At 67.4% G+C, this 112014-nt stretch carries 107 protein-coding genes, 1 tRNA gene and 1 pseudogene (2 of these 109 cut by a window edge); 46 read left to right on the top strand and 63 right to left on the bottom strand.

All coding sequences use genetic code 11. From position 1 onward, the window contains the following. The 4 genes from ACVOMH_RS12435 to glmS form a co-directional block, all read right to left on the bottom strand. Positions 1–1259, bottom strand: partial view of an SbcC/MukB-like Walker B domain-containing protein gene (locus tag ACVOMH_RS12435; RefSeq protein WP_481552163.1) — the start only. It extends 2173 nt beyond the left edge of the window; only the first 1259 of its 3432 coding nucleotides appear in the window; the start codon lies at positions 1257–1259; its stop codon lies off the left edge, out of view. Then, positions 1246–1869 carry a DUF4194 domain-containing protein gene (locus ACVOMH_RS12430; protein ID WP_481552162.1) on the bottom strand — a complete coding sequence of 208 codons (624 nt, stop codon included), beginning with the start codon at positions 1867–1869 and terminating at the stop codon, positions 1246–1248. Before ACVOMH_RS12430 ends, ACVOMH_RS12435 begins: the two co-directional genes overlap by 14 nt. Beyond that, positions 1866–3326 carry a Wadjet anti-phage system protein JetA family protein gene (locus ACVOMH_RS12425; protein ID WP_481552161.1) on the bottom strand — a complete coding sequence of 487 codons (1461 nt, stop codon included), beginning with the start codon at positions 3324–3326 and terminating at the stop codon, positions 1866–1868. The genes ACVOMH_RS12430 and ACVOMH_RS12425 overlap by 4 nt, the downstream gene beginning before the upstream one ends. A 279-nt stretch (positions 3327–3605) precedes the next feature. Next, positions 3606–5438, bottom strand: coding sequence for a glutamine--fructose-6-phosphate transaminase (isomerizing) (gene glmS / locus ACVOMH_RS12420; RefSeq protein ID WP_481552160.1), 1833 nt, complete (start codon positions 5436–5438; stop codon positions 3606–3608). 215 nt (positions 5439–5653) lie between these two features. On the opposite strand from glmS, the gene ACVOMH_RS12415 reads away from it, so the two are divergent. The 9 genes and pseudogenes from ACVOMH_RS12415 to ACVOMH_RS12375 all read left to right on the top strand — a co-directional run bounded on the left by ACVOMH_RS12415 (position 5654) and on the right by ACVOMH_RS12375 (position 14933). Next, a complete protein-coding gene (locus tag ACVOMH_RS12415; RefSeq protein WP_481523226.1) occupies positions 5654–6922 on the top strand; it encodes an efflux RND transporter periplasmic adaptor subunit in 1269 nt (422 codons plus the stop codon). Positions 6923–6956: 34 nt separating this feature from the next. Continuing rightward, the gene (locus tag ACVOMH_RS12410; RefSeq protein WP_481552159.1) at positions 6957–7670 is read left to right on the top strand and encodes an ABC transporter ATP-binding protein; all 714 of its coding nucleotides are present in this window, start codon (positions 6957–6959) and stop codon (positions 7668–7670) included. Positions 7671–7680: 10 nt separating this feature from the next. Then, positions 7681–8985, top strand: a complete 1305-nt coding sequence (locus ACVOMH_RS12405; protein WP_481552158.1) for an ABC transporter permease — start codon at positions 7681–7683, stop codon at positions 8983–8985. A 64-nt stretch (positions 8986–9049) separates the two neighbouring features. Then, a complete protein-coding gene (locus ACVOMH_RS12400; protein ID WP_481552157.1) occupies positions 9050–10273 on the top strand; it encodes an ABC transporter permease in 1224 nt (407 codons plus the stop codon). After that, positions 10270–10797, top strand: coding sequence for a nuclear transport factor 2 family protein (locus tag ACVOMH_RS12395; protein ID WP_481552156.1), 528 nt, complete (start codon positions 10270–10272; stop codon positions 10795–10797). Before ACVOMH_RS12400 ends, ACVOMH_RS12395 begins: the two co-directional genes overlap by 4 nt. Beyond that, positions 10734–11885: an ABC transporter permease gene (locus ACVOMH_RS12390; protein ID WP_481552155.1), complete on the top strand. Its 1152-nt coding sequence runs from the start codon at positions 10734–10736 to the stop codon at positions 11883–11885. Before ACVOMH_RS12395 ends, ACVOMH_RS12390 begins: the two co-directional genes overlap by 64 nt. Beyond that, positions 11810–12196 (top strand): annotated as a pseudogene (locus tag ACVOMH_RS12385) (ABC transporter permease); the annotation flags it as partial. The gene ACVOMH_RS12390 and the pseudogene ACVOMH_RS12385, both read left to right, overlap by 76 nt. A 39-nt stretch (positions 12197–12235) precedes the next feature. Further along, on the top strand, positions 12236–13576 hold the full coding sequence (locus ACVOMH_RS12380) for a sigma-54-dependent transcriptional regulator (RefSeq protein WP_481552154.1): 1341 nt from the start codon (positions 12236–12238) through the stop codon (positions 13574–13576). A 10-nt stretch (positions 13577–13586) separates the two neighbouring features. Further along, a complete protein-coding gene (locus ACVOMH_RS12375) occupies positions 13587–14933 on the top strand; it encodes a sensor histidine kinase (protein WP_481552176.1) in 1347 nt (448 codons plus the stop codon). Between the two features lie 140 nt (positions 14934–15073). Here the strand turns inward: ACVOMH_RS12375 and glmU are convergent, their stop codons facing one another. After that, positions 15074–16441 carry a bifunctional UDP-N-acetylglucosamine diphosphorylase/glucosamine-1-phosphate N-acetyltransferase GlmU gene (gene glmU / locus ACVOMH_RS12370; RefSeq protein WP_481552153.1) on the bottom strand — a complete coding sequence of 456 codons (1368 nt, stop codon included), beginning with the start codon at positions 16439–16441 and terminating at the stop codon, positions 15074–15076. An 81-nt stretch (positions 16442–16522) separates the two neighbouring features. Here glmU and ACVOMH_RS12365 point away from each other — a divergent pair, with 81 nt between their 5' ends. Further along, a complete protein-coding gene (locus ACVOMH_RS12365; protein ID WP_481523218.1) occupies positions 16523–16906 on the top strand; it encodes a GtrA family protein in 384 nt (127 codons plus the stop codon). Positions 16907–17122: 216 nt separating this feature from the next. Here ACVOMH_RS12365 and ACVOMH_RS12360 read toward each other — a convergent pair whose 3' ends face one another. From ACVOMH_RS12360 to ACVOMH_RS12320, 9 genes are all read right to left on the bottom strand, one after another. Continuing rightward, positions 17123–17545: a F0F1 ATP synthase subunit epsilon gene (locus ACVOMH_RS12360; protein WP_054659460.1), complete on the bottom strand. Its 423-nt coding sequence runs from the start codon at positions 17543–17545 to the stop codon at positions 17123–17125. Between the two features lie 80 nt (positions 17546–17625). After that, positions 17626–19032, bottom strand: coding sequence for a F0F1 ATP synthase subunit beta (gene atpD / locus ACVOMH_RS12355; RefSeq protein ID WP_054659458.1), 1407 nt, complete (start codon positions 19030–19032; stop codon positions 17626–17628). 38 nt (positions 19033–19070) lie between these two features. After that, positions 19071–19934 (bottom strand): F0F1 ATP synthase subunit gamma, encoded by an 864-nt coding sequence (gene atpG / locus ACVOMH_RS12350; RefSeq protein ID WP_054659456.1) that lies wholly within the window; start codon positions 19932–19934, stop codon positions 19071–19073. A 72-nt stretch (positions 19935–20006) separates the two neighbouring features. Then, complete coding sequence (gene atpA / locus ACVOMH_RS12345; RefSeq protein WP_057506213.1) at positions 20007–21554, bottom strand: F0F1 ATP synthase subunit alpha; 1548 nt, start codon at positions 21552–21554, stop codon at positions 20007–20009. A 45-nt stretch (positions 21555–21599) separates the two neighbouring features. Beyond that, complete coding sequence (locus ACVOMH_RS12340) at positions 21600–22127, bottom strand: F0F1 ATP synthase subunit delta (protein ID WP_054660229.1); 528 nt, start codon at positions 22125–22127, stop codon at positions 21600–21602. A gap of 1 nt (position 22128) precedes the next feature. After that, on the bottom strand, positions 22129–22599 hold the full coding sequence (locus ACVOMH_RS12335; RefSeq protein ID WP_054660227.1) for a F0F1 ATP synthase subunit B: 471 nt from the start codon (positions 22597–22599) through the stop codon (positions 22129–22131). A gap of 112 nt (positions 22600–22711) precedes the next feature. Continuing rightward, a complete protein-coding gene (gene atpE / locus ACVOMH_RS12330; protein ID WP_054660225.1) occupies positions 22712–23014 on the bottom strand; it encodes a F0F1 ATP synthase subunit C in 303 nt (100 codons plus the stop codon). 73 nt (positions 23015–23087) lie between these two features. Further along, positions 23088–23885 (bottom strand): F0F1 ATP synthase subunit A, encoded by a 798-nt coding sequence (gene atpB / locus ACVOMH_RS12325; protein WP_054660223.1) that lies wholly within the window; start codon positions 23883–23885, stop codon positions 23088–23090. A gap of 25 nt (positions 23886–23910) precedes the next feature. Beyond that, the gene (locus tag ACVOMH_RS12320) at positions 23911–24276 is read right to left on the bottom strand and encodes a hypothetical protein (RefSeq protein WP_481523217.1); all 366 of its coding nucleotides are present in this window, start codon (positions 24274–24276) and stop codon (positions 23911–23913) included. Positions 24277–24751: 475 nt separating this feature from the next. Between ACVOMH_RS12320 and ACVOMH_RS12315 the strand changes: the two genes are divergently transcribed. Beyond that, positions 24752–25528: a hypothetical protein gene (locus tag ACVOMH_RS12315; protein WP_481552175.1), complete on the top strand. Its 777-nt coding sequence runs from the start codon at positions 24752–24754 to the stop codon at positions 25526–25528. Positions 25529–25987: 459 nt separating this feature from the next. On the opposite strand, the gene ACVOMH_RS12310 is transcribed toward ACVOMH_RS12315, so the two are convergent. The 6 genes from ACVOMH_RS12310 to ACVOMH_RS12285 all read right to left on the bottom strand — a co-directional run bounded on the left by ACVOMH_RS12310 (position 25988) and on the right by ACVOMH_RS12285 (position 31634). Then, the gene (locus ACVOMH_RS12310) at positions 25988–26245 is read right to left on the bottom strand and encodes a hypothetical protein (RefSeq protein WP_481552152.1); all 258 of its coding nucleotides are present in this window, start codon (positions 26243–26245) and stop codon (positions 25988–25990) included. A gap of 85 nt (positions 26246–26330) precedes the next feature. Beyond that, positions 26331–26687 carry a hypothetical protein gene (locus tag ACVOMH_RS12305; protein WP_481552151.1) on the bottom strand — a complete coding sequence of 119 codons (357 nt, stop codon included), beginning with the start codon at positions 26685–26687 and terminating at the stop codon, positions 26331–26333. Next, on the bottom strand, positions 26687–28843 hold the full coding sequence (gene lpdA, locus ACVOMH_RS12300) for a dihydrolipoyl dehydrogenase (protein ID WP_481552150.1): 2157 nt from the start codon (positions 28841–28843) through the stop codon (positions 26687–26689). Before lpdA ends, ACVOMH_RS12305 begins: the two co-directional genes overlap by 1 nt. Before the next feature lie 17 nt (positions 28844–28860). Beyond that, positions 28861–29517, bottom strand: coding sequence for a hypothetical protein (locus ACVOMH_RS12295; protein ID WP_057506210.1), 657 nt, complete (start codon positions 29515–29517; stop codon positions 28861–28863). After that, a complete protein-coding gene (gene aceF, locus ACVOMH_RS12290) occupies positions 29514–30890 on the bottom strand; it encodes a dihydrolipoyllysine-residue acetyltransferase (protein WP_481552149.1) in 1377 nt (458 codons plus the stop codon). Before aceF ends, ACVOMH_RS12295 begins: the two co-directional genes overlap by 4 nt. Before the next feature lie 171 nt (positions 30891–31061). Beyond that, entirely contained in the window at positions 31062–31634 is a 573-nt protein-coding gene (locus tag ACVOMH_RS12285) for a DNA-deoxyinosine glycosylase (protein WP_481552148.1), read from the bottom strand. Positions 31635–31838: 204 nt separating this feature from the next. Here ACVOMH_RS12285 and ACVOMH_RS12280 point away from each other — a divergent pair, with 204 nt between their 5' ends. Then, positions 31839–32477 (top strand): OmpW/AlkL family protein, encoded by a 639-nt coding sequence (locus ACVOMH_RS12280; RefSeq protein ID WP_481552147.1) that lies wholly within the window; start codon positions 31839–31841, stop codon positions 32475–32477. Here the strand turns inward: ACVOMH_RS12280 and ACVOMH_RS12275 are convergent. From ACVOMH_RS12275 to ACVOMH_RS12250, 6 genes are all read right to left on the bottom strand, one after another. Beyond that, positions 32375–33316, bottom strand: a complete 942-nt coding sequence (locus ACVOMH_RS12275; RefSeq protein WP_481552146.1) for a YiiX/YebB-like N1pC/P60 family cysteine hydrolase — start codon at positions 33314–33316, stop codon at positions 32375–32377. The genes ACVOMH_RS12280 and ACVOMH_RS12275 overlap by 103 nt on opposite strands. A gap of 67 nt (positions 33317–33383) precedes the next feature. Continuing rightward, positions 33384–33947, bottom strand: a complete 564-nt coding sequence (locus tag ACVOMH_RS12270; RefSeq protein ID WP_481552145.1) for a CcdC protein domain-containing protein — start codon at positions 33945–33947, stop codon at positions 33384–33386. 108 nt (positions 33948–34055) lie between these two features. Continuing rightward, positions 34056–34850 carry a MetQ/NlpA family ABC transporter substrate-binding protein gene (locus ACVOMH_RS12265; protein WP_481552144.1) on the bottom strand — a complete coding sequence of 265 codons (795 nt, stop codon included), beginning with the start codon at positions 34848–34850 and terminating at the stop codon, positions 34056–34058. A gap of 85 nt (positions 34851–34935) precedes the next feature. Next, positions 34936–35625, bottom strand: a complete 690-nt coding sequence (locus ACVOMH_RS12260) for a methionine ABC transporter permease (protein ID WP_481523208.1) — start codon at positions 35623–35625, stop codon at positions 34936–34938. Then, complete coding sequence (locus tag ACVOMH_RS12255; protein WP_481552143.1) at positions 35622–36629, bottom strand: methionine ABC transporter ATP-binding protein; 1008 nt, start codon at positions 36627–36629, stop codon at positions 35622–35624. Before ACVOMH_RS12255 ends, ACVOMH_RS12260 begins: the two co-directional genes overlap by 4 nt. A 127-nt stretch (positions 36630–36756) precedes the next feature. Then, positions 36757–37653: a DMT family transporter gene (locus ACVOMH_RS12250; protein WP_054660302.1), complete on the bottom strand. Its 897-nt coding sequence runs from the start codon at positions 37651–37653 to the stop codon at positions 36757–36759. Between the two features lie 214 nt (positions 37654–37867). On the opposite strand from ACVOMH_RS12250, the gene ACVOMH_RS12245 reads away from it, so the two are divergent. Both ACVOMH_RS12245 and ACVOMH_RS12240 read left to right on the top strand, forming a co-directional pair. Then, a complete protein-coding gene (locus ACVOMH_RS12245; protein ID WP_054660300.1) occupies positions 37868–38353 on the top strand; it encodes a YajQ family cyclic di-GMP-binding protein in 486 nt (161 codons plus the stop codon). A 217-nt stretch (positions 38354–38570) separates the two neighbouring features. Continuing rightward, positions 38571–39119, top strand: a complete 549-nt coding sequence (locus ACVOMH_RS12240) for a DUF1415 domain-containing protein (RefSeq protein WP_481523206.1) — start codon at positions 38571–38573, stop codon at positions 39117–39119. 85 nt (positions 39120–39204) lie between these two features. On the opposite strand, the gene ACVOMH_RS12235 is transcribed toward ACVOMH_RS12240, so the two are convergent. From ACVOMH_RS12235 to ACVOMH_RS12215, 5 genes are all read right to left on the bottom strand, one after another. After that, entirely contained in the window at positions 39205–39903 is a 699-nt protein-coding gene (locus ACVOMH_RS12235; RefSeq protein ID WP_481552142.1) for an HAD family hydrolase, read from the bottom strand. Further along, positions 39903–40610, bottom strand: a complete 708-nt coding sequence (locus ACVOMH_RS12230; RefSeq protein ID WP_481552141.1) for a pseudouridine synthase — start codon at positions 40608–40610, stop codon at positions 39903–39905. Before ACVOMH_RS12230 ends, ACVOMH_RS12235 begins: the two co-directional genes overlap by 1 nt. After that, positions 40607–41668, bottom strand: coding sequence for a class I SAM-dependent methyltransferase (locus tag ACVOMH_RS12225; protein ID WP_057506206.1), 1062 nt, complete (start codon positions 41666–41668; stop codon positions 40607–40609). The genes ACVOMH_RS12230 and ACVOMH_RS12225 overlap by 4 nt, the downstream gene beginning before the upstream one ends. Positions 41669–41728: 60 nt before the next feature. Beyond that, the gene (locus tag ACVOMH_RS12220) at positions 41729–42022 is read right to left on the bottom strand and encodes a DUF3247 family protein (protein ID WP_481523203.1); all 294 of its coding nucleotides are present in this window, start codon (positions 42020–42022) and stop codon (positions 41729–41731) included. 63 nt (positions 42023–42085) lie between these two features. After that, positions 42086–44101, bottom strand: coding sequence for a hybrid sensor histidine kinase/response regulator (locus ACVOMH_RS12215; RefSeq protein WP_481552140.1), 2016 nt, complete (start codon positions 44099–44101; stop codon positions 42086–42088). A 180-nt stretch (positions 44102–44281) separates the two neighbouring features. Here ACVOMH_RS12215 and ACVOMH_RS12210 point away from each other — a divergent pair, with 180 nt between their 5' ends. Further along, positions 44282–44848 (top strand): DUF3016 domain-containing protein, encoded by a 567-nt coding sequence (locus tag ACVOMH_RS12210; protein WP_481552139.1) that lies wholly within the window; start codon positions 44282–44284, stop codon positions 44846–44848. Positions 44849–44934: 86 nt separating this feature from the next. Here the strand turns inward: ACVOMH_RS12210 and alr are convergent, their stop codons facing one another. Together alr and ACVOMH_RS12200 are read right to left on the bottom strand one after the other, a co-directional pair. Then, complete coding sequence (gene alr, locus ACVOMH_RS12205; protein WP_481552138.1) at positions 44935–46011, bottom strand: alanine racemase; 1077 nt, start codon at positions 46009–46011, stop codon at positions 44935–44937. Next, positions 46011–47276, bottom strand: a complete 1266-nt coding sequence (locus ACVOMH_RS12200) for a D-amino acid dehydrogenase (protein ID WP_481552137.1) — start codon at positions 47274–47276, stop codon at positions 46011–46013. Before ACVOMH_RS12200 ends, alr begins: the two co-directional genes overlap by 1 nt. Positions 47277–47426: 150 nt before the next feature. Here ACVOMH_RS12200 and ACVOMH_RS12195 point away from each other — a divergent pair, with 150 nt between their 5' ends. Then, positions 47427–47906 (top strand): winged helix-turn-helix transcriptional regulator, encoded by a 480-nt coding sequence (locus tag ACVOMH_RS12195; protein WP_054659526.1) that lies wholly within the window; start codon positions 47427–47429, stop codon positions 47904–47906. 13 nt (positions 47907–47919) lie between these two features. Here ACVOMH_RS12195 and ACVOMH_RS12190 read toward each other — a convergent pair whose 3' ends face one another. Further along, positions 47920–48324, bottom strand: coding sequence for a classical arabinogalactan protein 4 (locus ACVOMH_RS12190; RefSeq protein ID WP_481552136.1), 405 nt, complete (start codon positions 48322–48324; stop codon positions 47920–47922). Positions 48325–48449: 125 nt separating this feature from the next. On the opposite strand from ACVOMH_RS12190, the gene msrB reads away from it, so the two are divergent. The 5 genes from msrB to ACVOMH_RS12165 all read left to right on the top strand — a co-directional run bounded on the left by msrB (position 48450) and on the right by ACVOMH_RS12165 (position 51602). Next, complete coding sequence (gene msrB, locus ACVOMH_RS12185; RefSeq protein ID WP_481552135.1) at positions 48450–48917, top strand: peptide-methionine (R)-S-oxide reductase MsrB; 468 nt, start codon at positions 48450–48452, stop codon at positions 48915–48917. A gap of 63 nt (positions 48918–48980) precedes the next feature. Further along, positions 48981–49835: a flagellar motor stator protein MotA gene (gene motA, locus ACVOMH_RS12180; protein ID WP_481523196.1), complete on the top strand. Its 855-nt coding sequence runs from the start codon at positions 48981–48983 to the stop codon at positions 49833–49835. Between the two features lie 10 nt (positions 49836–49845). Next, the gene (gene motB / locus ACVOMH_RS12175; RefSeq protein ID WP_481523195.1) at positions 49846–50787 is read left to right on the top strand and encodes a flagellar motor protein MotB; all 942 of its coding nucleotides are present in this window, start codon (positions 49846–49848) and stop codon (positions 50785–50787) included. A gap of 39 nt (positions 50788–50826) precedes the next feature. After that, positions 50827–51309: a hypothetical protein gene (locus ACVOMH_RS12170; protein ID WP_481552134.1), complete on the top strand. Its 483-nt coding sequence runs from the start codon at positions 50827–50829 to the stop codon at positions 51307–51309. 14 nt (positions 51310–51323) lie between these two features. Further along, positions 51324–51602 carry a DUF4031 domain-containing protein gene (locus tag ACVOMH_RS12165; protein ID WP_481552133.1) on the top strand — a complete coding sequence of 93 codons (279 nt, stop codon included), beginning with the start codon at positions 51324–51326 and terminating at the stop codon, positions 51600–51602. A 15-nt stretch (positions 51603–51617) separates the two neighbouring features. Here the strand turns inward: ACVOMH_RS12165 and ACVOMH_RS12160 are convergent, their stop codons facing one another. Then, positions 51618–52160, bottom strand: a complete 543-nt coding sequence (locus ACVOMH_RS12160) for a DUF6630 family protein (RefSeq protein ID WP_054660758.1) — start codon at positions 52158–52160, stop codon at positions 51618–51620. Between the two features lie 143 nt (positions 52161–52303). Between ACVOMH_RS12160 and ACVOMH_RS12155 the strand changes: the two genes are divergently transcribed. Beyond that, a complete protein-coding gene (locus ACVOMH_RS12155; RefSeq protein WP_054660762.1) occupies positions 52304–52552 on the top strand; it encodes a DUF3297 family protein in 249 nt (82 codons plus the stop codon). A gap of 18 nt (positions 52553–52570) precedes the next feature. Here ACVOMH_RS12155 and ACVOMH_RS12150 read toward each other — a convergent pair whose 3' ends face one another. Together ACVOMH_RS12150 and ACVOMH_RS12145 are read right to left on the bottom strand one after the other, a co-directional pair. Beyond that, positions 52571–54214, bottom strand: coding sequence for a Na+/H+ antiporter (locus tag ACVOMH_RS12150; protein WP_057506201.1), 1644 nt, complete (start codon positions 54212–54214; stop codon positions 52571–52573). A 138-nt stretch (positions 54215–54352) separates the two neighbouring features. Continuing rightward, entirely contained in the window at positions 54353–55102 is a 750-nt protein-coding gene (locus tag ACVOMH_RS12145; RefSeq protein ID WP_481552174.1) for a DODA-type extradiol aromatic ring-opening family dioxygenase, read from the bottom strand. A gap of 145 nt (positions 55103–55247) precedes the next feature. Here ACVOMH_RS12145 and ACVOMH_RS12140 point away from each other — a divergent pair, with 145 nt between their 5' ends. Beyond that, a complete protein-coding gene (locus tag ACVOMH_RS12140) occupies positions 55248–56150 on the top strand; it encodes a LysR family transcriptional regulator (RefSeq protein WP_481552132.1) in 903 nt (300 codons plus the stop codon). Here the strand turns inward: ACVOMH_RS12140 and ACVOMH_RS12135 are convergent. Together ACVOMH_RS12135 and ACVOMH_RS12130 are read right to left on the bottom strand one after the other, a co-directional pair. Next, the gene (locus ACVOMH_RS12135; RefSeq protein ID WP_481552131.1) at positions 56142–59081 is read right to left on the bottom strand and encodes a bifunctional diguanylate cyclase/phosphodiesterase; all 2940 of its coding nucleotides are present in this window, start codon (positions 59079–59081) and stop codon (positions 56142–56144) included. The two genes, ACVOMH_RS12140 and ACVOMH_RS12135, sit on opposite strands and share 9 nt — an antisense overlap. A gap of 419 nt (positions 59082–59500) precedes the next feature. Beyond that, positions 59501–60421 carry an oxygenase MpaB family protein gene (locus ACVOMH_RS12130; RefSeq protein ID WP_481523189.1) on the bottom strand — a complete coding sequence of 307 codons (921 nt, stop codon included), beginning with the start codon at positions 60419–60421 and terminating at the stop codon, positions 59501–59503. A gap of 319 nt (positions 60422–60740) precedes the next feature. On the opposite strand from ACVOMH_RS12130, the gene ACVOMH_RS12125 reads away from it, so the two are divergent. Then, the gene (locus ACVOMH_RS12125) at positions 60741–61343 is read left to right on the top strand and encodes a hypothetical protein (RefSeq protein WP_054660481.1); all 603 of its coding nucleotides are present in this window, start codon (positions 60741–60743) and stop codon (positions 61341–61343) included. 48 nt (positions 61344–61391) lie between these two features. On the opposite strand, the gene ACVOMH_RS12120 is transcribed toward ACVOMH_RS12125, so the two are convergent. The 6 genes from ACVOMH_RS12120 to ACVOMH_RS12095 form a co-directional block, all read right to left on the bottom strand. Continuing rightward, positions 61392–61721: a hypothetical protein gene (locus ACVOMH_RS12120; RefSeq protein ID WP_481552130.1), complete on the bottom strand. Its 330-nt coding sequence runs from the start codon at positions 61719–61721 to the stop codon at positions 61392–61394. A 27-nt stretch (positions 61722–61748) separates the two neighbouring features. Further along, positions 61749–62522, bottom strand: a complete 774-nt coding sequence (locus ACVOMH_RS12115; RefSeq protein WP_481552129.1) for a LytR/AlgR family response regulator transcription factor — start codon at positions 62520–62522, stop codon at positions 61749–61751. Beyond that, positions 62512–63810: a histidine kinase gene (locus ACVOMH_RS12110; RefSeq protein ID WP_481552128.1), complete on the bottom strand. Its 1299-nt coding sequence runs from the start codon at positions 63808–63810 to the stop codon at positions 62512–62514. The genes ACVOMH_RS12115 and ACVOMH_RS12110 overlap by 11 nt, the downstream gene beginning before the upstream one ends. A gap of 296 nt (positions 63811–64106) precedes the next feature. Further along, entirely contained in the window at positions 64107–65756 is a 1650-nt protein-coding gene (locus ACVOMH_RS12105) for a M28 family metallopeptidase (protein ID WP_481552127.1), read from the bottom strand. A 116-nt stretch (positions 65757–65872) separates the two neighbouring features. Beyond that, positions 65873–66283 (bottom strand): VOC family protein, encoded by a 411-nt coding sequence (locus tag ACVOMH_RS12100; protein WP_481552126.1) that lies wholly within the window; start codon positions 66281–66283, stop codon positions 65873–65875. Then, positions 66283–66720, bottom strand: a complete 438-nt coding sequence (locus ACVOMH_RS12095) for a VOC family protein (protein WP_481552125.1) — start codon at positions 66718–66720, stop codon at positions 66283–66285. The genes ACVOMH_RS12100 and ACVOMH_RS12095 overlap by 1 nt, the downstream gene beginning before the upstream one ends. 586 nt (positions 66721–67306) lie before the next feature. Between ACVOMH_RS12095 and ACVOMH_RS12090 the strand changes: the two genes are divergently transcribed. Beyond that, a complete protein-coding gene (locus ACVOMH_RS12090; protein WP_481552124.1) occupies positions 67307–70411 on the top strand; it encodes a TonB-dependent receptor in 3105 nt (1034 codons plus the stop codon). Between the two features lie 120 nt (positions 70412–70531). Here the strand turns inward: ACVOMH_RS12090 and ACVOMH_RS12085 are convergent, their stop codons facing one another. Beyond that, positions 70532–72619, bottom strand: coding sequence for a gluconolaconase (locus ACVOMH_RS12085; protein WP_481552123.1), 2088 nt, complete (start codon positions 72617–72619; stop codon positions 70532–70534). Between the two features lie 63 nt (positions 72620–72682). Here ACVOMH_RS12085 and ACVOMH_RS12080 point away from each other — a divergent pair, with 63 nt between their 5' ends. Continuing rightward, positions 72683–73168 (top strand): hypothetical protein, encoded by a 486-nt coding sequence (locus ACVOMH_RS12080; protein ID WP_481552122.1) that lies wholly within the window; start codon positions 72683–72685, stop codon positions 73166–73168. 29 nt (positions 73169–73197) lie between these two features. On the opposite strand, the gene ACVOMH_RS12075 is transcribed toward ACVOMH_RS12080, so the two are convergent. After that, the gene (locus ACVOMH_RS12075) at positions 73198–73965 is read right to left on the bottom strand and encodes a lytic transglycosylase domain-containing protein (RefSeq protein WP_481552121.1); all 768 of its coding nucleotides are present in this window, start codon (positions 73963–73965) and stop codon (positions 73198–73200) included. A gap of 116 nt (positions 73966–74081) precedes the next feature. Here ACVOMH_RS12075 and ACVOMH_RS12070 point away from each other — a divergent pair, with 116 nt between their 5' ends. Beyond that, the gene (locus ACVOMH_RS12070; protein WP_481552120.1) at positions 74082–74399 is read left to right on the top strand and encodes an ASCH domain-containing protein; all 318 of its coding nucleotides are present in this window, start codon (positions 74082–74084) and stop codon (positions 74397–74399) included. A gap of 60 nt (positions 74400–74459) precedes the next feature. Here the strand turns inward: ACVOMH_RS12070 and ACVOMH_RS12065 are convergent, their stop codons facing one another. Beyond that, a complete protein-coding gene (locus ACVOMH_RS12065) occupies positions 74460–75560 on the bottom strand; it encodes a chitinase (RefSeq protein ID WP_481552119.1) in 1101 nt (366 codons plus the stop codon). 190 nt (positions 75561–75750) lie between these two features. Beyond that, positions 75751–76671 carry a hypothetical protein gene (locus tag ACVOMH_RS12060; protein ID WP_481552118.1) on the bottom strand — a complete coding sequence of 307 codons (921 nt, stop codon included), beginning with the start codon at positions 76669–76671 and terminating at the stop codon, positions 75751–75753. A 181-nt stretch (positions 76672–76852) separates the two neighbouring features. Here ACVOMH_RS12060 and ACVOMH_RS12055 point away from each other — a divergent pair, with 181 nt between their 5' ends. Further along, entirely contained in the window at positions 76853–78601 is a 1749-nt protein-coding gene (locus ACVOMH_RS12055; protein WP_481552117.1) for an acyl-CoA dehydrogenase family protein, read from the top strand. Between the two features lie 63 nt (positions 78602–78664). Here the strand turns inward: ACVOMH_RS12055 and ACVOMH_RS12050 are convergent, their stop codons facing one another. Next, positions 78665–79060 (bottom strand): host attachment family protein, encoded by a 396-nt coding sequence (locus ACVOMH_RS12050; protein ID WP_054659069.1) that lies wholly within the window; start codon positions 79058–79060, stop codon positions 78665–78667. A gap of 239 nt (positions 79061–79299) precedes the next feature. Between ACVOMH_RS12050 and ACVOMH_RS12045 the strand changes: the two genes are divergently transcribed. Continuing rightward, positions 79300–79764 (top strand): hypothetical protein, encoded by a 465-nt coding sequence (locus ACVOMH_RS12045; protein ID WP_481552116.1) that lies wholly within the window; start codon positions 79300–79302, stop codon positions 79762–79764. A gap of 32 nt (positions 79765–79796) precedes the next feature. Here the strand turns inward: ACVOMH_RS12045 and ACVOMH_RS12040 are convergent, their stop codons facing one another. Next, positions 79797–81290 carry a SulP family inorganic anion transporter gene (locus tag ACVOMH_RS12040; protein ID WP_481552115.1) on the bottom strand — a complete coding sequence of 498 codons (1494 nt, stop codon included), beginning with the start codon at positions 81288–81290 and terminating at the stop codon, positions 79797–79799. Positions 81291–81547: 257 nt separating this feature from the next. Here ACVOMH_RS12040 and ACVOMH_RS12035 point away from each other — a divergent pair, with 257 nt between their 5' ends. Continuing rightward, complete coding sequence (locus ACVOMH_RS12035; RefSeq protein ID WP_481552114.1) at positions 81548–82390, top strand: class I SAM-dependent methyltransferase; 843 nt, start codon at positions 81548–81550, stop codon at positions 82388–82390. 42 nt (positions 82391–82432) lie between these two features. Here ACVOMH_RS12035 and ACVOMH_RS12030 read toward each other — a convergent pair whose 3' ends face one another. The 4 genes from ACVOMH_RS12030 to dtd form a co-directional block, all read right to left on the bottom strand. Continuing rightward, on the bottom strand, positions 82433–83533 hold the full coding sequence (locus tag ACVOMH_RS12030) for an NAD(P)-dependent alcohol dehydrogenase (protein WP_481552113.1): 1101 nt from the start codon (positions 83531–83533) through the stop codon (positions 82433–82435). Between the two features lie 300 nt (positions 83534–83833). Beyond that, a tRNA-Ile gene (locus ACVOMH_RS12025) sits at positions 83834–83909 on the bottom strand. 171 nt (positions 83910–84080) lie between these two features. Next, positions 84081–85928 carry an RNA polymerase sigma factor RpoD gene (gene rpoD, locus ACVOMH_RS12020; protein WP_481552112.1) on the bottom strand — a complete coding sequence of 616 codons (1848 nt, stop codon included), beginning with the start codon at positions 85926–85928 and terminating at the stop codon, positions 84081–84083. A 90-nt stretch (positions 85929–86018) separates the two neighbouring features. Next, positions 86019–86459 (bottom strand): D-aminoacyl-tRNA deacylase, encoded by a 441-nt coding sequence (gene dtd, locus ACVOMH_RS12015; RefSeq protein WP_481552111.1) that lies wholly within the window; start codon positions 86457–86459, stop codon positions 86019–86021. 63 nt (positions 86460–86522) lie between these two features. On the opposite strand from dtd, the gene ACVOMH_RS12010 reads away from it, so the two are divergent. The 4 genes from ACVOMH_RS12010 to ACVOMH_RS11995 all read left to right on the top strand — a co-directional run bounded on the left by ACVOMH_RS12010 (position 86523) and on the right by ACVOMH_RS11995 (position 90721). Continuing rightward, the gene (locus ACVOMH_RS12010) at positions 86523–87443 is read left to right on the top strand and encodes a lauroyl acyltransferase (protein WP_481552110.1); all 921 of its coding nucleotides are present in this window, start codon (positions 86523–86525) and stop codon (positions 87441–87443) included. 74 nt (positions 87444–87517) lie between these two features. After that, the gene (gene ribA, locus ACVOMH_RS12005; protein WP_481552109.1) at positions 87518–88645 is read left to right on the top strand and encodes a GTP cyclohydrolase II RibA; all 1128 of its coding nucleotides are present in this window, start codon (positions 87518–87520) and stop codon (positions 88643–88645) included. A 25-nt stretch (positions 88646–88670) separates the two neighbouring features. Beyond that, complete coding sequence (locus tag ACVOMH_RS12000) at positions 88671–89225, top strand: PH domain-containing protein (protein WP_481552108.1); 555 nt, start codon at positions 88671–88673, stop codon at positions 89223–89225. Then, complete coding sequence (locus ACVOMH_RS11995; RefSeq protein WP_481552107.1) at positions 89222–90721, top strand: PH domain-containing protein; 1500 nt, start codon at positions 89222–89224, stop codon at positions 90719–90721. Before ACVOMH_RS12000 ends, ACVOMH_RS11995 begins: the two co-directional genes overlap by 4 nt. A 256-nt stretch (positions 90722–90977) precedes the next feature. Here the strand turns inward: ACVOMH_RS11995 and ACVOMH_RS11990 are convergent, their stop codons facing one another. Continuing rightward, positions 90978–92009, bottom strand: coding sequence for a CDP-glycerol glycerophosphotransferase family protein (locus tag ACVOMH_RS11990; RefSeq protein WP_054659364.1), 1032 nt, complete (start codon positions 92007–92009; stop codon positions 90978–90980). Positions 92010–92113: 104 nt separating this feature from the next. Here ACVOMH_RS11990 and ACVOMH_RS11985 point away from each other — a divergent pair, with 104 nt between their 5' ends. After that, positions 92114–92908, top strand: coding sequence for a glycosyltransferase family 2 protein (locus ACVOMH_RS11985; protein WP_481552106.1), 795 nt, complete (start codon positions 92114–92116; stop codon positions 92906–92908). 265 nt (positions 92909–93173) lie between these two features. After that, complete coding sequence (locus ACVOMH_RS11980) at positions 93174–94085, top strand: glycosyltransferase family 2 protein (RefSeq protein ID WP_481552105.1); 912 nt, start codon at positions 93174–93176, stop codon at positions 94083–94085. A 189-nt stretch (positions 94086–94274) separates the two neighbouring features. On the opposite strand, the gene ACVOMH_RS11975 is transcribed toward ACVOMH_RS11980, so the two are convergent. The 5 genes from ACVOMH_RS11975 to def all read right to left on the bottom strand — a co-directional run bounded on the left by ACVOMH_RS11975 (position 94275) and on the right by def (position 100316). Beyond that, on the bottom strand, positions 94275–95579 hold the full coding sequence (locus tag ACVOMH_RS11975) for an O-antigen ligase family protein (RefSeq protein WP_481552173.1): 1305 nt from the start codon (positions 95577–95579) through the stop codon (positions 94275–94277). Between the two features lie 96 nt (positions 95580–95675). Next, on the bottom strand, positions 95676–97391 hold the full coding sequence (locus ACVOMH_RS11970) for an ArnT family glycosyltransferase (protein ID WP_481552104.1): 1716 nt from the start codon (positions 97389–97391) through the stop codon (positions 95676–95678). 20 nt (positions 97392–97411) lie between these two features. Further along, positions 97412–98758, bottom strand: a complete 1347-nt coding sequence (gene rsmB, locus ACVOMH_RS11965; RefSeq protein ID WP_481552103.1) for a 16S rRNA (cytosine(967)-C(5))-methyltransferase RsmB — start codon at positions 98756–98758, stop codon at positions 97412–97414. Positions 98759–98762: 4 nt separating this feature from the next. Then, positions 98763–99686, bottom strand: a complete 924-nt coding sequence (gene fmt / locus ACVOMH_RS11960) for a methionyl-tRNA formyltransferase (RefSeq protein WP_481552102.1) — start codon at positions 99684–99686, stop codon at positions 98763–98765. Positions 99687–99800: 114 nt separating this feature from the next. Further along, positions 99801–100316, bottom strand: coding sequence for a peptide deformylase (gene def / locus ACVOMH_RS11955; protein ID WP_054660419.1), 516 nt, complete (start codon positions 100314–100316; stop codon positions 99801–99803). A 131-nt stretch (positions 100317–100447) separates the two neighbouring features. Between def and ACVOMH_RS11950 the strand changes: the two genes are divergently transcribed. The 9 genes from ACVOMH_RS11950 (at position 100448) to ACVOMH_RS11910 (ending at position 109782) form a co-directional block, all read left to right on the top strand. Then, on the top strand, positions 100448–101575 hold the full coding sequence (locus tag ACVOMH_RS11950; RefSeq protein ID WP_054660421.1) for a LysM peptidoglycan-binding domain-containing protein: 1128 nt from the start codon (positions 100448–100450) through the stop codon (positions 101573–101575). A gap of 72 nt (positions 101576–101647) precedes the next feature. Further along, positions 101648–102793, top strand: a complete 1146-nt coding sequence (dprA, locus tag ACVOMH_RS11945; protein WP_481552101.1) for a DNA-processing protein DprA — start codon at positions 101648–101650, stop codon at positions 102791–102793. A 44-nt stretch (positions 102794–102837) separates the two neighbouring features. Then, the gene (locus ACVOMH_RS11940) at positions 102838–103311 is read left to right on the top strand and encodes a DUF494 family protein (protein ID WP_054659382.1); all 474 of its coding nucleotides are present in this window, start codon (positions 102838–102840) and stop codon (positions 103309–103311) included. Positions 103312–103347: 36 nt separating this feature from the next. Beyond that, positions 103348–104055 carry a pilin gene (locus ACVOMH_RS11935; RefSeq protein WP_481552100.1) on the top strand — a complete coding sequence of 236 codons (708 nt, stop codon included), beginning with the start codon at positions 103348–103350 and terminating at the stop codon, positions 104053–104055. Between the two features lie 30 nt (positions 104056–104085). Further along, complete coding sequence (locus ACVOMH_RS11930; RefSeq protein WP_481552099.1) at positions 104086–105015, top strand: RDD family protein; 930 nt, start codon at positions 104086–104088, stop codon at positions 105013–105015. A 192-nt stretch (positions 105016–105207) separates the two neighbouring features. Next, positions 105208–107712 carry a DNA topoisomerase I gene (locus ACVOMH_RS11925; protein WP_054659378.1) on the top strand — a complete coding sequence of 835 codons (2505 nt, stop codon included), beginning with the start codon at positions 105208–105210 and terminating at the stop codon, positions 107710–107712. Positions 107713–107847: 135 nt separating this feature from the next. Next, complete coding sequence (tsaC, locus tag ACVOMH_RS11920) at positions 107848–108408, top strand: L-threonylcarbamoyladenylate synthase type 1 TsaC (RefSeq protein ID WP_481552098.1); 561 nt, start codon at positions 107848–107850, stop codon at positions 108406–108408. A gap of 52 nt (positions 108409–108460) precedes the next feature. Beyond that, positions 108461–109156, top strand: coding sequence for a DUF4124 domain-containing protein (locus tag ACVOMH_RS11915; RefSeq protein ID WP_481552097.1), 696 nt, complete (start codon positions 108461–108463; stop codon positions 109154–109156). Beyond that, positions 109153–109782: a DUF4124 domain-containing protein gene (locus tag ACVOMH_RS11910; protein WP_481552096.1), complete on the top strand. Its 630-nt coding sequence runs from the start codon at positions 109153–109155 to the stop codon at positions 109780–109782. The genes ACVOMH_RS11915 and ACVOMH_RS11910 overlap by 4 nt, the downstream gene beginning before the upstream one ends. Here the strand turns inward: ACVOMH_RS11910 and ACVOMH_RS11905 are convergent. Beyond that, entirely contained in the window at positions 109770–110546 is a 777-nt protein-coding gene (locus ACVOMH_RS11905) for an SDR family oxidoreductase (protein WP_481523139.1), read from the bottom strand. The genes ACVOMH_RS11910 and ACVOMH_RS11905 overlap by 13 nt on opposite strands. Positions 110547–110638: 92 nt before the next feature. On the opposite strand from ACVOMH_RS11905, the gene ACVOMH_RS11900 reads away from it, so the two are divergent. Further along, complete coding sequence (locus tag ACVOMH_RS11900; protein ID WP_481552095.1) at positions 110639–110869, top strand: hypothetical protein; 231 nt, start codon at positions 110639–110641, stop codon at positions 110867–110869. A 77-nt stretch (positions 110870–110946) separates the two neighbouring features. Here the strand turns inward: ACVOMH_RS11900 and sppA are convergent, their stop codons facing one another. After that, on the bottom strand, positions 110947–112014 hold the 3' portion of the coding sequence (gene sppA / locus ACVOMH_RS11895; RefSeq protein ID WP_481552094.1) for a signal peptide peptidase SppA. 840 nt of this gene lie beyond the right edge of the window; 1068 of the gene's 1908 nt are visible here — the last part of the coding sequence; its start codon lies off the right edge, out of view; its stop codon occupies positions 110947–110949.

Genomic DNA, 112014 nt, shown 5'->3' with positions numbered 1-112014 from the left:
CACGGCAACGCAGCCTCGGCCGACAGCGCCAGCAACTCGGTGTGCCACTGCTCCCACTGACCGCGCACGCGGGCGAATGCGTCGCTGTCGACCCCCTCCAGCGCGAGCGCGTCAAGCTGGCGGAACTGCTCACCGGCGAATGCCAGCTCACGTGCCAGGTCTTTCTTCAGCTGCGCCAGACGGTCGCGGTCGCGGCCGGACAGTTCGTCCAGCTGCGCCTGCTCACCGTAGCCCTCGCTGCCCTGCAGACGCGCGTTGGCACGGGCCTGCTCCTCGCGCAGGGTGTCGCGTTCGACCCGGGTATCGGCCAGCTGACGGCGGGTATCGACCAGCGTGTTCTCCGCCTCGGCCAGCGCGCCTTCGGCCTGGTCCAGCTGCTCGCTGTACAGGTCGCGCGCGTATTCGGCCGCCAGCGCCCGCGCCGACGCGGCGCGCGTGGCCTGGCCGGCGATCTTCTCGTACTGCCGCTCCACGCCTTCGGCCGCGTCGATGCGCTGCTTGACCTGCTCGATCTTCTCCTTGATCAGGCGGAAGCTCTCCAGCAGCGCGCGGAAACGGGCGATGTCGGTGGGCCGGTCCTCGGCCACCAGCGTGCGCACGAACAGGTCCACGTCCTCCACGCGCTGCAGGTTCAGCGCATTGAGGAACGCCTTGCGGTAGGCGTTCAGATCCGGAGTGACTGACGGGCCGGCCCGCAGCCGCAGCAGCAGGTCGCGCAGGAAACGTTCGGCATTGGGATGCAGCTGCGGGGTTTCACCGGCCTCCTTGCAACGACGGGTGACGTGCTCGCGGAAGGTGTTCCACGCCAGCGGCAGCTCCTTGCCATTGACCCGTTCCAGATGCTCGTCCAGCTCCAGCGCCACACCCGGCAGCAGGTACAGGCCATGCACCCGGTGCTCGGGCTCATCGACCGAAGCACCCAGCGCGATGCCGGCGGTCAGCGGCTCACCGCTTGCGGTGTCACGGAACACCAGCGAGATGTAGGTCGTGGCGGTGCGTCGCTTGCGGCCTTCCTCGCCGGTGCGGAACACGCCCAGGCAATAGTCGCGGATGGTGCGCGCGCGGTGGCTGCCCCCGGCCTGGGCGTTGAAGCGGATACGGCTGCGGTCGCCGCCCAGCAGCACGATCTGCAACGCATCCAGCAGCGCGCTCTTGCCGGCGCCGTTGGGCGCGATGATCGCGCTGGTGGCATCCAGCTGCAGGCTCTGTGCTTCGAACAGGAAGAACTGGACCAGGTGGATGCGTTCAAGCTGCTGCATCGTCGTCCTCCGTCTCCACACCGTCGTCGTCGCGATTGTGCTGGTCCAGCCGCTGCAGCCACTGCTCGCCGACGATCTCCACGATCGCCGGACGCGCACGCAGGTGGAACGGCTGCGGATCATCGCCTTCCGATTCCACCAGCCGGCATACGCCCCAGCGTTTGAGGGTGCGGGCCAGGGCGCGCAGCGTGCCGGTGTCGGGCATCGCCCGGCCGGTCAGCGCCTGCCAGCTTTCCTGCAGCTCGGGCAGTTCCACCACCACCTCGCCGTGATCCTCGATCAGGCCCTGGCGCATGGCTTCGTCGTACCGCTGGCGCAGTACCAGCAGGGCCAGTGTTTCATCCAGCGTCACCGGCGTGCCTTCGCCATGCACCGGCAGCGCCACCACGTAGCGGTAATGCGCGTTGCGTTCCAGGCGGATGCCCAGCGGCTCAAGGGCGGCGACGAAATCGGGGTAGTGGTCTTCGACCAGGTGGTAGGCCACGCGGGTACGCGTGTCGGCCGCGTACAGCACCTGCTCGGTGGCCAGACGATAGGCGGCGCGCTCGAAGTCCTGCACCGTGTAGGTGCCGTTGGACATCTGGCTCAGGGTGTTCCAGCTGCGTTTCATGCGGTTTCCGGAAGTTTGGCGCCGACCCGCACGATGCGGAAGCGCGGGCCGCGCAGGTAATTGTTGGTGTCGGTATCGCCGGTATCGAGCAGTTCGACGCGGAAGCCGCGCAGCACCCGGCCGAGCGGGTCCTCGCGGCGCAGACCGCCGATGCGGTTGCCACGCAGGGCCAGCGTGAGCAGGGTCTGGTAGGCGCGCAGGTCCTCGATGCTGGCGATATCCAGCCCGTCCGAGTCGAGCACCGCGGCGCGTTGCAGATGGCGACCGACATAGCGCGCCATGTCCTCGGCGTTGACCAGCCGCGCGCGCTTCATCCGCCGCAGCAGCGACAGCCGCGCCAGCTGCTCGGGCGTGGGCGGCGCGGTGACGTTGGCGCTGCGCGGAATCGGCACCGGTTTACGGTGCGGCGGACGCAGGCGACTTTCGTCCATCAACGGACCGGGCGCCACCGGCAGGCGCAGCACCTCCTCCGGCGCGGACAGCACGCCACGGCAGGCGCGGCGCAGCAGCACGTCAAGCTTGTCGGGCGCACGCAGGCGGTAGTCGAGAAAGGCCAGCGCGCGGCGGTTGGCCTGGCGGATGTCCTCGTCCAGCCGGGTCAGGTATTCGTCGATCCGCTCCAGCTCGCGCAGGCGCCCCAGACTGCGTGACAGGCGCTGCTGCGCGCGCGCTTCATCGCCACCACTGAGGTGGTCGCGATACCACGCCACCAGCGCCTCGCGCTGCGCGCCGGCCTCCAGCTGCTGCACCATCGCCAGGATCGAGCTGCGCCGCGCCATCGGATGGTCGGCACGGTGGAGCTCGGCGTAGTCGCCAATGAACAGCTGGCCGACATAGCGCTCGAACCACTGCCGGGCGAACTGCGCGGTAGTCTCGGCCCTGCTCAGCTCCGGCATCAGGTCGCGCACCTGCAGACTCATCGAGGCCAGCGACACCAGCAGGCGCCGCGCCTGATCGGCGGCCTCGTCGAGAATGCCGCCGTCGGCATGGCCGTCGGTCACCTTCTGCAGCTGGGATTCGATCGAGCCCATCTTGGCGCGGACGAAGGTCGGCCCCTGTTCGCAGAACTCCACCAGGGCCGACAGCAGCTCGGCCACCATGCGCGGCATGCTCACCATCTCGCGCGCACCGATGCGCTCCTGGCGCAGCCAGCCGGCATCGCGGAAGCGGTCGTGGATCGCCGCGGCCCGCACGTTCAGCGGCGCGTCCGGCGCCTGTCCGTCCTCGTCCTCCCAGGGATCGTCGGTCAGCAGGTAGCGCTCGATCGCCGCGGTGATCTCGCGGCGCGGAAACCCGTGGCTGGGCGGCACCGGCGCATCCGGGCCGAAGAACTCGTCGAACAGCCGGCACAGCAGCGCCCAGTAGTTCTGGCGGTTGGCCGAGGCCAGCGGACCGAAAATGCCGGCCGGCACCACCGAAAACAGGGACGGGAATGTCGCGGGGGATGTGGTGGTCAAAACGTCGGGGTCCTGCAGCTTCCTGCCATGCGCCGGCGATTGTGGCATATCGCCAGTGGCCTGGAACCGCCCGGCGGCCCTCGGGATGACGTTGCCTGCGGAGGCCGCTGACAGGCGGTTTTCGCACCTGCTCGCCGCCTTCGGCGGTCCCGGCCGTGTACACCCGGCCTAGAAAAAGCCCGGCACAGGGCCGGGCTCCGTCGCAGCGTCGGGGGAGAGAGGACCGGGCTGCAGGAGGGAGTTTCCACACCCGCAGTTACAGGGCCGTGACAGCCGTACTCACTCCACCGTGACGCTCTTGGCCAGGTTGCGCGGCTTGTCCACGTCGGTGCCGCGGGCCAGGGCGGTGTGGTAGGCCAGCATCTGCACCGGAATGGTGTGCACGATCGGACTGAGCACGCCGGCATGACGCGGGGTACGGATCACGTGCACGCCCTCGGAGGCGTTGAAGTTGCTGTCCTGGTCGGTAAACACGAACAGCTCGCCGCCGCGCGCGCGCACTTCCTGCATGTTGGACTTCACCTTCTCCAGCAGGCTGTCGTTGGGGGCGATGACCACCACCGGCATCTCCGCGTCCACCAGCGCCAGCGGGCCGTGCTTGAGCTCGCCGGCCGGATAGGCCTCGGCGTGGATATAGGAGATTTCCTTGAGTTTGAGCGCGCCCTCCAGCGCGATCGGGTAGTGCAGGCCACGGCCCAGGAACAGGGCGTTGGACTTGCCGGCAAAACGTTCGGCCCAGGCGGCGATCTGCGGCTCCAGATTCAACGCGTGCTGCACGCTGCCCGGCAGGTGCCGCAGCTGTTCCAGGTAATCGGCCTCCTGGGCGGCGTCGACCTTGCCGTGCAGCTTGCCCAGCACCACGGTCAGCTGGAACAGCGCCGCCAGCTGCGTGGTGAAAGCCTTGGTCGAGGCCACACCGATCTCGGCGCCGGCACGGGTGTAGCAGACCAGTTCGCTGGCACGGGGAATCGCGCTCTCGGGCACGTTGCAGATCGACAGCGTGTGCAGATGGCCGAGTGATTTGGCGTACTTGAGCGCCTCCATCGTGTCCAGCGTCTCACCGGACTGGGAAATGGTGACGATCAGATGTCTGGGGTTGGCATAGGCGGCGCGATAGCGGTACTCGCTGGCGATCTCCACGCTGCATGGCAGCCCGGCGATGGCCTCGATCCAATAGCGCGCGGTCAGCCCGGCGTAATAGCTGGTGCCACAGGCCAGGATCTGCACGCCGTCGATGTCCTTGAACACCGCTTCGGCATTGGCGCCGAACAGGGTGGCCGGGAAGCCACTGGCATCGATCGCCGCTTCCACGGTGTCGCCCAGCGCGCGCGGCTGCTCGTGGATTTCCTTCTGCATGAAGTGCCGGTACGGGCCCAGTTCCAGCGAGGCCAGCGACACGTCGGACAGGCGCTGCTCGCGCTGCACCAGGGTGTTGTTGCCATCGAACACGCGCACGCCCTGACGGGTCAGCTCGGCGGTATCGCCCTCCTCCAGGAACATCACCCGGCGGGTGGCCTGCAGGATCGCCGACACGTCCGAGGCGACGAAATTCTCGCCCTCGCCCAGACCCACCAGCAACGGACAGCCCATGCGGGCCACCACCATGCGGTCCGGCTCGTTCTGGCTGATCACCGCCAGCGCGTAGGCGCCGGTCAGCTCCTTGACGGTGCGCTGCAGGGCGCCGAGCAGGTCGTCGTGATCGGCCTGCAGATGATGGTGGATCAGGTGGGCGATGACCTCGGTGTCGGTCTGCGATTCGAACACATAGCCCAGCGCAATCAACTTTTCGCGTTGCGCTTCGTGGTTTTCGATGATGCCGTTGTGCACCAGCGCCACGCCCTGGCTGATGTGCGGGTGCGCGTTGGATTCGGTCACGCCACCGTGGGTGGCCCAGCGGGTGTGGCCGATACCGACCGTGGCGTGGAAGTGCTCGGCACCGGCTGCGGCTTCCATCTCCGCCACGCGGCCGGTGCGGCGTACGCGACGCACCTGGTCCGCATCCAGCACGGCAATCCCGGAGGAGTCGTAACCGCGATATTCCAGCCGTTTGAGTCCTTCAATCAATACCGGAACCACATCGCGATCGGCGATCGCTCCAACAATGCCGCACATAGTCGATCCACTTGCGTTAGTGAACGGACATTCTAAGCCAGCCAATTCGGACAGCGGCAGGACACGGCGAGCCACGGACCCGCAGGCAGTGTCCGCGACAGTGTCCGCGGACACCCGGACAGCCAGCGACACCCGATATTTCCAAACAAATTCAATGAATTGTGATTGGCACGCGATCTGCTTAACCAACAGCAACCCATGCAGTGAAGTATCCGATGATCCGTGACACCTCCGCCCAGGACCAGGTAAGCACCCAGCCCCCGCGCCCCGTCTGGCGGCGATGGCTGTGGCCGGCTGTCACCACCTTGGTCGCGGTGGCGGGTATCGGCTACGTCGCCAGCAGCTGGCTGGGCGCCAGCCGCTCGTTCGACAGCGACCGGCTGCGCCTGGCCGAGGTGGGGCGCGGCGACCTGGTCCGCGACATCGCCGCCGACGGCCGGGTGATCGCCGCCAACAGCCCGGTGCTGTACGCCATCTCCGCCGGCACCGTGACCTTGAAGGTGGTGGCCGGTGACGTGGTCAAACAGGGCCAGGAACTGGCGGTGATCGACAGCCCGGAGCTGCGCAGCAAACTGGCGCAGGAACAGGCCACCCTGGCCGGGCTGGAAGCCGAGGCCGGCCGTGCGGCGCTCGATGCCACCCTGGCCCGTGCCACCGCCAGCAAAGTCACCGACCAGGCCGCCATCGACCGACAGGCCGCCGCTCGCGACCTGGAGCGCTACCAGCGCGGCTTCGATGGGGGCGCGGTGCCGCAGGTCAATCTGGCCAAGGCCCAGGACGACCTGAAGAAAGCCGAGATCACCCTGCAGCACGCACGCAGCGATGCCACCTTGCAGAGCCGGGGCGCGGATCTGGACGCGCGCAACAAGCGTCTGCTGGCCGAACGCCAGAAGGCGGTGGTGAACGAAGTGCAACGTCAGGTCGATGCGCTGACCCTGCGCGCGCCGTTCGATGGCCAGGTCGGCCAGGTCCAGGCCACCCAGCACACCCAGGTCATCGCCAACGCGCCGGTGCTGGGCGTGGTGGACCTGTCCAAGTTCGAAGTCGAGATCAAGGTGCCGGAAAGCTTCGCCCGCGATCTGGCGATCGGCATGCCGGCGCAGCTCACCAGCGGCACGGGGCAGCCGTTCCCGGGCGAGATCGCGGCCGTTTCCCCGGAAGTGGTCAACGGTGAAGTGGTCGCCCGCCTGCGCTTCTCCGACCAGCAGCCGCCGGGTCTGCGCCAGAGCCAGCGGATGAGTGCACGGGTCCTGCTGGACACCCGCAAGAACGTGCTCAAGGTCGAGCGCGGCCCCTTCATCGAACAGTCCGGCGGGCGCTACGCCTACGTCGTGACCGGCAGCACCGCGACCCGTCGCCCGATCCAGACCGGTGTCAGCAGTCTGGGCGAAGTGGAAATCGTCTCGGGTCTGCAGCCGGGCGAAAAAATCGTCGTCTCCGGTGCCGACCTGTTCGGCGACCACGAGCGCGTCTCCATCAACTGACCCTCCGTTTCTCCTTTCAGCCCAGGAACCTCCCATGCTCCAGATGCAATCCGTCTCCAAGGTCTTCCGCACCGAACAGGTTGAAACCCATGCACTGCGTTCGCTGGACCTGCATGTGCGCGAGGGCGAGTTCGTCGCGGTCACCGGCCCGTCCGGCTCGGGCAAGACCACCTTCCTCAACATCGCCGGGCTGCTGGAAACCTTCACCTCCGGCCAGTACCTGCTCGATGGCCAGGACGTGAGCCACCTCGGCGATGACGCCCGTTCGCGGCTGCGCAACCAGAAGATTGGTTTCATCTTCCAGGGCTTCAACCTGATCCCCGATCTGAACCTGTTCGACAACGTCGATGTGCCACTGCGCTACCGCGGCATGCCCGCGGCCGAGCGCAAGCAGCGCATCGAGAAAGCGCTGGGTGATGTCGGTCTGGGCTCGCGCATGCGCCACTATCCGGCCGAGCTGTCCGGCGGCCAGCAGCAACGCGCCGCCATCGCCCGCGCCCTGGCCGGCAGCCCGCGCCTGCTGCTGGCCGACGAACCGACCGGCAACCTGGACACACAGATGGCGCGCGGGGTGATGGAGCTGCTGGAGGAGATCAACAGCCAGGGCACCACCATCGTCATGGTCACCCATGATCCGGAACTGGCCGCACGCGCCCAGCGCAACGTGCACATCGTCGATGGCCAGGCCACCGACCTGCTGCGCGAGCCGGTGCTGGCCCGTCCGCATCCCGTTTCCGTCGCAGGCTGAGGCCACCGCCATGTTCGGCTACTACTTCAAACTCGCGCTGCGCAGCTTCGGCCGCAACAGGATCCTGACCGCGCTGATGGTGCTGGCCATCGCGCTGGGGATCGGCGCGGCGATGACCACCCTGACCGTGTTCAAGGTGCTCTCCGGCGACCCGATCCCGCACAAGAGCGACCGGCTGTTCTACGTGCAGCTGGACCCGGCGCTGCGCGAAGGCTACCTCCCCGGTGAGGAACCCGAATCGCAGTTGACCCGCTTCGATGCCGAGGAACTGCTGCGGCAGAGGAAGGCGCCACGGCAGGCGATGATGACCGGCGGTGGCGGCATCGTCGATCCACGCATCGACGCCCTCAAACCGTTCAGCGTCAGCATGCGCTACACCTCGGCCGATTTCTTCCCGATGTTCGACACGCCCTTCCAGTTCGGACAGGGCTGGAGCGGCGATGACGACCAGGGCCGCGGCCGGGTGGCGGTGATCAGCAAGACGCTCAACGACAAGCTGTTCCAGGGCGCAAACAGCGTCGGCAAGGACGTGCTGGTGGAGGGCAATGCCCTGCGCATCGTCGGCGTGCTGGAGCAATGGGCGCCGGCGCCGAAGTTCTACGACCTGTATTCGGGCAAGTACGATTCGGGCGAAGAGGTGTTCGTCCCGTTCAGCACCTCCCGCGAACTCAAGCTCGGTCGCAGCGGCAACATGAACTGCTTCGGTCGCGAGGCGATCAATGACAATGAAGCGCTGAATGTGCCCTGCGCCTGGATCCAGTACTGGGTGGAACTGGATTCACCCGCGGACGCGGCCGGTTACAAGGCCTATCTGGACAACTATTCCGAGCAGCAGCGTGCCAGCGGCCGCTTCGAACGCCCGGCCAACACCTGCCTGCGCAATGTCATGGAACTGATGGAGCACCGCAACGCGGTGCCCGGCGACGTGCGCCTGCAGATGTGGCTGGCCTTCGGCTTCCTGCTGGTGTGCCTGGTCAATACGGTCGGCCTGCTGCTGGCCAAGTTCCTGCGCCGCAGCGGGGAGATCGGCGTGCGCCGGGCGCTGGGAGCCAGCCGCGCGGAGATCTTCAAGCAGTGCTTGGTCGAGGCCGGCACGATTGGCCTGGCCGGTGGTCTGCTCGGGCTGGTGTTCGCGCTGGCAGGTTTGTGGGCGGTGCGGCAACGGCCGGCCGAGTACGCGTCGCTGGCCCATCTGGACGGCTCGATGCTGCTGATGACCTTCGCCCTGGCGGTGCTGGCCAGCATGCTGGCCGGCATCCTGCCCGCCTGGCGGGCGATGCAGGTGGCGCCGGCACTGCAACTGAAAAGCCAGTAACCGGACGCCCGCTTCCGCGGCCCCGGCTTGCTCCCTCCCTACTCCAGGCTTCACGGAGAACCTCATGGATATACGTCCCATCCTCTCCACGCTGACCCGGCACAAGACCGCCGCGGCGTTGATCGTGCTGGAGATCGCGCTGAGCTGCGCGATCATCTGCAACGCGCTGTTCATCGTCTCCCAGCGCATCGACGCCATGCAGCTGGCCAGCGGCATCGATGACGACCGCCTGGTCGAGATCGGCCTCAGCGGTATCGGCACGCAGGTCGACGGCGACGCCCGCACCGCCGAGGACCTGGCCGCACTGCGCGCCATCCCCGGCGTGGAGAATGCGGCCATCGTCAACCAGCTGCCGTTCCAGAACGGCTCCTGGAACACCTCGCTGGCCATCAGCGCCGAACCGGACGCGCAGTCGATCAATGGTGCCCAGTACATGGTCGGCGAGAACGCGCTGGACACCCTCGGCGTGAGGCTGCTGGCCGGCCGCGACTTCAACCACGACGAGTACATCAGCATGGATGTCATGCAGAAGATGGAGGATCTCAGTGCGCTGCGGGCACCGGCGATTCTCACCGACGCCATGGCCCGGAAGTTCTTCCCCGACGGCGATGCGATCGGCAAGACCCTGTACATGGCCAACATCCCGGTCACCGTGGTCGGCGTGGTGCAGACCCTGCTGCGCCCGAACATGCAGGACAACAACCGCACCCATTCGCTGATCTTCCCGGTCCGCACCAACTTCGCCAACGGCGGCCGCTACATCCTCCGCACCAGCGATCCGGCGCGCCGCGATGAAGTGCTCAAGCAGGCGCTAGCCACGCTGGAGAAGAACGACCCCAACCGGCTGGTATGGGTCAAACAGACCGTCGAGGAGAAACGCGCCAAGTACTTCGCCAACGACCGCGACATGATCGGCATGCTGCTGATCGTCAGCGGCCTGCTGTTGCTGGTCACCGCGCTGGGCATCATCGGCCTGGCCAGCTTCTGGGTACAGCAACGCACCAAACAGATCGGCATCCGGCGTGCGCTGGGCGCCACCCGCGGGCAGATCCTGCGCTACTTCCAGACCGAGAACTTTCTGCTGGCCAGCATCGGCATCGTGATCGGCATGCTGCTGGCCTACCTGCTCAACCAGTGGCTGATGGGCCGCTACGAGTTGCCGCGGCTGCCGCTGCTGTACCTGCCGGTCGGCGCGCTGACGTTGTGGCTGCTGGGCCAGTTCGCCGTGTTCGGCCCGGCGCGGCGGGCGGCGGCCATTCCGCCGGCCGTGGCCACACGCAGCGCATGATCTCGTCCTTCTTCCTGCCATCGCGCCTGCGGCCGGTGATGACGCGGGCGCTGCTGGGCCTGTTGCTGGCGCCGGGCGGTACCCTGGCCCAGACCAGCGACGCGGGCGACACCGCACTGCACGACACCATCGCCGCGCTCGACCGGGCGGTGTTTGACAGCTTCAACCGTTGCGCCGATCCGGCGCAGCTGGACAGGCACGCCAGCTACTTCGACCCGGCCGTGGAGTTCTACCACGACACCGGCGGGGTGACCTGGACCCGCGCGGCGATGTTGGCCAACACCGGCAAGTTCGCCTGCGGCCATTTCACCCGGCAGCTCGTCCCCGGCACGCTGGAGGTATTCGCGATCAGGGACTTCGGCGCACTGGCGCGTGGCCAGCACCTCTTCTGCGACAACCAGAGCCGCAGCTGTGACGGCCTGGCCGACTTCACCATTCTCTGGCGTCTGCATGACGGGCAATGGCGGATCACCCGGGTGCTGAGCTATGCCCACCGCGCCGACCGCAGGGATGCCCCGAGATGAACTACACGCTGGAGACCGGCCTGCGCGGCTGCCTGCGGCATCCGCGGACGATGACGCTGGTGGTGCTCACCCTTGCCCTGGGACTGGCCTCGGTGATGACGATGCTGACGCTGCTCTCGGTGTTGGGCGCCGATCCCCTGCCCGGCATCAGCCACACGTTGCACCTGGCCTGGGCCGACTCGCGTGAAACGGCCAAAAGCGGCGACAGCGACACCTACGGCGATGGCTCGCTGGTGCCGCCGCTGTGGAAGCTGGCCGATGCACGCGCAATGCAGCAGCTACGCCCGGACATCCGCCAGGTGGCACTGGTCACCGCACCCGTGACGGTGGCCAGCATCGACGGCAGTGCCCGCAAGCAGGTCTCGGCGGCCTTCGCGCTCGGGCCGATGCTACCGGTGTTCGAAGTGCCGTTGCGCCACGGCCGCTACTGGACGCCGGAGGAGGAGATGGCACGCACACCGGTGGTGGTGATCAGCCGCGCGTTGAGCCAGCGCCTGCTCGGGCGCGAGGACGGGACCGGTGCCGAGGTGCGTCTGGGCAAGCGCAACTTCCGCGTCATCGGCATCAGCGAGCGCTGGGCGCCGCGGCCACGCCCGCACTTCCTCCCCGCCAGCGACGCCGGTTGGCGTGGCGAGGGCGATGAAGTCTTCGCCCCGGCCGAAGCCGCGCTGGCATCGGGCATCGAGATCAGCAGTACACGCATCTGCGACGACGCCGGTTTCGGTGGCTTCCGCTTCGACCAGGTCAACGTGGACCAGTGCCGCTGGCTGGTGCTGTGGGCCGAACTGGCCGATGCCGGCCAGCAGCGCAGCTACGCGCAAAGCCTGCAGGCATTCGCCGCCGACCGGCATGCCGCCGGCATCTTCCCGCGACCGCCGCTGACGCGGCTGCAGTCCATGCCGCAATGGCTGCACCTCAACCGCGTGGTACCCGACAGCGTGCGCCTGAACCTGTGGCTGGCGATCGGCCTGCTGTGCTGTGTCTGGTCAACGTCGCCGGCCTGCGCTCGCGTCGTGCCGCGGTCTGGCTGCTGCTCACCGTCAATGCGGTGGTGGCGGCCATCACCGCGATCGGCATCGCCAGCCTGAGCGGCTACTGGATCCAGCAGCGCACCCGCCAGATCGGCATCCGCCGGGCGCTCGGTGCCCGCCGTGGCCAGATCCTGCGCCAGTTCCTGGCCGAAAATCTGCTGCTGACCAGCGCCGGGGTGTTCGCCGGCGGCGTGTTGGCGCTGCTGGTCAACCAGTGGCTGATGCATCACTACGAGCTGCCCCGATTGCCGCTGGTCTACCTGTCCATCGCCGCGCTGTTGCTGGTGCTGCTGGGTCAGCTGGCGGTGGCCGCACCGGCGCGGCGGGCCGCCCGACTCCCCCCTGCCAGCGCCACGCGCAGCGTGTAATGTGCGGATGCGCCCGAACCCAGCCTTCCAAGACAGCCGATGCCGCAGATCCTGATCATTGACGACAACGCCGCCGTGGCCACCGCACTGGACGTGCTGTTCTCCCTGCACGACATCGACACCCGCCACGCCAGCGCGCCGCAACAGGGACTGGCGATGCTGGCCGAGCAGGAGTTCGACCTGGTGCTGCAGGACATGAACTTCACCGCCGACACCACCTCCGGCGAGGAAGGCCAGGCGCTGTTCCGTGCCATCCGTGATGCGCATCCGGACCTGCCGGTGATCCTGCTCACCGCCTGGACCCATCTGGACAGCGCGGTGGAGCTGGTCAAGGCCGGCGCCGCCGACTATCTGGCCAAACCGTGGGACGACGGCCGCCTGCTGACCACGGTCAACAACCTGCTGGAGCTGGCCGAGACCCGCCGCGAGCTGGCCCGGCGCCGCGCCCGCGAGCTGCGCCAACAGCAGGCCCTGCACGAGCGCTACGACCTGCGCGGGGTGGTGTTCGCCGATCCGGCCAGCGAGCGGGTGATCTCGCTGGCCTGCCAGGTGGCGCGCTCGGACCTGCCGGTGCTGATCACCGGCCCCAACGGCGCCGGCAAGGAAAAGATCGCCGAGATCATCCAGGCCAATTCGGCCAACCGCAAAGGCCCGTTCGTGGCTCTGAACTGCGGCGCCATTCCCGCCGAACTGATCGAGGCCGAACTGTTCGGTGCCGAGGCCGGTGCCTACACCGGCGCCAACAAGGCCCGCGAGGGCAAGTTCGAGGCCGCCGACGGCGGCACCCTGTTCCTGGACGAGATCGGCAACCTTTCGCCCAGTGGCCAGATGAAACTGCTGCGGGTGCTGGAAACCGGGCGCTTCGAGCGGCTGGGCTCCAACCGCGAACGTCAGGTCAAGGTGCGCGTGGTCAGCGCCACCAATGCCGACCTGCCGGCGATGATCCGCGACGGCAGCTTCCGCGAGGATCTGTACTACCGCCTCAACACCGTCGAACTGGCCGTGCCCGCGCTGGGCGAACGCCGCGAGGACATCCTGCCGCTGGCCCGGCACTTCCTCGGCGACGCCGGCAAGCCGCTGTCCGCCCAGGCCGGCCAGGCGCTGCAGCGGCACAGCTGGCCGGGCAACGTGCGCGAGCTGCGCAACGTGATCCAGCGCGCCAGCCTGCTGGCACAGGGCGCGCGCATCGAGGCGGCCGACCTGAACCTGCCGCGTCCCGCCCGGCCCGCCCTGCAGAACGCCGAGGAACCCGACCGCACCCGCATCGTCACCGCGCTGCAGCGGGCCCACGGCGTCATCGCCCAGGCCGCCGCCGAGCTCGGGCTGAGCCGGCAGGCGCTGTACCGGCGCATGGACCGTCATGGGATTCCGCGCGAATGAGCCGGCGATGCTGAAATCACGCTCCTTCACCTTCAAGCTGTTCCTGCGGCTGTTGCCGGTGCTGGCGCTGGCCGCGGCGTTCCCATGGCTGCTGGCGTACTGGCTGGACCGCGGCTGGGTGGTGGCGCTGGTCTCTGCGCTGCTGCTGATGGCGCTGATGTGGTGGGCGCTGCGCCGCGCCACCGCGCCGGTCCGCTCGCTGCTGCGCGCCCTGGCCGGCACCACCAGCAGTTACCGCGACGGTGAATTCAACTTCAGCGTGCACTGGCGCGGCAACGACGAACTGGCGCAGCTGGTCCGCGCCCATGGCGAACTGGGCGAGGTGTTGCGTGAGCAGCGCCAGGCGCTGGCGCAGCGCGAGCTGCTGCTGGACACCATGGTGCAGAACACGCCGGTGGCAATGCTGCTGCTCACCAACGGCGGCGATGGGGTGCAGCGGGTGACCTTCTCCAACACCGCCGCGCGCAAGCTGCTGCACGGTGGCTGGAAGCTCGAAGGCAAGCGCATGCATGAGCTGCTGGAGAGCATGCCCATCGAACTGCGCAACGCCATCGCCCGGGGCGGGGACAGCCTGTTCGCGGTCCGCGAGCCCGATGCGATGGACGGCGACGAGGACGACGAGCAGATCTATCACCTGTCGCGCCGCAGCTTCCATCTCAACGGCCGTCCGCACGAACTGCTGCTGCTGCGCCTGTTGACCGCCGAGCTGCGCCGCCAGGAAGTACAGACCTGGAAGAAGGTGATCCGGGTGATCAGCCATGAACTCAACAATTCGCTGGCGCCGATCGCCTCGCTGGCTCACTCCGGTGCCGAACTGGTCCGGCGTGGCAAGACCGAACGGCTGGAGGACATCTTCGCCACGGTCGAGGAGCGTGCCCGACACCTGGAAGGCTTCATCCGTGGCTACGCGCGTTTTGCCAAGCTGCCGCAACCGCAACTGCAGACGGTGGTCTGGAAACCGTTCCTGCAGGGCCTGCAGCAGCAGATCAGCTTCCGCATGACCCCGCCGCCGGATGAGCTGAGCAGCCGCATCGATCCGGCGCAGTTTTCCCAGGCGCTGCTCAATCTGCTCAAGAACGCGCACGAAGCCGGAGCGGAGGCGGCTGCCGATTCGGTGGAACTGCGCGTGGCGCGGTTGCCGAACTGGCTGCGTATCGAGGTGCTGGACCGGGGCAGCGGCATGAACGAGGCGGTGCTGCAAAACGCCCTGATGCCGTTCTATTCCACCAAACGCAACGGCACCGGGCTGGGCCTGGCGCTGACCCGCGAGATCATCGAAGCCCATGGCGGCCGCATCGCGCTGCAGAACCGCAAGGACGGCGGTCTGTGCGTAGCAATTCTGCTGCCGCACGATTGAGCCCGGCGACGTCTTCAGAAGCCGGCAGGCGCTGCGGCAGACCGCCTTGCGCCCGCCCGTGCGGTGCATTCACAACGCGCGGATACGCCGTCGTCTCGCAGACACAGGGCGCGATACGCTCGCGCCCTGTGTCTGTCGGCTCAGCCCTTTTTGACCGGTCGTACCCAACCGTCGATGGTCTGCTGCCGCGAGCGCGCCACGGTCAGCTTGCCGGCGGGTGCGGTGCGGGTGACCACCGAGCCGGCGGCAATGGTCGCCCCCTCCTCCAGCGTCAGCGGTGCCACCAGCGAACTGTTGGAACCGACAAACACCCGGTCGCCGATGATGGTCTGGAACTTGTTCACCCCGTCGTAGTTGCAGGTGATGGTGCCGGCGCCGATGTTGGTGCCGCTACCGATCACCGCGTCGCCCAGATAGGTCAGATGGTTGGCCTTGCTGCCTTTGCCCAGGGTCGCCTTCTTGGTCTCGACGAAGTTGCCCACGTGCACGCCCTCGGCCAGTACCGTGCCCGAACGCAGACGCGCGAACGGGCCGATCTGTGCGGCGCCTTCGGCGACCACACCTTCCAGATCGCAATGCGCCCGCACCTCGGTGCCGGCGCCGAGTCTGACATCCTTCAGGCGCACGAACGGACCGATGCTGACGCCGTCGCCGAGCTCGACCTCGCCTTCCAGCACCACGTTCACATCGATCTGCACATCGCGGCCCACGGTCACCGTGCCACGCTGCTCCACGCGCGCCGGGTCCAGCAGCCGTGCACCCTGCGCGCACAGCGCCTTGGCCGCGCGCAGCTGCCATGCCCGCTCCAGCTGCGCCAGCTGCCAGGGATCGTTTGCCCCCTCCGCTTCCTGGGCATCGGCCACCCGCACCATCTCCGCGGCGGTGTACTCGGCTGCGGCGAAGGCGAACACGTCGGTCAGGTAGTACTCGCCTTGCGCGTTGGCGTTGGACAGCGCGCCCAGCCATCGCCGCAACGCGGTGGACTCGGCGGTGATGATGCCGGTGTTGACCGTCGAAATCCGCTGCTGCTCGTGGTCGGCATCCTTCTGCTCGACGATGGCCGCGACCTTGCCTTCGGCATCGCGCACGATGCGGCCGTAACCGGTGGGATCCTCCAGTTCGGCGACCAGTACCGCCAGTCGCGGCGCGCCGTACAGCAGCGCCCTGAGGGTGTCGGCGCGCATCAACGGCACATCGCCGTACAGCACCAGCACCTGCGCGGTGTCGGGAACCTCCGGCATCGCCTGCCGCACCGCATGGCCGGTGCCCAGCTGCTGGCTCTGCTCGGACCAGATCAGGTCATCCTGGTCGGCAAACGCCGCACGTACCGCCTCACCGCCATGGCCATAGACCACATGGATGCCGGCCGGCTGCAACTGCCGCGCGGTGTCGATCACGTGTGCCAGCATCGGTCGCCCGGCAATGGGCTGCAGCACCTTGGGTAGAACCGACTTCATACGCTTGCCGGCACCGGCGGCGAGGATGATGACGTGCAGCGGCTGGGTCATGCGGACAACTTCCTTGAAAGATGCTCGGATTCTAAGCCTGCGCTGGTTAGCATTACAGGCAAAAGGGAAAACGCACCGCTGATGAGTCTGTTCCGTCAAAGCAGCCAGTACATCGCTATCGGGCTATTACAGCTGTTGCTGGACTGGGGGGTGTTCGTTGCCGCAACTTCGCTGGGACTTCCTGCGGCGCCCGGCAATCTGCTCGGCAGGGTCAGTGGCGCCTTGATGGGGTTCTGGCTCAACGGCCGCTACACTTTCTCCAAGCACGGGCAGCAACGCCACGGCTGGAAGCGTTTCGCGCGCTTTCTGGTGCTGTGGCTGGCAATGACCGTGATCAGCACCGTGCTGGTCAGCTACACCGCGCAGCAGCTGGGTCTGCAAATGGCGTGGCTGGCCAAACCGCTGGTGGAAGGCGGGCTGGCCATGGTGACCTTCTTCCTGCTCCGGCATCTGGTGTATCGCTGAATGCCGCGCGACCGCGCCAGTACATGCCACACCCTGCAGCGCCGATACCGTCCCGCCGGCACCCGCAACCACAGCCACAGCCTGCGCCATCCGTAGTGGCGGGTGGACATGGCCGTGACCATGCGGGCGCATGCACCCGCGCCGGCCCGTCCCTGCGCCGCACAAAACGAAAACGCCGGCACAGGGCCGGCGTTTTCGATGCGTTGTCCGCGAACCTCAGTGCTTGAGGTTGCGGCGCAGACGCTCCAGCGCCTGCAGCTGCGCAGTGACCTCGGCCAGGCGCTGCTGCGCTTCGGCCAGCTCCATGGCTTCGCCACGGTTGGCCAGCACACGCTCGGCTTCTTCCTTGGCCTTGCGCACCGCCGCCTCGTCGATGTCGGTGGCGCGAATGGCGGTATCGGCCAGCACGGTCACGACCTGCGGCTGCACTTCCAGGATGCCGCCGGAAATGGCGAAATCCAGCTGCTCGCCGGCAGCGGTGGTGACCACGACCTTGCCCGGTTTCAGACGGGTGATCAGCGGCGCGTGCTTGGGCGCGATGCCCAGCTCGCCCAGCTCACCGGTCGCCACGACCAGGGTCGCTTCGCCACTGAAAATCTGCTGTTCGGCACTGACGATGTCGCAACGAATGGTGCTCATGGAACTCTCTTCGCCTGGTTGGGTGGGCAGCGCCCACCACAGGTTGCAAAGGGCGGAGCGAACTCCGCCCGACGCAGGACTTAGGCCTTTTCGGCCATCTTCTTGGCCTTCTCGACCGCTTCTTCGATACCGCCGACCATGTAGAACGCCTGCTCCGGCAGGTGATCGTATTCGCCATCCAGAATGGCCTTGAAGCCGCGGATGGTGTCCTTCAGCGACACGTACTTGCCTGGCGAACCGGTGAACACTTCGGCCACGTGGAACGGCTGGCTGAAGAAGCGCTCGATCTTGCGGGCGCGCGACACGGCCTGCTTGTCTTCCTCGGACAGCTCATCCATACCCAGGATGGCGATGATGTCCTTCAGTTCCTTGTACTTCTGCAGGGTGGCCTGCACGCCGCGGGCGGTTTCGTAGTGCTCGGTGCCGATGACCTGCGGATCGAGCTGGCGCGAGGTCGAGTCCAGCGGATCGACTGCCGGGTAGATACCCAGCGAGGCGATGTTACGCGACAGCACCACGGTGGCGTCCAGGTGGGCGAAGGTGGTGGCCGGCGACGGGTCGGTCAGGTCGTCCGCGGGCACGTACACGGCCTGGATCGAGGTGATCGAACCGGTCTTGGTCGAGGTGATGCGTTCCTGAAGGACGCCCATTTCCTCGGCCAGGGTCGGCTGGTAACCCACCGCCGACGGCATACGGCCCAGCAGCGCCGACACTTCGGTACCGGCCAGGGTGTAGCGGTAGATGTTGTCGACGAACAGCAGCACGTCCTTGCCCTTGCCGTTGGCGTCCTTCTCGTCGCGGAAGTACTCGGCCATGGTCAGGCCGGTCAGGGCCACGCGCAGACGGTTGCCCGGCGGCTCGTTCATCTGGCCGTACACCATCGCCACCTTGTCCAGGACGTTGGAGTCCTTCATCTCGTGGTAGAAGTCGTTGCCCTCACGGGTACGCTCACCCACGCCGGCGAACACGGACAGACCGCTGTGCGCCTTGGCGATGTTGTTGATCAGCTCCATCATGTTGACGGTCTTGCCGACGCCGGCGCCGCCGAACAGGCCGACCTTGCCGCCCTTGGCGAACGGGCACATCAGGTCGATGACCTTGATGCCGGTTTCCAGCAGCTCGGTGGCCGAGGACTGGTCCTCGTACGACGGTGCCGCGCGATGGATTTCCCAGGTGTCCGAAGCATCGACCGGACCGGCTTCGTCGATCGGGCGACCCAGCACGTCCATGATGCGGCCCAGGGTGCCGGCGCCGACCGGCACCGAGATGGCGCGGCCGGTGTTGGTGGCGACCAGGTTGCGCTTCAGGCCGTCGGTGGAGCCCAGCGCGATGCAACGGACCACGCCGTCGCCGAGCTGCTGCTGCACTTCCAGCGTGATTTCGGTGTTGTCGACCTTCAGTGCGTCGTACACCTTCGGCACGTCGCTACGCGGGAATTCGACGTCGACGACGGCGCCGATGATCTGAACGATCTTGCCCTGACTCATTGCTGCATCCTCTAAATGTGTGCTTTGACTGCGCGCGGTCAGACCGCTGCTGCGCCGCCGACGATTTCGGAAATTTCCTGGGTGATCGCTGCCTGGCGGGCCTTGTTGTAGACCAGCTGCAGGGTTCCGATCAGCTTGTTCGCGTTGTCGCTTGCCGCCTTCATCGCCACCATGCGTGCCGCGTGCTCGGACGCCACATTTTCCAGCACCGCCTGGTACACCAGCGACTCGATGTAACGCGTGATCACGTGCTCAAGCACGGTCGCGGCATCGGGTTCGTACAGGTAATCCCAATCATGCGCGGCCACCTGGGTCTCGGCGGCGGGCAACGGCAGCAGCTGGTCGAACGTGGCCTTCTGCGTCATCGTGTTGATGAAGCGGTTGTAGACCAGGTACACGCGATCGACCTTGCCCTCGGTGAAGGCGTCGAGCATGACCTTGATCACGCCGATCAGCGTTTCCAGCTTGGGCTGGTCGCCGATATTGGCCACCGAGGCGGCCATGTTGACGTTGACGCGGCGGAAGAACACACCGGCCTTCTGGCCGATGGTCACCACGTCGATCTCGGCACCCTTGTCCTGCCAGTCACGCATTTCCGCGACAGTCTTGCGGAACAGGTTGTTGTTCAGGCCGCCGGCCAGGCCGCGATCGGAAGAGATCACGATGTAGCCGACACGCTTGACCTGATCACGCTCCACCAGGAACGGATGCTGGAAATCGGTGCTGGCCTGGGCCAGGTGGCCGATCACCTGCTTCATCGCCTGCGCGTACGGACGCGAGGTCTTCATCCGCTCCTGCGCCTTGCGGATCTTGGAGGCCGAGACCATTTCGAGCGCGCGCGTCACCTTGCGGGTGTTCTGCACGCTCTTGATCTTGGTTTTGATTTCGCGTCCGCCTGCCATTTCTCGCTCGCTCTGCTTACTTGGTTGGGAGGTGGCCGTGTGGCCACCCCCTGCCGGTCATCGCCTGGGCGATTACCAGCTGCCAGTGGTCTTGAACTCGGAGATGCCCTTCTTGAAAGCGGCTTCGATCTCGTCGTTCCATGCACCGGAGTCGTTGATCTTGGCGATCAGCTCACCGGCCGTGTTGGCAAAGTGCGCGTGCAGGCCGGCTTCGAACGCCAGCACCTTGTTGACCGGCACGTCGTCGAGGAAACCCTCGTTGACGGCGTAGATCGACAGGGCCTGGTCGGCGATCGACATCGGCGCGTACTGCTTCTGCTTCATCAGCTCGGTCACGCGCTGGCCGCGCTCCAGCTGCTTGCGGGTGGCTTCGTCCAGATCCGAGGCGAACTGCGCGAACGCGGCCAGCTCGCGGTACTGGGCCAGCGAGATACGGATGCCGCCGGACAGCTTCTTGATGATCTTGGTCTGGGCCGCACCACCGACGCGCGACACCGAGATACCGGCGTTCACGGCCGGACGGATACCGGCGTTGAACAGGTCGGTTTCCAGGAAGATCTGGCCGTCGGTGATCGAGATCACGTTGGTCGGCACGAACGCGGACACGTCGCCGGCCTGGGTCTCGATGATCGGCAGCGCGGTCAGCGAGCCGGTCTTGCCCTTCACTTCACCGTTGGTGAACTTCTCCACGTACTCTTCCGAGACGCGGGCCGCACGTTCCAGCAGGCGGGAGTGCAGGTAGAACACGTCACCCGGATAGGCTTCACGGCCCGGCGGGCGCTTGAGCAGCAGAGAGATCTGGCGGTAGGCCACGGCCTGCTTGGACAGATCGTCGTACACGATCAGCGCGTCCTGGCCGCGGTCCATGAAGTACTCGCCCATGGTGCAGCCGGAGTAGGCGCTGATGTACTGCATCGCGGCCGACTCGGAAGCGGTGGCGGCCACGACCACGGTGTGGGCCAGCGCGCCGTTCTCTTCCAGCTTGCGCACGATGTTGGCAACGGTCGAGGCCTTCTGGCCGATCGCCACGTACACGCACTTGATGCCGGTGCCCTTCTGGTTGATCACCGCATCGATGGCCAGCGCGGTCTTGCCGGTCTGACGGTCACCGATGACCAGCTCACGCTGGCCACGGCCGATCGGGATCATCGAGTCGACCGACTTGTAACCGGTCTGTACCGGCTGGTCGACGGACTTGCGCCAGATCACGCCCGGCGCCACGCGTTCGACCGGCGCGGTCAGCGAGGTGCCCAGCGGGCCCTTGCCGTCGATCGGCTCGCCCAGCGCGTTGACCACGCGACCCAGCATTTCCGGACCGACCGGCACTTCCAGGATGCGGCCGGTGGTCTTGGCCACATCGCCTTCGCGCAGGTGCTCGTAGTCACCCAGCACCACGGCGCCGACCGAATCGCGTTCCAGGTTCAGCGCCAGGGCGTAGGTGTTGTTCGGCAATTCGATCATTTCGCCCTGCATCACGTCGGCCAGACCGTAGATGCGCACGATGCCGTCGGACACCGAGGTGACGGTGCCTTCGTTGCGCGATTCCGCGGACAGGGCGACCTTCTCGATGCGGTTCTTGATCAGTTCGCTGATTTCGGAGGGGTTGAGCGTGGTAGCCATCGTCAAGTCCTAGTGCCGGCAATCAAGCCGGACGTTAAATTGAATTCAGTGTGCGAGCGCGGTCTGCAGGCGCGACAGCTTGCCCTTGAGCGAGCCATCGATCACCACATCACCGGCGTCGATCACGGCGCCGCCGATCAGCGACGCATCCACCGCGGTCGAGACTTCGACTTCGCGGCCGAAGCGCTTGCGCAGCGCAGCCTTGATCTTTTCCAGCTCGTCATCAGCAAGTTCGGCCGCCGAGGTGACCGTGGCCTTGACCACATGCTCGGCTTCGGCGCGCAGCTGCTCGAACAGCCCGGAGATTTCCGGCAGCTGCTGCAGACGGCGCGATTCGGCCAGCAGGTTCAGAAAGCGGCCGTAGCTTTCGCCTGCCGTTTCCGGAGTCAGCAACGCCACGGCGTCACCGCGGCTCAGCTGCGGATTGGACAGCAGGGCCGACACGCGCGGATCGGCGGCAACGCGGGCGGAGAACGCAAGCGCGTCCGACCACGGCGCGAACTTGCCTTCCTCACGCGCAATCGCGAATGCGGCGCGGGCGTACGGGCGGGCAAGCGTGAGGGCCTGGCTCATCTCAGATCTCCGCAGCCAGCTCGTCGAGCAGCGCCTTGTGGGCGTTGGCATCGATTTCGCGCTTGAGCAGCTTTTCGGCGCCGGTCACGGCCAGCGCGGACACCTGCTTGCGCAGATCTTCGCGGGCACGGTTGGCGGCCGCATCGATTTCAGCCTGGGCCAGTTCTTTCTGGCGGTTGGCTTCAGCGACGGCTTCGTTCTTGGCGGCTTCAACGATCTGATTGGCGCGCAGATGGGCCTGATCGATGATCTCGTTGGCCTTGCCACGTGCGTCCTTCAACGCCTCGTTGACCTTCTCCTGCGCCTGGGCCAGATCTTTCTGGCTGCGGTCGGCAGCAGCGAGCCCTTCAGCGATCTTCTGCTGACGCTCCTCGATAGCCTTCATCAACGGCGGCCAGATCTTGGTCGCGATGATCCAGATCAGCGCGGCAAAGGCCAGGGCCTGTGCAATGAGGGTGAAATTGATATTCATGGGTTCGCTCAGTCGCTGGTGTCGGGGGTGGTTGCGCCGCCACGGCGACGCAACCGAACCTTCATCCGAAGCCGGTTGCCTAAAGGCAACCGGCCATCTCACTGCAGCTGGATCAGCCCGCCAGCTTGGCGGCTTCGGCCAGCAGCGTCGCGGCCAGCGGGTTGGCGAAGGCCAGCAGCAGGCCGACGGCGACCGAGATGATGAACGCGGCGTCGATCAGGCCGGCGGTGATGAACATGCGGACCTGCAGGACCGGGATCAGTTCCGGCTGACGGGCGGCCGATTCCAGGAACTTACCGGCCATGATGGCCAGACCCAGACCGGCGCCCAGCGCGGCGAGGCCGATCATGATGCCGACGGCAAGGGCGGTGGAGCTCTGAACTTGGGCGAGATTGGTCAGGACGGCGAAGTACATGGTTTTCTCCGGGAACTTAAGTAGCTAAGGGTAGTGAAGCGGATGAAGGTTGGAACTGGTTGAAGCTTGTAACTCAGTGACTGTCTTCCGACAGGCTCAGGTACACGATGGACAACATCATGAAGATGAAAGCCTGCAGCGGAATCACCAGCAGGTGGAACAGCATCCAGCCGAGGCCGAACGTGCCGCCGGCAATGGCACCGAACACACCGGCACCACCCAGCACCCAGATCAGCAGGAACACGATTTCCCCGCCGAACATGTTGCCGAACAGTCGCATCGCCAGAGAAATCGGCTTGCTCAGCCACTCGACGATGTTGAGGATCAGGTTGAACGGCATCATCCACTTGCCGAACGGCGCGGTCAGGAATTCCTTGATGAACCCGAGCAGCCCCTTGGACTTGAGCGAGAAGAAGATCATCAGGAAGAACACGCTGATCGACATGCCCAGGGTGGCATTGACGTCGGCGGTCGGCACCGGCTTCCAGTAGTGCACGCCAGCCCACGACAGCGGGATGGCGATGAAATCGGCCGGGATCATCTTGATGAGGTTCATCAACAGGATCCAGAAGAAGATGGTGATCGCGATCGGCGTCACCAGCTTGCTCTTGCCGTGGTAGGTGTCCTTGGCCTGGCGGTCAACGAACTCCAGGCAGATTTCCACGAAGGCCTGCCACTTGCCCGGCACACCGGCCGTGGCCTTGCGGGTCGCCATCCAGAACGCGAACACCATCACCAGGCCCATCAGGACCGCGGTGACGATGGTATCGACGTGGATCGTCCAGAAACCACCGCCTTCACCGACCGGAGCGGTCAGATTCTGCAGGTGATGCTGGATGTAGGAGGTAGGTGTTAGAGCCTCGCCCGCCATGTGTCCGGAACCTTTATGAATTCGATCAACGTCTGGCCAGAGCCAGAACCTGGAACATCAGCGCCACTGGAATTGCCGCCAGCAGTGCCAAAGGAGGAAGTTGCCACCAGAAAAAAGCCATTCCCAGCACCGCAACAATCAGCACAAGCTTCAGCACGAACCCCACGAACAGGCGGACCATTGCTGAACCGGCGGCCTGAACGCCGCCACCGAGCCCCACCCACGCAGCCAGCGCCGACCCGCCCACCACCGCCGCACCCGAGACCAGGGCGCCGAGTGCGTACTTTGGCCCCATGAAGAGGAAGGCCAGAGCCAGGACCACCACTGCGGCCAGCGGATAGACCGCAGCGCGCAACATCAGTCGCCGACCCGCATCAACGGAGTTCAGCACGTCAAAGTGTCCTGCTAGATGGTAAGGAAGAGCCGAGCCGCGCGAAGACGTCTCGTCGAGCCGTGAAAGTATAGCAGTGGGACATTTTGCGAGACAACCGCCACAGGACACCCTTATGACTATGCAAGTTGCCGCAATTTCAGGAATTTTCATTGGAACACTCCGATCGGGGTGACCCACGGGGCGGGAATGCTGCACTGCGACGCCGGGAACTTCGCGATTCGCGTCAGGTCACACCGGCAGTCCGTCGCGCATTACCTCGTCGATGTGGGCGACGGATCGGGTGAGGTGGCGCCGCACGCCCTCGACGGGGCCCCCCCACCGCACTTTGCGTGCATACACATCGCGTGCACCTCGCGCTCACCCGCAAGCCACGTGCGATCGGGGATAGTCAATTGCTTTCACGCAACACAGGAAAGCAATCACGATGCGCAAATTCTCCCCGCTGGCAGCGATCGCGCCGTGCGCCTTGGCAATGACCCTGTTCCACCTGCCGCCGGCGCAAGCCGCTGAGCAGGATCCCCGCTTCACACTGCGTCTTGGCGCGATGAACATCGACACCGACAACACCCTCCGCGGCAGCACCGTGATCGGCGGCCAGCCGATCAACCTGTCCGGGGATTTCGGCATGGGCGGCAAGGAATGGGAGCCGCGCGTGGACGGCCTGTTCCGCATCAGCGACCGCCAGCGCCTGATCTTCGACTACTTCAAGTACGACAAGAAGCGCCGCCAGACGCTGGACGAAGGCATCAGCTACGGTGACACGACAGTGCCGGCCGGCAGTTTCGTCAAGGGCGAGCTGAAGTACCAGGTTGCGACCCTGGTCTACGATTACTCGGTGGTTGACAGCGAGCAGTTCGACCTGGGCCTGCAGCTGGGCGCCGAGTACGCCAAGGTCAGTGCCGATGCCCATGCCGACCTGGGAGACCTCTACCAGGGCCGCTTCCTCAACGAGAAAGCCGATGGCATCGCACCGGTGGTCGGCGCGCGCCTGACGTTCACGCCCTCGGAGCACTGGCTGATCAACCTGCAAGGCCAGTACCTCAATACGGGCTGGGGCAGCTTCGACGATTACAAGGGCGACCTCAGTCGCGCCAACGCCATCGTGCAGTACAACTTCAATCCGAATTTCGGCATCTTCGCCGGCTACGACTGGTTCAAGCTCGATGCCGACAAGCGTGGCAGCGACGGCGTGATCGGCCTGAAGCAGGAGTTCAAGGGCCCGCTGGCAGGCGTGAGCCTGTCGTTCTGATATCGACCCCGCAGGATCTGCGCTAGTGCCGCGCTGTGCCCGGCAGGGGCGTTATCGGCAAAGCCCGACCGCCCCTGCCGGCCCTCCCTTTGCCCACGGCCAAGGGAGGGCGCGCACCCACGCCGTGCCCGGCGGAGGAGTTCACCGCAATAGCGAGCCATGCCCGGCAACGGGCTTGGAAAGGAGACGGCAGCGCGCCTGGTGATGCCGGCACCGCAATCCAGACGCCGCGCAGTGCGATACCCCCCATGCCGGGCGGCGGATGCGGCCCGGCGCCGGGATTCCATCGCAGCGTACGCGTCGCACCCTGCCCTTCCCGAATGCAGCAGGCCCGCCCCTCGACTGGAAAAAGAAGAAGACAGCTTCGAGAACAAGCCCACTTCCTGTTGCGCCAAACGACCTGCCTCGCTCAACGCATGCGGAGGTTGCTCATCACACAACGGCAGTCATCTATCGGCATCAATCCGACTTCTGCACGCAATTCATCAAGGCGTTGCGGATTCTCCACCGGCGCCATTTCAATCGGACTATCGGCGTCAGCCTGGGGGGAACTGCGAACCATAGCGCTGCGGCTTTCCTTGCGCGCAACACACGGTCCACCAGCATCGCGTAGCGTCGCCCCTCGATGCCGCCGAAGTCCGGTACCGCCCCGTAGTGCTCGAGCAGCTTCGCCTGCAGAACAGGATCGGCATCTGCATGCTGGGCGAGCAACCACACCGCAGACATTCCATCGGCCCCGACTGCGGCGTCCGTCGGCGACTGGCCCGCGTCCAGCCAGGAATGCAGCACCGCGCTGTTGTGCCTATCCACCCACCGCGGCAGCCTGATCCAGTAGCCCCTGCGTCGGCTTGCGCCCGCCGCCGAACGCCCGCTCTGGCACCTCCTGGTTCCGCTCGGCCATATCCCGCAGCAAGCGACGCCGTTCTGGATCAGTGGGCTGCACGGCGGCGAGAGCAGCGGCCTTTGCAGCGGCCTCGTTGCGCTCGCCCCATTGCCGGGCCCCCGGACACCCCAGCAACGGATCCCCCTCCGCCAGAACAGGCGTACTCATCAGCACGATTCCCACCAGCAACCACCGCTTCATGCGTTTCTTGCTCCTGAATTCGACCGGGCTGGCACAAAGAAAAAGCCCGGCGTTTGCCGGGCTCTTCGTCTGCATCACTTCTTCTTCGGGATATACAGATCGGTGATGGTGCCGTCGTAGATCTCCGCGGCCATCGCCACCGACTCGCTCAGGGTCGGATGGGCGTGGATGGTGTGGCCGATGTCCTCGGCCTCGGCGCCCATCTCGATGGCCAGGCCGATTTCGGCCAGCAACTCGCCGGCATGCACGCCGACGATGGCACCACCGATCACGCGATGGGTTTCCTCGTCGAAGATCAGCTTGGTGAAGCCTTCGGTACGGCCGGTACCGATGGCACGACCGCTGGCCGCCCAGGGGAACTTGGCCACACCCACCTTCAGGCCCTTGGCCTTGGCCTCGGTCTCGGTGACGCCGACCCAGGCGATTTCCGGATTGGTATAGGCCACCGACGGGATCACCCGCGCCACCCACTCCTTCTTCTCGCCGAAAGCCACTTCCGCAGCCAGCTTGCCCTCGTGCGTGGCCTTGTGCGCCAGCATCGGGTTACCGACGATGTCGCCGATGGCGAAGATGTGCGGCACGTTGGTGCGCATCTGCCGGTCCACCGGAATAAAGCCGCGGTCGGTGACTTCGACGCCCGCCTTGTCGGCATCGATCTTCCTGCCGTTGGCCGAACGGCCGACTGCGACCAGCACGCGATCAAACGTGCCGCTTTCCATCGCCGGCTTCTCGCCTTCGGTGGCGGCCTCGAAGGTCACGGTGATGCCCTTCTTGTCGGCGGTCACACCCGAGGCCTTGGTCTTGAGGTGGACCTCGATGCCCTGCTTCTTCAGACGGTCGGCCAGCGGCTTGACCAGGTCCCTGTCGGCGCCCGGCATCAGCTGGTCCATGAACTCGACCACGGTCACCTTGGCGCCCAGGGCGCTATACACGGTAGCCATTTCCAGACCGATGATGCCGCCGCCGACGACCAGCAGCGAACCCGGCACTTCGGCCAGTTCCAGCGCGTCGGTGGAGTCCATCACGCGCTTGTCGTCCCACGGGAAGTTCGGCAGCTTCACCGCCTGCGAACCGGCGGCGATGATGCACTGCTCGAAGCGCAGCAGCTGGGTCTTGCCGTCCTCGCCGGTGATTTCCAGCTCGTTGGCCGAGATGAACTTGGCAACGCCCTGCACGGTGCGCACCTTGCGCTGCTTGGCCATGCCAGCCAGGCCCTTGGTCAGCTGACCGACAACCTTTTCCTTGTAGGCACGCAGCTTGTCCAGGCTGATCTTCGGCGCGCCGTATTCGATGCCCAGTTCATTGGCGTGCGCGGCGTGATCGATGATCTCGGCCGCGTGCAGCAAGGCCTTGGAAGGAATACAGCCGACATTGAGGCAGACGCCGCCAAGGCTGGCATAGCGCTCGACCAGCACGGTATCCACGCCCAGATCGGCCGAACGGAACGCGGCGGTGTAGCCGCCGGGACCGGCGCCGAGTACCACCATCTTGCATTCCACATCGGCCTTGCGACCGCTGGAGGGCATCGGCAGCACGCGGGCGGCCACCGCCGGGTCCGGGGCGCGGTGCGAGGGGGTCACCGGCGGCTTGCTGCCCGGGGCGGCCTTGGCCGCTGCCGGGGCGGTGCCGGCAGCGCCTTCCAGCACCACCACCACGTCGCCGACCGACAGCTTGTCGTCCAGCTTGACCTTGATCTCCTTGACCACGCCATCGGCCGAGGACGGCACTTCCAGCGTCGCCTTGTCCGATTCCAGCGTGACCAGGCCCTGGTCCTTCTTCACCGTATCGCCCACGGCGACCAGGATCTCGATCACCGGCACGTTCTGGTAATCACCGATGTCCGGCACCTTGACCTCGATCGGCCCGGAGGCGGCCGGCGCAGCGGCGGCAACCGGCGCACTGACGGCGGCCGGAGCGGCGGCAGCGGCAGGCTGTGCCGCCGGTGCCGGTGCAGCCGCCGGGGTGGACGCCGCGGCCGGGGCTGCGCCCTCGCCTTCGGCCTCCAGAAGCACCACCACGTCGCCCTGCGACAGCCTGTCGTCGAGCTTGACCTTGATCTCCTTGACCACGCCGGCAGCCGAGGACGGCACTTCCAGCGTCGCCTTGTCCGATTCCAGCGTGACCAGGCCCTGGTCCTTCTTCACCGTGTCGCCCACGGCGACCAGGATTTCGATCACCGGCACATTGTCGTAATCGCCAATGTCCGGAACCTTGATTTCAATCGTCGCCATTGTCTTCTCCTGTGGGCTCAGCCGGCGTCGCCGCTGAACCGGTCATGCATCTTGTCGAGCGCGCGTTCGATGTCGGCGTAGCGCTTCTCGTGTTTTTTGTCTTTGCTGTGCGCCAGCTCCACCAGCAGCGCAGCCTGGTCCAGCAACGCTTCAAGCCGGCCGCAGCCGGGCCGCAGCCCGCTGTAGCGCGCGCCATTGAGGGTGAAGGACACCACCTCGCCATCGGTCACCGGCGCGCGCGGCGCCACCTCACTGGAGGCCAGTGCCGCCGCCCACACCTGCAGCAGGCGTTGCGCCAACGCATCGGGCACCGGCGCCTGGGCGAGCTCGGGCTGCTGATCCAGACGCAGATTCACGCCGGCACGGCTGCTGCCACTGTTCCAGCTATAGATCCGCTTGTCCGCCAGCCCCGCCACCACGACCCATTGCCCGCTGCCGGGCTCGCGCCGCAATTGCACCTGCGACTCGGGGCCGCGTGCCGGCAACGACAACAGCGACAATCCTTCTTCGGTCACGCCGCCGAGCAGCTGCGCCGCGGCGTCACCGTAGTTGGCCACCGCCGGCGGCCAGCCTTCACCCACCACTGCCGCGCACTGGCTTGCCGCCAGTACCGGGGCGGTGGTCAACGCGAGCAGCGTCGCCAGCAGCAGGCGTGCGGACGCGACTGGCTTCACAGCAACACGCGGCGCATGTCGGCCAGCACCTGCGAGAGGTACGTGGTGAAGCGTGCGGCCAGGGCGCCATCGATCACCCGGTGGTCGTAGCTCAGCGACAGCGGCAGCAGCAGCTTCGGCGCGAATTCCTTGCCGTTCCAGACCGGCTGGATCGAGGACTTGGAGACGCCGAGGATGGCCACTTCCGGCGCATTCACGATCGGGGTGAATGCGGTGCCACCGATACCGCCCAGCGAGCTGATCGAGAAGCAGCCGCCGCTCATGTCGGCCGGACCCAGCTTGCCGTCGCGCGCCTTCCTGGCCAGCTCGCCGGTTTCCTGGGCGATCTGCACCACACCCTTCTTGTCCACGTCGCGGATCACCGGCACGACCAGGCCGTTCGGCGTATCGGCGGCAAAGCCGATGTTGACGTACTTCTTCAGGGTCAGGTTCTCGCCGCTGGCATCCAGCGAGGCGTTGAACTCGGGGAATTTCTTCAGGGCCGCGGCGCTGGCCTTGATCAGGAAGGCGAGCATGGTCAGCTTGATGCCGGCCTTCTCGTTTTCCTTGTTCAGTGCCACGCGCAGGGCTTCCAGCTCGGTGATGTCGGCCTGGTCGAACTGGGTGACGTGCGGAATCATCGCCCAGTTGCGGGCCAGGTTGGCGCCGGAGATCTTCTTGATGCGCGACAGCGGCAGGGTCTCGACTTCACCGAACTTGCTGAAATCGACCTTCGGCCACGGCAGCAGGTTCAGGCCACCGCCGGCAGCCACGGCGCCACCGGCGGCGGCCGGCGCCCCGCCACCGAGCGCGGCCTTGACGAACTTCTGCACGTCGCCCTTGGTGATGCGGCCGCCCTTCTCGGTGCCGCTGAGCTGGTTCAGGTCCACGCCCAGTTCACGCGCGAACACGCGCACCGCCGGGCTGGCATAGGGCACCTTGGACGGCAGCACGCCTTCGGCGTTGAACTGCACCGGCGGGCTGGCCGGCTTGCCCGCCGGCAGCGCGGCCTCCGGCGCACTCTCGCGCTGGGCCAGCTTGTCGGCGACCGGGGCCACGGCCACCGGCGCGACCTTGGTACCGGTTTCGGCGGCGGCTTCGACCTTGGCCGGCGCGGCCGGGGCGGCGGCAGCGGCGGGCTTGGCAGCCTCTTCAGCCACTTCGATCAGCGCCACGAGCTTGCCTTCGGACAGGGTGTCACCGACCTTGACCTTGACTTCCTTGACCACGCCGGCCACCGACGAAGGCACTTCCATCGTCGCCTTGTCCGATTCCAGCGTGACCAGGCCCTGGTCCTTCTTGACGGTGTCGCCGACCGCGACCAGCACTTCGATCACCGGAATGTCGCTGTAGTCACCGATATCGGGGACAAGTGCTTCCTTGATTTCGGCCATGAAACTACTCCAGCAACAGTGAGGGAATCTCCTATTGTGGCGTCAGCGGGGCGTAGCGCCAACCGCCGTAACTGAATTCGCATGCGTATGTCCCCGGACAGCTGCACGCCATGTCAATGCCGACGCCGGGCGTGTCCGATGCGTTGCCCCATTCGTGGCTTGCCGGCTGTCTCAGCTGTCCTGGCCGGTCATGCCCGCGGGGGCTGGGTTTGCAAGGCGCGCCGGGGCACTCAACCAGGGTTGCAGCTGCTGCCAGCGCTGCAGCAGACGCGGCAGGGACCACGCCGCGTTGGCCGGACTGGTGGACGGCAACGCCAACACCGGCAGTCCAACCGCCAAAGGCGGTAAAGCCGGCTGCACCCAGCGCACGAACGCGGCGTGGGCCGCCGCGCCATTGCAGGCGATGGCCTGCAGCTGCGGAAGTTGCGACAGCATTGCCGGCAGCGGGTTGACCACTTCGCTGCCGCGCACGATGGCCGTGTCCAGGCTGCCGACACGCTGGCATTGGCCGATCACGTCCCACACCCCCACACCGGCGCGCTGCAGGCACTGCATGCGCCGGGCATAGGCCAGCGAGGCATCGAAGTCACACAGCGCTGCCATCAGCGGCCAGAAGCGGTTGCGCGGATGGGCGTAATAGCGCGCCTGCTGCAAGGACGCTGCGCCGGGCATCGAGCCCAGCACCAGCACCCGGCACTGCCCGTCCACCTGCGCGGGCAGGCCCTGCAACACGGTGGTTGCCATCACATGCACCACAACATCGTGAATGACGCTCGGCGGGAAGGCACGGTTTGCATGGGGTTTGCGCTGGGTTTGATGAACATCGATGCGGACGCCGGATGTCGCGTACGAAGGGATTCATCTTGCCATGGCTAGGGTTCTACCGGCCCCGCGGAAAGGGGCCTGGCAACACCGCAATCCCGAACCAGAAAGTACGAGGAGTCCGCTATGCGTTCCATCAAGATGCTCAGCCTTGCCACCTTCGGCGCACTGGCGCTGTCGGCCCCCGCATTCGCACAGGACGCGACCGGCGACACCGCTTCCGGCAAACATTTCGCCGTGGTTGGCGGCATCAGCCTGCTGCAGCCGAAGAACGATCCGGCCGATGGCATCGACAAGGTCGATGGCGGCCCGGCCCCGACCCTGAGCGCCAGCTACTACTTCAATGACAACTTCGCCGTCGAGCTGTGGGGCGCGGCCGACAAGTTCAATCATCGCGTCCGCGCCGAGGGCCTGGGCAAGGTCGGCAGCGTGGAGCAGCAGCCACTGGCGCTGAGCGCGCAGTACCACTTCGGCGCGGCCGACAACACATTCCGGCCGTTCGCCGGCCTGGGCTACTACGAATCGAACTTCAGCAACGAGAAGATCGATGGCCTGAGCGGCACCGGCAACCACGTCGGCATCGAAACCGCCAAGGGCGCGATCGGCACCGTGGGCGTGGACATGAACATCAATTCGACCTGGTTCGCGCGCGCCGACGCCCGCTACATGCATGCCCGCCCGGATCTGCGCGTGGCCGGCCAGAATGCCGGCGAGCTGAAGCTGGACCCGTGGACCATCGGCATCGGCCTCGGCGCCCGTTTCTGACCGCCATCGATAGCGGTTGAGAAAGGCACGGGCCGTTCGCGGTCCGTGCCTTCGTGTATGGGCACTCCGCCGCCCGGGCGGGGCCGGGCTTCATCACTCCACTGCAGCGCGCGGTAGTCGAAGCCGGCCTGCAGCCGCGGCTTGACCACCTCGAAGAACGGTGACACGTCGAAATCGCGTGGCGTGTACAGGCTGTAGTTGCGGATGTGCAGGATCTCCTGGCGCTGTTCATGGCCACCGGCGCAGCCCAGTACCGACTCGATTTCGGGCAGGATCGGATAGCGGATCGACTCGAACGCCTGTGCCAGCAGGGTCGAACAGATTGCCTTGGTCGGCTCGCCGCTGCCCAGCGCGATCAGCCGCCGCCGCAGGTGCGCGGGCACCGGCGGCTGGCGGATCAGGTAGCGGGCCAGATCGAACACGTTCTTCAGGTCGTAGCTGTAGCCCAGCCGCGCACGCAGGAAGCCGACCAGCTGGTCCACCACCGCCGGCGCCAGTCCGTGCGGGCGACAGATCCGGGTGTGCTGGCGGGCGAACTCGCCGAGTGGAATGCGGCGCACGCCTTGCTCCACGTCCACATCGATCAGCATCGGCTGCGGACGCGCGCCCTCGACCAGCGGCTCCTCGCCGATGTACAGCGCCGCATGCGACCAGGTGGACTGGGTCAGGAACTTGATCGCCGTGGCGAAGCGGCTGTTGCCCTCCACCAGCAACACATCGCCGCGCTGCAGGGTCCGCGCCAGCAGCGCCGGATCACTGGTCGAAGGCCGGGTCTGGTGACGCCGCGGTTGCGCGAGAAAGTGCGCCATCCGGCGCCCCAGCAGATGCAGCAGGCCCATCGACGATCTCCGTGTAACGTGGCGCCAGCCTAGCGATGCCGCTGGCGGACCGCCACCGGGCGGACGCTCAGCGCGGGCTGCGGTCAAATCCCCGGTAACGCAGGTGATGGCGCACCTTGCGCCGCAGCAGCGCGGCATACATCAAGGCGTAGCCCAGCAGCACCGCCGCCATCGCCAGCAGTCCGGCATGGCTGAGCCAGCCGGACGCCGGCCACGGCACGCCATTGACCGAGGCCTGCCAGCCCTGCACCAGCCCGGCCACCAGCCGCACTGCGATCATCAATGTCAACAGCGCCACCAGCCAGGTACTGGGGGTGTAGAACAGTGCCTGCGGGCCGCTTTCAAAGCGGGTCAGCGCATGCCCAAGTACACCGAGCAGCACCCCGGCCAGCCAGCCGATAACGGCGTACAGCCACGCGGCGGGCCACCATGCGCTGGCGATCGTGGCAAACAGCGCGAACCCGAGCGTGGAGGCCAGCGTGGCCCAGAAATTGAGCGTGACCAGCCACGGCCATGCCTGCCGGCGGGCGCCACCGCTGCGAACGCGCTGCCACAGCGACAGCGGCAGCAGCAACAACACGATCGCCACGAACATCAGTACGCCCAGCGGCAACGCGATCAGCAATGGCATGGACGGAAACTCCCCTCAAAGCGCACCCGTGATCGATGCGGTTACCGCGGGTGGAGCACGGCAATCCCCGCACGTGCCCCGCAACATCCAGGGAAATGCAACGCCGGCTCAGAACGCCGGCAGCACCGCGCCTTTGTACTTCTGCTCGATGAAAGCCTTCACTTCCGGACTGTTCAAGGCCCGGGCCAGCTTCTGCACACGTGCATCGTCCTTGTTGTCCGGACGGGCGACCAGGAAATTCACGTACGGCGAATCGCTGCTCTCGATGGCCAGTGCATCCTTGGTCGGATTCAACCCGGCATCGAGTGCGTAGTTGGTGTTGATCAGGGCCAGATCGACCTGGTCGAGCACGCGCGGCAGCATCGCCGAATCCAGCTCGCGGAACTTGAGCTGCTTGGGGTTGGCGACGATATCGCGCTGGGTGGACAGCGCGTTGCTTGGATCCTTGAGTTTGATGACGCCGGCGGTGTCCAGCAGGATCAGCGCGCGGCTGTTGTTGCTGGGGTCATTGGGAATGACCACATCGGCCCCGTTGGGCAGCGCGTCCAGCGAGGTGACGCGGCGCGAATAGGCGCCGAACGGCTCGATATGCACGCCGGTGACGGTGACCAGATCGGTCTTGCGGTCCCGGTTGTAGGCGTCCAGGTAGGGCTCGGTCTGGAAGTAGTTGGCATCGACCTGTTTCTGCACCAGCTGGTCGTTGGGCTGCACGTAATCGTTGAACACGCGCACGTCCAGCGTGACGCCCTGCTTTTCCAGGATCGGCTTGACCACCTGCAGGATCTCGGCGTGCGGCACGGCGGTGGCAGCGACCACCAGCCTGGAATCATCGGCGGCGGGCTTGCCGCAGGCGGCCAAGGCCAGAACGGCGGTGATCAGCGGAAGGACAAGCAGCTTTTTCATGGGGGATGGGTTCCTGGAAAAACGGAAACGGCGAGCGCCCCACCCTAGCAGGTGGCGGCGACGCCATTGTCGATGGATCAGCCGGTCACTTGCGGCTGTAGTGCGTGACCAGACGGTCGCCCAGCATCTGCAGGACCTGTACCAGCACCAGCAGCAGCACCACGGTGACCAGGGCCACGTCGGTGTGCGAGCGCTGGTAGCCGTCGCGGAAGGCCAGATCGCCCAGACCGCCGGAACCGATCGCGCCGCCCATCGCGGTGAAGCCGATCAGCGCGATGGTGGTGACCGTGGCGCCGGCGATCAGGCCCGGCCGCGCTTCGGGCAGCAGCACCTTGAACACCAGTTGCGCGGTGGTCGCGCCCATCGCCTGGCTGGCTTCGATCACGCCCCGGTCCACTTCGCGCAGTGCGGTTTCCACCAGTCGCGCATAGAACGGCGCGGCGCCCACCACCAGCGGCAGGATCGCCCCGCGTACGCCCAGCGAGGTGCCCATCAGACCAAGCGTGACCGGGATCAGCACGATCATCAGGATGATGAAAGGCACCGAGCGCAGCAGGTTCACCAGCAGTGCCAGCACTCCGTACACCACCGGCTTGCGGTGCAGTTGAGGCGAGCCGGTCAGGAACAGCAGCACGCCCAGCGGAAGACCAATCGCCAGGGTCAGCGGCAGCGAGCCGGCCAGCATCAGCAGGGTGTCGATCGTGGCCTGGCCGATGTCGGCCCATTTGCCGGCATCCAGGTGGCGGAAGAAACCGTCCGCGGTGGCGATGATCATCGGCGCAGCTCCTCCACATGCACGCCCGCGGCAACGAATGCGGCCTGCGCGGCGTCCTCGTCACCGCCCACCAGCGCAACGGTGAGCTGGCCGTAGGGGGTGTCCTTGATCCGGTCGATACGCCCGGACAGGATGTTGTAGTCCACCCCGGTCTCGCGGGCGATGCGCCCGAGCAGGGGTTCGTAGGTGTCCTGGCCCAGGAAGGTCAGGCGCATGATGCGGCCGCCCACCGCGGCGAAGTCGCGCAGCTGCTCGCCCTCATCCACATGCTCGGACTCGGAGACGAACCGGCGCGTGGTCGGATGCTGGGGATGCAGGAACACCTCGGTCACCGGGCCCAGTTCGACCAGATGCCCGGCATCGAGCACGGCCACGCGGTCGCAGACCCGGCGGATCACGTCCATCTCGTGGGTGATCAGCACGATGGTCAGGCCCAGCTCGCGGTTGATCTTGCCCAGCAGCGCCAGCACCGAGGCCGTGGTCTGCGGGTCCAGCGCACTGGTGGCCTCGTCGCACAGCAGGATCTGCGGGCGGGTGGCCAGCGCGCGGGCGATGCCGACGCGCTGCTTCTGCCCGCCCGACAGCTGCGCCGGGTACTTGCCCGCGTGCGCCTCCAGCCCGACGGTGCGCAGCAGCTCGGCCACGCGCGCGTCGATCTCGGCCCTGGGCGTGCCCGCCAGTTCCAGCGGAAAGGCGACATTGGCGGCCACGGTACGCGCCGACAGCAGGTTGAAATGCTGGAAGATCATGCCGATGCGGCGGCGCAGCGCGCGCAGGCCGTCGGCGTCCAGCGCGGTGGCGTCCTGGCCGTCGATCAGCACGCGGCCGCCATTGGGGTCCTCCAGCCGGTTGATCAGGCGGATCAGGGTCGACTTGCCGGCACCGGAGTGGCCGATGATGCCGAACACTTCGCCGGCGTGGATCTGCAGGTCGAGCGGATGCAGCGCGGTGATCGCGCGGCCTTCCACCACATAGGATTTGTGCAGGTTCTGGAACTCGATCACTGCCAGGGCAACCGGGGGAGGACGGAACGGGCGTGCAGCCTAGCAGCGCCACGGCTGCGGCGCGCGTGCTGACACCGGGAATCTTATTCCTTTTGGTTCTAAGCGACCGCCCCCGCCCCTCCCTGGCTCAGGGATGGTCCATCGGCGCGGTCCGCCGGGCCTGCTGCACGCGTTCCCGATGCAGCAGGTACAGGCCACTGGCGACGATGATCGCCCCCCCCAGCCAGGTCCAGCGGTCCGGCAGCACGCCCCACAGCAGCAGATCCAGGCCGATCACCCAGACCAGACCGGTGTATTCCAGCGGCGCGATCAGCGAGGCCTGGCCCAGCTGGAACGCGCGGGTCAGCGCGATCTGACCCAGCGCCCCGGCCAGGCCCATGCCGGCAATCAGCGCCGCGTGCTTCCACTGCAGCGGTTGCCACTGCGGCCAGGCCAGCAATCCGGCACCAACGGCCATGATCAGCAAAAACCACACCACCATGGATTGCGACGTATCGGTACGGGTCAGCAGGCTCACCGTCACCGAGGCGATGGCGTAGGCCAGCGCCGCCACCAGCACCATCAGCCCCGGCAGCGAGATGATGCCCTCCACCCCCGGGCGCAGCACCACCAGCACGCCGACCAGGCCGATGCCGATCGCCACCCAGCGCCGTGGCCCGACATGCTCACCGAGCAGCGGCACCGACAGCGCCGCCACCAGCAGCGGCGAGACGAAATAGAGGGTGTAGGCGGTGGACAGCGGCAGCGTGCGCAGCGCATAAACGAAACAGCCGATCATCACCATGCCCAGCACACCGCGCAGCAGGTGCAGGCCCCAGCGCACCGGGATGATCGAGCGCGGCCCGGCGGTGGCCAGCACCCACACCAGCACGAACGGCAATGACGCTGCACCGCGCAACATGGTGACCTGCAAGGTGGGATAGCTGGCCGACAGCATCTTCATGCCGGCATCCATCAACGAAAAGAAGGCGACAGCCGCCAGCATCCAGAGGATGGCGTGCGCAGGGGATTTGGTGGAAGGCATGGCGCGATTATCGGTCCTGCGCCTACCGCGGCGCACCCCCATTCAGTGCACTATGTTCAGCCCGCATCCGGGCGGCCGCCGCGCCTCCGCCACCGATCAGCCGCGTGCCCGGGGGTGCGCAATCAGCCGCAGGCACCGTGGTCCGGCGCGCGCCACCGGGCCGGCATCGATCGCCTAGAATGGAGACCGTTTTCATTGATGGGAGCAGGCCTCCATGCCTTCCTTTGACGTCGTCTCCGAAGTTGACAAGCACGAGCTGACCAACGCCATCGACCAGGCCAACCGCGAGCTGTCCACCCGCTTCGATTTCAAGGGTGTGGACGCCAAGTACGTGCTGGAAGACGAGAAGCTGATCAAGCTGACCGCGCCCACCGATTTCCAGCTCAAGCAGATGGGCGACATCCTCAAACAGCGCCTGGGTGCCCGCAGCATCGATTTCCGCTGCATGGAATTCGGCGACATCGAGACCAATCTGGGCGGCGCGCGCCAGCAGGTCACGGTCAAGCAGGGTATCGAACAGAAGCTGGCCAAGCAGATCGCCGCCAGGATCAAGGAGTCCAAGATCAAGGTCGATACCCAGATCAACGGCGACAAGCTGCGCGTCAATGGCAAAAAGCGCGATGACCTGCAGGAAGTGATGGCGCTGCTGAAGAAGGGCGACTTCGAACAGCCGCTGCAATTCGAGAACTTCCGCGACTGAGCCACGCGGCTGCAGCAGGCACATGCGCTGCTGCGGCCTGTTCCGGCGTGGGGCCGGCCCCATCGCCGAAGTCCGGTCCGCGGAAATCCTTGCCGTACGCCGGGTGCCCATCACTGCACGGCGTGTCATGCGCACCGGCACGGTCCAGCGAGGCGCCGCCGCAGCAGGCGTCCAGGGCCACTACAATCACCTGCCCCCGTCCGCCTGCGTAGCCGCCATGAACGAAACCTCCATCGATCCCATCGCCCTGACCCGCCGCTGGGTGGAGAAGGCGGTGATCGGCCTGAACCTGTGCCCGTTCGCCAAGGCGGTCTATGTCAAGGACCAGGTGCGCTTCGTGCTCAGCGATGCCTCCACGCCCGAGGCGCTGCTGGAAGAGCTGGCCGAAGAGCTGGTGCTGTTGCGCGACACGCCGGCCGAGCAGATCGACACCACGCTGATCGTGCATCCGGACGTGCTGACCGATTTCCTGGACTACAACGATTTCCTCGACAACGCCGATGCGGCGGTCGAGGCGCTGGATCTGCAGGGCATCCTGCAGGTGGCCAGTTTCCATCCGCAGTACCAGTTCGCCGGCGTGGCGGCCGATGACGCCAGCAATTACACCAACCGTTCGCCCTACCCGACCCTGCACCTGCTGCGCGAAGACAGCGTGGAACGGGCGGTGGCCGCGTTTCCCGACCCGGAGGTGATTGTCGAACGCAATATCGCCACGCTCGACAGGCTCGGCGTGGACGGCTGGAACACGCTGCTCGCCGGGGACTGAGCGGCGGTTCCAGGCGCGGACGGTGGTTGAAACGGCGCGGGCCGGAAACGGTCGCGCCGCCGCTGTCGGGGTGGCGCCTGCCGCGTCACTCGGCCTGCAGCACCGGCGCGGCCCCCAGCCACGGCAGCAGCTGCTGCCGCACTTCATGCAGCGAGCCGACGATGCGATGCCCCAGCGCCCGCACCTGCTCATCCGGCGCCAGCAGATCCGGTACCTGCACGGTGGTCATGCCGGCCGCGAGCGCGGCGCGCACGCCGGTCGGTGAATCCTCCAGCGCCAGGCAATGGGCCGGATCAACCCCCAGTCTGTGCGCCGCCAGCAGGTAGATGTCCGGCGCCGGTTTGGAGTGGGCCACCTCGGAACTGGTGGCCACGGCATCGAAATAACGCAGCAGCCCGGCCGCTTCGAGTTTGCGCGAGGCCAGCGGCTGGCGCGTGGCGGTGGCCACCGCGCGCGGCAGCTGGTGTTCGACCAGCAGCTCGAGCAGTTCGATGATGCCCGGCCGGTGCGGCACCCCGGCCTCGACGATGCCGTCGTAGCGCGCGTAGGAGGCGGCCAGCAGTGCATCAGTGCGCTCCAGGCCCAGGACCTCGCCCAGGCGCTGGCGCGAGGCCGCATCGGAGGAGCCGATCAGCGACAGCAGCAGACTGCGTGGCACCTCGTACCCGTGCGCGTGCGCGGTGTGCTGCAGACAGTCCAGCAGCGCGCGCTCGCTGTCCAGCATCAGGCCATCCATATCGAAGATCACCGCATGCGGGCGCGCGGACAGTGCGGCCGGCTGCATCAGCCGTGATTCCCGAACAACCGCGCCAGATCGGCCGCATCCAGCTGCCGCCACTGCCCCTCGTCCAGACCGTCCAGGCCCAGACCGCCGACGCGGCTGCGATGCAGCGACTGCACATGGTTGCCGACCGCGGCGAACATGCGCCGCACCTGGTGGTAGCGGCCTTCGTGCAGGGTCAGCCGGGCGTGGCGCGGCCCCAGCACCTCCAGCTCGGCCGGCAGCAGCGGCTTGTCGTCCGATTCCAGCAGCAGCTCGCCACTGGCAAAGCGTGCCCCCTCGTCGCCGCGGAGGTCCTGCGCCAGCTGCGCTTCGTAGACCTTGTCCAGCTTCGACTTGGGCGACACGATCCGGTGCAGCAGCGCACCGTCATCGGTCATCAGCAGCAGTCCGCTGGTCTCGCGGTCCAGCCGCCCCACCGGCGAGAGCAGCGGCGAGCGGTCGCGGAAACGGTCCGGCAGCAGGTCATAGACCAGCCGGCCGATGTCCTTGGTCGAACAGGTATAGCCGGCCGGCTTGTGCAACGCGATGGTCAACCCCGGCGGCGGATCCAGCGGTTCGCCATCCACACGGATGCGGTCGTGTTCAACCTTGTCGTCGGCATACAGCACCTCGCCGTCGCCGTCGGTGATGCGGCCTTCGCGGAACATGCCCTGCACCTGCTTGCGGCTGCCATAGCCCAGGTTGGCGATGTGCTTGACCAGCTTCATGCGCGGCCTCCACGGGTGCCGACGATGACCTTGAACCCGTCGCGTTCGGCGGCCACATGCACTTTGCCGAAACTGTCATTGAGGATCTGCTCGTACGGCAGGTGCCGGTTGGCAACCATGAACAGCTTGCCGCCCGGGCGCAGCGCCTGCGCGGCCACGGCGATGAAGCGCTGGCCGATGTCCGGCCGGTCCTCGCGCGCCGGAGTATGGAACGGCGGATTGGAAACGACGAAGTCGTAGCGGCCCTCGATGCCGGCGGTCACATCGTGCCAGCGGAAACCCAGCTTGGCGCGCTCGCCGGCGGCAGCCAGATTGGTCCGCGCCAGCGCCAGCGCGCGCGCCTCGGCCTCGTACAGATCCAGCGCGCTCACCTTCGGGCAGCGCGCCAGCACCTCGGCCGACAGGTAACCCCAGCCGGCGCCCAGATCGGCGCCGTGACCGGCCAGATCCGCCGGCAGCTGCTCCACCAGCAGCGCCGAGGCCGGATCGATCCGGTCCCAGGCGAACACGCCCGGACGGCTGTGGAAGCGGCCATCGACAATGGTGCGCGGTGCATCCAGCGCCGCCCAACGCTTGCGCAGCGCCTCGTCGTGACTGCCGTCGGCCGGCGCGGTCCAGTAGGCACGGCAGTGGTTCTTGGTCAGCTTGCCGCCGAGTCCGGCCAGCTGCTGCAGATCGCTTTCACCCGAGCGGGCGCCTTCGTTGTTGGACTGGCAGGCCACCACGATGCCACCGGGGGCGAGCAGGGCCACGGCGCGGGCAAACAGTGCGCGGGCCTCGTCACGCTGCCGCGGCGGCAATACCAGCACCGCCGCATAGCGGGTGGCATCGCCCTGTACCTGGGCCTCGTCACGTACCTGCCAGCCACTGCGCTCCAGTGCCGCGGCAAACGGGCGGAAGCTCTGTTCGCAGACCAGCTGGTCACTGGCGGCATGTTCACGCAACGGCCAACCGTCGCGCGCACGCAGGAACAGGACCGGCCCCTGCGGCCAACGCAGGTTACCCGCGGCAAACGGAAGAAAGAGGGTTTCCAGAGGAGCGTCGTGCTGGGCAGCCATTGCGAACCGGCAAAAAGAACAGGGCCGCCCATTCTAGCCGTCCGCCCCGCAACCGGCCCTTCAGGCGCTTTCGCCGGGCATCCGCCGTACCTCGCGGATGCTGTCCAGCCACACCACATGCTGCTGCGAGAAGCGCCCCAGGTCATCCAGCCGCACGGTGGCGTTCACGCCCGGCTGGTCGTTGTGATCGACAAAGTGCTGCAGCGCCGGCCGCGTGGTCACCGTGCCCGCCACTTGGATGCCGTCCTGCAACACCAGAACGACCCGGGTGCGGTCGCCCAGTTCACCCAGCAGTGTTTCCAGCAGGGCGATCCGCATCGGGTCGGAATAGACGTGGGGCGCGTAGAGAGCCATGGCAGCGTCCTCGGTGATGGGGATCACACTACCCACAGCTCATGTGAAATCCGCGCAAAGCTTTCAGTGGCGTGGTCTGGCGTCGCGGATCGCCCCGACCAGCTGGGCCAGACTGTACGGCTTGGCCACATGCGCCTGGAAACCGGCCGCGAACGCACGGCGGCGGTCATCCTCCCGCGCCAGCGCGGTGACCGCCACCGCCGGCAGTTCACGGCCTGAGACGCCCATCGTCTCGCGCAGCGTGCGCACCAGACCGTAGCCATCCATACCCGGCATGCCGATGTCGCTGAGCAGCAGATCGAAGGCGGTGTGCCCACGCCGGTCCAGCAGCTCCAGCGCCTCGGCCGCGGAACTGGCGGTGATCACCGACGCCCCCTGCTCTTCCAGCACCCGGTGGATATTGGCCAGCACATCCGGCTGATCCTCCACCGCCAGCAGCCGCATTCCCTGCAGCGGCAGCTGCGCGATCACGTCCTCGCCGATCGGCCCACGCTGCACCCTGCGACGTGGCCGATGGCTGGCGTCGGCGCGGTGTGCGGGCAGCCGCACCCGGAATACCGCGCCCTGGCCGGCCCCGCCGCTGGCCGCCGAAACGCTGCCGCCATGCAGTTCGGTCAGCTGCTGGACGATGGCCAGCCCCAATCCCAGCCCGCCATGGCGACGGGTGGTCGTGCCATCGGCCTGACGGAAGCGGCCGAACAGGTGCTCCAGAAACTCCGGGGCGATGCCGTCCCCGTTGTCGCGCACCTCGACCACGAAGTGTCCCGGTGCCTGCAGCACCGCCACTTCCACCCGCCCCTCCACCGGGGTGAACTTGATCGCGTTTGACAGCAGGTTCCACAGCACCTGCTGCAACCGGGTGGCGTCGCCCAGCACCGGACAGCGCATCTTGGGCACCTTCACCAGCAGCGTCTGCGCCTTGCCCTCGGCCACCAGCGCCTGCGCCTGGACCGCTTCACGCACCTGCGCGGCCAGATCCAGCACCTCCACCTCCAGCTGCACCTTGCCCAGCAGCATGCTGCTCAGGTCGAGCATGTCCGACATCAGACTCTTCTGCGCCAGCGCACTGCTGGCGATCACCTCCAGGCCACGGCGCATCGGATGCTCGGCCGGCATGCGCTGCAGCAGCAGCTCGCTCCAGCCCAGGATCGTGGTCAGGGGCGTGCGCAGCTCGTGCGACAGCGTGGCCAGGAATTCATCCTTCAGCCGCGTGGTGCTTTCAGCGGCGTTGCGGGCGGTGCGCTCGGCCGCCAGCAGCTCCTCGCGCGCCCTATCGATTTCACGCCGCTCGGTGATATCCGGACTGTTGCCGGCCAGGCCGATGAAGCGCCCGTCCGGGGAAAAGCGCGGCACCGCGTTCATCTCCAGCCAGCGCCATTGCCCGTCATGGCGCTGCACGCGTACGTTCAGGTGCAAGGCACGCTCTTCGGCCAGCGCGGTGCGCAGTTCGTATTCAAATGGCGCCAGCTCGTCCGGATGCAGCAGCCCCTGCCACCAGCGCGCGCCAAAAACGTGGTTGCTGGCGGTACCGAAAAACGTGGAGAAGGCGTTGTTGATGAAGCGCAGCTGGCCCAGGTCATCGACCACCCACACCGGCATCGGCAGGCCGTCGGCCAGTGCGCTGAAGCGCGCCTCGCTCTCGGCCAGCTCGGTTTCAACCTGCCTGCGCCGGGAAATATCGAAAAACAGCACGCCAAGCCGGCGCTGCCCTTCGGCGCCCAGCCGCACCGCTTCCACCGAATACCAGCGTCCCAGCGCGGGCACCTCGCGCTCGAACTGCACCGTCACGCCCTCTTCGACCACACGACCGAACACGCGGAACCAGTAGTCCTCCAGGCTGGGGACCAGCTCGCGGGCGCGCCGACCGGTGACCTGGTGCAAGCCGGTGATGCGCTCGAACGCGGCATTCACCCGACGATAGATGAAGTCCACCGGCACCCCGTCGCTGAACACCATCTCGACCACGCAGAAACCCGTGCCTACCGCTTCGATCAACTCCTGATAGAGCAGGGAGTTTTCCAGGTCCGCAGCGGCAACGGGCACCAGCGGAAGACGGGGCGGATTCGGGGAAGGGAGCATGTCACCGGCGGCGGAAGGACAGACGGGGCAAACGGGAGCAGCGCCAGTCTGGGCACCGGCCTATCGACACAACGTGATGATGAATCCCGCGCAACTTCCGCGCGTGCGCGCCACGACCAGCATTGTTCCGCGCCCAGGCAGGCCCCACACTCCAGACACGCTATACCTACGGAGATTTCCATGAAAACTTCGACCCTTGCCCGAGTGGCACTGGCCTGCATTCTGGCTGCGGGCACTGTCCATGCCGGTCCCCGCACCGTCACCGCGCCCGACGCACCGCGGGCGCTGCCCGCCGAAGGCCGGGTACAGGTGCAGTGGACCGATCCGGCCCAGTTCACCGAACTGCGCCAGAGCCGCAACCGCTGGGATGCCGAACGGGGCGACTGGGTGACGCAGCTGGCCGGGTACCTGCGCAAGCAGGCCGACAAACAGTTGCCGGCGGGACAGCAACTGGACGTCACCTTCACCGACATCAAACGTGCCGGCGACTACGAGCCGTGGCGCGGCCCGCGACTGGACGATGTGCGGATCATGCGCGACATCTATCCGCCGCGGATCACCCTGCAGTTCGCCCTCACCGACGCCAATGGCCAGGTGATCGCCCAGGGCGAGCGCAAGCTGGTGGACACCGCGTACCTGCTCAACAGCAGCATGCCCAGTGACACCGACCCGCTGCGCTATGAGAAGCGGATGCTCAACGACTGGCTGCGCCGCGAGTTCCGCCAGGACACGGCGGCCGGACGGTAAGCGGCCGGCCGCCTCGCAGGCGGCACGCCGCTACTGCGGATGCCGTGGTTCCCCCACAGAAAAGGGCCGCACTGCGGCCCTTTTCGTTACTCGGACAGATAGACGCGCGGCGTGCGTTTGAGGCTGCACGGCAGCCGGTAGGCACTGGTGTTGCAACGCGGCGCCAGCTCGGCGATGGTCGGCGCGCTGCCCCACAGCTGCACGAGGCTGCCGTGGCCGGCCTGCGGGTGATCGGTCAGATCCACGGTCAGCATGTCCATCGACACGCGGCCGATCAGTTGCCCCGGCACGCCTTCGATCAGCACCGGCGTGCCATTGGGGGCGAACTGCGGATAGCCATCGGCATACCCCATCGCCACCACACCTACCCGTGTCGGCCGCTCGGCGACAAAGCGCGCGCCATAGCCCAGCGGCTCACCCACACCCAGCTCGCGCACCGCGATCACCCGCGACTGCAGCGTCATCACCGGGCGCAGCTGCGCGGCGTGCGGGCTGGGCTGCGGATACAGCGGGTCGGCGCCATACAGCATCAGGCCCGGGCGTACCCAATCGCTGCGCACCTGCGGCCAGCCCAGCAGCGCCGGCGAATTGCACAGGCTGGTTTCACCGGCCAAACCTTCTGTCGCACGAACGAAGATATCGAGCTGCTCCCGGGTGCGGTTGCTGTCCAGTTCATCGGCACGCGCCAGGTGGGTCATCAGCACCAGCGGGCCGACCTGCGGCAGCGCGCTCAGGCGGGCATGCGCGTCGCGGAACTCTTCCGGCGACAGACCCAGCCGGTGCATGCCGCTGTCCAGCTTGAGCCAGATACGCAGCGTGGCACCGGTCTGGAACGCCTCCACCGCTTCGAGCTGCCAGCGCGAGGACACGACCGTCCAGAAATCGTGCTCGACGATCAGCGGCAGTTCGGCCGCATCGAAGAAGCCTTCCATCAGCAGGATCGGACCACGGATGCCGGCCTGGCGAAGCTCCAGCGCCTCTTCGATGCAGGCCACGCCAAAGCCGTCGGCCTCGTCCTGCAGCGCGCGCGCGCAGGCCACCGCACCATGGCCATAGGCATCGGCCTTGATGATGGCCAGCGCCTTGCCGCCGCCCAATTGCCTGGCCAGGCGGTAGTTGTGGCGCAGCGCGTCCAGGTCGATGAGGGCGTGGGCCGGACGCATCAGTGCCGTCCCTTGCCGTAGCGGAAGATATCCAGGCCTTCGCTGCTGATCTGGGGCGTCTTGCCGCCCATCAGGTCGGCCAGATAACGGCCCGAACCGGCGGCCATGGTCCAGCCCAACGTGCCGTGGCCGGTATTGAGGAACAGGTTGCGATACGGCGTGGCGCCAATCACCGGCGTGCCGTCCGGGGTGGCCGGACGCAGGCCGGTCCAGAATTCGGCGCGCGACAGGTCGCCGCCCTCCGGATACAGATCCTTGACCACCTTCTCCAGCGTGGCGCGCCGGCGCGGCTCCAGCGACAGGTCGAAACCGGACACTTCGGCCATGCCACCGACACGGATGCGGTCCTGGAAACGGGTGACGGCGATCTTGTAGCTTTCGTCGAGGATGGTCGAGTTCGGGGCCATCGCCGCGTTGGTAATGGGCAGGGTCAGCGAGTAGCCCTTCAGCGGATACACCGGCAGCTGCATGCCCAGCGGCGCGAGCAGCTGCGGCGAGTAACTGCCCAGCGCCAGCACGTAATGGTCGGCGGTTTCCAGCTGGCCGTTGATGCGCACACCGGTGATGCGGTCGCCGTCGGCGTGGATGGCGCTGATGGTCTGGTCGAAGCGGAACTCCACGCCGTTCCCGGCGGCCAGCGCGGCCAGCTTGTCGGTGAACAGCTGGCAATCGCCGGTCTGGTCCTCGGGCAGGCGCAATGCGCCGACCAGCATGCCGGTTTTGCCGGCCAGCGCCGGTTCGACGCGGGCGATGCCCTGGCGGTCGAGTACTTCATACGGCACGCCGTACTGGCGCAGCACCTCGATGTCCTGCGCGGCGGCATCCAGCTGCTGCTGGGTGCGGAACAGCTGGGTGGTGCCCAGCTGGCGTCCCTCGTAGTCGATGCCGGTGGCCGCACGCAGCTCGTTGATGCAGTCGCGGCTGTAGTCGGATACGCGCACCATGCGCGCCTTGTTCACCGCGTAACGGGCCGAGGTGCAGTTGCGCAGCATCTGCCACAGCCAGCGGTACTGGTTCAGATCGCCGGTCGGGCGGATCGCCAGTGGCGCATGTTCTTCGAACAGCCACTTGATCGCCTTGAACGGCACCCCGGGCGCGGCCCACGGCGAGGTGTAGCCGAAGGACAGCTGCCCGGCGTTGGCGAAGCTGGTTTCCAGCGCCGGCGCCGGCTGCCGGTCGACCACGGTGACCTCAAAGCCGGCCTGCCGCAGATACCAGGCACTGGTCGTGCCGATCACACCGCTGCCGAGCACCAGAACACGCATCTTCTTTCTCCGGACCACATGATTCCCTGCACAGAGGACAACAGGGACTAGGAAGGGCGCAGTATATTCAGGCCAAGCCAGTTGTTTTTTCTGTATTGACCGGAAAAATCAGGCTAATTTCCCGTTTCGTTCATCAAAAGCAGAGCCGCCATGGCCACCCGCAGCCGCGAACTGGACAAGATCGACCGCAAGATCCTGCGCATCCTGCAGCAGGAAGGACGCATTTCCTTCACCGAGCTGGGCGAGCGCGTGGGTCTGTCGACCACGCCCTGCACCGAGCGGGTGCGGCGGCTGGAACGCGAAGGCGTGATTACCGGCTACTACGCGCGGCTGGACCCGTCTTCGGTGAAAGCCGGCCTGCTGGTGTTCGTGGAAATCAGCCTGGCCTACAAATCCGGCGACATCTTCGAGGAGTTCCGCCGCGCGGCGCTGAAACTGCCCAACGTGCTGGAATGCCATCTGATGTCCGGTGACTTCGACTACCTGCTCAAGGCCCGCATCAACGAGATGGCCTCCTACCGCAAGCTGCTGGGCAGCACCCTGCTGACCCTGCCGCATGTCCGCGAATCCAAGAGCTACATCGTGATGGAGGAGGTCAAGGAAACCCTGTGCCTGCCGATCAGCGAATGAGCGCGGCCGCGGCTCAGTTGCCGCGCGCGGCGCTGGGCGGCGGTACCACCCGCTCACCGGTGCCGCTGGGCACGGTGTCGTAGTAGCGCCCGGTGCGGGTATCGATCACCCGGTTCGGACCGGCCGGCTGCATGCCGTTGAGCGGCTGGCCGTTGCGGTCATAGACCGGACGGGCGACGGCCGGTGCCGCCGGACGGGTCGGCACCGCCGGTTTGGCGGGCGACACCGGCTGCTGCAGGCGCTCGCGCACAGGGGCGTTTTCGGCCGCCGGGCGGTTGTCGTCGGCCTGCGGCCGGGACGGTGGCGGCAAACTGACCGCACGGGTGGCGGTGGGCGACGCCGCGGGTTTGAGCTGCGCCTGCGCCGCCAGCGGCAGGCCGCCGGCCAGCAACAGCACAATGCGGGCAAACCTGGTCATGGGGGCCTCCCTTTATGGATCGGTTCGAGCATGCACCCGAACGGCTGGCGCAGCGATGAACGCGGCGGCTTGGTCCGATCCCCGCACGCGCCTACCATGGGTCCTCGCCCCATCGGACCCCCACCATGACCGCTTTCGACCTCACGCCTCCGGACGCCGCGCAACGCGCCACCCTGATCGCCGGGCTGAGCCCGGACGAGGCGCGCGTGCTGCTGCACCACGGCACCGAGGCCCCGTTCTGCGGCGTATTCCTGGACAACAAGCGGGCGGGCGTCTACTGCTGCCGGCTGTGCGGGCTGCCGCTGTTCCGCTCCAGCACCAAGTTCGACTCCGGCACCGGCTGGCCCAGTTTCTTCGCCCCGTTCGATCCGGCGCATGTGCGGCAGATCCGCGACACCAGCCACGGAATGGTGCGCACGGAAATCGTCTGCGCCCGCTGCGACAGCCATCTGGGCCACGTCTTCCCGGATGGTCCGCCGCCCACCTTCGAGCGGCACTGCCTGAACTCGGTATCGCTGGGCTTCGCCGACCACGGCGAGCGTTATCCCAACCCACTGGGCCGCGGCGGCGCCGAAGCGATGCCCGCCGACTGAGTTCACACTTCAGTTCTGGCGCGCCAGGCCGACAACGGGAGATTCCCTCCTTGTGCCTGCCCCATGCTCATCATCGTTGGTCTGCTCGTCGTCATCCTCAGCGTACTGGGCGGCTATCTTGGCGCGCACGGGCGCCTGGGCGCGCTGTGGCAGCCCTATGAACTGGTGATCATCGGCGGCGCGGCACTGGGCGCGTTCCTGATCGGCACCCCGCTCAAGCTGGTCAAACAGACCCTGGCCGCGGTGGTGGGCACCTTCAAGGGCCCGCAGTACCAGCGCCAGGATTATCTGGACGTGCTCAGCCTGGTCTACGAACTGCTCAACAAGGCGCGCAAAGAGGGCTTCATGGCGCTGGAGGAGCACGTGGAGAACCCCGGCGAGAGCCCGGTGTTCGCCAGCTACCCCAAGATCCAGGCCGATCACCACCTGATGGCCTTCATGACCGACTGCCTGCGGCTGATGATCGGCTCCAATATCGAGCCGCACGAACTGGAGGCGCTGCTGGAACTGGAGCTGGAAAAGCACCACGAGGAGTCGCTGGCGCCGGCCGCGGTGCTCAACAAGGTCGCCGACGGACTGCCCGGTTTCGGCATCGTCGCCGCGGTGCTGGGCATCGTCATCACCATGGGCTCGATCGGCGGCGACATCAAGGAGGTCGGTGGCCATGTCGCCGGCGCGCTGGTCGGCACGTTCCTCGGCATTCTGCTCGGCTATGGCTTTGTCGGCCCGCTGGCGGCGGCGGTGGAAGCCCGCGCCGAGCAGGACGCGCGCATCTACGAATCGGTCAAGACCGCGCTGCTGGCGTGCCTGCGCGGCTACAACCCGAAGATCGCCCTGGAGTTCGCGCGCAAGACGGTGCCCTCGGCGCTGCGCCCGGGCTTCAACGAGTTCGAGCAGCACCTGAAGTCGGTCAAGTAAGGCGCCGGTCATGAGCGAAACCAAACCCACGGTGATCATCCGCCGGGTCAAGAAGGTCAAACACGGCGGCCACCACGGCGGTTCATGGAAGGTGGCCTACGCCGACTTCGTCACCGCGATGATGGCCTTCTTCCTGGTGCTGTGGCTGATGGCCGCCACCAGCAAACCCGAGCGCGCGGCGATCTCCGAGTATTTCCGCAATCCCAGCCCGCTGGCCGGCAGCAGCGCCACACCGGCCCCGGGCATGGCCGGTCCGGGCGGTGCCAGCACCTCGATGATCAAGCTGGGGGGCGCCACCGACATCTCGCGCGGCAACAGCAGCGACCCGTTCCAGAACCAGCAGCAAGCCGTGCCAACTCCGGTACAGGAACGCGAGCGCGAGAAACAGCGGCTGGAAGCGCTCAGACAGGAACTGCAGGAAGCCATCAGCAAGAGCCAAGCGCTGGAGCCGTTCAAGGACCAGCTGCTGCTGGATATCACCCCTGAGGGCCTGCGCATCCAGATCGTGGACCAGCAGAACCGGCCGATGTTCGATCTGGGCAGCGCGCGGCTGATGCCCTATACCCGGGCGATCCTGCTGGAGCTGTCGCACTTCATCTCCCAGGTGCCCAACCGCATCAGCCTGACCGGCCACACCGACACCACCGCCTATTCGACCCAGCTGGGCTACAGCAACTGGGAACTGAGCGCCGACCGCGCCAACGCCGCGCGGCGCACGCTGCTGGAAGGCGGCATGGACGAGGCCAAGGTCGCGCGCGTGGTCGGGCTGTCCTCCTCGGTGCTGTTCGACAAAACCAACCCGCAGAACCCGATCAACCGCCGGATCAGCATCGTGGTGATGACCAGGGACGCCGAGGCCGCCGCCCTGAATGAAACCGACACCTTGCCGCTGCCGGCACTGGCCGCCGCGGCCGCGGGCGGCAACGCCGATCCGGTCACCGCCGCCGACTGAGGCCTACAATGGGCGCTGTTTTCCCATAGCCCGAGCATCATGTCCAAGCAGTCCAAAGCCAAGCGCGACCAGCGCAAGAAGCAGGCCCCGCGCCGCCCGTTCGCCCGCCTGAACGCCCAGCAGCCGGTGGAAAACCACGCCGTGCTGATGAATGAAGAAGGCCAGGTGGTGGCCGCCATCGGTCTGCAGGGCAACGAATGGCTGCTGGCCATCGGTGGCCAGACCATGGGCAACGCCGACAACCCGGTGCCGATGCTGGCCATGCTCAAGCACCTGGCCAACGTGCAGGAGAAGGAAGGCCGCAAGGTCAGCCTGGAGTACTCCCCGCAGCTGGAGGCGATGATCAACGATCTGGCCACCGACGAAGGCAAGACTGCCGACGACTATCTGGCCGCGCTGGTGGCCGAGTTCGAAAGCGGCGACGAGGAAATGGCTGCCGAAGACGCCGACGTGGCTGACAGCACCGACGCCGACGCCGCACCGGCTGCTGAAGCCGACACCGGCGACAAGCCGCAGGGCTGAGCCGCAGGCTACCGGTGACGGTCTATATCGACGATGCGGTACATCCCTGGCGCGGCGAGCGCTGGGCGCATCTGATGGCCGACACCCTGCCCGAGCTGCATGCGCTGGCGCAGCAGCTCGGGATTCCCCGCCGCGCCTTCCAGAACCGTCCCAGCGGGGCGCACTACGACATACCGGCGCCGCTGCACGCCCGGGCCGTCGCGCTCGGCGCGGTCGCCATTTCCCGGCATCGCGACCGCGCCCTGATGCGCCAGGTCATCGCCAACGCGCGGGCGCAGTACCAGGCCGGTTGAACCGCGAGTCCGCACTCAGAACGGATCGCTACCCAGCCGCACTTCCACGTTCAGCAGCGAGCACAGCGCCAGCATCGCGTCATCGTCGCGGGTCAGCGCCATCCAGCCGGTGAAACCCTCGCTGCCGGCATCCACGCTCCACAGCGTGTAGCCGTGCTCGCGCAGGCGATCGAAGGCGATGGACAGCAGCTGCACGCCATCGACATGGTCGGCGAAATCCTCGTCATCCAGATCGCCGCCCCAGTCCAGCTGCAGGTTCCAGCGCGCGGCCAGCTCGCTGACCGCGGCCATCACCGAGTCCAGATCCTCGCGCTCGACCTCGAAACCCGATTGCCAGCCGATGGCCGCAAACAGCGGCGGCAGCCAGTCACTGTCCGGCTCCAGCGGTTCGCCGCGCTCGGCCAGCAGCTCGCGCCAGCGGTTGAACTGCTGCAGCGCCAGTTCCTCGTCGCCGGGGTTGATCAGCACCAGCAGGTTCCACACCCGCGCCTCGAAGTCGTCCTCGTCGAAGTCGTGGGGGTTTTCCTCGAAATCGAAATAGTCGCTGTTGTCGGGCATGGCGGTTGTTCTGGCTGCGGGCGGGCGCGCCATTCTGACCGCAGCACCGGCGTCGGGGAAGCACGGCGTTTCAGGCTCGGGCGCAGCGGCAGGTATCCTGTGCGGCAGAAGACGGCCACGTTGGCCTTCAACCGATGATGAAGATGAGCGATACCCCTCCCGATCACCTGGCGGTCAATCCGCAGAGCCCGTTCCACGATGCCGCCGCCCTGCAGCGCGGCGTTGGCGTCCGCTTCAACGGCATCGAGCGCGATGACGTGGAGGAATACTCGGTCAGCGAAGGCTGGATCCGCGTGCAGGCCGGCAAGGCCCGCGACCGCCGCGGCAACCCGATGACGCTGAAGATCAAGGGCACGGTGGAGCCGTATTTCCTGCAGCTGCCGCAGCCGTAAGCATCACCGCCGGCAGCGTCAATCGCGCTGCCGGCTCTCCAGCAGGTCCAGGTTGCGGATCAGCTTGCGCGCGACCTCGTCGGAGATCTGCCCGCGCCGGGTCAACCGGAACAGCTCCTCGCGCTCGGCATTCAGGCCGGCCGCGCGCAGGCTGCGATAGGCCTGCTCCATGCGTTTGACCTTCTCCGGGTCCTCGTCCGGGCTCTGGCCCTTGTCCAGATTGCGCTGGTACAGCAGGCTCACCCGCGCCGCGGCATCGTTGTAGAGCTGCACGCTGCCGGTGCTCTGGCCCTCTCCGAGCTGCTGCCGGGCTTTCTCCACCGCCGCCAGCGCCGCCCGGGACGACGCCTTGCGCGCGATGTCCTCTTCGCGCCGGCTGTCCTCGTCCTTGGGCAGTTCCAGCCCGGTGAGCAGCCGCGGCAGCACCAGGCTGGCCGCGACCAGCGACACCAGGATCACCGCTGCCGCCAGGAAGATCACCAGATCGCGCGCCGGGAACGGCTCACCGCCAGGCACCATCAGCGGCAGCGTCAGCACGCCGGCCAGGGTGATGGCACCCCGCACACCGGCCACCGACATCGCCAGCACCACCCGCCACGGCATGCGCGTGCCCTGCTCGCCGCGCCAGCGCGCCCGGAGCAGGTTCCAGCGCAGCGACAGCCACACCCACGCCAGTCGCAGCAGCACCAGCATGATGTTGATCGCCAGCACGTACACCAGCAGCCACCACGGGTTGCGCTGGCCGCTGGTGGCCATGGTATCGACCGCGCGTTCGACAATGCCCGGCAGCTGCTCGCCCAGCAGCACGAAGATGATGCCGTTGAAGCTGAACTGCACGGTGTTCCAGACCGCCGCGCGCTGCACCCGCATGCTGCCGCTGATGCGGCCGGTCAGCTCGACATAGCTCATGGTGATGCCGGCGGCGACCGCGGCCAGGATGCCCGAGGCCTTGAACTCCTCGGCCAGCAGGTAGGCGGCGAACGGAATCAGCAGGTTGAGCAGCAGCGCCGCGCCCGGCTCCTCGCCGAAGCTGCGCCACAGCCAGCGCTGGAAGGTGGATACCCCGTACGTCACCCCCACGCCGATCGCCAGGCCGGCCAGCGCCACCCACAGGAAGGTCAGCGAGGCCTGCGCCAGCGAGAAGCTGCCGGTCATCACCGCGGCCACCGCGAAACTGAAGCAGACCAGGCCCGAGGCGTCGTTGAGCAGCGACTCGCCTTCCAGGATGTGCATCAGCCGTTTGGGCATCGGCACCCGCGAGGCGATCGCCCCGACCGCGACCGGATCGGTCGGCGAGAGAATCGCCGCCAGCGCGAAGGCCACCGCCAGTGGCATCGCCGGGATCAACCAGTGGATCAGCAGCCCGGCGCCGAGCACGGTGAACACCACCAGGCCAAACGCCAGCTCCAGGATCGCGCCCTTGTCGCGGAACAGGCCGTGTTTGGGAATACGCCAGCCGTCCAGGAACAGCAGCGGCGGCAGGAACAGCAGGAAGAACATCTCCGGGTCCAGCGCATGACCGCGCTTGAACACCCCGGCAATCAGCGCGCCCAGCCCGATCTGCACCAGTGGCAGCGGCAGCGAAAAGGGAAGGATTCTTACCAGATAGCCGCTGGCGACAACGGCCACCAGCATCGCCAGGACGACTTCGATCGTGTGCATGCCCGTTCCAGGGAATCACCACCACGACAGCGCGCTGCCGGCGCGGGCAGCGACGGAAAAATACCTCTGGAAAACTACCACAGGCGTGCCGGGATGCCGATGCGCGCAGCTGGAACCGGCGCGCATTGGCGAACACGCTTACCCGGCACCCTGGAAACGGTAGATGTCCATCGCCAGAAACCCCAGGTCGATGCCGGCATCGATGCGCTGCGCGCCGAGCTGGTCGGTGCCGGCCGCACCCATAGCGAAATACAGCGGCAGCAGGTGCTCGTCGGTGGGATGGGCCTGCACGGCGGACGGCGCCTGCCGGCGGTAGTCGAACAACGCCGGCAGGTCGTTGGCCTGCAGCTTCTGCTCGATCCAGCCGATGAACGGGCGCACGTACGGCGCTTCCCGGGCCTGATCGTCGTTGCGCCAGTCGTGCAGGTTGTGGGTAATGCTGCCCGAGCCGACCAGCAGCACGCCCTGCTCGCGCAGCGGCGCCAGCGCCCGGCCCAGCGCGAACTGGTGGCGCGGCCCCAGCCCCGGCTGGATCGACACCTGCAGCACCGGGATGTCGGCCTGCGGATACAGATAGCGCAGCGGCACCCAGGCGCCGTGGTCCAGGCCGCGCTGCGGGTCCAGCACCGCCGGCAACCCGGCAGCGGCCAGACGCGCGGCCACCTGCCGGGCCAACTCCGGGGCCCCCGGCGCCGGGTACTGCAGCTGGTACAGCGCGGCGGGAAAGCCGCCGAAATCGTGAAGGGTTTCCGGCTGCGCGGCGGCCGAGACCATCGGCGCGCGGCCCAGCCAGTGCGCCGAGGCCATCACGATCGCGCGCGGGCGCGGCAGGCCGGCGGCCAGTTCGGCCAACCGTAGCCCCACCAGGCCGGGCTCCAGCGCGGTCATCGGTGAACCATGCGAGATGTAGAGGGATGGCAGACGGTCCGTCACGGCGGACTCCCGGAGCAAAGAGGACAGCCGCCAGCTTATTGCGCGGATTGCACGCAACAAATAACCTCGACGGCAACGTTTTATTGCGGAAGTGGAAACAGTGGACACGATCGATGCGATGCGGGTGTTTGTCGCCGTAGTCGAACGCAACGGTTTCAGCGCCGCGGCCGAGGCGCTGGACCTGTCCACCGCCGCCGTCACCCGGCAGATCGCCGCGCTGGAAAAGCGCCTGTCCGCACGCCTGCTCAACCGCACCACCCGGCGCGTCAGCCCCACCAGCACCGGCGCGGCCTACTACCAGCGCTGCGTGCAGCTGCTGGCCGAATTCGACGCACTGGAAGCCTCGGTCGGGGCGCAGGCGCTGCAGCCCTCCGGCCGGCTGCGGATCAATGCCCCGGTCAGCTATGGCATCGCCCGCCTGGCGTCGCTGCTGCCCGGCTACAGCACGCGGTATCCGCAGGTGGAACTGGACCTGCAGCTGTCCGACCGGCTGGTGGACATGGTCGAGGAAGGTTTCGATCTGGCCATCCGCATCACCCGCCAGCCGGCGCCCTCGCTGATCGCCCGGCGGCTGGCGCAGGCGCGGATCACGCTGTGCGCGGCGCCATCCTATCTGGCCCGACGCGGCGCCCCGGCCACCCCGCAGGAACTGGCGGGGCACGATTGCCTGTCCTATACCTACTCGGCCGGCGGCGACAGCTGGACACTGCAGCGCGGGCAGAGCGAAGTGGGCATCGCGCTGGTGCCACGCATGCGCGCCAACAATGGCGAGGTACTGCGCGAGGCGGCCATCGCCGGCATGGGCATCATCGCCCAGCCGGATTTCATCATCGGCGAGGCGCTGGCCGACGGTCGCCTGGTACCGGTGCTGGCCGACTGGGAAGTGCCCTCGGTCGGCATCCATGCGGTCTATGCTAGCCGCAGCCACCTGGCGCCGAAGGTGCGAAGCTTCATCGACTATCTGGTCGAGTGCCTCGGCGGGGAAACGGCCGCCTCAGACTGAGCGGTGCTGGTCCAGCGCCACCCGCACCGCCTCCAGCGGCATCGGGCGACCCAGCAGGTAACCCTGCACCTGGTCGCAGCCGTGCGCGGCCAGCCACGCCAGCTGGCCTTCGCTCTCCACGCCCTCGGCGATCACGTTCAGGCCCATGCTGTGGCCCAGCGACAACAGCGCGCGGCAGATCGCCGCGTTGCGCGGGTTGCGTTCCACATCACAGACGAAGTCGCGGTCGATCTTCAGCGAGTCCAGTGGCAGGTGCTGCAGGTAGGACATGCTGGAAAAGCCGGTGCCGAAATCATCCAGTGCCGCACCGATACCGTTTTCCTTCAACGCCTGCAGCGTCTGCAGCGCCTGCGCCGGGTTGCGCATCACCGCGCTTTCGGTCAGTTCCAGCTGCAACGCCCCGGGGGGCAGGTCCCAGGCCTCGGTGGCACGGCTGAATTCGGCCACCAGATCGCTGTTGAACAACTGCACCGCCGAGATGTTCACCGCGATCGGCAGCCCGCCCCAGCCTTGGTCGGCCAGCTGGCGTTGCGCGCGCGCCGCGGCATGGATCACCCAGCGGCCCAGCGCGACGATCAGCCCGGTGTCCTCGCACAGGCGGATGAAATCGCCCGGCGCAATGAAGCTGCCATCGGCCTGCGGCCAGCGCAGCAGCGCCTCCAGCGCGGCCGGACTGCGATCGGCGGCGTGATAGATCGGCTGGAAGTGCAGCTCGAACTCGCCCTGGTCGATGGCGGTGTGGATCCGCCCGGCCAGCTGCAGGCGTTCGGTGTAACGGGCGGCGATACTGGCATCGAAACGCGCCAGCACCGTGCCATTCTCGCGCGCGGCATGGGCCGCCTGCGCCGCACGGCCCAGTACCTGTTCGGCCATTTCCCCATCGTCAGGACAGCGCGCCACGCCCAGCCGCGGTTCCAGCTGGTGACGCGAATCGCGCCCGCGCACCGGTTCGGACACCGCCGCCAGCAATGCGTCCAGGACCTGCTGCACCTCGTGCCCGGCGGCGATGGCCAGCACGAAATCCTCGGCCGGCTGATGGGCCAGCAGGCCATAGCCGGCCGCCAGCGCCCCCAGCCGCGTCGCCATGGCCTGCAGCACCTGCTCGCCTGCGTCCTGGCCCAGCGTATCGGCCACCATCTGGATCCCGCGCAGCTGCACGTGGACCACCGTGTAGCCGCTGCCAGCGGCGTCCAGACGGTCGGCCAGCGCCCGCACCGTCAGCAGGCCGGTGCCGGCATGATGGCTGGCGCGATAGGCCAGATCGCGTTCGTAGGCCAGCCGCTGGCTGGCGTCCTCGGCCAGCACCAGCAGCGCGGGTTTGCCATCGAACTCCAGCCGCGCGCTGTGCCCGATCACCTCGAACAGACTGCCGTCCTTGCGCCGGTGGATGAACACCCCCTCGGCCGGACGCAGCCCGTCGGCCAGCTCCCGGATGAACGCGACCGTCTCCTCGCGGTACTCCGCCGGGCGGATGTCCAGGATCGTCATGCCAAGGAATTCGTCGCGGCTGTAGCCGTACTGCCGCACCGCGGCCTGGTTCACTTCCAGGAAGCGCAGGGTATGGAGGTCGAAAATCCAGAACGGCGCCGGATTGCGATCGAACACCAGCCGGAACTGGCGCTCGGCTTCCTGCGCGCGCAACTGGCTGTGCACGCGTTCGGTCACATCCACCACCGCACCGGTCATGCGCTTGCGGCGGTGCTCATTGACCATTTCCCCGCGCGCCGACAGCCAGCGCGTGGAGCCGTCGCGCAGCACCAGGCGGAACAGCGCGTTCACCACGCCACCGTTGGCCAGTGCCGCCTGCAGCTCGGCCCGCAACGTGGGACGGTCTTCGGCATGCACGCGCGCATACAGTGCCGGCAAGGTCGATTGCCGGGTCGACAAGCCAAACAGCTGCTGGGTCTGCGCCGACCAGCGCAGGGTGCCGCCATCACCGCTGATCGACCAGGTCCCGACCTTGCCAACCTGGTGGGCCAGGGCCAGCTCGGCGGCGCCGGCGCGCAGCTCCTCGGTCAGCCGCGCCTGCCGCCGCAGACTGCGCCGGCGGATATGGATCAGGTACAGCAGTCCGACCACGTACAGCACGTACAGGCCGATGGCCGCATACAGCGCGGTGTACCACGGCCCCATCACCTCGTCGTAGGACAAGCCGGCGAACACGATCAGCGGATAATCGCGCGGCGCGCTGATCGCGCCGATCCGGGACAGGCCATCGACCGGGCTGTTGGCCACGCCGCGGGCCCTCACCTTGTCCTCGGGCGGGAAGATCCGCATCGGCCGCGGCAGCGTGCGCTCCACCAGCGACGGGTCCAGACTGTGGGCCAGCAGCTGGCCATCGCGGTTGCCGATGGACACCACGCCCATGCGGCCGGTATCCAGGCCAGTAACGATCCGCTGGAACGCCGCCAGCCGGACCTGCGCCAGCAGCCATTGCCCCGGCTGTACCGGAATGGCCAGCTGCACCAGCCGTGATCCGTCCGGTCCGCGTTCCATCCTGCCCAGGTACAGCTCGCCCCTGAGCACCCGGTGCGCCGGATTGACCCAGCGGCTGAACCCCGGATCGCCGCTCCCGCCCGACAACGCCCGGCCCTGGCCATCCACCAGGGTGATGGTGGCCAGGTCCGGATTGCGTAACAGCACCCCGGCGATGGCCGACTCCAGCAGCGCCGGCGCTTCCTCGGGAGCCAGCCAGAAATAGTCGCGCGCATCATTGGCGGTGCCGCGCAGCGTCCGTTCGAACGTGGACAGCTCCGAGCGCAGCAGGCGATCGGTGCCGGTGGCGATGGCCATGCTCTGCCGCTGCGCGGCCTGCAACCGGTTGCTGCGGTCATTCCACAGCAACAGCGCCAGCACGAGGGCCAGCACGATCGCCGCCACGCTTCCGATACCGCCGATCCTTCGCAGTGGATGGGCGAAGATCCGGTTCACAGGTGCCTGTCCGACATCAGTACACGTGCTGCACGCATGGGCGAGGTTCGTCTTCAGAGAACGCGACAGAAAATCCGCCCGCCACGGACCGGTTGAGTGCGCGTGCAGAAACGGTTTTCAACGTTGCGCGCCGCCCCCCGGCCACCATCGCAACGTTTCCTTCACAGCATGCCGCACAACAACCGCCCGCGTGAAGAGTCGACACGCAATTTCCGGCAGGTTTGCCGTTACCTGCAACGATCAAGTGCCCAACCGGCAGCCGTATGGTGCCGGGGCGGATCCGGACTATCGGCGCTGCCGCTGCGGATACAGCCGGCGCGGGCAATATCCGGCAGTTGCCAGGCGGTGCGCGGTGCGGAAAACGGAACGGGTGCCCAGGAGCGCCCGTTCCGTTGCGGGTGCGCAAGGACCAGGCCCTGCTATTCCGGCCAGCGCAGCAGCAGCGCCGGATCGGCTCCCACCCGGCGGCACGCGCGCGTGGAAATGCCGTCGCTCAAGGCGATCCGGAACAACGGTGCCACGCTGCGCAGCACCCGCGCGGCGACAATGGATTGCAGCTGCTGGCCACGGCTGCGTCCGAGCAGCTGCGTGGCCCACTCCGGGAGCAGGGCCGCGCCGGCCGACAGGAACAGGTCGCGCGAGACACCCGGCAGCGGCACCGGCAGGCGCACCTCGCTGAGCACCTCCAGCACCTCGCGCGAACGGTCGTCCATCCGCAGCTGCGACTGCTGCTGGGCGAAATAGGCCTGCACCTGAGCCTGGCTGGCCGGCACCTCGCGCGCGCCCAGCGCCTCGGCCACGCGCCGGTATTCGTCGTAGTAGCGGTCGGCGATGGCCGCCGGAATCTCCCGGCAATAGCGACGACAGCCTTCCAGGAAGCCGTAAGCCTCGGTCACATGTACCCAGGTCAGCAACTCCGGCGCATCGGCGCGGTAGTGGCGGCCATCGGGCAGGACGCCCGCCACCTGCGCATGGATCCGGCGAACGCGTTCGATCAGCGTCTCCACTTCCGCCACCGGCGCGTAACTGGTGCCGGCGACAAAGCTGGTGGTCCGCCGCAGCCGTCCGACCAGGTCCTCACGGAAATTGGAATGGTCATAGACCCCGGCCAGCGCGCGCGGATGCAGCAACTGCAGCATCAATGCGCACAGGCCGCCGGCGAGCATGCCGGGAAACTCCGAATGGATGCGCCAGGTGACGCTGTCCGGGCCGAACCAGCCCGGATCGCCGGCGGGCGCGTCGTAGGCCACGCCACTGTGGTCACGCGGGAAGGCGTCCAGCACCCAGCGGCGGATCTGGGCGGTGGCGGCGGAGGAAACACGTTCGGACAGGAGCGACATGGCGCCTATCGTACCGTTGCCGTCGCGCAAGTCGCAGATCCTCCGGTGTCATGCGCGATGATCGACACCACCCGGTGCGCCGCGACAGCCGCCGGAAGCGCTGTGTGCAGATGCAGCATGCGCCGCCGGTTTCAATTTTCCATTCCGCCACTTGCGCGATGACGCACCGCAAAATCCGCTCCCGTCCTCGTGCGCCGCTGCGCACGCCTTCGCGCGCCCCCCATTGCCAAGCAAGCGGAAAGTGCTAGAACTAAAGCCGCCTGACCGCTTCACGTCGCATCCGTCGCTCGTTCCAGAAAGTCACTGCAAGGAGCTCAACATGATCGCGTTGTTCAAAGGTTTGGGATTGCTGTTGCAGGACAACGAGCTGTATCGCAGCCCGTTCGAGAAGCAGGTCGCGCACTGGAAGAACCTGAGCGACGAACAGATACGCCAGGAAGTCGCCCTGCTGGCCAAGGCCAAGTGCCAGTGGCTGATCGCCTCCATCGTGCTCTGGCAGGCCGCCTCGCTGTTGATTCTGGGGCTGATCACCAACTATCTGTGGCGCGATGATTTCCATATCACCTTCACCCGCGTGGTGATCGTGTTCGGCTCGTGGGTGTCGATCCTGTTCGTGATCTGGTTCATGGCCAACATGTTCGATCACACCGCCGGCTTCGAGCGCTGGATGAAGGCCTTCAACAGCCGCGCGCGCATCAGTTCCGACGCCGACAGCGTGGAGAACGTGGGCGAGGCGCTGGAAATGGCCCAGCACTATCCGGAAGTGCTGGACTACAAGCAGGCTGTCACCGCCAAGCGCGAACTGCGCCATGAGGACGTGCGCATCATGCGCGAGCTCGGCCGCATGCGACAGCATTCGGAGCTGGTGGGCAAGCTCAACCACATCGGTGACGACGGCCTGCGGTTGCAACCGGCGTTCTGATACTTCCATTCCACGCATTACCCATCGCCGCGCACTGGCGCGGCGATGTCATTTGGGGATGTGCACCTGCTGGCCAAAGCCGCCGGGCAGATCGCGCAGTTCGCGGCTGCTGCCCACCACCAGGGTGAAGTCGGCCAGGGGCTCGCGGCGGCAGTCCTGCCCGCCCTCCCGGGGCTGGCATTGCTCGTTGTAGAGCCGGTAGCCGCAGCGGCCGCTGTCACTTTGCAGGCATTGGAAACGGCTGACACCGGCCATCACCGTGGTGCGGCTGAGCAGCGCGTGCTCGCCGCTGAGGCGGGTGATCGAGGTCTGCCCGGGGGGCTCGTGGATGCCCAGCATCGACAGCAGACTGCCGAGCAGAACGGTCAGGTACAGCATGGCGATTCTCCTGGGACGGGTGCGGCCTCACATGCCGCGGAACAGACTCATGAACGGCTGGCTGACCACCAGCGTTTCGCTGCGGTTCTTCAGCCGCAACACGCCGCGCCCGCTGTCCTCGCGGCTCACCGCCGCCACCGCTTTCATGTTGACCAGTGTGGCCCGGTGCACCTGGCGGAAGCCGCTTGGATCCAGCACCGCGGCCAGCTCGCGCAGCGAACTGCGCAGCAGCAGTTCCGCATCGGCGGTCACCACCACCGTGTATTTGTTGTCGGCGCGGAAATACAGAACCTCATCGAGCATCACCAGTCGCGTTTCACGGCCATTGCTGGCGGTGATCCACGCCAGCGGCGGTGCGCTCGGCGGCGTAGCCGGTTGCCGGGCCAGCTGCTGGAGCAGGCGTTCCAGAACCACCGGGTCCGCGCCCCCCACCGAGCGCCGGGCCAGCACGCGCTGGCGGGTGGCCAACAGGCGTTCATCGCTGACCGGCTTGAGCAGGTAATCGACCGCGCCTTGTTCGAAGGCGCTGATCGCGTACTGGTCGTAGGCGGTAACGAACACCACCTCGGTGCGCGGGCTGACGCTCTGTAGCGCGCGCGCCACATCGATACCGGTGACCCCGGGCATGCGGATATCCAGAAATGCCAGCGCCGGCTGGTGGGTCTCCAGTGCTTCCAGCGCCGCGGCCCCATCCTCGCAGGCGGCGACGATGACCAGCTCCGGCCACAAGCGCGCCAGCTGGTCCAGCAATGCCTGGCGCAGCAGTGGCTCGTCTTCGGCGATCAGCGCATCAAGAGGCATGCGGCAGCTCCGGGATGAGCCTTGCGACGGCCGGTGCCAGTGCCGGTTCCAGATGCTGGCACGGCAGGCTGATGGTGGCGGCCATGCCGCTGGGGAAATTCGACACCAGGGTCAATGACGCATCGGCGCCGCAGCTCAGGCGCAGGCGTTCACGCAGGTTCTTCAGGCCGATCCCGGTGCCGGTGCTGCCGGTCGCCATGCCCTGGCCGTCATCGGCCACGGTGACGGTCAGCCGGCCGTCCAGTTCGCGCGCCAGCACCCACACCGTGCCACCGCCGGATTTCGGCTCCAGGCCGTGCTTGATCGCGTTCTCCACCAGCGTCTGCAACGACATCGACGGCAGGGTGAGGTTGTGCAGCGCGTCGGGCACGTCGATCTGCAGGGTCAGCCGGGTGCCCATGCGGATGCGCAGGATCTCCAGATAGGCCCGCACCCGCTCCAGCTCCTGACCCAGCGTGGACAGCGACTGGTCGATGCCCGGCAGCGAGCTGCGCAGATACTGGATCAGGTGGCCGAGCATCTGCTCGGCGCGTTCGGGATCGCTGCGGGTGAGCACCTGCGCATTGGCCAGCGTGTTATAGAGGAAGTGCGGTTCCACCTGCGCGTGCAGCAGATTCAGGCGGGCGACGCTGAGTTCCTTCTCGGCCTCGGTGCGCGCGGCCTGCTCGCGTTCTTCGCGCCGCTGCCGGGCAACCTTGCCGCTCAGCGCCTGGGTCACCGCCTCGGCGTTCTCGTAGTTGCTGCCCTCATCGAGCAGTAGGAGATCCAGCCACGCGCCGGCATCGGGTTCGAACAGCAGGGTGACGCTGCAGGTGTCGGCGCCGGGGGTCACCCGCGCGGTGATCTGGTTGTGTTTGATCGCCAGCCGCGCCAGCGGATTCCAGCGCGATGGCGGCCGCTCGCCATAGGGATCGGCGCGGCGCTGGGTAGCGCGCAGCTGCAAGGTGCCCACCGAGCGCTCCAGCCGTTCGATCCGCGGCATCTGGCCGATCACCTGCTCCAGCAGGGCGAAGGCGGTGCCCGCCTCCAGCGGCAGCTCCACTTGGCGGCGGTGGCGGTTGCCCAGGGTCTGCGTGTCCAGGCGGTCGGCGACCAGCGCCACGCGGCGCACATGGCCGACGATGGCCGTCAGCGCAAAGCCCATCAGCACCATCGCGGCCAGGCCGAAGATCCAGCCGGGCGCCTCGTCCATGCCGCTAAACAGCCCGCTCCACAGGAAGCCGGCCGCGATCAGCGTCAGCGCCCAGGCGGCAAGAATGCGGAAACCGAGAAACAGGCTGGCGAACATGGCGGGGCTCTGTGGGAACTGTCGCCGAGCATAGGCCGCCGGCACCCTCCCACAAGCACGATGCGACGCAGGCCGGGATTTCACCGATGAAGGCCGGCCCGCCGGGACGGAGCATCGGCCCCGCCCCGCGTGCCCGCCCCCCATGCGCGGGCTGGTGCGCCTCGCCTCCCCCCGTGCGGACCGCAGCGCAGAAATGATGGCCTGCCGGCGTCGCCCGCCGCGCGGAGCCGGAAACGCAAAGCCCCTCTCCAGGCCGGAGAGGGGCTCGGTCAAACCCTCACGCGTCCCGGTACGGGTTACTTACGCTGGTCGGCGCTGGCATCACGGGTGGCGCGGAAGGCTTCTTCCGGGCTCCAGTTCGGCCACTGGCGCGAATTGGCCAGCTGCTCGCCCAGCGTGTAGACCACCTCCAGATCACGCGCGGCGCCGGCGAAGGTCCAGTCCGCCTGCCATTCATCGCCCTGCTGGTGGTAGCGCTTGGCGGTGTAGTCATCCGAAGCCGCCTTGCCGGCCGCCACGCCCCCGTCGATCCAGTCCTGCCCGGCCGAGTACGACAGCGCCGGCACGCCGCGCTTGGCGAACGGGAAGTGGTCGGAGCGGAAGAACAGCCCGGCTTCGGGCTTGGTATCCGGGGTGTAGCGGATGTCCCAGGCCTTGGCCACGTCCTTGAGCTGGTCCAGCAGGTCCATCTTCGCCGAGCCGTAGATGCCGAAATCGCGCGACGGGCTGTACGGCGACATGCCGTCCATGTTGATCACCGCCACGGTCTTGGCCAGCGGGTACAGCGGGTGGCTGGCGTAGTACTCCGAGCCGAGCAGGCCCTTCTCCTCGGCGGTCACCGCCAGGAACAGCAGCGAGCGCTGCGGCCTGGGCTGGGTCGCAAAACCGCGCGCCAGCTCGACCAGCGCGGCGGTACCGGAGGCGTTGTCCATCGCGCCGTTGAAGATGCGATCACAGCGCGCATCGGGCTCACCCACGCCGATGTGGTCCCAGTGCGCGCTGTAGATGATGGTCTCGTCCGGGTGCGTGCTGCCCTCCAGGCGCGCGGCGACGTTGTGCGAGGTGATGACCTCGTTCTTCACCGCGTAATGGGCCGAGAAGGTCTCGCCCTTCAGCTCCACCGGCTGGAAGTCGCGCGACTGCGCCTGCTTCTTCAGCGCCTCGAAATCCAGCCCGGCGCGCTTGAACATCGCCACCGCCAGGTCGCGCTGGATCCAGCCTTCCAGCGCCGGATGTGCCGCGGCCGGGTCGTCACGGACCACGTCGAACATGGTGTTGGTGTTGGAACCGGCCACCGTCGCCCAGCCATAGGAGGCCGGTGCGGTTTCGTGGACGATCAGCACGCCGGCCGCGCCCTGGCGCGCACCTTCCTCGTACTTGTAGGTCCAGCGGCCGTAATAGGTCATGCCCTTGCCGTCGAAATCGCCGACGCCGGTCTCGAAGTCCGGATCGTTGATCAGCACCACCGCGATCTTGCCCTTCAGGTCCACGCCCTTGAAGTCGTCCCAGTTGCGCTCCGGCGCCTTCACCCCATAGCCCAGGAACACCAGAGGCGCGTTCTGGATGTCGACCTGCGACTGGCCGTTCATCGCCGCGCGCACCGCGATCTCCTGGCCCTGGCTCAGCGTCTGCGGGGCGCCCTGGCTGGTCAGGGTGAGCTGCGGCTTGCCGACGATGTCGCCCTTTAGCAGCGGCACGGCCTGCGTCCACAGCCGTTTCCCATCCTTCAGGTCACCGCCCGGCTGCATGCCGGCCTCGGCAAACTGTTTGCTCAGAAAGGCAATGGTCTTTTCCTCGCCGGCGGTAGCCGGGGAACGGCCCTCGTAGGCGTCGGAGGAAAGCTCCTTGACGTCGGCCGAGATACGCGTGCCGTCGAACTTCGGCGGGGCGGCCATCAGGGCCGTGGACACGGACATCGCCAACAGGCTGATCACGACTCGTTTCACGCGGGTACTCCAGTAGTCAGACAACTGACCGGGAGTGTAGCCAGCCCCCGCCCGGCACGGGCAGTGCCGGAGTGCATGGCGGCCGGCCTGGCTGCCACGCCGGAGGCGGGGCCTGGTTACGGGCCCGGCTGGCCATCCATATGGACGATTTCCCACAGGTGGCCATCCAGGTCCTGGAAGCCACGCTGGTACATGAAGCCGTAGTCGCGCGCCGGCATCGGCTCGCGGCCGCCGGCGGCCACGGCCTTGTCCACCAGTGCATCCACCGCCGCGCGACTGGCCGCCGACAGGCAGGTGATCACCTCGGTGTGCTGCCGCGCATCGCACAGCGGCTTGGGCGTGAAGGTCTGGAAGAACGGCTCCACCAGCAGCATCACGAAGATGCTGTCGCCGACCACCATGCAGGCGGCATTGTCATCGGTGAACTGCGGATTGAACCGGTAGCCCAGCGCACTGAAGAACGCCTTGGACGCCGGCAGATCCCGTACCGGCAGGTTGACGAAGATCTTCTGGGACGCGGCCGTCATCACGGGCCTGCCTCTGTCGGCTTCATGCAGTCGACCATCCACCGCTGGCCGTAACGGTCCACCTGCATGCCCCAGCGCTGCGCCCGGAAGGTTTCGGCCAGCGCCCTGTGTACCTGTCCGCCTGCGGCCAGCGTGGTGAACACCCGCTCGGCCTTCTCGATGCTGTCCATACCGGCGTTGCTCGTCGTCACACCCCGGCCGTTGGCCGCCGGGCCGTCGGCGTCCATCAGGATCGCACCACCGGCCTCGACCTGGCCGTGCGCCACCTGCTCCGGGGTGGGAGTGAAGCCGCCACAGCCTTCGGCATCCATCCCGCCATCGTCTGGCACATCGCCATACATCATCTCCGACACCACCCTGCCGCCCAGTGCGTTGGCGTAGAACGCCATCGCCTCACGGGTGTTGCCGTTGAAACCCAGGTAGGGAATCAGCCTCATCGTATTGGTCCGTTCGCGATGGAGCTGCCTTGGCAGCCTGCGGTGAAAACACACCGACAGACCTTGCACCCTGGCCGGCATGCCCGAGGTGAAGGCCCCAGGGGTCAATCCGCATCCCGGGACCAGCCGCCACCAACCGGGTTAACGGCCTGGATGAGCATCCGCTGATCACAACCCGATCAGCCCCGTCCGGCCCGTGTGCGGAGCAAGCGGCGACGCGCTGCCGGGTTGGCACCGGAGTAACGCCCCGAGAACGGCATCCGGATCGCGCTCCAAACGCCACGGCGGGGTCCTCCCCGACAGTCCCGGCAGACCGGCCGGGGAGGACCGCACCGGACCGAATTTCCGCGCATCCCGTGCCGGTTGCGCTTTCTCAACCGTAATGAAAATCACAGAATCGAAGGGATCTTCCGATAAAAAAATCATGTAACAACATGAAAAATTTGGAAAAAAAATCCCACCCCCAAAAAAAATACTCGGAAGTGGTTAAATTTTCGGCTCAACAGGAATAGGTTTTGTTCACTTGCCATTTAGGTTCGACTGGGGCCCCGGCAAGTACCAACACTATTTTCTGGAGAGAGAGAAGATGGTCAAACGCAAGACGATCCAGCGCGCCGCGCTGAGTGCTGCATTGAGCCTGTGCCTTGCCGGGGGAGCCTACGCACAGAGCACCACCGGCAACATCTACGGCACGATTCCCGCCGCCTCCGCGGGAGACACCACGGTCCAGGTCACCAACGACAGCGGCTTCAGCCGTACGGTGACGGTCGACGCCAACGGCCGCTACAACATCAGCGCCCTGCCGGTGGGCAACTACAAAATCACCGCCCAGCGCAATGGCCAGGTCATCGGCACGCGCGAGGTGAAGGTGATCGTCGGCGCTGGTACCAATGCCTCCTTCGCCAGCGGCGGTGATGCCTCCACCCTGGAGACCGTCAACGTCACGGCGACCGCGGCGGCCGCCATCGACCTCACTGCCGTCGATACGCGTACCGTGTTCACCGCCGAACAACTCGAGCGCCTGCCGATCAACCGTTCGGCCGAAGCGATCGCCTTGCTCGCTCCCGGCGCGGTGGCCGGTGCCGGCGGCTACTCGGCACTGGCCGGACTGGTGTCCTTCGGTGGCGCGGGCGTTTCGGAAAACGCCTATTACATCAATGGCTTCTTCACCGGCGAACCGCTTTCCAATCTCGGTGGCTCGGGCCTGCCGTTCCTCGCCATCGCCCAGCAGGAGACCTATACCGGCGGTTACAGCGCCAAATACGGCCGCTCCGACGGTGGCGTGATCAACCAGATCGGCCAGCGCGGCACCAACACCTGGGAGTTCGGCGGCGAAATCACGTGGGCGCCAAAGGATCTGCGTGATGACCGCAAGGACCTGTACCTGCCCAACCTCGACCTTCCCGACGGCTATGAGTACGAAGATCCGGATGCCGCCGGCTCGCTGTACAGCCGTGGCAAGGGCGGCGACTCCAGCCGGACCACCTACGCGGCGTATGTGGGCGGACCGATCGTGCAGGACCGGCTGTTCTTCTTCGCCGCCGCCGAACTGGAAAAGCGCGATACCGTCATCAATCCCAATTCGCTGGCAACGCCGCGTACCGAGCACGGCAAGGACGACGACCACAACCTGTATGCCAAGCTGGACTGGAGCATCAGCGACAACCACATGCTGGCTGCCACTTGGCTCAAGAGCAAGGACGACTACAGCGGCAGCTACTACGCCTATGACATGGACACCGGCGTCGAAGGCGAAAAGCTGGGAGTGGTGCCGACGCCGGTCATCAAGAAGAACGACTACCGCATCCTGAACTACACCGGCTACCTGCGCGACGACCTTACCCTGAGCGCCACCTACGGCAGCAACGAGTACACCAACCAGCAGATCAACCCGGGCATCCTGCCAGGTATTCCCTACGTGGTCGGTGCCACCAACCAGGACCCGGCCATCACCGGCGGCACGCCGATTCCCAACCGCCAGGGCGGTTACCAGAGCCGCGATGGCAGGAACAAGACACGGGGCCTGCGCGCGGACCTGGAATGGGTGGTCGGCGACCACACCCTCAGCGTGGGTCTGGACAACATCAAGTTCGAAGCCACCAATGAAGGTACCGCGCAGGTGGCCGACTACTGGCAGTACGCCCGTACCAGCAATCCGGCCGGCAATATCTCCTCGGCCTTGGGCGTGGGTGCGCCCGGCGGCAACGGCTACTACGTGCGCCAGCTGAAGTACTTCAATAACACCGACATGTCGCTGGACCAGAAGGCCTGGTATCTGGAGGACCGCTGGCAGGTCACCGACAACCTGCTGCTGTCGCTGGGCCTGCGCAATGACGAGTTCACCAACAAGAACGACGCCGGCGCGGTGTACATGGATGCGAAGAACCAGTGGGCCCCGCGTCTGGGCGCCAGTTGGGACGTGTTCGGTGACGCCACGCTGAAGGTGTTCGGCAACGCCGGCCGCTACTTCCTGGCGATGCCCAACAACGTGGCCATCCGTGGCGCCTCGGCTTCGACCTTCACCTATGAGTACTTCACCTACACCGGCATCAACGCCGATGGTCTGCCCACCGGCCTGACCGCGGTACCGGGCGTGAACGGTGCGCCGCCACCGGGACCGGTGTCGTCCAACGGCGAGTATGGCGATCCGGTGGATGTGCTGGCCTTCGCGCCGAAGGACCTGAAGAACATGTACCAGGACGAGTACATCCTGGGCTTCGAGAAGCAGATCAGCGAGCGCTGGGTCGCCGGCGCCAAGTTCACCTACCGTGATCTGAAGTCCTCCATCGACGACGTCTGTGACCCGTACACGATGCTCGACCATATCGGTGCGGTGGACTACAACGCGCAGGGTTCGGGCTACAACGCCGAGCTGGCCGACGGGCGCAACGTGTTCGTGAACTACTGCTACATGTTCAACCCCGGTGGCAGCAACACCTTCAGCCTGGCCTACCTGGATGGCGCCGGGAATCCGACCGGTGAACGCACCGACGTGGTCATGAGCAGCAAGGACTGGGGCTTCAGCGAAGGCGTCAAACGCACCTACAAGGCGATCGACGTGTTCATCGAGCATCCGTTCGATGGCACCTGGGAAGGCCGTGCGACCTATACCTACTCCAAGAGCCAGGGCAACAACGAAGGCCAGGTGAAATCGGAGTTCGGCCAGACCAACATCTCCAAGACCCAGGATTGGGACGCCTGGCAGATCATGCAGTTCGCCGACGGCTATCTCGCCAACGACCGGCGCCACTCGATGAAGCTGTACGGCAGCTACGCCTTCACCCCGGAATGGTCGGTGGCGGCCAACCTGCGGGTGCAGTCGGGTACGCCGATCAGCTGCCTGGGCTTCTACAACCCCGACGGCACGATCGACGAGAATTCCACCGAGGCCGATCCGATCGGCTATGGCCCGAGCTATCACACCTGCTTCGGCCAGATCGCCAAGCCCGGCTCCAAGCGCACGCCCTGGACCAAGAGCCTGGATATGAGCGTGACCTACCGTCCCGCGTTCCTGGATGAGCGGCTGGCGCTGAGCCTGCAGGTGTTCAACGTGCTCAACGACCAGAAGCCGATCCAGGTCGATGTCACCTCGGAAACCGACGTTGGCTACACGGTCTCCAACACCTACCTGTTGCCGATCGCCCGCCAGGCCCCGCGTTACATGATGCTCTCGGCGTCCTACCGCTTCTGATCAGGCAAGCAGCACGGACAAGTGAACACAGCGGCACCTTCGACCCCGGCGCACTGCCGGGGTCTTTTTTTGCCCGCAGGTCGATCCAGGACGCGGACACCGCCGTGCCCGTGGGCGGGCTCATGAATCTGTGAGCCGCAGCGGCAGCTCGCGTCCCTCCCGCGCCTGGTTGCCGCTGTAGTCGCTGGCGCTGATGCGGATGATGTAGTCACCGGCCGGCAGCTCGGCGGGTTGCCACAGGCCGCTGCCCAGTTCGCCATCGCGCACGGTGTTGGTCAGCACGTAGCGGAAACGGGTGCTGGCGCTGCCGTGCACGGTGATGCCGCTGTCGGCGGCGTAGGCCACCTTGACCGCCTCGCGCTGCGGTGGCATGCGGTTGAATTCGATGTTCATCCGGGGCTGTTCGTAGCCCGGCAACGGCCGGCCGGCGGCATCCAGGATCTGGTAGCCCAGTGCATACAGGCCGAGGCGGCGGCGCGGCAGGTTGTGGTCGACCTGGTCCCAGGCCTCCACCACCAGCTGCAGGCCGCCCCCCTCACGGGCGACCCGCAGCCGCCCATCCACCATGTCGCGCAGACGCCGGTCGTTGGCATCGAGCAGGGCGATGTCATCGATCCTCGGTGCGACCCGGTCGGCGTAGTTGGCAAAGCCCAGCCGCACCGCGTTGCGCTCGTAGCCCGAGGGCCCCACCGCCAGATGTACGTGGGCCTGGCTGTTGATGCTGCCCAGCGCGTCGCCAGGCTGGAAACGGGTGCCGCGGCGCACCCGCACGCGCTGCAGGCGGCCGTTGTCGTCGTTGACCAGCTGGAAGCGGGTGGCATCGAGCGGGCGGTTGGCGGCGTCGCGGCCGACCTTCATATGGATGTAGTCCAGCGTGTCCAGCGAGAAGCCTTCGGCCTGCCCGCCCGGCGTCCAGGTCGCCGCCGGGCTGCTGACCTTGCCGGCGGCGATGGCCAGCACGGTCTGGCCGACATCGCCGCGCACGTCGAAACCACTGTGCAGATGGTGACGGCTCTCGCCACTGAAATTTCCGCGCACCTCGCCGAGCGTGCCGGTCACCTCGTGCCAGCCGGTCTGCGGCGCCAGCGGCCAGCGGCCCTGGTTGGCCGGCAGCGGATTGTCCGGCGACGGTCCCAGCAGCGGTACCTGCGGCGCTGTACCCGCTAGTTGCCGCTGCAGGTGATGCAGGCGGTAGCCATCGGCATCGGCCAGCAGCAGGCTGCCATCGGGTGCCAGCGCCAGCCCGGCCGGGCGCGCAAAGCGGTGCGTCTCATTGCCGGCCACGGCGACCACATGACCGTGCGGCGAGACCTGTACCACCCGTCCACTCGACCGCTCGCCGACATAGGCCACCCCGTCATGGGTTACAGCCAGGGTCATCGGCCCCCACAGCACACGCTCGCCATCACCGCCGCCCACGCGCGTTGTGACCTTCCCGTCCGGGGTGACGCTGCGCAGCGCGTTGTTCTGCAGATCGGCGACCCACAGGCTGCCATCGGGCGCCAGGGCCAGATCGGTCGGGGTGTCGAACCGCGCCTGCGCGCCTGCGCCATCCATCCAGCCGGGCCGGTCACCACCGGCCAGCGTGCTGACCTGGCCGTCAGGGCCGATGACACGGATGCGGTCGTTCCAGGTATCGGCGACATAGACGCGGTCGTCGGCGCCCACCGCCACACCCATCGGCCCGTTGAACCGCGCTTGCCGGCCCGTGCCATCGGCAAAGCCGGGCGTGCCGTTGCCGGCCAGCGTGCTGACCTCGCCCTGCGGGGTGACCTTGCGGATGGCGTGGTTGCCGGTGTCGGCCACGTACAGATTGCCGTGCCGGTCCAGCGCGATACCCGAAGGCGTGTGGAACGCGGCCGCCGCGCCCCGGCCATCGGCGAAGCCTTCGCCACTGCCGGCCAGCAGCCGGAAGCGGCCATCCAGCCAGCGGTAGAGGATGCGGTTGTTGTCGCCGGCATCGGCCACGAACACCACTCCGCCGCCGATCGCCACGCCCCAGGGATCACTGAAACGGGTCTGCGCCGCGCTGCCGGTGTTCTCCCCGGCCAGACCGTCACCGCCCAGCAGATCGATCCGCGCCTGCCAGCCCAGCGGGGTCGGTCCCGGGCCGACCGGCTCCGGCGCACGCGGCGCCCACAGGAAGGTGGCCGCCAACGCGGCGCCGGTGACGGCGGCGACTGCAACTGCCCAATGCTTGCGATCCATGTACACCCAACCCGTTGCGGACCGGGCACGATAGACGCTCACGCCTGGCGGCGGAACCGCCAGATGGCCTGCCTGCCGGAGACGCCGATGCAGCTGCACCTGGAGCACGACCCGATCCGCCTGCGGCCGGGGCATGGCGAGGACGTCTGTCTTCCGCTGTCGCTGACGGCACTGCTGGCCGACGGCCTGCAGCGTTTCCCGCCGTCGGAGGCGGCGCTGGAACGGGCCATCGCCCGCACCGAGGATGCGCTGATGCCGCAGATCCCGGCCCTGCGCGCGCATCCACCTCTGCAACTGGACTGCGCCGATGCGGTGCTGGCGCCGTTGACCGGGCTGCTGGTCCTGCCGGCGCAGGCGCGGCCCGTGCTGCAGATCGAACAGGTCGAACACGCCTTCAATCTGCTTGCCCGGGTGGCGGCCGGCATGCCGGCCAGATCCGTGGGATTGCCGGAACAGCCCGGCTTCGTCGCAGCACTGGTCGTGGTACGCGAGCTGATGCACCACGTCGGCTGGCGGCAGCTGAGCCTGGGCGATCCGGCACACGACTGACAGCCGGCGGGCCGTCGGGCTGTCGGCGGCTACAGCGCCGGCCGCTCCGGCGCCGTGCCCAGCGCCTGGCGATACTTGCTGTACAGCGCCAGCACCTTGTCCACGTAGTGGCGGGTTTCTGCATACGGCGGCATCCCGCCGTAGCGGCTGACCACACCGGTACCGGCGTTGTACGCCGCCGCCGCCAGGGTGCGATCGCCGTTGTAGCGCTGCAGCAGGGCCTTCATGTAGCGCGCGCCGCCGGCGATGGACTGGGCCGGCGACAGTGGATCGGTCACCCCGTACGCGGCCGCGGTTTCCGGCATCAGCTGCATCACACCCTGCGCGCCCTTGGGCGATACCGCGGTCTCATCGAACGCGCTTTCGGCGTGGGCCACCGCGCGCAGCCAGGCATCGTCCACCCCGGTGCTACGGGCGGCGGCGCGGAACTGGCGTGCGTGCCGGTCCAGCTGCGGCCGGCCCACCCGGCCCAGACCTTCATGTGCCGGCTCGCCCGGCGGGGTCGCCACGGTGAACCGCAGGTACGGCCGCGAGCCCGGCAGGTTGCGGGTGGAATAGACCAGCACGCCGTCCTGCTCGCGCTCGTACAGGGTGCCGCTGAACACACCCAGGTTGCCCCACAGGTTGGGCGTCTGCACCGCGTCGTCGGCCAAGGTCATGGCTTTGCACGTGGAACCGGGCTCCGGCGCGGTGGCCAGGCTCACCGTACCTTTCTGCACACAGCGATATACCGTGCGGGCCTGCGCCGGCGCGCACAGCAGATACAGCAGTACAGCCAGGACGACCGCACGCAACATCGGGATCGGCATCTTTCACTGGAGAAGGCGATGCTGGACCCGGTTTTGCGAACCTGCGGTGATGAAACCGGCCGGCGCCGCCGCGACAATGAACCGTCCCTCTCCCGGAACCCGCCATGGACCCGTCCCCCGCCCCGCTGCTGACGTTCGTGAATCCGCAGTTCCACCGTGGCCGCAACCTCAGCGTCCGTCGCGGCAGCCGCTGGCATGGCGTGCCGCTGGCACGGCTGCAGCGCGCGCCCGGGCTGGCGGAAATCACCGTGCCGCTGACCACCGGGCTGCGCCACTTCAACACGCTCACCGCCGCTGACCTGGCCGATGAGCACGACCCCAGCTGCCGCACACCGGAGGGGTTGCTGGCGGTGCTGCAGCAGATCTACCCCGGCTTCCAGGCCGATGAGACGGTGACGCTGGTGCACTTCCATATGGACTGAACGGACAACGGCGCCGCGCAGGACGCGACGCCGTTGCCGTTGCCGTTGTACCGCCTGCGATCAGTTCGCGGTGGCCGCGCGCAGATGCGTACCGACCGGTGCGGAGAAGGTGCGACCGTCAGTGACATCCCAGTTGATCGACCAGGTCATCACCCCGCGGAACGTCGGGTACGGCTGCGCCGGTGCGACCTCGTCACACTGGCTGGCAGTGGTCAGGCAATCGAAAGCGCGGGTGATGTCGGCCGGGGTGGCATAGCCGTTGCCGGCCGCGCGCAGGCCCGAGGGCACCGCCAGCGCCACCTGGTCGGCACGCAGGCCGTCGAAGCGGCCCTTGCCACCGGCCAGCTCGAAGCCTTCGATCAGCATCTTCGCCGAACCCACCAGCATGTCCACGCTGCCGCCGGGATACTTCTCGGCGCGGTACGGGGTCGGCAGGCCGCCGTTGTTGTAGAGCTGCACGTGCAGCAGGTCCAGCTCGTCGCGCAGGCCGTCGATCAGCGGCAGGTAGGCGCCCCAGATGCCGTCCATCGACACGAAGCCGCCCTGCACATACGGGTGCTCCGGCGCCATCGACACGTACAGGTTCGGGTACATGGCGTGCAGGCGCTTCACCGCCGAGACCAGGTGCGGCACCACGGGTGCGCCATGGGTGACGCCGGCGATCTTCTCCAGATCGATGTCGATGCCGTCAAAGCCGAACGTGTTGATCGCCTCGGCGGTGGTGGCCACGAAGTTGTCCTCGTCGCGCCGGGTGTTCAGGGTCACCGTGCCCAGCTCGCCGCCAAAAGACAGCACCACGATCTTGCCCTGCGCGCGCTTGGCCGCGATATCGGTGATCAGCTGCGCGCGATCCAGCGCCGGATCGGGGGTGAAGGCTACCTTGCCCTCGCCCTTGTCCTGGGCGAACGCCAGCACGATCACGTCCCAGCTGTCATCGACCTGGCCCAGCGGCAGCACGCCGATGCCATTGTTGAAGTTGTGCAGATAGCCGATCAGCGCATGCTTGGGCAGCGGATGGCTGTTGCCCGGGGCAACGCCCGCCTGCGAAACCGGCGCCGCGGGTGCAGCCGCCGCCGGCACGCTGGCCGTCTCGGGCTGCGCCTGGCAACCAAGGGTGGAAACCAGCGCCAAGGCGCAGGCGAGCAGACTGATCGACTTCATCGCAATCCGGAAGATGTGAAGGAAGCCCGATTCTAGGCGCAGCCGACCCGGTTAAAACCATTCAAAAACATCAACTTATGAAAGTTGTCCGGGTTTGGCCTGCCATGTCTTGGCAGTGGCTCCAGCAGTGTCTGGACCTGCCCGGCATTGGCCTTGCCCCGCCTGCCGGCCGGCGCGAAATGTCCGCCGCTCAAGTGCACATTTTCATGCGCCGCTCGGCGTCCCACAGCGCACGCCGCGCCTGGTCGTAGGCGTTGTCGGCGGCGCTGGGCAGGCTGTGTTCGGCTTCCACCGGATCGGCGCCGTGGCTGTAGCGGTACTCCACCCGCTGCAACGTCTCCAGCTGGGCCAGCGCCGGGGCCAGCCAGTGGCTGCGCTGCGCCGGGCTGCAACGCGGATAGCGCTGCTCCAGATCACCCAGCGCTCCACGGATACGGCGGCTGGCCTCCCCTTTCAGATCGGGGGCGTTCTCGTAGCGGATCGGCGCAGCCTTCCAGGCATCGCCGGTGGCCTCGCTGCCCAGGTCCGAGGGTCGTTCGTGCCGCGCCGGGTTGAAGGCGATATCCGGCGGCCGCCGCGCCTCAGCCGCCTGGATGTCTTCACCATAGATAAGGCTCTCCGAGCGCTTCTGCCGTGTTCCGGCACGCCTGCCCGAAAACAGGTTGGCCGTTGCACGCTCGCCTACGCCCGTGGCCAGTTCATCGCGATGCTCGAAGACACGCTCGGCATCGCTCTGCTGTTTTGCCTCACCCACGGTATCCGCTGCAAGCCTGGCCTGGCCGTCGCTTCCATACAGCGCCAGGCGCGGTGCGCTCGCAGGGACCGGTGCTGCGGCAGGAACAGGGGCGGGTACGGTGTCGACCGCGGCGGTGGCACGCGGCGGCGACTGGCGCGATGGCGCCGTTTGTGGCGACGGGGTGCCGGGCAATGCCGTGCCTGTCACCGGCCGTGCCGGCAGCAGCCAGCGCAACTGGATACGCGTCTCCGGACGCGATTCGCGCACCGGCGGCCACTGCCACAGCAATCGCAGCAGCAGCGCAGACACCGCGACCGCCGCCAGGATCGCCACGGCATGGGTCCACAACGGTTCTGGCGAGCGGACTGGGCGCATGCGACTCCATGGGACAAGGGCCACAGGACGGTCAGCGGCCCTGTCGCGGCGTATTGGCAGCAGCAACAGACCGGCAAAACCGCAGCGAGTTCCAATATCGGCGCCGGCAGGGGCATGATCGGGTTATCGCGCCGGATCGCCAGCACCGGCCTTCGTTGTCGCCGTATCGAGGAGTCGTGCCGTGAATACCGTTGCATCGCAGAATCTGGATGAAAGCGTCGCCAAACAGCTGTTCTTCGGCCAGATCGCCGAGGACGTGCTGTTTCCCTATCCGCAGATCCGCGAGCGCGACCGGGAAATGCTCGGGGCGATGACCGAGGCCATCGACCAGTTCCTGACAGACAAGAGCGCCGCGCTCAAACAGTACGACCGCGATGCCGAGCAGCCGGAGGAGTTCATCCAGGCCTTGCGCGAGATGGGTCTGTTCGGCCTGATCATTCCCGAGGAACACGGCGGACTGGAGCTGTCCAACGGCGCCTATGCGCGCGTGCTGGGCCAGACCAGCAGCCGCGACAGCTCGGTGTCGCTGACCATCGGCGCGCACAGCTCGATCGGCATGAAGGGCCTGCTGCTGTTCGGCAGCGACGAGCAGAAGCGGCTCTATCTGCCGCAGCTGGCCAGCGGCGAGATGATCGCCGCGTTCTGCCTGACCGAATCCGGCGCCGGCTCCGACGCCGCGGCGATCCGCACCAGGGCCAGCCGCAACGCCGACGGCAGCTGGACCCTCAACGGCGAGAAGATCTGGATCACCAACGGCGGCATCGCCGGCTTCTACACCGTGTTCGCGCGCACCGACACACCCGAAGGCAAGGTCACCGCGTTCATCGTCGAGGCCGGCTGGGACGGCGTCAGCCACGGCCCGCACGAGGACAAGATGGGCATCCGCGCCTCCTCGACCACCACCGTCGCCTTCACTGACGTGCGCGTGCCGGCGGCCAACGTGCTCGGCCCGGTCGGCAAGGGCTTCAAGGTGGCGATGAACATCCTCAACAGCGGTCGCACCGGGCTGGGCGGCGGCGCGGTCGGCGGCATGCGCGCGCTGATCCGGCTGGCCAGCGCGCAGGCCAACGAGCGCCGCCAGTTCGGCCAGACCATCGGCGAGTTCGGGCTGGTGCGCGAGAAGATCGCGCAGATGACGGTGGACTGTTTTGCCGCCGAAAGCGCGGTGTGGATGGTCGCGCACCTGATCGACAGCGGCCGCAGCGACTATTCGGTGGAAGCGGCGATGAGCAAGGTGTTCGCCAGCGAGGCGGTGCAGCGCGCGTCCTACGAAGCGCTGCAGATCGCCGCCGGCAACGGTTTCATGCGCGAGTTCCCCTACGAGCAGATGACCCGCGACACCCGCATCCTGTCGATTTTCGAAGGCACCAATGAGATCCTGCGGCTGTATGTGGCGCTGTCCGGGCTCAAGGGCGTGGGTGCGACCCTGAGCGAACTGCAGAGCGCGGTCGGCGGCATCTTCAACGACCCGATCAAGGGTTTCGGCGTGCTCGGCGACTACGCCGGTCGCCGCGTGCGTGAGGCCACCGGCTATGGCACCGACCGCATCGTCCATCCGCTGGCGCCGGAGCTGCGCAAGCTGGCGGCGCTGTGCGAGAAGTACACGGTCGAACTGTCCAAGGTCTCGGACCGGCTGCTGCGCAAGCACGGCAAGCACGTCGCCGGACAGCAGCACGCGCAGAAGCGCATCGCCGATATCGCCATCGATGTGTTCGTCGGGTTGTGCGTGCTCTCGCGCGCCGACAGCCTGGTCAAGCAGTCACACCCCGCCGCCGACGAAGCGGTCACCATCGCCGGGCTGTTCGCCCGCCAGGCACGCAGGCGCCTGGTACGCAACGTGCGCGGGCTGGAGCGCAACGAGGACGCGCAGGTCGAGCAACTGGCCGCTTCGGTACTGGAACGCGGCAACTACGCTTTCGACGTGCTCTGAGAGGAATCAAAAGTGCGGGCCGCTCCCGGCGACGGTCGGCGGTGACGGGGGAGACCCGCCGGTTCAGATGCGCTGCGCGTTCAGGGCCTTCTCGATGTCATCCAAAGGGATGTTGGTCCAGTCCTTGACGATCTCGGCATGCAGCCGCGCCTGTACCTCCTTGTGCAGCTGTGGCCGGATCTCACCCAGCGACACCGCATCGGCCACCAGCACCAGCCGCTCGAAGTGGTGTGCCAGCGCCTGCCGGTTCAACCAGTCGGCAAGCAGCTTCACAAACGCGGCCTCACCGGTGTCGTTCTCTTTGGGCTGCAGGCCCGAAGGACCGACATTTTCCGTATCCAGCGTGGGGGTCGGATCCTGATGCAGCTTGAGTTGGGTTTCGGTCCCCACATTGCGCAGCACGCGTACGCTGCGGCCATTGGCCACCACAACCCAGGTACCTTGAGGAATCAGCGACATCTCATCACCTTGCAGACTTGAGGCAGGAACCGCAGCCTAACGGGGCTGATGTGAGGCTGCTGTCCCGGCCCCTGACCACCCGGCGCGGCACGCCGTTTAGGCTGGCACCGGGCGCTTCCCGTACACTGGCAGCCCTCGCCGCCGTCATTCGACTGTCCGACGGGTCCGGCGCGAGCCGCCCGTTTCCGCTGCCCTTGCACGCCACGGCACTTCCTCCCGTCTCGGCAATGGACCGGCACATGATCAAGACCGATATCATCCCCACGCTCGAACACACCGCGTTCGATTTTTTCTACGCGTTCGCCCGCTTCGAGTTCTGCATGAAGGAAGCCGGCTACCTGAAGTCGGACAAGCCCGGCAAGAAGGCCGAGCCGAACTGGGACAAGTTCGTGCGCAGCAACCGCACCCGCTACACCTTGTCACCCGATGCGCTGGCGCTGCTGGAAGCCGGCCCGCAGCAGCAGATCAGCACCTCGCACGGCAAGCTAGCCTGGCGCGAGATCGAGTTCGATGAGAACGAATTCGAACTGCAGGCGGTGGCGATCCTGCTGCGCGCGGCACGCAACAATGTCTTCCACGGCGGCAAGCGCGGCAACAGCGGCTGGGACGACGTGAACCGTACGATGCGGATCCTCACCCACGGCAAGACCGTGCTGGATGAACTGGCGCAGTTCGCCAAATTCGTCGAGTACAACCGCGGCTGAGCGCACGGCCGGGGTGAGCCGCGCACACCGGCTCAGCTGCCGGAGACGCCATCCTCGGCCCACGCGCCTTCCCTGCGCACGCGCCGCATCAGCCCGCGGCTGTGGCGGTCCATGCTGTGCACCCGCACTGTGGCGCCGTGATGGCGCAGCCGCGTGACCACCTTGTCCAGCGCCGCCACCGCGGTGATGTCCCACAGCCGCGCACCATCCAGGTCGATCACCACCCGGTTACCGGGCAAGGTCCGGGGATCGAACGCGTCGATGAACGGATCGGCCGAGGCGAAGAACACCTGGCCAGTGACCCGGTAGGTGCGCACACCGTCGGTGTCCTCGATGCGGATATCCAGCAGCTGCGCCACTTTCAGCGCGAAGAACACGCCACTGAGCAGCACGCCCACGCCCACACCGGCGGCCAGGTTGTGGGTGCCCAGGGTGACCGCCACCGTCGCCAGCATCACCACCCCGGACAGGCGCGGGTGCCGTCTCAACGCACCGAAGCTGCGCCAGTCGAAGGTGGAGACGCTGACCATCACCATGATCGCGACCAGAGCGATCACCGGCACCTGCGCCATCCAGGGTTTGAGCAGCACCATCAGCATCAGCAGGAACACGCCGGAAAACAGGGTGGACAGGCGGCCGCGACCGCCGTATTTCACATTGCCCACGGTCTGCCCGATCATGCCGCAGCCGGCGATGCCGCCGAACAGGCTGCTGGCGATATTGGCCGCACCCAGGCCGATGCTTTCACGGTGCTTCGGGCTCGGGGTGTCGGTCAACTCATCGACCACGCGCGCGGTCATCAACGACTCCAGCAGTCCCACCATCGCGATCGCCAACGCCGGCATCGCGATGATCCGCAGCGTCTGCAGATCCACCGGCACCTCGGGCAGTCCCAGCCACTGCGGCAAGGCGCCCGGCAGCTTGCCCAGATCGGCCACCGTGCTCACCGGCAGTTGCAGCAGCACCGCCAGCAGGCTCAGCACCACGATGCAGATCAGCGGTGAGGGAATCATCCGGAGGCCGGGCAGCGGCAGGTATGGCAACCCGTAGATGATCGCCAAGCCCAGCCCCAGCAGCGCCCAGGTCGCCGCATTGGCCGCCTCCAGATGCGGCAGCTGCGCGGCGAAGATCAGGATGGCCAGCGCGTTGACGAAACCGGTGCGCACCGAGCTGCTGACAAAGCGCATCAGCACATCCAGTCGCAACGCGCCGAACAGCACCTGCACCGCGCCGGCCAGCAGTCCGGCGGCGAACAGATAGGGCAGCCCATGCGCGGACACCAGCGGCGCGGCCACCAGTGCCACTGAACCGGCCGCGGCGGTGATCATCGCCGGGCGCCCGCCAAACACCGCGATCACGATGCTGAGCACGAACGAGGCGAACAGCCCCACCTGCGGGTCCACGCCGGCCACGAAGGAGAACGCGATGACCTCGGGAATCAGCGCGAACGTGGCGACCGCGCCGGCCAGCAGCTCGCGCAGCGGATGGGCACGCCACTGCGCCAGTTCGGATCGGAGAAAGGACATGGATTTGGCAGCCTGGAACAGCGGACGCGCGTGACCGACAGCGCGGCGGCGGCCCGGGGGCGGGAAAGGGGGCGGATTATGCGGCCTGGCTGGGCTGCGGACAAAATTCGCCCGCGGTCACGCAAGTCCACCGCCACCCTCGGCACGGCTCACCCCCGTTCCGGATGATCTTGAATGCGGGCCCGCTCAGGTACGATGCACGCCCCTTCCCACCGCCACCGGTGCTGCGGCGCTCCGCCACCCGGCTTCGATCTCCCATGCCCCACTACACCGGCCCGCTGCTCACCCGCCCCCTGCTCGAGCGCCTGCGGACAGCGCTCAACAACGGCGTCCAACAGATCCACGCCTCGTTCGATCTGGGCCGCAGCGAGACCGCCGTGATCCTCGCTGAGGACGGCTGGCAGTGGCACGGACAGCGCTTTGCGTGGCCGGACAAACTCAAGGACCGGACCATCTACTACTGGGATGGCGATGCCTTCAGCGCCGCCTCGCGGTTCGGCAGCGCGCTGTACAAGCTGGTGCCTACCGACTGGGGTATTCCGACCTTCGAGATCGACGGCATCAAGATGCTGGTCAGCGCGCAGCTCTCGCCGCTGGACGATGCGCGGCGCAAGGTCGCGCTGGTGGAGCCGCGGGGCAAGCAGCTGCTCGACACCTGCGGCGGCATGGGCTACTTCGCCGCCTGCTGCCTTGCCGAAGGAGTGGCCGGCATCCGCTCGTTCGAGAAGAGCAGCGAAGTGCTGTGGCTGCGCACGCTCAACCCGTGGTCGCCCGACCCGGAAGCCGCTTCCGCACACGGCCGGCTGCATCTGGCCCACGGCGATGTGTCACGCGAAATCGAACACCTGGCCGATGCCTCGATGGATGCGGTGCTGCACGACCCGCCGCGCTTCGGGATCGCCGGGGAACTCTACTCGCAGGTGTTCTACGATCAGCTGGCGCGCGTGCTGCGCCCCGGCGGCAAACTGTTCCACTACACCGGCGCGCCGAACAAACTCACCAGCGGCCGCGACGTACCCCGCGAAGTCGCCAGCCGCCTGCAGAAAGCCGGCTTCAAGACCGGGCTGGCGCTGGACGGGGTGCTGGCGGTGCGGCGCTGACCGCAACAGGGCGGCGGCGCTCCACCGCCCCGGCACAGCGCTTCAAGCGCCGGGCTTGATCGCGATCTTCAACACGCCGTCGCGCTGGTGCGAGAACAGATCGTAGGCGGCGACGATGTCGTCCAGCGCGTAGTGGTGGGTCACCAGCGCCCCGAAATCGGCGCGTCCGGACGCGACCACGTTCATCAGCCGACGCATGCGCTCCTTGCCGCCCGGGCACAGTGCGGTGTTGATCCTGTGGTCGCCCAGGCCCGAGGCGAACGCCGCCAGCGGAATCTTCAGGTCCTCGGAGTACACACCAAGGCTGGAAAGCGTGCCACCGGGCTTGAGGATACGCAGCGCCGATTCAAACGTACCCTGCGTACCCAGCGCCTCGATGGAACTGTCCACGCCGCGACCGCCGGTGAGCTTCATGATCTCGTCCACCACATCGCAGTTGCGGAAATTCAGCACCACGTCGGCCCCCATCTCCTTGGCGATCTGCAGCCGGTGCTCATTCCCATCGACGGCGATGATGGTCGAGGCCCCCAGCAGCCGCGCCCCGGCGGTGGCGCACAGGCCGATCGGGCCCTGCGCGAATACCGCCACCACATCGCCGATGCGGATGTTGGCGTTCTCCGCCCCCTTGAAGCCGGTGGACATGATGTCCGGGCACATCAGCACCTGCTCGTCGCTCAGCCCGTCGGGAATCGGCGCCAGGTTGGCCTGCGCGTCGGGCACCAGCACATACTCGGCCTGGGTGCCGTCGATCATGTTGCCAAAGCGCCAGCCGGCGGTGGCCTTGTAACCGTGGCAGCCGCAGCGGCCGCTGGCGATCAGGTAGCTGCCATCCTGCGAGGCCACCCCGTCCTGCGCGGCGTAGGAGTTGAAGTTGGGGCAGATCGCCCCGGCGATCACCCGCTGCCCTTCGGTGTAGCCCTGCACCGCACTGCCGAGCTTCTCGATCACCCCGACCGGCTCATGGCCGACGGTCAGTCCTTTGGCGACCGGGTACTCGCCTTTGAGGATATGTACATCCGTCCCGCAGATGGTGGTGGTGGTGATGCGGATCAGCGCATCGTTGGGACCGACATCAGGGATGGGTTTGTCGGCCAGCTCGATACGCCCGGGCTCAACGAATACGGCAGCTTTCATCATGCTCATGATGCATTCCTCAGCGAGGGAAGGGGCCCGGCCGCCACCGGTCGGGCCGAGCATACTCCCGGCGTGGTAACGGCCTGTTGACGGCACAAGCCACCTCGCCGGTCCGGTGCAGGCCGCCCAAACCCCGGGCGCCGGGAAGTTCCCCTCCCCGCGCACACGGGCTGCGCCAAACCCGCCACGCCGGCATGCCCCTTGCCCACACACCCCGCAGACGCGCTCACGTCGGCATTAGGCCGGGATCACGCCAACAGCCATCGCGCACAAAAAAGGCACCGGAGTGGAAACTCCCGGTGCCTTCCATGGTGGGCCCACCAGGATTCGAACCTGGAACCAAAGGATTATGAGTCCTCTGCTCTAACCGTTGAGCTATAGGCCCGCAACGACGGCACAGTGTAGTGGAGCGCGCGTAGGGCGACCACTTGCCCGTGCGCGTTGGGACAGCGCCGCTGCACCGAAGTGGCCGGCCGGTGCTGACCGTCTCGCGCGGGCGGCAAAGAAAAACCCCGCCTGGGCGGGGTTTTTCGCGTTCAACCCTACAGCCTGGAAATCACTCGATATCCAGGAAGCTGCGCAGCTGCTCCGAACGGCTCGGGTGACGCAGCTTGCGCAGCGCCTTGGCCTCGATCTGGCGGATGCGCTCGCGGGTGACGTCGAACTGCTTGCCGACTTCTTCCAGCGTGTGGTCGGTATTCATGTCGATACCGAAGCGCATGCGCAACACCTTGGCTTCCCTCGGGGTCAGCCCACCGAGCACGTCGCGCACGGTTTCCGACAGGTTGATGTTGACCGTGTTCTCCACCGGGGATTCCACATTGGTGTCCTCGATGAAGTCGCCCAGATGCGAATCCTCGTCGTCGCCGATCGGGGTTTCCATCGAGATCGGCTCCTTGGCGATCTTCATCACCTTGCGGATCTTGTCCTCGGGCATGTCCATTTCCTTGGCCAGCTCCTCCGGCGTGGCCTCGCGGCCGTACTGCTGGAGCATCTGGCGGGAAATGCGGTTGAGTTTGTTGATCGTCTCGATCATGTGCACCGGAATACGGATGGTGCGCGCCTGGTCGGCGATCGAGCGGGTGATCGCCTGGCGGATCCACCAGGTGGCATAGGTCGAGAACTTGTAGCCGCGGCGGTATTCGAACTTGTCCACGGCCTTCATCAGGCCGATGTTGCCTTCCTGGATCAGATCCAGGAACTGCAGGCCGCGGTTGGTGTACTTCTTGGCGATGGAGATGACCAGGCGCAGGTTGGCCTCGACCATTTCCTTCTTGGCCTTGCGCGCACGGGCCTCGCCATAGGCCATCACACGGCTGATTTCCTTCAGCTCTTCCAGCGACAGCGACGTCGCCTTCTCCACGTCCTGCGTGGCCTGCTGCTCGGAAATGATCTGGTCCTTCACATCACGCAGGGCCGAGGACCACTTCTGCTTGCGCTTCAGTGCATCTTCCACCCATTCCAGATTGGTCTGGTTGCCTTCCCAGGAACGGATGAAATCCTTGCGCGGCATGCGTGCGGTGATCGTGGCCAGATGCAGCACGCGGCGCTCCTGGGCCTTGACCGAAGCCATCACATCGCGCAACTGCTTGACCAGCACGTCGGTCAGCGGCAGCGGCAGCTTCAAGGTCACGAACGTGGCAGCCAGCTCGTCACGCAGCTTGGTACGGGCCTTGTCATCGCCCTTGGCGTGGGCTTTCTTGAACTTGGCCATGTCACTGGCCAGCTGTTCCATGCGACGGGCAACTTCAAGCGGATCCGGACCGGTCGGACCGGCTTCCTCTTCGGCGACGTCGTCGTCTTCCTCTTCAGCCTCGGTGTCGGCCTCGGTGTCATCGCTTTCAGCGACCACGGCCGGCGCCGGCTCTTCTTCCACCAGGTCGTTGAAGCCGACGATGATTTCAGCCAGGCGCTTCTTGCCCTCTTTGTGCAGCTCGTAATCGGCCAGCACGGTTTCCACGGCCATCGGGAAGGTGCCCAGTGCGGCCTGCACCTGGCCCAGGCCTTCTTCGATGCGCTTGGCGATGGCGATTTCGCCTTCGCGGGTCAGCAGCTCGACCGTACCCATTTCGCGCATGTACATGCGCACCGGGTCGGTGGTGCGACCACCTTCGGTGTCGAGTGCGGTCAGGGCGGCCGCCGCTTCTTCAGCAGCGGTGTCATCGACTTCACGGTTGCCCGTGTTGCCGTCGCTCAGGGCCAGCGTGTCGGCATCGGGCGCGACTTCATGGACATCGATGCCCATGCCGGTGATGAGGGCGATGATGTCTTCGATCTGCTCCGGATCGACCATGTCGTCGGGGAGGTGGTCGTTGACTTCGGCGTAGGTCAGGTAGCCCTGTTCCAGGCCCTTGCTGATCAGAAGCTTGATGTCGTTTTGCTGGGCAGGACGTTCGTTGGCCATGTAATGCTCGCGCCACCGGCGGGGAAAGAAGAGAACCTACTATTATACCTGCGCAGCATAACGCTTGCCGGGCGGTGGATTCACGGCGCGTCAGGATCTGAGCAGAAACGTCACCGGTCCGTCATTGACCAGGCTCACTACCATATGGGCACCGAAGCGGCCGGTTTCCACCCGTGCGGCGTGTTTTTCGCGGCAGATGGCCACCAGTTGATTGAAAATACGTTCAGCTTCGTCGGGGGGCGCCGCCGTGCTGAAGCCCGGACGCATGCCGGAGCGGGTGTCGGCGGCCAGCGTGAACTGGCTCACCAGCAGCAGGCCACCGCCGGTATCGCGCAGGGAACGGTTCATTCTACCGGCATCGTCGGCGAAAACCCGGTAGCCGAGCAGGCGATCGGCCATCCGTGACAGAGCCGCGGCGTCATCGCCCGGCTCCACCCCCACCAGCGCCAGCAGGCCTTGGCCGATTTCGCCGACCACGGTTTCATCGACCGTGACCGAGGCCCGGGTGACACGCTGGATCAGGGAAAGCATGGCGGCTCCTGGCAAAAGGAGGGCGAACCTTAACATCGCGCGGCAGCGGCTAAACTTGGGCACATGAAACCGGACACCGCCGCCAAGCTCTACTATCGCCTCGCCTCCGTGCTCACCCGCCTGCCGTGGTCGTGGCAGCGTTCGCTGGCCGACAGCGTTGCCTGGTTGTGGCGGCGCATCGACGCCCGCGAAAGCCGGGTGACCCGGCGCAATCTGGAGCTGGTGTATCCGGAACTGCCGGCGGCCGAGCGCCAGCGCCTGCATCGCATCATCTTGCGTACCACTGCCCGCCAGGCCTTGGAAACGCTGTACCTGTGGACCCATCCGCCGGCGAGCAACCTGCAACGGCACCTGGTCGAGCGCCACGGCCAGGCGCTGTACGACGCGGCGCTGGCCTCGGGCCAGGGCGTGATCGTGGTGGCGCCGCACTATGGCAACTGGGAGCTGCTCAACCAGTGGCTGGCCTCGCGCGGCCCGTTCGCGTTCGTCTACGCGCCGCCGGAGAACCCCACCGGCGACGCCTTCCTGCAGCGGGTGCGCAGCGGCGACAACGTGCGCCAGGTCCGCGCCGAAGGTCCGGCCGTGCGACAGCTGTTCAAGGTGCTCAAGGATGGCGGCGCGGTGGCGATCCTGCCCGACCAGCAGCCCAAGAATGGTGACGGCGTGTTCGTGCCGTTCTTCGGCCTCCAGGCCCTGACCATGACCCTGGTCAACCGGCTGGCCGAACGCACCGGTGCGAGGGTGCTGTTCGCCTGGTGCGAGCGGATCGGCCCGGACCTGGAATTCGCGCTGCATGTCGAACCGGCCCCGGCGGCCATGGCCGATCCGGATCTGCAGGTCGCCGCGGCCACGCTCAATGCCGGCATCGAACGCATCGCCCGCCGCGACCCGTCGCAGTACCAGTGGACCTATAAACGCTACACGCTGCGCCCCCCCGGCAGCGGCGAGAAAGACCCGTACGCCACCGCCAGACACCCGCACTGACGCGTTGCCAGCAACACTGCGTCGCCCGACCGCGCCGATTGAATCCCCGGCCGGCGACCCCCATTAGGTTTCCGATGAGCGCCCTGCCCTCCCCTGCAACTTCATCCGCCGGTTTCCCCCAGACTGCGGCCATCCACTGCGAACGGGCAGCGGCCGAGCTTCGCGCCGGGCGTCCCCTGGTGATCGTCGATGGCGACCGGCGCAGTGCCGTCATCGCCCTGGACAGCGCCACCGCCGCCAGCTTCAGCGCCTTCGCCGATGCCGCGGACCAGCGGCACTACCTGTTCCTGACCCGCCCGCGCGCGCAGACGCTGGGAATCGCCGCCGAACACGGCATCCGCATCCCGCTGGCCGGCCTGACATTCGACAGCCTGCCGGCGCTGGCCTATCTGCGCGATGCCACACCGCCGCAAGGCCCGTTCAGCGCTGGCGATGCCCGCGATGCCGCCGCGGTGGAACTGGCGCGGCTGGGCCTGCTGCTGCCGGCGCTGGTGGCGGCGGAACTGCCGGTCGGCGCCTCGCCGTTCGACCGGTGCCTGCATCTGGATATCGCCGACCTGGCTGCCGGCGCCGCCCAGGCCGGCCAGGACTACGAACTGGTGACGCGCTCGCCGGTGCCGTTGCGCGATGTCGGCATGAGCGAGTTCGCGGTGTTCCGCGGTGGCGTGGCCCAGCGCGATCAGGTGGCGGTGATCGTCGGCAACCCGGACCTGGGCGGCATCGTGCCGGTGCGCGTGCATTCGTCCTGCCTGACCGGCGACCTGTTCGGCTCGCTCAAATGCGACTGCGGCGACCAGCTGCGCCGCGGCCTGCGCACGCTCAAGGAGCTGGGAGGCGGCATCCTGCTGTATCTGGACCAGGAAGGCCGCGGCACCGGCATCGCCGCCAAGATGCGCGCCTACGGCTACCAGCACGAAGGCCTGGACACCATCGACGCCGACGCGCAGCTGGGCTTCGGTCCGGACGAGCGCCGCTACGGCAGCGCCGCGGCGATGCTGCGGGGTCTGGGCGTGCGCCGCATCCAGCTGCTGACCAACAACCCGAGCAAGGTGCAGCACCTGCGCAACGCCGGCATCGAGGTGGTCGGCTGCGTGGCAGTGACCGGCGAGATCACCACCGAGAACGAGCAGTACCTGCGCACCAAGGCCGAACGGGCCGGCCACCAGCTCGATGTCGATGCCCTGATCATGGCCGCGCAGTAAGCCCGGCGCACAGGCCTGCGGACGGATGCTAGGCTCGCTCCAGCCTCATCGCTGGAATCTTCGCTTGTCGATCCAACCCCCCGAACTTCCTCCCGCCCCGGTCGCTGCTGAAGGCAACTGGCAACCGCTGCCGTCACGCGGCGCCCTGCTCGCCGCCATTGGAGCCGGGCTGACGATGGCGATCACCCTGGCTCTGGCTGCCGGCGCGCTGACGCTGGTGCTGCGCAGCCCGCACTGGCCGCTGATCGCCGCGGCGGGCGCGGTCATCGGCCTGCTGTGGGGAGGCTGGTTCGGCTGGCGCCGGCAACGGCTCACCTTCTGGCGACTGGATGCACAGGCGTTGGGCGTGCGCCGTGGCCACCTGTGGCAGAGCGAGAGCCGGGTACCGGTCTCGCGCGTGCAGCATCTGGACCTGCGCCGTGGCCCGCTGGAGCGCGCCGCCGGGCTGGCCACCCTGACCGTGCATACCGCCGGCACCCGCCTGAATACCGTCGCCATCGCCGGCCTGGACCACGCCGATGCCGAACGCCTGCGCGACCGGCTGGCGCGCCAGCTCGACCATGACGACGACGCGCTGTGAGCACGGCGCCGATAGACGCCGGAGAACGCCGGCTGCACCCGTGGTCCTGGCTGTTCGTGTTGCAGCAGCAGATCCAGCAGCTGCTGCTGCCGCTGGTGGCGGTGCTGGTGTTCGGCAGCCGCGGCGATGACGACGGCCTGCCGTACCACCACTGGATCACCGCGGCGGTCATCGTGGCGGTGCTGGCCTCGGCGCTGGCGCAGTACTGGAGCTACCGCTACCGCATCGGCACCGACACCCTGAGCATCCGCAGCGGCATTTTCGAACGTACCCGCCGCGAGATTCCCTTCGCCCGCATCCACAACGTGGTGGTGCACCAGAACCTGCTGCACCGCCTGTTCGGCGTGGCCGAGTTGCGGCTGGAGTCGGCCGCCGGCGACAAACCCGAAGCGCAGATGCGCGTGCTCAAGCTGGAGCAGGCACTGGAACTGGAACGCCTGATCCGCCATCGCGGCAGCGCCGCACCCGGCGCGATGGTCCAGGAGCCAGTCGCGGACGTGCTGCTCACCTTGCCGCTGCCCGAACTGGTGCGGCAGGGGCTGATTTCCAACCGCGCGATGGTGGTGCTGGCCGCCGCCGTCGGCGCCGCCTACCAGCTGTTCCCGCGCCGCGCGATGGAAGATGTCATCACCCAACAGGGCCGGCAGATGTTCGGCTATGCCAGCCAGCTGCAGCTGGGCACCCCCACGCTGGTGATCACCGGCCTGATGGTCGTGCTGCTCGCACTGGTCCTGCTGCGGGTGCTGTCCATCGGCCTGGCCATTGTCCAGTACCACGGCTTCCGCCTGACCGAGGCCGACCGCCGGCTGACCGTCGAACGCGGGCTGCTGACCCGGCTGCGCAGCAGCGTGGCCCGCCGCCGCATCCAGGCCTGGACCCTGCGCGAAGGCGCGTTGCACCGGCTGTTCAAACGCCGCCAGCTGCGGGTGGATATCGCCGCCGGCGGTGCCGGCGAGAAGGACGGCCGGGCGTTGAAGGAACTGGCGCCGCTGGCGCCGCCGGACACCTGCGATGGCCTGTTGCAGCAGCTGCTGCCGCAGGTCCAATGGCCACCGTCACAGTGGCACGCCGTCTCCACGCGCGGCTGGTGGCGGCTGTGCCTGCCGGCGCTGCTGCCGGTGGCCATCCTGACCGCCGTGCTCACCCATGAAACCGGCGCGCCGGGGCTGTTGCCGCTGTTGTGGCTGCCGTGGTCCGCACTCAAGGCGCACCGCCAGGTCAGCCGCATGGGCTACAGCATCGACGCGCAACGGGTGGCCGTGCGCGGCGGCTGGTGGAACCGCTGGTGGCGCATCGCCGAGCTGGACAAGCTGCAGGCGCTGCGCCTGGACCGCTCACCGCTGGATCGCGCGTTCGGTACCGCCACGCTCACCCTCGACACGGCCGGCGCGTTCGGCGCACCACCGCTGCAGCTGCGGTTGCTGGAAGAGACGCGCGCACGGGAACTGCTGGACCAGCTCGGCGCCGAACTGGCCCGGCGCAAACTGCGCTGGTAGCGGCCGCGCCACGCATCCGGGCCGCTGAAGGCCCGGCTGCTCGGTTCCGTAGCCCGGGCAAGTAAAGCCCCCCCCCCTGGAGGCACGTCGAAATTTGGCAACGGAAAACCTGCTTTTTCGGATCCGGCATCAGGCGTGAAGCCCAGTCACCGGGTCGATCCCTCTGACCGGGTGCGCTGCGCTTATCCGGGCTGCACCTATGTCGCTACAACCTGACTTCGCCCTCAGCCTGCCGGCAAGGCGAAGTTGCCGACCGTCAAACCCGCGCCGGGCCCCAGTAGCCGATGCGCTTGCGGATCTTGAGCTTGCGCCACAGGTTCAACGGCTTGGGCTTGCGGTTGCGCGCGCCCTTGGCGACAAACGCATCGATCGCCTGGAGGATGCGCTCGCTGGATTGGCCATCACGGTACGGGTGCAGCTGGTCGGCGAACTGGCGCACCGCGGCCATCAGTTCCGGCGGCCGCGACAGCGCGGTGCGGATCGCCCCTTCGAACTGCGCCGGATCGTCGATGTCGATCAGCTGCGGGCCCGGGCGGCGGTTCTTGAAGGTCACCACCGGCTTGTAGGTCAGCAGGAACTCGTTGAGTGCCGAGGAGGTGTCCGAGCACATCATGTCCACCTGCGGGAACAGGTCCAGGATGTTGTCGTCATCGGCAAAGCGCAGGTACGGGCCTTCCAGCGCGCGGTATTTGGCCACCATTTCCGGATCCATCTTCGGATGGAAGGTGACGACCCAGCGCCACTCGCCGGTCTGCGACAGCCGCTTGATCTCGTCGTAGAGAATGCCGGCCGCGCTCCACGACGGTGAGAACGTGGAGTGGTACAGGATTACCGGCGGCTGCCGCACCGGCTCGGGCACGTCGGCCAGCTGGCTCATGAACGGATCGATCTTCGGGAAACCCGTCTCCACCACCGAAAAATGCCCCATCTGCTCGGCCAGCGCCGAGAACGCCGCGGTGTCACGCGGGCCGGTGGTGCAGTACAGGTCGAAGAAGCCGCGGATATAGATGTGCCGCGGCTTGCCGGCATCGAAGCCGTGGAAGGTTTCCACCTTCACCCCGGGGAAGAAGTGCGGCACCGCGTTGGACGAGGTGATCACCGCATACGGGTTCCACGCGCGCACCTGCTCCACGCTCAGCAGGGTCTCATCGGCGGCCAGATCCTCCGCGCCGGGGCCGTCGAAAAACCAGGCCGCCTCGTCGCCCCGCGCGCGGATCGCCGCCTGCACCGGACGGAGGATGGCCAGCGCGTAGCGCTCGGACCCGTACAGCAGATAGTGGCGTGGCACGCGGAGAACTCCTGGATATTGCGGCAGAGGCGGTCAATTATCGCATCGCCAGTACCCGGCGTCGCTGCTAGGCTTGGCCCCCGGTTCCCCGCGCGAACGGTCGCATGCCCAGCCCAGCCCCCACTTCATCGACCCGGCGGCCACGCCTGTCGGCCTGCATCATCGCCTTCAATGAGGCCGACCGGATCGGCGACTGTCTGGCGTCGCTGGCGTTCTGCGACGAGATCGTGGTGGTGGACTCGTTCTCCACCGATGCCACCGTCGCCATCGCCGAAGCGGCCGGGGCACGGGTGATCCAGCGCGCCTTCGACGGCTTCCGCAGCCAGAAGGCGTTCTGCGTCGAACAGGCCGAACATGACTGGGTGCTGTGCCTGGATGCCGACGAGCGGGTGGATGCGGCCTTGCGCGCGGCCATCGAGGCCGAGCGCGATGCCGGCTTCACGCGCGCCCGGGGTTACCGCTTCGCCCGCTGCTCGGAATATTTCGGCCGTTTCCTGCGCCACGGCACCGCCTATCCGGACCGCGTGCTGCGCCTGTTCGACCGCCGCCACGGCGGCTGGCGTGGCGAGCGCGAGATCCACGAGGCGGTCACCGTGGACGGTCCGGTAGTCCTGCTCCGCGGCGACCTGCTGCACCACCCCTACCGCAACTTCCTGCAACTGCTGGACAAGAAGCAGAAGTACGCGCGGATGATGGCCGAGCACGAGTTCAGCCGTGGCAAGCGCGCGACCCTGGGCAAACTGATCCTCGCCCCCACCTGGCGCTTCTTCCGCAGCTATGTGGTCAAGCGCGGCTTCCTGGATGGCTGGCCGGGGCTGATCGAGGCGTTTGTCAGCGCCAACTACGTGCGCCAGAAGACCATCATGCTGTGGCTGCTGTGCAACGGGCAGCCGCTGTAGCCACGGTCTGGCATATCTGCCGGGCCGCGGCCGGAACGCCCCTCCAGGCACCCTGAACGCGGCGCAACAAGCCGGAAAACATCAGGCGCTCCGGCCGGTGGCACCGGCCCGGGCCGTTAAAATGGCGCCCCCATGCGGTGGAAACACACGGGCTGTCACGGCACCGGTTTCCGTACGCCGGTACGTCCCCCTTGCCTGTCCCCCGCAGGCAACCCCTGCAGCGGCCGCTGCTGCTGCCGCGCCATTGCCCTGCCCAAGCCATTCCATGAAGTCCGCCCCCTCCCTTGCCGAGGTGACCGTTGTCTGCGTCACCTACAACTCCTCGCCGCTGGTGGAAACCATGGCCAGCACACTGGCCCGGTTTCCGAACGTGGTCATCGTCGACAACGCCAGCGGCGATGACACCGCCGCGCGCGTCGGCCAGAAGATCCCGCACGCGCGGCTGATCACGCGCCATACCAATGCGGGCTTTGGCGCGGCCAACAACCAGGCGATGGCCGCGATCCAGACCCCGTTCGCGCTGCTGCTCAACCCCGACTGCAGCATCGCCCCGGCCGATGTGCAGTGCCTGCTCGATTGCCTGGCCCGGTTTCCGCAGGCGGGGCTGGTGGGTCCGCAGAGCTGGCGTGACAACGGCACACCGCAGCTGTGCCACCGCGATGCCTTCTTCCGGCCGGAGACGAAGGGCCGCGTCCGCGTACCGGACCGGCTGGTCAGCGCCGAGTGGATCCATGGCTGCTGCCTGCTGGTACGGACCCGTGCGTTCCACCAGATCGGCGGCTTTGACGAAATCTTTTTCCTCTACTACGAAGACGACGACCTGTGCCTGCGCATGGCCAAAGCCGGCTATCAGTGCCTGCTGCAACCTGCGGCCAGGGCATTCCACCGCGGCGGCGCGTCTTCCACGCCCAGCGTGCGCACGGACTTCATCAAGCGTTTCCACTATGCAAGGTCACGGCAGATCGCCATCCGCCGTTATGTCGGCGCGGCGGCGGCGCGGCGGCATCTGGCCAAACTGCTGCTGGTCGCATTGCCGGCCACGCTGTTCTACAGCCTGCTGTCACGGCCACGGCACGCCATCAAATGGGCCGCATGGGGGGCGGCGGCGCTGTCGGCCGGCCTGACGCTGGACCTGGTTCCGGGCCAAGCCAAAGCTGCGGCATCCACGCGCTTCTGAGTCGTGCGGAACCGGCGCTGGATCGGCCCGCCGGACAGCGCACTGCAAGCGCGCAGTCCCAGCCGGTATACCGCGCCTGCCGGCTCCTCCGGATGACGCGGTGCGGAGGGCGATCGCGGATCAAACACGGGGCCTGCCACTGCCCACGGCCCAGACTGTCACGCCGCCGGGTTCAGGCTTATTCAAGCGTCAGCCGCTGGCTGCCTTGCGATGAACTGGTGCCTGGCTTCCGCGCGCGGCATTGTCGACCAGTGCCAGCCCGCACAGCACGCCCACCAGGGCGGTGTAGGTGCTGGCGGTGATCTGGTGGGCGAACATCGACTGGGTCATGCCGCACAGGATGTAGCTCACCACCAGCATCACCCCGGCCGCCGCCGGCCCGCGAAAGCCGTCCTCCTCGCTGTCCAACTGCAGGCGCAGGAACAGGCCCAGCGGCAGGCCATAGACGCACAGCAGCAGCAACAGGCCCGGCACACCCTGGGTCGCCGCCCATTCGGCCAGATCGTTGTGCGCATGGCCGAGGTGGCAACGGAACACCTGATCGGCCTGCGAGCTGCATTGGGGAAGGCGCCGCATGGCATCGTCGAAATGGCCGATCCCCACCCCGGTCAGCGGCAGTTCGCGGAAGGTATCCCACGCCACCTGCAGGCGCTCCAGCCGCGCCCCGGCGGAGGAATCCACATCGCCCCGGCCGATCCGCTGCATGTCGCTGCTGAGCTCAGCAAGCCGGGTGTGTTCACGCAACTGCGGCACGCTGAGCACCACCGTTGCGGCCACCAGCACCAGCCCGGCCAGGGCACCGACGCGGAAACGGCCCGTTTTCCAGCGCACCGACAGCGCCATGGCCACGAACAGCACCAGCAGTGCCGGCCATACCCCGCGGCTGCCACTGAGCAGGATCACCGCGCTGCCCGCGGCCATCCCCAGCGCGATCAGTCCCCAGCGCTGCGGGGGACGGCAGAACACCAGCAGCACCATCAGCACCAGCGCGGTGTCGGCCAGCACGATGGCGTTGGTCCAGGCATCGGCCCGCTCCAGCCCGGTGAGCACCTGGTAGCCGGCCACCGCGAAGGTGGCCAGCAGGCCCGCCAGCGCGCCCCACCACAGCGCCTGCATCGGCGGCCGCAGCGCACACACCCACAACACCGACCACGGCATCACCAGAAAGCGCGAGCGGTTGTCCACGTCCTTGAGCGCATGGTCGAACTGCCACAGGGACAGCAGCCCCAGGGCGATAGTCACCAGCGCCAGCACCAGCAGAAGCCGCCCGGCACGCCCGGCCTGTTGGCGGGCCCGCCACAGGTAATCGGCACCGGCGATCGAACTGGCCAGCAGCAGCAGACCGAACGGCAACAGATTGGCCGGGGTGCTGATCACCAGCGCCGGCAACGCGAACAGCGCCAGCGTCGCGGTACGGTGCAGCAACCGCCAGCGCGCCGGAGCGGCCGGCGGGCTGGAAATCGAATCGGCAGTGACGGGGAAATGCGGGTCCATCGGCAGATACTGGGTCCTGGGCACTGAACCAATTCCCGTCCGAGGAACCGTTCCAACCGCCAATGATAGCCAGCCTGCCCCGCGCTGGCTGCCCCCTCAGGGCGGTCCCTGGTCGCGCCGCGCCCACTCCCGCTGCGCTGGCGTGGCGATGCAGCGGCCCTCGATCGCTGTGGCCGGCACCAGCCACCAGGCGCGTCCACTGAGCGTCCCCACCCGCTGGCTGCGGCCACGGACAATGCAATCCAGCAGCGACTTCTCCTGCACCAGCAGCCAGCGCCGCTGCGGCCGCTGCGCCTGCCACACCACGCCCGCCTGCAGCTGCTGTTCCCACGGCCGCTTGAAGCCGAAGGTGCGCGCCGGCCGGTCGGCCAGCAGCAGGTTCTGTTCCTTCCACGCCACCAGTCCCAGTTCCGCATCGGGCCCCAGCCGTCGGCCGACCTCGCGCATCAAGCCGCGGCCGGAGCTGGAGTCGTTGAGCAGGGGATTGACCAGCAGCCCCTGCAGCACCCAGAGCAACGCCAGCAGCGCGGCCAGCACCCGCGCCGGCCATTTCCGCGCGGCCAGCAACAACCCGCCGCCCCCCCACATTCCCATGGCCAGCAGCACCCAGCCCAGGCGCCGCACCGCGTCGTCGGCCAGCGCACGGCGGGCGATCAGCGCCTGCAGCCGGCCCGCGTCCGACCCCCACAGCACGCTGGCACCGGCACCCAACAGCAGCAGCACCAGCGCGGCGGTGAAACCCAGCAGCAACCTGCGGAAGCCGCGCCGGCGCAACAGGCCCGGCCACAGCGGCGCCAGCGCCAGGCAGAACATCGGCAGCGCCGGCAGGATGTAGACATCGCGCTTGCCGCTGGGAATGGAGAAGAACACCACCAGCAGCAACCACCAGCCCAGTAGCAGCAGGTAGCGCGGATCACCGCGCCGCAGCCGGCGCCGCCACGCCGGCAGCGCCCATGGCAGGGCCAGTGCCGCCGGCAACCACAAGGTCAGCATCACCCCCAGGTGGTACCAGGGCGGATTGTGGTGATCCCAGGAATGCAGATAGCGCCCCGCGGTCTGTCGCAGCAGGATGTCGTGCAGGTAGCGGTAGTGGGCCGGATCGTCGGCGCGCCACACCCCCGCCAGCAGCGGCCCCAGCCACAGCGCCAGCGCGCCGGCAAACGCCAGCGGCCCGAGCCAGATGCGGCGATCGCGCCAGTGCAGGTCCACGCCCTGCCAGCCGCGCACGACTGCAAACAGCGCCGGCAGCAGCGCCAGCAAGGCCAGCACGCCCACACCCTTGGTGATCATGCCCAGCCCGGCGGCGAACCAGCCCAGCATCCACGTTCGCCAGTCCGGGCCGCGCAGCAGATGCCGCAGCAGGCCGTAGTTGGCCAGGGTCATGAAGAACAGCAGCAGCGGATCGATCTGCGCCTTGCGCGCCTGGAAGGTGAACTGCACGGTGAACAGCAGCAGCCACGCCGCATACAGGCCGACCCGACGCGTCCACAGCCGCCGGCCGAGGTCGTACACGCAGGCCAGGGTGGCCAGCGCGGCCAGCAGCGACGGCAGCAAGAAGGCGATGCGCCAGTCCCGCACCAGCAGGTAGACGGCCGCCTGCAGCCACATCAGCATCGGCGGCTTGTCCGAATACAACTCGGTGCCTCGCTGCGGAAACAGCCACTGGCCGCTTTCCACCATCTGTCTGGCGACCAGGGCAAAGCGCGGTTCGTCCGACGGCCACGGGTCACGCAGGCCGATGCCGGCGCCGAGCACCAGCAGGGCCGTCACCGCCAACCACCAGAATTCGCGCCGTGCCCGCCCATCGCCCATGGAGGGCGATGATAGGGACCTCAGGTCAAGGCGGTTTTCACCAGCCGCGCATAGAAGAAACCGTCACCGCCGTGCTCGCCCGGCAGGCGCTGGCGGGTGCCGTCACGTTCATGGCCGAAGCCTTCCGGCAACGCCTCGATCCGCGCATCGGGCGTGCGCGCCAGGAACCGGGCCACCTGCTGCTGGTTCTCCTGCCACAGGATCGAGCAGGTCGAATACAGCAGCACCCCGCCCGGGCGCAGCACCGGCCACAGCGCATCGAGCAGGCGCGCCTGCAGCGCCACCAGCGCGGTGATGTCATCGGGCCGGCGGTGCAGCAGCACGTCCGGCTGGCGGCGGATGATGCCGGTGGCCGAGCACGGCGCATCCAGCAGTACCGCATCGAACGGCTGCCCGTCCCACCAGCCGGCGGTATCGGCCGCGTCGGCGGCCTGGATCTTCGCGCGGGCACCGACCCCGGTGCGGGCGAAGGTCTCGCCGATGCGCGACAACCGCCGCGCATCCACATCCAGCGCCAGCAGCTGCAGGCCAGGATCACGCTCCAGCAGATGCGCCGACTTGCCGCCCGGTGCGGCGCAGGCATCGAGCACCCGCGCCCCTGCCGCCGGCCGCAAGGCATCGGCCACCTGCTGCGCGGACAGGTCCTGTACCGATACGGCCCCCTGTGCGAAGCCGGGCAGGCTGGCCACCGGCACCGCGACCGGCAGCCGCACCGCGTTGGCCGACAACGGTTCGGCCAGCGCCTCGATGCCCGCCGCCTCCAGCAGCGCCAGATAGGCCTCACGGCTGTGCTGCTGGCCATTGACGCGCAGCCACAGCGGTGCCGGCTGCAGGCTCTCGTTGAGGATCATGTCGGCCTGCTGCGGCCAGTCCTCGCGGACCCGGGCCAGCAGCCACGATGGCCACGCATCCTCGGCCCGCGCGTCGGCAAACCCCTCGCGCTGGGCGCGACGCAGCAGCGCGTTGACCATCCCGGCCTGGCGCTCGCGCCCCAAAGCGCGCGCCGCGTCCACCGTCGCCGACAGCGCCGCGTGTGCCGGCAGCTGGAGCACATCCAGCTGCGCGAACCCGGCCATCAGCACCGCGCGCAGATCCGTATCGCGCGGGCCCAGCGGCTTCTGCAGCCACTGCTGCAACGCCTGGTCGTAGACCGTGCGCCGGCGCAATGCGGCAAAGCAGATCGCCTCCAGCAAGGCGCGGTCGCGGCCGTCCTCCAGCTTGGGTAGCGCCGCGCCGAGCTCAGCCTTGAGCGAACGGCCCTTGCCGATCACCGCGGCCAGCACCTTGGCCGCCAACGCGCGGGTCTGCACCCCGGGTTGCGCGGTGGCGGTCTTGTTGCCCCACGGCGTGGAAGTCGCACCCGCCATCGGCTCAGCCCTCGATCCGCAGGTCACGACGGGCGTTGAGATAGTCCGCCGCGGTGATCGCCTTGCCGCCCTCGCGCTGCACCACGCGCAGGCGCAACGCGCCCTGGCCGCAGGCGATGTCGATACCCTCACGCGCCGCGCCGATCACCGTACCCGGCGCCTTGCCGTGGTTGTGGGCGATGGCCACCGCGCCGTGGATACGCACACGTTCACCCGCCAGCACGGCCTCGGCGATCGGCCACGGATTGAACGCGCGCACCGTGCGCGCCAGCGCTTGCGCGTCCTGGTCCCAGTCCAGCCTGGCCTCGGCCTTGTCCAGCTTGTGCGCGTAGGTGACGCCTTCGGCCGGCTGCACCTGCGGGATCGGCTTGAGGCCGGCGCGCAGCAGGCCCAGGCCATCGGCCAGCACCTGCGCGCCCAGCTGCGCCAGCCGGTCATGCAGCTGGCCGCCGGTATCGGTGTCGTTGATCGGGGTGTGCTGGCGCAGCAGCACCGGGCCGGTGTCCAGCCCGGCCTCCATCTGCATCAGGCACACGCCGGTTTCGGCATCGCCGGCCTGGATCGCGCGCTGGATCGGCGCGGCACCGCGCCAGCGCGGCAGCAGCGAGGCATGCACGTTCCAGCAGCCGTGGGTGGGAATGGCCAGCACCGCCTTGGGCAGGATCAACCCGTAGGCGACCACGACCATCAGATCCGGCTGCAGCGCGCGCAGCTGCTGCTGGGCTTCGGCGGTTTTCAGGGTTTCCGGCTGGAACACCGGGATCCCGCGTGCGATGGCGTCGAGCTTGACCGGCGAGGGCATCAGCCCGCGGCCGCGGCCGGCCGGGCGGTCGGGCTGGGTGTAGACCGCCACCACTTCGTGCTGGCGCGCGGCCGCTCCCAGCGAGGCGACGGCGAACTCCGGCGTACCGGCAAAAACGATTCTCATGGCAATCCCACTCCCGGAAAGAACAACGGCGCCGGAGGGCGGCGCCGTGCATCGCGGGATCCGGCTACGGCTCCCGCCACGGGCAACCCGGACACATCCGGGTCACCACTGGACTCAGGCCACGTGCTTGCGCTGTTTGGCCAATTTCTTGCGCACCATCTCGCGCTTGAGCGGCGAGAGGTAATCGATGAACAGCTTGCCGTCCAGATGATCCATCTCGTGCTGGATGCAGGTGGCCAGCAGGTCGTCGGCGACCAGCTCCTGCTGCTTGCCGTCGCGGTCGATAAAACGCACCACGATGCTGTCGGCGCGGGTCACGTCGGCATAAATACCGGGCACTGACAGGCAGCCTTCCTGGTAGACGCGACCGCCTTCGCTGGCACTGACGATCTGCGGGTTGATGAACACCATCGGCGTGTTGCGCTCCTCGCTGGTGTCGATGACCATGAAGCGCTTGTGCACGTCCACCTGGCTGGCCGCCAGGCCGATGCCCGGCGCCTCGTACATGGTCTGGAACATGTCATCGAGCAGCTGCTGGAAGACCGGCGTGGTCACTTCGGCAGCATCGACGGGAGCCGCCTTGGTACGCAGCCGCGGATCGGGGAATTCGAGAATGGGCAGAAGGGCCATGGTGATACCGGATATGGGGATGCCGCATCAATTCGGCAAGATGTCTCAATTCTAACGCCTGCGCTTGCCCGGCGCCCCCGTTTCTGCACTATAGTGCCGCAACCTGTTGGGGAATCAGGCAGATCGCAACCATGTTGAAACAATTCCGTACGGTCGCCGCCGTGGCGCTGCTGACCGTCACGACGTACGCCGTCGCCGTGGATATGAACGGCGCGCACCCTGACACCTATGTGGTGAAGAAGGGCGACACGCTGTGGGACATCTCTGCACGTTTCCTGACAAAGCCGTGGCTTTGGCCGGAAATCTGGCAGGCCAACCCGCAGGTCAAGAATCCGCACCTGATCTATCCGGGCGACGTGCTGAGCCTGGCCTACCTGGACCGCGTCACCGCCCAGCCAGGCCCGCGCCAGGAAGCACCGATCAACGCGATCCCGCTGGCAGACGTTGAGCCGTTCCTGAAGAACCTGACCGTTGTGGACAGCTTCAAGGAGCTGCCCTACGTCGTCGGCCTGGAAGAAAACCGCCTGCGCGCCAGCGCCGGCCAGAACGCCTATGTGCTGGGCCTGCAGGACGCCCAGCCGGGCCAGCGCTACGCGGTGGTCCGCCCGACCGTGCGCTTCGGCCAGCCCAAGCCCACCGACGATCTGGACGCCCGCGGCGATACTGTTCCCGGCAGCGGCAACCTGTGGAAGAACTACGTGGCCACCGGCGACCGCAGCGAGTTCCTCGGCTACGAACTGGCCCAGGTCAACGTTGGCACACTGACCCAGGTCGCCAGCGGCGGCGTCCAGGCGTCCACCCTGAAGCTGGAAGACAGCGGGCGCGAAGTCCGTGCCGGTGACCGCATCGTGCCGGTGCAGGCCAACCCGTACGACCTGCAGTTCGTTCCGCACGCCCCGGCCAGTGCCGCAGCGCCGGGCCATCTGCGCGTGCTGGCAGTGGCCGACACCTTCACCTCCGGCGGTCCACGCGATGTCATCGCCATCTCCGGCGGGGCGCGTGATGGCATCGACAATGGCACGGTGTTCTCGATCTGGCGCAATGGCAGTCACATCAACGACCGTGTGACAGGCAGCAAGTCCACCTCGCGCGCGGACGATGCGCTCAAGGCCGGCGGCAGCCGTGTCTCGCTGCCGGACGAATATGCCGCCCACGCAATGGTGTTCCGCACCTTCGACAAGGTCAGCTACGCGCTGGTGATGGAAGGCACCCGGCAGGCCCGCGTCGGTTACGAGCTCAAGCACCCCGACGCGCAGTAAGCGGCAAAACCCTACGCGACAAAGCGACGGCGCCCGAGGGCGCCGTCGCTGTTTGCGCGTCAGGCTCGGCCGATGGACGATGCCTCCCAAGCCACACCTTCCCCGTTTACCGAAGCGCTGTTGCGACTGGTGCTGGCCGGCGGTCCCCATCGACCGCGGCGCACGCTGCTGTCACGTTTCAGCAGTGCCGAAGCAGCCCTGGCCGCCGGTGCCGCCGCATGGCGTGAGGCCGGCTGCACACCCGCCCAATGCCAGTCACTGGGCCATCCCGATCACGACACCCTGATGCGCGCGCAGGCATGGCTGCGACAGCCCCACCACCATCTGCTCGGTTGCAACGATCCCGACTACCCGCCACTGCTGCGCGCCAGTCCGCATCCGGCGCTGGCACTGTTTGTCTATGGGGACCCGACCACCCTGTGGCAACCGGCCATCGCCATCGTCGGCAGCCGCAACCCCAGTGCCGGCGGGCGCGATCATGCGCGCGATTTCGCCCAGGCCCTGGCCAGCTCCGGCCTGACCATCGCCAGCGGGCTGGCCGCCGGAGTGGACGCGGCCGCCCACCGTGCCGCGTTGGCCTGCGACGGCAAGACGTTTGCGGTGATCGGCACCGGCGCCGACATCAGCTACCCGCGCCATCATCGGCAGTTGCAGCAGCAGGTGGCCGAGCACGGCGCCGTGGTCAGCGAATATCCGCCCGGCACCCCGCCGCGGACCGGCCATTTCCCGGCCCGCAACCGGCTGCTGGCGGGGCTGAGCCTGGGCACGGTCGTCATCGAGGCGGCCGAACGCTCCGGTGCACTGATCACCGCACGCCTGGCCAGCGAGGCCGGGCGCGAGGTCTTCGCCCTGCCCGGCTCGCTGCACAATCCCATGGCCGCCGGCTGCCACCGCCTGATCCGCGACGGCGCCATTCTGGTGACACAGCCACAGGATATCCTCGAAGGCGTGGCCAATCTGGCCGGGGAACTGGCCGCCGGCTTGCAAATGCGCCTGGCGGCCCCCATTGCAGAGGCGCCGGCAGGTTCTGCGCCGGCACCCGACCTGCCGGACATCAACTACCAGCGATTGTGGAATGCACTGGGGTTTGACCCAACCGGTATGGATTCACTGATCGAGCGCACTGGATTGACGGCCGCCAGCCTGTCCTCCATGCTGCTGGTCATGGAACTGGAAGGAAGCGTGTCGTCGGCGCACGGCCGCTACACCCGCACCTGAAGTTCCTTCACCTCCACAGCGCCACTGGCGCAGGCCGAGGGGCAATGAAAGAGAGTATTCTGGACGTCCTGCTGTACCTGTTTGAACACTATTTCAGCGAGGATGCCGATCTCATCCGGGACCGCGATTCGCTGCAGCACGGCCTGATCCAGGCCGGATTCAGCCCCACCGAGATCAACAAGGCCTTCGACTGGCTCGACGCCCTGGCCGAGCAGCGCCCGGCCGTATCGCAGCCGCGGGTCGACTGGCCGGTACGCGTGTTCCATGGCCCCGAGCTGGACAAGCTAGACGTGGACTGCCGGGGTTTCCTGCTGTTCCTGGAGCATCACCGGATCCTGGATGCAGACCAGCGCGAGCTGGTGCTGGACCGTGCAATGGCGCTGGACCAGGACGAACTGGACCTGGACGACCTCAAATGGGTCGTGCTGATGGTGCTGTTCAACCAGCCCGGGGCCGAAGCGGCCTACGCCTGGATGGAAACCCAGATGTTCATCGACGAACCCGAACCCCTGCATTGAGCCGCGCGGCCTGCAAGGACGCATGAGGACATCCCCGTGAGCCAGTGGTTCTACGCCGAAGGCAACCGCGAACGGCGCGGTCCGCTGACCGATGACAACATCGTCGAACTGTTCCGCTCCGGCCGTATCGCGGCCGATACGCTGCTGTGGCGCGAAGGTGCCGGCGACTGGCAGCCGCTGCAGCGCTATGCCGCCGAACTGGGCCTGCACGATGTGATCGCCGCGCCGACAGCCGCCCCACCGTTGCCACCACCGCTTCAGCAGCCACCGGCGGGAAGCGCGCCCGCCCCGGCAGTCAAGCCGGGCCTGTCCGGCTGCGCCATCGCCGGCATCATCGCCGCGGTGGGCGGTGTCATTCTGGTGGCGATCGTCGGCATCCTTGCCGCCATCGCGCTGCCTGCGTACCAGTCCTACACGCTGCGTGCCAAAGCCAGCCTGGCCCTGGGGCAACTGGCGCCACTGAAGATTGAAATCAGCGATTTCGTGCAGCACAACGGGCGTTGCCCGGTGAACGACGATGAGGGTTTCCGGACGCCCGGCAGCTATGCCCAGGACGCCATCGCCAGCGTGCGCATCGGCCGCTTCGACAACGGCCATTGCGGGCTGGAAGCGCAGTTGCGGGAGCCCGGTAGTCCGCAGCTCGATGGCAAGGCACTGTGGCTGGACTACGACACCGGCGCCCAGACATGGCAGTGCAGCTCGGACGTGGACGACAGGTTTCTGCCGCTACACTGCCGCAGCTGAGACACACCATTCATTTACGGGGGGAACACGATGAGCCAGTGGTATTACGCCGATGCGCAGCGCGAGAGGCACGGTCCGGTGGAGGCCGGGATCCTGCGCGGAAAATTCCGCCAGAACGAACTGGACCTGTCCACGCTGGTCTGGCGTGAAGGCATGGACCAGTGGCAGCCCCTGTCGGCCATGGCCGAGGAGCTGCAGCTGATCGAAAAGGCCAGCCCCGGTATCGACCTGCGGGCGGACTACGTGGCCATCGAAAACGGCACCGCCGCCACGCCGATTTCCCTGCAGAAAGCCGACGAGACCCATTCCCCCTACACCGCACCGGCCAGCATCTCGCCGGGCGATGGCACGGTGGTTGGCGGCGGCGAAGTGGTCTACGCCGGCTTCTGGAAGCGGGTGGCCGCCTACTGCATCGACAGCGTGATCGTGGGCATGGTCGGCGGCGTGATCGCGATGGTCATCGGCATGGTGCTGGGCCTGGGCATGGCCGGCATCGGCGGTGGCAGCGACGCGATGGGCGCCGGTTTCATCATGATCCAGCTGCTGACCAATGTACTGTCCATCGCCCTGGCTGCCGCCTATTACGCCGGCTTCCACGCCTCGGCCGGCAAGGCCACGCTGGGCAAGATGGCCGTGGGCATCAAGGTGGTGCGCACGGACGGCGCGCGCATCAGCATCGCCCGTGGTATCGGCCGCTACTTCGCGGCCATGCTCAGCGGCCTGATCCTGGGCATCGGCTTTGTGATGGCCGCCTTCACCGAGCGCAAGCAGGGTCTGCACGACATGATCTGCGACACCCTGGTGGTCGACAAATGGGCCTTCACCGAGCATCCGGAATGGCAGCAGCGCGGCCTGGGCACCGTCACCATCGTGATCCTGGCGATTTTCGGGCTGCTGATAGCGGTCGTTATCGTCGCCCTGCTGGCCATGATCGGCATCGCCGCCAGCCAGTTCAGTTGAGGTCCGTGCCGCCGGCGCGCTTGACAGCGGCCGGTCCGGCATGATTCCTCTAATAAGGAAGAAAGCTGAACGCCCGGGCCCCTGCCCGGGCGTCAATCTATCCAGAACGGCCGCAGCGCTTCACTAACGCAGGCGATTGCGCCACCCTAGCGCCCCCGATCAGGGGCGCTCTCCCCCCAAGAAAGTACTGATATGCCCAAGCACCTGCTCATCGTCGAATCGCCGGCCAAGGCCAAGACGATCAACAAATACCTCGGCAAGGACTTCACCGTCCTGGCCTCGTATGGGCATGTGCGGGACCTGGTTCCCAAAGAGGGCGCGGTCGATCCGGACAACGGCTTTGCCATGCGCTACGACCTGATCGAAAAGAACCAGAAGCACGTGGAAGCCATCGCCAAGGCCGCCAAGGGCGCCGACGACATCTTCCTGGCGACCGACCCGGATCGCGAGGGCGAGGCGATCAGCTGGCATATCGCCGAGATCCTGAAAGAGCGCGGGCTGGCCGAAGGCAAGCCGATGCAGCGGGTGGTGTTCACCGAGATCACCCCGCGGGCGATCAAGGAGGCCATGACCCAGCCGCGCGCCATCGCCGGCGATCTGGTCGATGCGCAGCAGGCGCGCCGCGCGCTGGATTACCTGGTCGGCTTCAACCTCTCCCCGGTGCTGTGGCGCAAGGTGCAGCGCGGGCTGTCCGCCGGCCGGGTGCAGAGCCCGGCGCTGCGCATGATCGTCGAGCGCGAGGAGGAGATCGAAGCCTTCATCGCCCGCGAGTACTGGAGTATCGAAGCGGCCTGCGCGCATCCCTCGCAGCCCTTCAACGCCCGCCTGGTCAAGCTGGACGGACAGAAGTTCGAGCAGTTCACCGTCACCGACGGTGATACCGCCGAAGCCGCGCGGCTGCGCATCCAGCAGGCCGCGCAGGGCGCGCTGCACGTCACCGACGTGGCCAGCAAGGAGCGCAAGCGCCGCCCGGCCGCGCCGTTCACCACCTCCACGCTGCAGCAGGAAGCCTCGCGCAAGCTCGGCTTCACCACCCGCAAGACCATGCAGGTGGCGCAGAAGCTGTATGAAGGCGTGGCCATCGGCGATGAAGGCACGGTCGGCCTGATCTCCTATATGCGTACCGACTCGGTGAGCCTGTCGCAGGACGCGCTGGCCGAGATCCGCGACGTGATCGCCCGCGACTACGGCACCCGTTCGTTGCCGGACAAGCCCAACACCTACACCACCAAATCCAAGAACGCCCAGGAAGCCCACGAAGCCGTGCGCCCGACCTCGGCGTTGCGCACTCCGGCGCAGGTCGGCAAGTACCTGACCGACGACGAGCGCAAGCTGTACGAGCTGATCTGGAAACGCGCCGTCGCCAGCCAGATGATTCCGGCCATCTTGAACACCGTCAGCGTCGACCTGGCCGCCGGCAGCGAGCACGTGTTCCGCGCCAGCGGCACGACCGTGGTGGTGCCCGGCTTCCTGGCCGTGTACGAGGAAGGCAAGGACAGCAAGAACGCCGAGGACGAGGACGAAGGCCGCAAGCTCCCGGCGATGAAGCCCGGCGACCGCGTGCCGCTGGACCGCATCGTCGCCGACCAGCACTTCACCCAGCCGCCGCCGCGTTTCACCGAAGCGGCACTGGTCAAGGCGCTGGAGGAATACGGTATCGGCCGTCCGTCGACCTACGCCTCGATCATCCAGACCCTGCTGTTCCGCAAGTACACCGAGATGGAAGGCCGCAGCTTCAAGCCGACCGACGTCGGCCGTGCGGTCAGCAAGTTCCTGTCCAGCCACTTCACCCGCTACGTCGACTACGACTTCACCGCCAAGCTCGAGGACGAGCTCGATGCGGTGTCGCGCGGCGAAGAGGAGTGGGTGCCGCTGATGGAGCGCTTCTGGGGCCCGTTCAAGGAACTGGTCAGCGACAAGAGCGAATCGCTGGACCGCACCGACGCCGGCAGCGCCCGGGTGCTGGGCGTGGACCCGGCCAGCGGCAAGGAAGTCAGCGCGCGTATCGGCCGGTTCGGGCCGATGGTGCAGATCGGCACGGTCGATGACGAGGACAAACCCAAGTTCGCCTCGCTGCAGCCGGGCCAGAGCATCTATTCGATCTCGCTGGAAGATGCGCTGAAGCTGTTCGACATGCCGCGCAAGCTGGGCGCCGACGCCAACGGCGAGGAAGTCACCGTCGGCATCGGCCGCTTCGGTCCGTTCGCCAAGCGCGGCAGCACCTACGCCTCGCTGACCAAGGAAGACGACCCGTACAAGATCGATCTGGCCCGCGCCATCTTCCTGATCGAGGAGAAGGAAGAGATCGCGCGCAACCGCATCATCAAGGAGTTCGAGGGCTCGGAGATCCAGGTGCTCAACGGCCGTTTCGGCCCGTACATCAGCGACGGCAAGCTTAACGGCAAGATTCCCAAGGACCGCGAGCCGGCCTCGCTGACCCTGGCCGAGGTCGAGCAGCTGATGGCCGAAACCGGCAAGCCGGTACGCAAGGGCTTCGGCAAGAAGACCGCCGCCAAGAAGACCGCGGTGAAGAAGGAGGCGGCGCCGAAGAAGACCGCCGCAAAGAAGGCCCCGGCCAAGAAGGCGGCGAGCAAAAAAGCCGCCACCAAGAAGACCGCGGCCAAGAAAGCCACCAAGAAAACCGTCGCCAAGAAGACGGTGAAGGCGACGGCCGTCGACGACGCCCCGCCGTTCTGACCGGGATTTCCCCTGCCCGCGCGGCAGGCGGATAATCGCTGTTCCGCATGAGGCCGCCCATGGGCGGCCTTGTTGTCTGCGGCCCCCTCGCAAGCGCCCGCGCAGTCCCGCGCGGCGCGTCCAACGGTGCTGAGCATGATTGAACTGGATCTGGAAACCGTCGTCCCGGCATTGCAGGCCGGTGGGGTGATCGCCTACCCGACCGAAGCGGTCTGGGGCCTGGGCTGCGATCCGGCCAACGAGATGGCGGTGCTGAAGCTGCTGGCGCTGAAGCAGCGCCCGGTCCAGAAGGGCATGATCCTGGTGGCCGCCGATCCGGCCCAGCTCGAGGGCTGGGTGCGGCTGGAGGCCCTGGCCGGCGAGCGCCGCCAGGCGGTGCTGGACAGCTGGCCCGGCGCCAACACCTGGATCGTCCCGGCCGGCGCACGTGCGCCGCGCTGGATCACCGGGCAGCACACCGGCATCGCGGTACGGGTCAGTGCCCACCCGCTGGTGCAGGCGCTGTGCACCGCCTGGGGCGGGCCGCTGGTGTCCACCAGCGCCAACCTGGCCGGTGCACCGCCGGCCCGCAGCCGGGAACAGCTGGACCCGGCGCTGCTGGCCCAGCTCGATGGCCTGCTCGATGGCGCCACCGGCGGCCTGGCCCAGCCTACCCGCATCCGCGTCGCCGCCACCGGCCAGGTGCTGCGCGACTGACCGCGCCGTGCCCGGGGCTTGCGCCGGCGCCACCACGCGGCACTATGGCGGCATGTCCCCGCGTCTGCTCCTGCTGTGCGCCCTGACCGCATCGGCCGCGATGGCCCGCGCGGCCGATCCGCCCGCGGTGACCGACAACGTGCGCATCTACCGCTGCGTGGCTGCCAACGGCGCGGTGTCGCTGCAGGACGCCCCCTGCGGCGGCGCACGCCAGCAGCAGGTACTGGACATGCAACGCCCCAAGGACCCGCCGCCGCGGCCGGCAGAGCCCGTCCAGCGCGCCCCTGCGCCGGTCATCGAGCGCGAGGTACGGGTGGTTACCGTGCAGCCGCCGCAGCCGATGTACGAATGCGTCACCGCCGAGGGCGGGCGCTACACCAGCGACAGCAACGAGGGCAATCCACGCTGGGTGCCGGTGTGGGGCTTCGGCCGCATGCCGCATCCCGGACATGGGCCGCGCCCGCCAGGTCCAGGTCCAGGTCCAGGTCCAGGTCCAGGTCCAGGGCCAAGGCCGGGCAGCGGGCACCACCGGCCCCACCCGGGCGGTGCGATCGTGCCGCTGGGTTCGACCCTGGTGCGCGACCGCTGCCATGCGCTGCCGCCGCAGGAAGTCTGCGCGCGCCTGAAAGACCGCCGCTGGGAACTGATCCGCCGCTACAACAGCGCCCTGCAGAGCGAGCGCCAGCAGCTGGTGCGCGAGCAGCGCGGCATCGAGGCGCGGCTGGATCAGGATTGCGGCGGCGCATGACGCGCTGGCTGCTGGGCGCATTGCTGCTGGCCGCCGGCCCCCTGCATGCCGCGGGTGTCGTGTTCTACCGCTGCACCGATGCCAGCGGCGCGCTGACCGTGCAGAACATGCCGTGCCCCAAGGGCATGCAGCAGACCCGCAAGGTGATGCAGGCGCCCGAGGCGCCGGCACTACCGCCGCCCGCGCCGGTATCGGCGCTGCCACGGCTGATGCCCGCTGCGGCTCCCGCAACGCCAGCCGCGGTCGAAGCCGCCCTGTCGCCGGTACCGGCACCCGTGGCGGTAAAGGCACCGGTTCCGCTGCCGGCGCTGTTCCAGTGCCGCAGCCGCGGAGGTGACAGCTACCTGAGCGAAACCGGCGAGCCGCCAGCGCATTGCATCAGCCTGCGGGTCACCGGGCTGGACGGCAATCCGGGCACCGCCGCCGGTGATGCCTGCGAAGTGATCCGCGATACCTGCACGCCGGTCGCGCCGGCATTGCTATGCGAGCGCTGGCGCCAGCGCGTGAATAATGTCGAATCCGAATGGCGTTTCGCCTCTTCGGCCCGGGCCGAAACCCTGCGCTTGGAATACCAGCGATTGCAGTCACTGCTCAACAACAGCGACTGCGCGACTCAGAACCCGTAACGCAGGAAGCCGCCGTCCACCGCGATGCATTCGCCGGTGACATAGCTCGACGCTGGCAGGCACAGGAAGCCGACCGCCGAGGCCACCTCCTCCGGTTCGCCGATCCGACGCATCGGCGTGCGCGCGATCACCTCCTCGTAGTAGTCCGGGTCCGACAGCGGCCCGGAGGTGCGGCGGGTGCGGATGTACCACGGCGCCACCGAGTTCACGCGGATGCCGTCCTCGGCCCATTCGCAGGCCAGGTTGCGGGTCATCTGCTGCAGCGCGGCCTTGGTCATGCCGTAGACCACGCCGCTGCGCACATGGGTGATGCCCGACACGCTGCCGACATTGACGATGGCCGAAGACGCGTGCCGGGTCAGCAGCGGATGCGCGTAACGGCACAGCTCGAAGGCCGAGAACAGGTTGGTCTCGAAGATGCCGCGCCACTCCTGTTCGGAATAGTCGTTGGCCGCGCGGGTGACGTTGCCGCCGGCGTTGTTGACCAGCAGGTGCAGGCCGTCGCTGTGGTCTTCGACCCAGTCCAGGATCTCGTGGCGGTCCTCGTCGCTGGAAACATCAGCCGCCAGCGCATGGATCTCGCGATCGGGAAAGGTGTCGGCCAGTTCATCACGCACGGTTTCCAGCGCATCGGCATCGCGGCCGACGATCAGCACGTCGGCGCCCAGCCCCAGCAGCTCGCGCGCGATCGCCAGGCCGATGCCGGCACTGGCGCCGGTCACCAGGGCAGTTTGTCCATCCAGTCGCCAGCGTTGCGGGTTCACCCTGTTCTCCTCGTGGTTGCCGCTGCAGCGCCACAAACGGCGCGCCTGGGCGATAGCGCTAGGATAGCCGCTGTCATCCACGGAGCCGGCCCATGAAATTTCCCGCGCTGATCCTGCTGCTGGCGACAGCGGCTCTTTCGGCCTGTGGCAAGCCGCAGCCACCGGACACCGAACGCCCTCCCGAGCCGCAAGCCACCGCGCTGCGCGAGGCCATCGCCAAGCCGCTGAAACAGGCCAAGGCCGCACAGACCGCCGTGGATGAGGCCGCCCAGGCGCAGCGCGCCGCGCTGGATGCGGCCGGCGCCGATACCCGCAAACCGTAACGCCGCCCGGAAAGGGCGGCGTCTGGGGTCATCCAGGGGGGCCGCCCGCGCGGCCCGGTTGGATCAGGCGCGGCCGGTCACAGGCCGCAGAAGCAGTAGGCCAGCGACTTCACCGGCGCACCGTTGCGGTCTTTGACCGCGTCTTCGACAAAGCGCAGCTGGGTGTCCAGCTCCGGCATCTGCTTGGCCAGCATCATCCTGGCGATACCCGAATCGGCCAGCATCCAGGCCCCGGCGCGGCTGCCGGCAAAGCCGGTCATGAACTGCGCGAACGGAGTGGCGGCCTTTTCGATGTAGCGCACGCGGTACTTGCCGGACTCGCCCAGCTTGGCGCGGGTGGCGGCATCGGCCGCGGCGGCCTTGAGCCCACCGAAGGCGTCGACCAGACCACGCTCCTTGGCCTGCGCCCCGCTCCACACGCGGCCCTGGGCCACTTCGTCCACCGCTTCGACGCTCTTGTTGCGCGCCTGCGCGACCTTGCCGGTGAAGTCGGCATAGCCCTTGTTGATCACCGACTGGATCACCTGGCCCACCGCCGGGTCCATCGGCCGGGTGATGTCGAACGCGCCGGCGAAGCGGGTGGTGCCCACGCCGTCGGTATGCACGCCGATCTTGTCCAGGCTGCGGGTCAGGTTCGGGATCATCCCGAAAATGCCGATCGAGCCGGTGATGGTGGATTCGTCGGCATAGATGCGATCGGCATTCATGCTGATCCAGTAGCCGCCGGACGCGGCCAGATCGCCCATCGACACCACCACCGGCTTGCCGGCGGCCTTGAGCGCATCCACTTCGCGGCGGATCTGCTCGGAGGCGAACACCTCACCGCCGGGTGAATCGACCCGCAGCACCACCGCCTTGACGTCCTCATCGTCGCGCGCCTCGCGCAGCAGCGCCGAGGTCGACACCCCGCCGATGCGCCCGGCCGGCAGGTCGCCGCCGGCGATCTCGCCTTCGGCCACGATCACCGCGACCTGCGGACGCGAATCCATCGGCGAGCGCAGGGCGTCGATCTGGGTCAGATAGTCGGCCAGCGCGATCTGGCGATAGCCGCCGTCGGCATCGCTGTCGGCCACCCCGCGCTCGGTCAGCAGCGCCTCGACTTCCTCGCGGGTCTTCAGCCCGTCCACCAGCTTCTGCTGCAGGGC

Source organism: Stenotrophomonas sp. STEN013 (assembly GCF_056760355.1).
Note: the sequence above shows the minus strand (reverse complement) of the source record. Positions and strands in the feature narration are given on the sequence as shown.

What these genes read in the sequence shown, in the direction of transcription:
- ACVOMH_RS12230 (WP_481552141.1), bottom strand. Translation starts at nt 40,610, where the DNA reads ATGAAGCTGGTCAAGCACATCGCCAACCTGGGCTATGGCAGCCGCAAG.
- ACVOMH_RS12170 (WP_481552134.1), top strand. Translation starts at nt 50,827, where the DNA reads ATGTCCAAGCAGTCCAAAGCCAAGCGCGACCAGCGCAAGAAGCAGGCC.
- ribA (WP_481552109.1), top strand. Translation starts at nt 87,518, where the DNA reads ATGAGCGCCCTGCCCTCCCCTGCAACTTCATCCGCCGGTTTCCCCCAG.
- ACVOMH_RS12080 (WP_481552122.1), top strand. Translation starts at nt 72,683, where the DNA reads ATGGCCTGCCTGCCGGAGACGCCGATGCAGCTGCACCTGGAGCACGAC.
- ACVOMH_RS11900 (WP_481552095.1), top strand. Translation starts at nt 110,639, where the DNA reads ATGAAATTTCCCGCGCTGATCCTGCTGCTGGCGACAGCGGCTCTTTCG.
- dprA (WP_481552101.1), top strand. Translation starts at nt 101,648, where the DNA reads ATGGACGATGCCTCCCAAGCCACACCTTCCCCGTTTACCGAAGCGCTG.
- ACVOMH_RS12095 (WP_481552125.1), bottom strand. Translation starts at nt 66,720, where the DNA reads ATGAGGCTGATTCCCTACCTGGGTTTCAACGGCAACACCCGTGAGGCG.
- ACVOMH_RS12010 (WP_481552110.1), top strand. Translation starts at nt 86,523, where the DNA reads ATGAAACCGGACACCGCCGCCAAGCTCTACTATCGCCTCGCCTCCGTG.
- ACVOMH_RS12200 (WP_481552137.1), bottom strand. Translation starts at nt 47,276, where the DNA reads ATGCGTGTTCTGGTGCTCGGCAGCGGTGTGATCGGCACGACCAGTGCC.
- ACVOMH_RS12125 (WP_054660481.1), top strand. Translation starts at nt 60,741, where the DNA reads ATGATCGCGTTGTTCAAAGGTTTGGGATTGCTGTTGCAGGACAACGAG.
- atpG (WP_054659456.1), bottom strand. Translation starts at nt 19,934, where the DNA reads ATGGCAGGCGGACGCGAAATCAAAACCAAGATCAAGAGCGTGCAGAAC.
- ACVOMH_RS12090 (WP_481552124.1), top strand. Translation starts at nt 67,307, where the DNA reads ATGGTCAAACGCAAGACGATCCAGCGCGCCGCGCTGAGTGCTGCATTG.
- ACVOMH_RS12075 (WP_481552121.1), bottom strand. Translation starts at nt 73,965, where the DNA reads ATGTTGCGTGCGGTCGTCCTGGCTGTACTGCTGTATCTGCTGTGCGCG.
- ACVOMH_RS12285 (WP_481552148.1), bottom strand. Translation starts at nt 31,634, where the DNA reads ATGGCAACCACCGTGTTGCAGGGCCTGCCCGCGCAGGTGGACGGGCAG.
- ACVOMH_RS12240 (WP_481523206.1), top strand. Translation starts at nt 38,571, where the DNA reads ATGAACGAAACCTCCATCGATCCCATCGCCCTGACCCGCCGCTGGGTG.
- ACVOMH_RS12235 (WP_481552142.1), bottom strand. Translation starts at nt 39,903, where the DNA reads ATGCAGCCGGCCGCACTGTCCGCGCGCCCGCATGCGGTGATCTTCGAT.
- tsaC (WP_481552098.1), top strand. Translation starts at nt 107,848, where the DNA reads ATGATTGAACTGGATCTGGAAACCGTCGTCCCGGCATTGCAGGCCGGT.
- atpA (WP_057506213.1), bottom strand. Translation starts at nt 21,554, where the DNA reads ATGGCTACCACGCTCAACCCCTCCGAAATCAGCGAACTGATCAAGAAC.
- ACVOMH_RS11970 (WP_481552104.1), bottom strand. Translation starts at nt 97,391, where the DNA reads ATGGGCGATGGGCGGGCACGGCGCGAATTCTGGTGGTTGGCGGTGACG.
- dtd (WP_481552111.1), bottom strand. Translation starts at nt 86,459, where the DNA reads ATGCTTTCCCTGATCCAGCGTGTCACCCGGGCCTCGGTCACGGTCGAT.
- ACVOMH_RS11985 (WP_481552106.1), top strand. Translation starts at nt 92,114, where the DNA reads ATGCCCAGCCCAGCCCCCACTTCATCGACCCGGCGGCCACGCCTGTCG.
- ACVOMH_RS12115 (WP_481552129.1), bottom strand. Translation starts at nt 62,522, where the DNA reads ATGCCTCTTGATGCGCTGATCGCCGAAGACGAGCCACTGCTGCGCCAG.
- ACVOMH_RS12260 (WP_481523208.1), bottom strand. Translation starts at nt 35,625, where the DNA reads ATGATCATCGCCACCGCGGACGGTTTCTTCCGCCACCTGGATGCCGGC.
- ACVOMH_RS12145 (WP_481552174.1), bottom strand. Translation starts at nt 55,102, where the DNA reads ATGACCGCGCTGGAGCCCGGCCTGGTGGGGCTACGGTTGGCCGAACTG.
- ACVOMH_RS12045 (WP_481552116.1), top strand. Translation starts at nt 79,300, where the DNA reads ATGATCAAGACCGATATCATCCCCACGCTCGAACACACCGCGTTCGAT.
- rsmB (WP_481552103.1), bottom strand. Translation starts at nt 98,758, where the DNA reads ATGGCGGGTGCGACTTCCACGCCGTGGGGCAACAAGACCGCCACCGCG.
- lpdA (WP_481552150.1), bottom strand. Translation starts at nt 28,843, where the DNA reads ATGGCGACGATTGAAATCAAGGTTCCGGACATTGGCGATTACGACAAT.
- ACVOMH_RS12410 (WP_481552159.1), top strand. Translation starts at nt 6,957, where the DNA reads ATGCTCCAGATGCAATCCGTCTCCAAGGTCTTCCGCACCGAACAGGTT.
- glmS (WP_481552160.1), bottom strand. Translation starts at nt 5,438, where the DNA reads ATGTGCGGCATTGTTGGAGCGATCGCCGATCGCGATGTGGTTCCGGTA.
- glmU (WP_481552153.1), bottom strand. Translation starts at nt 16,441, where the DNA reads ATGACCCAGCCGCTGCACGTCATCATCCTCGCCGCCGGTGCCGGCAAG.
- ACVOMH_RS12195 (WP_054659526.1), top strand. Translation starts at nt 47,427, where the DNA reads ATGGCCACCCGCAGCCGCGAACTGGACAAGATCGACCGCAAGATCCTG.
- ACVOMH_RS12060 (WP_481552118.1), bottom strand. Translation starts at nt 76,671, where the DNA reads ATGCGCCCAGTCCGCTCGCCAGAACCGTTGTGGACCCATGCCGTGGCG.
- ACVOMH_RS12215 (WP_481552140.1), bottom strand. Translation starts at nt 44,101, where the DNA reads ATGCTCCCTTCCCCGAATCCGCCCCGTCTTCCGCTGGTGCCCGTTGCC.
- ACVOMH_RS12275 (WP_481552146.1), bottom strand. Translation starts at nt 33,316, where the DNA reads ATGGGCCTGCTGCATCTGCTGGGGCGCCGGATGGCGCACTTTCTCGCG.
- rpoD (WP_481552112.1), bottom strand. Translation starts at nt 85,928, where the DNA reads ATGGCCAACGAACGTCCTGCCCAGCAAAACGACATCAAGCTTCTGATC.
- ACVOMH_RS12065 (WP_481552119.1), bottom strand. Translation starts at nt 75,560, where the DNA reads ATGAAGTCGATCAGTCTGCTCGCCTGCGCCTTGGCGCTGGTTTCCACC.
- ACVOMH_RS12250 (WP_054660302.1), bottom strand. Translation starts at nt 37,653, where the DNA reads ATGCCTTCCACCAAATCCCCTGCGCACGCCATCCTCTGGATGCTGGCG.
- ACVOMH_RS11910 (WP_481552096.1), top strand. Translation starts at nt 109,153, where the DNA reads ATGACGCGCTGGCTGCTGGGCGCATTGCTGCTGGCCGCCGGCCCCCTG.
- ACVOMH_RS12390 (WP_481552155.1), top strand. Translation starts at nt 10,734, where the DNA reads ATGGCGGATCACCCGGGTGCTGAGCTATGCCCACCGCGCCGACCGCAG.
- ACVOMH_RS12210 (WP_481552139.1), top strand. Translation starts at nt 44,282, where the DNA reads ATGAAAACTTCGACCCTTGCCCGAGTGGCACTGGCCTGCATTCTGGCT.
- ACVOMH_RS12150 (WP_057506201.1), bottom strand. Translation starts at nt 54,214, where the DNA reads ATGCACACGATCGAAGTCGTCCTGGCGATGCTGGTGGCCGTTGTCGCC.
- ACVOMH_RS12395 (WP_481552156.1), top strand. Translation starts at nt 10,270, where the DNA reads ATGATCTCGTCCTTCTTCCTGCCATCGCGCCTGCGGCCGGTGATGACG.
- atpB (WP_054660223.1), bottom strand. Translation starts at nt 23,885, where the DNA reads ATGGCGGGCGAGGCTCTAACACCTACCTCCTACATCCAGCATCACCTG.
- ACVOMH_RS11980 (WP_481552105.1), top strand. Translation starts at nt 93,174, where the DNA reads ATGAAGTCCGCCCCCTCCCTTGCCGAGGTGACCGTTGTCTGCGTCACC.
- ACVOMH_RS12160 (WP_054660758.1), bottom strand. Translation starts at nt 52,160, where the DNA reads ATGCCCGACAACAGCGACTATTTCGATTTCGAGGAAAACCCCCACGAC.
- ACVOMH_RS12430 (WP_481552162.1), bottom strand. Translation starts at nt 1,869, where the DNA reads ATGAAACGCAGCTGGAACACCCTGAGCCAGATGTCCAACGGCACCTAC.
- atpE (WP_054660225.1), bottom strand. Translation starts at nt 23,014, where the DNA reads ATGTACTTCGCCGTCCTGACCAATCTCGCCCAAGTTCAGAGCTCCACC.
- ACVOMH_RS12380 (WP_481552154.1), top strand. Translation starts at nt 12,236, where the DNA reads ATGCCGCAGATCCTGATCATTGACGACAACGCCGCCGTGGCCACCGCA.
- ACVOMH_RS12360 (WP_054659460.1), bottom strand. Translation starts at nt 17,545, where the DNA reads ATGAGCACCATTCGTTGCGACATCGTCAGTGCCGAACAGCAGATTTTC.
- ACVOMH_RS12110 (WP_481552128.1), bottom strand. Translation starts at nt 63,810, where the DNA reads ATGTTCGCCAGCCTGTTTCTCGGTTTCCGCATTCTTGCCGCCTGGGCG.
- ACVOMH_RS12070 (WP_481552120.1), top strand. Translation starts at nt 74,082, where the DNA reads ATGGACCCGTCCCCCGCCCCGCTGCTGACGTTCGTGAATCCGCAGTTC.
- ACVOMH_RS12050 (WP_054659069.1), bottom strand. Translation starts at nt 79,060, where the DNA reads ATGTCGCTGATTCCTCAAGGTACCTGGGTTGTGGTGGCCAATGGCCGC.
- ACVOMH_RS12000 (WP_481552108.1), top strand. Translation starts at nt 88,671, where the DNA reads ATGCTAGGCTCGCTCCAGCCTCATCGCTGGAATCTTCGCTTGTCGATC.
- ACVOMH_RS11950 (WP_054660421.1), top strand. Translation starts at nt 100,448, where the DNA reads ATGTTGAAACAATTCCGTACGGTCGCCGCCGTGGCGCTGCTGACCGTC.
- ACVOMH_RS12405 (WP_481552158.1), top strand. Translation starts at nt 7,681, where the DNA reads ATGTTCGGCTACTACTTCAAACTCGCGCTGCGCAGCTTCGGCCGCAAC.
- ACVOMH_RS11915 (WP_481552097.1), top strand. Translation starts at nt 108,461, where the DNA reads ATGTCCCCGCGTCTGCTCCTGCTGTGCGCCCTGACCGCATCGGCCGCG.
- ACVOMH_RS12280 (WP_481552147.1), top strand. Translation starts at nt 31,839, where the DNA reads ATGCGTTCCATCAAGATGCTCAGCCTTGCCACCTTCGGCGCACTGGCG.
- ACVOMH_RS12035 (WP_481552114.1), top strand. Translation starts at nt 81,548, where the DNA reads ATGCCCCACTACACCGGCCCGCTGCTCACCCGCCCCCTGCTCGAGCGC.
- ACVOMH_RS12365 (WP_481523218.1), top strand. Translation starts at nt 16,523, where the DNA reads ATGAGTCTGTTCCGTCAAAGCAGCCAGTACATCGCTATCGGGCTATTA.
- ACVOMH_RS12190 (WP_481552136.1), bottom strand. Translation starts at nt 48,324, where the DNA reads ATGACCAGGTTTGCCCGCATTGTGCTGTTGCTGGCCGGCGGCCTGCCG.
- ACVOMH_RS11930 (WP_481552099.1), top strand. Translation starts at nt 104,086, where the DNA reads ATGAGCCAGTGGTATTACGCCGATGCGCAGCGCGAGAGGCACGGTCCG.
- ACVOMH_RS12335 (WP_054660227.1), bottom strand. Translation starts at nt 22,599, where the DNA reads ATGAATATCAATTTCACCCTCATTGCACAGGCCCTGGCCTTTGCCGCG.
- ACVOMH_RS12130 (WP_481523189.1), bottom strand. Translation starts at nt 60,421, where the DNA reads ATGTCGCTCCTGTCCGAACGTGTTTCCTCCGCCGCCACCGCCCAGATC.
- alr (WP_481552138.1), bottom strand. Translation starts at nt 46,011, where the DNA reads ATGCGTCCGGCCCACGCCCTCATCGACCTGGACGCGCTGCGCCACAAC.
- ACVOMH_RS12245 (WP_054660300.1), top strand. Translation starts at nt 37,868, where the DNA reads ATGCCTTCCTTTGACGTCGTCTCCGAAGTTGACAAGCACGAGCTGACC.
- motB (WP_481523195.1), top strand. Translation starts at nt 49,846, where the DNA reads ATGAGCGAAACCAAACCCACGGTGATCATCCGCCGGGTCAAGAAGGTC.
- ACVOMH_RS12315 (WP_481552175.1), top strand. Translation starts at nt 24,752, where the DNA reads ATGACCCTGTTCCACCTGCCGCCGGCGCAAGCCGCTGAGCAGGATCCC.
- ACVOMH_RS12415 (WP_481523226.1), top strand. Translation starts at nt 5,654, where the DNA reads ATGATCCGTGACACCTCCGCCCAGGACCAGGTAAGCACCCAGCCCCCG.
- ACVOMH_RS12220 (WP_481523203.1), bottom strand. Translation starts at nt 42,022, where the DNA reads ATGGCTCTCTACGCGCCCCACGTCTATTCCGACCCGATGCGGATCGCC.
- ACVOMH_RS12155 (WP_054660762.1), top strand. Translation starts at nt 52,304, where the DNA reads ATGAGCGATACCCCTCCCGATCACCTGGCGGTCAATCCGCAGAGCCCG.
- ACVOMH_RS12120 (WP_481552130.1), bottom strand. Translation starts at nt 61,721, where the DNA reads ATGCTGTACCTGACCGTTCTGCTCGGCAGTCTGCTGTCGATGCTGGGC.
- ACVOMH_RS12100 (WP_481552126.1), bottom strand. Translation starts at nt 66,283, where the DNA reads ATGACGGCCGCGTCCCAGAAGATCTTCGTCAACCTGCCGGTACGGGAT.
- ACVOMH_RS12085 (WP_481552123.1), bottom strand. Translation starts at nt 72,619, where the DNA reads ATGGATCGCAAGCATTGGGCAGTTGCAGTCGCCGCCGTCACCGGCGCC.
- atpD (WP_054659458.1), bottom strand. Translation starts at nt 19,032, where the DNA reads ATGAGTCAGGGCAAGATCGTTCAGATCATCGGCGCCGTCGTCGACGTC.
- motA (WP_481523196.1), top strand. Translation starts at nt 48,981, where the DNA reads ATGCTCATCATCGTTGGTCTGCTCGTCGTCATCCTCAGCGTACTGGGC.
- ACVOMH_RS12030 (WP_481552113.1), bottom strand. Translation starts at nt 83,533, where the DNA reads ATGAGCATGATGAAAGCTGCCGTATTCGTTGAGCCCGGGCGTATCGAG.
- ACVOMH_RS11925 (WP_054659378.1), top strand. Translation starts at nt 105,208, where the DNA reads ATGCCCAAGCACCTGCTCATCGTCGAATCGCCGGCCAAGGCCAAGACG.
- ACVOMH_RS12400 (WP_481552157.1), top strand. Translation starts at nt 9,050, where the DNA reads ATGGATATACGTCCCATCCTCTCCACGCTGACCCGGCACAAGACCGCC.
- ACVOMH_RS12225 (WP_057506206.1), bottom strand. Translation starts at nt 41,668, where the DNA reads ATGGCTGCCCAGCACGACGCTCCTCTGGAAACCCTCTTTCTTCCGTTT.
- ACVOMH_RS12270 (WP_481552145.1), bottom strand. Translation starts at nt 33,947, where the DNA reads ATGCCATTGCTGATCGCGTTGCCGCTGGGCGTACTGATGTTCGTGGCG.
- ACVOMH_RS11940 (WP_054659382.1), top strand. Translation starts at nt 102,838, where the DNA reads ATGAAAGAGAGTATTCTGGACGTCCTGCTGTACCTGTTTGAACACTAT.
- aceF (WP_481552149.1), bottom strand. Translation starts at nt 30,890, where the DNA reads ATGGCCGAAATCAAGGAAGCACTTGTCCCCGATATCGGTGACTACAGC.
- ACVOMH_RS11975 (WP_481552173.1), bottom strand. Translation starts at nt 95,579, where the DNA reads ATGGACCCGCATTTCCCCGTCACTGCCGATTCGATTTCCAGCCCGCCG.
- def (WP_054660419.1), bottom strand. Translation starts at nt 100,316, where the DNA reads ATGGCCCTTCTGCCCATTCTCGAATTCCCCGATCCGCGGCTGCGTACC.
- msrB (WP_481552135.1), top strand. Translation starts at nt 48,450, where the DNA reads ATGACCGCTTTCGACCTCACGCCTCCGGACGCCGCGCAACGCGCCACC.
- ACVOMH_RS12040 (WP_481552115.1), bottom strand. Translation starts at nt 81,290, where the DNA reads ATGTCCTTTCTCCGATCCGAACTGGCGCAGTGGCGTGCCCATCCGCTG.
- fmt (WP_481552102.1), bottom strand. Translation starts at nt 99,686, where the DNA reads ATGAGAATCGTTTTTGCCGGTACGCCGGAGTTCGCCGTCGCCTCGCTG.
- ACVOMH_RS12265 (WP_481552144.1), bottom strand. Translation starts at nt 34,850, where the DNA reads ATGAAAAAGCTGCTTGTCCTTCCGCTGATCACCGCCGTTCTGGCCTTG.
- ACVOMH_RS12305 (WP_481552151.1), bottom strand. Translation starts at nt 26,687, where the DNA reads ATGCAGACGAAGAGCCCGGCAAACGCCGGGCTTTTTCTTTGTGCCAGC.
- ACVOMH_RS12340 (WP_054660229.1), bottom strand. Translation starts at nt 22,127, where the DNA reads ATGAGCCAGGCCCTCACGCTTGCCCGCCCGTACGCCCGCGCCGCATTC.